General features: G+C 29.7%; 107 protein-coding genes, 2 pseudogenes and 1 other annotated feature (1 of these 110 running past the window's edge). Of the genes and pseudogenes, 25 read left to right on the plus strand and 84 right to left on the minus strand.

From position 1 onward, the window contains the following. Positions 1-133: 133 nt before the first annotated feature. From ACREVX_RS07850 to ACREVX_RS07860, 3 genes are all read left to right on the plus strand, one after another. Positions 134-499, plus strand: coding sequence for a DUF1667 domain-containing protein (locus ACREVX_RS07850; protein WP_431543622.1), 366 nt, complete (start codon positions 134-136; stop codon positions 497-499). Between the two features lie 119 nt (positions 500-618). Next, positions 619-2112 (plus strand): glycerol kinase GlpK, encoded by a 1494-nt coding sequence (gene glpK, locus ACREVX_RS07855; RefSeq protein WP_431543623.1) that lies wholly within the window; start codon positions 619-621, stop codon positions 2110-2112. 77 nt (positions 2113-2189) lie between these two features. After that, entirely contained in the window at positions 2190-2894 is a 705-nt protein-coding gene (locus tag ACREVX_RS07860) for an MIP/aquaporin family protein (protein WP_431543624.1), read from the plus strand. Positions 2895-3051: 157 nt separating this feature from the next. Here ACREVX_RS07860 and ACREVX_RS07865 read toward each other — a convergent pair whose 3' ends face one another. Then, positions 3052-3945: a hypothetical protein gene (locus ACREVX_RS07865; protein WP_431543625.1), complete on the minus strand. Its 894-nt coding sequence runs from the start codon at positions 3943-3945 to the stop codon at positions 3052-3054. A gap of 611 nt (positions 3946-4556) precedes the next feature. Continuing rightward, positions 4557-5006: a CBO0543 family protein gene (locus ACREVX_RS07870; protein ID WP_431543626.1), complete on the minus strand. Its 450-nt coding sequence runs from the start codon at positions 5004-5006 to the stop codon at positions 4557-4559. Positions 5007-5303: 297 nt separating this feature from the next. Between ACREVX_RS07870 and ACREVX_RS07875 the strand changes: the two genes are divergently transcribed. Continuing rightward, positions 5304-6737, plus strand: coding sequence for a DDE-type integrase/transposase/recombinase (locus ACREVX_RS07875; RefSeq protein WP_431543627.1), 1434 nt, complete (start codon positions 5304-5306; stop codon positions 6735-6737). Between the two features lie 799 nt (positions 6738-7536). Here the strand turns inward: ACREVX_RS07875 and ACREVX_RS07880 are convergent. After that, positions 7537-7872: pseudogene (locus tag ACREVX_RS07880) on the minus strand (sporulation initiation factor Spo0A C-terminal domain-containing protein); the annotation flags it as partial. Positions 7873-8313: 441 nt separating this feature from the next. On the opposite strand from ACREVX_RS07880, the gene ACREVX_RS07885 reads away from it, so the two are divergent. Next, positions 8314-8532 (plus strand): hypothetical protein, encoded by a 219-nt coding sequence (locus tag ACREVX_RS07885; protein ID WP_431543628.1) that lies wholly within the window; start codon positions 8314-8316, stop codon positions 8530-8532. A gap of 476 nt (positions 8533-9008) precedes the next feature. Then, complete coding sequence (locus tag ACREVX_RS07890; RefSeq protein WP_431543629.1) at positions 9009-10238, plus strand: hypothetical protein; 1230 nt, start codon at positions 9009-9011, stop codon at positions 10236-10238. Between the two features lie 397 nt (positions 10239-10635). Here the strand turns inward: ACREVX_RS07890 and ACREVX_RS07895 are convergent, their stop codons facing one another. The 5 genes from ACREVX_RS07895 to ACREVX_RS07915 form a co-directional block, all read right to left on the minus strand. Then, a complete protein-coding gene (locus ACREVX_RS07895; protein WP_431543630.1) occupies positions 10636-11577 on the minus strand; it encodes a nucleotidyl transferase AbiEii/AbiGii toxin family protein in 942 nt (313 codons plus the stop codon). Next, complete coding sequence (locus ACREVX_RS07900; RefSeq protein ID WP_431543631.1) at positions 11574-12179, minus strand: type IV toxin-antitoxin system AbiEi family antitoxin domain-containing protein; 606 nt, start codon at positions 12177-12179, stop codon at positions 11574-11576. The genes ACREVX_RS07895 and ACREVX_RS07900 overlap by 4 nt, the downstream gene beginning before the upstream one ends. Before the next feature lie 799 nt (positions 12180-12978). Next, the gene (locus ACREVX_RS07905; protein ID WP_431543632.1) at positions 12979-13752 is read right to left on the minus strand and encodes a hypothetical protein; all 774 of its coding nucleotides are present in this window, start codon (positions 13750-13752) and stop codon (positions 12979-12981) included. A 2-nt stretch (positions 13753-13754) separates the two neighbouring features. Beyond that, entirely contained in the window at positions 13755-14675 is a 921-nt protein-coding gene (locus ACREVX_RS07910; protein ID WP_431543633.1) for a DUF4747 family protein, read from the minus strand. Between the two features lie 21 nt (positions 14676-14696). After that, complete coding sequence (locus ACREVX_RS07915) at positions 14697-15416, minus strand: hypothetical protein (protein WP_431543634.1); 720 nt, start codon at positions 15414-15416, stop codon at positions 14697-14699. 212 nt (positions 15417-15628) lie between these two features. Between ACREVX_RS07915 and ACREVX_RS07920 the strand changes: the two genes are divergently transcribed. Continuing rightward, positions 15629-15829, plus strand: a complete 201-nt coding sequence (locus tag ACREVX_RS07920; protein ID WP_431543635.1) for a hypothetical protein — start codon at positions 15629-15631, stop codon at positions 15827-15829. 328 nt (positions 15830-16157) lie between these two features. On the opposite strand, the gene ACREVX_RS07925 is transcribed toward ACREVX_RS07920, so the two are convergent. The 5 genes from ACREVX_RS07925 to ACREVX_RS07945 form a co-directional block, all read right to left on the minus strand. Further along, positions 16158-18917 (minus strand): DEAD/DEAH box helicase, encoded by a 2760-nt coding sequence (locus tag ACREVX_RS07925; RefSeq protein WP_431543636.1) that lies wholly within the window; start codon positions 18915-18917, stop codon positions 16158-16160. Further along, the gene (locus ACREVX_RS07930; protein WP_431543637.1) at positions 18910-20493 is read right to left on the minus strand and encodes a site-specific DNA-methyltransferase; all 1584 of its coding nucleotides are present in this window, start codon (positions 20491-20493) and stop codon (positions 18910-18912) included. The genes ACREVX_RS07925 and ACREVX_RS07930 overlap by 8 nt, the downstream gene beginning before the upstream one ends. Positions 20494-20558: 65 nt before the next feature. After that, positions 20559-23411, minus strand: coding sequence for an SNF2-related protein (locus tag ACREVX_RS07935; RefSeq protein WP_431543638.1), 2853 nt, complete (start codon positions 23409-23411; stop codon positions 20559-20561). Further along, complete coding sequence (locus ACREVX_RS07940; protein WP_431543639.1) at positions 23404-23607, minus strand: DNA-binding protein; 204 nt, start codon at positions 23605-23607, stop codon at positions 23404-23406. Before ACREVX_RS07940 ends, ACREVX_RS07935 begins: the two co-directional genes overlap by 8 nt. A gap of 521 nt (positions 23608-24128) precedes the next feature. Next, entirely contained in the window at positions 24129-24326 is a 198-nt protein-coding gene (locus ACREVX_RS07945) for a hypothetical protein (protein ID WP_431543640.1), read from the minus strand. 416 nt (positions 24327-24742) lie between these two features. Here ACREVX_RS07945 and ACREVX_RS07950 point away from each other — a divergent pair, with 416 nt between their 5' ends. The 4 genes from ACREVX_RS07950 (at position 24743) to ACREVX_RS07965 (ending at position 29987) form a co-directional block, all read left to right on the plus strand. Beyond that, positions 24743-25273, plus strand: coding sequence for an amidase domain-containing protein (locus ACREVX_RS07950; RefSeq protein ID WP_431543641.1), 531 nt, complete (start codon positions 24743-24745; stop codon positions 25271-25273). Between the two features lie 219 nt (positions 25274-25492). Beyond that, positions 25493-26509, plus strand: a complete 1017-nt coding sequence (locus ACREVX_RS07955; RefSeq protein WP_431543642.1) for a LacI family DNA-binding transcriptional regulator — start codon at positions 25493-25495, stop codon at positions 26507-26509. 12 nt (positions 26510-26521) lie between these two features. Further along, positions 26522-28249, plus strand: coding sequence for an ABC transporter ATP-binding protein (locus tag ACREVX_RS07960; RefSeq protein WP_431543643.1), 1728 nt, complete (start codon positions 26522-26524; stop codon positions 28247-28249). Further along, the gene (locus tag ACREVX_RS07965) at positions 28215-29987 is read left to right on the plus strand and encodes an ABC transporter ATP-binding protein (RefSeq protein ID WP_431543644.1); all 1773 of its coding nucleotides are present in this window, start codon (positions 28215-28217) and stop codon (positions 29985-29987) included. Before ACREVX_RS07960 ends, ACREVX_RS07965 begins: the two co-directional genes overlap by 35 nt. A gap of 105 nt (positions 29988-30092) precedes the next feature. Here the strand turns inward: ACREVX_RS07965 and ACREVX_RS07970 are convergent, their stop codons facing one another. The 10 genes and pseudogenes from ACREVX_RS07970 to ACREVX_RS08015 form a co-directional block, all read right to left on the minus strand. Continuing rightward, complete coding sequence (locus tag ACREVX_RS07970; protein ID WP_431543645.1) at positions 30093-31580, minus strand: HAMP domain-containing sensor histidine kinase; 1488 nt, start codon at positions 31578-31580, stop codon at positions 30093-30095. Continuing rightward, entirely contained in the window at positions 31570-32256 is a 687-nt protein-coding gene (locus ACREVX_RS07975; RefSeq protein ID WP_431543769.1) for a response regulator transcription factor, read from the minus strand. Before ACREVX_RS07975 ends, ACREVX_RS07970 begins: the two co-directional genes overlap by 11 nt. Positions 32257-32731: 475 nt before the next feature. Further along, a complete protein-coding gene (locus ACREVX_RS07980; RefSeq protein WP_431543646.1) occupies positions 32732-33730 on the minus strand; it encodes a LacI family DNA-binding transcriptional regulator in 999 nt (332 codons plus the stop codon). Between the two features lie 179 nt (positions 33731-33909). Continuing rightward, a complete protein-coding gene (rbsB, locus tag ACREVX_RS07985; RefSeq protein ID WP_431543647.1) occupies positions 33910-34767 on the minus strand; it encodes a ribose ABC transporter substrate-binding protein RbsB in 858 nt (285 codons plus the stop codon). Continuing rightward, positions 34760-35344 (minus strand): annotated as a pseudogene (locus tag ACREVX_RS07990) (ABC transporter permease subunit); the annotation flags it as partial. The pseudogene ACREVX_RS07990 and the gene rbsB, both read right to left, overlap by 8 nt. Before the next feature lie 41 nt (positions 35345-35385). Further along, positions 35386-36891 (minus strand): sugar ABC transporter ATP-binding protein, encoded by a 1506-nt coding sequence (locus tag ACREVX_RS07995; protein ID WP_431543648.1) that lies wholly within the window; start codon positions 36889-36891, stop codon positions 35386-35388. A 26-nt stretch (positions 36892-36917) separates the two neighbouring features. Continuing rightward, positions 36918-37313: a D-ribose pyranase gene (rbsD, locus tag ACREVX_RS08000; RefSeq protein WP_431543649.1), complete on the minus strand. Its 396-nt coding sequence runs from the start codon at positions 37311-37313 to the stop codon at positions 36918-36920. 38 nt (positions 37314-37351) lie between these two features. Then, complete coding sequence (gene rbsK, locus ACREVX_RS08005) at positions 37352-38287, minus strand: ribokinase (protein ID WP_431543651.1); 936 nt, start codon at positions 38285-38287, stop codon at positions 37352-37354. A 213-nt stretch (positions 38288-38500) separates the two neighbouring features. Then, a complete protein-coding gene (locus ACREVX_RS08010) occupies positions 38501-39160 on the minus strand; it encodes an HD domain-containing protein (protein WP_431543652.1) in 660 nt (219 codons plus the stop codon). Between the two features lie 32 nt (positions 39161-39192). Further along, complete coding sequence (locus ACREVX_RS08015; protein ID WP_431543653.1) at positions 39193-40167, minus strand: 1,4-dihydroxy-2-naphthoate polyprenyltransferase; 975 nt, start codon at positions 40165-40167, stop codon at positions 39193-39195. Positions 40168-40373: 206 nt separating this feature from the next. On the opposite strand from ACREVX_RS08015, the gene ACREVX_RS08020 reads away from it, so the two are divergent. Then, positions 40374-40922 carry a biotin transporter BioY gene (locus ACREVX_RS08020; protein ID WP_431543655.1) on the plus strand — a complete coding sequence of 183 codons (549 nt, stop codon included), beginning with the start codon at positions 40374-40376 and terminating at the stop codon, positions 40920-40922. A gap of 77 nt (positions 40923-40999) precedes the next feature. Here the strand turns inward: ACREVX_RS08020 and ACREVX_RS08025 are convergent, their stop codons facing one another. Together ACREVX_RS08025 and ACREVX_RS08030 are read right to left on the minus strand one after the other, a co-directional pair. Then, the gene (locus tag ACREVX_RS08025) at positions 41000-41338 is read right to left on the minus strand and encodes an arsenate reductase family protein (protein WP_431543656.1); all 339 of its coding nucleotides are present in this window, start codon (positions 41336-41338) and stop codon (positions 41000-41002) included. Positions 41339-41388: 50 nt separating this feature from the next. Beyond that, positions 41389-42747, minus strand: a complete 1359-nt coding sequence (locus ACREVX_RS08030) for a hypothetical protein (protein WP_431543657.1) — start codon at positions 42745-42747, stop codon at positions 41389-41391. A gap of 277 nt (positions 42748-43024) precedes the next feature. Between ACREVX_RS08030 and ACREVX_RS08035 the strand changes: the two genes are divergently transcribed. Then, on the plus strand, positions 43025-43297 hold the full coding sequence (locus ACREVX_RS08035) for a hypothetical protein (protein ID WP_431543658.1): 273 nt from the start codon (positions 43025-43027) through the stop codon (positions 43295-43297). A gap of 57 nt (positions 43298-43354) precedes the next feature. Here ACREVX_RS08035 and ACREVX_RS08040 read toward each other — a convergent pair whose 3' ends face one another. The 7 genes from ACREVX_RS08040 to ACREVX_RS08070 form a co-directional block, all read right to left on the minus strand. After that, positions 43355-44575, minus strand: coding sequence for an ABC transporter permease (locus tag ACREVX_RS08040; protein ID WP_431543659.1), 1221 nt, complete (start codon positions 44573-44575; stop codon positions 43355-43357). A 12-nt stretch (positions 44576-44587) separates the two neighbouring features. Next, positions 44588-45280, minus strand: a complete 693-nt coding sequence (locus ACREVX_RS08045; protein WP_431543660.1) for an ABC transporter ATP-binding protein — start codon at positions 45278-45280, stop codon at positions 44588-44590. A gap of 50 nt (positions 45281-45330) precedes the next feature. Continuing rightward, positions 45331-46485, minus strand: a complete 1155-nt coding sequence (locus ACREVX_RS08050) for an efflux RND transporter periplasmic adaptor subunit (RefSeq protein ID WP_431543661.1) — start codon at positions 46483-46485, stop codon at positions 45331-45333. A 207-nt stretch (positions 46486-46692) separates the two neighbouring features. Continuing rightward, complete coding sequence (locus tag ACREVX_RS08055) at positions 46693-47559, minus strand: tRNA 2-thiocytidine biosynthesis TtcA family protein (protein ID WP_431543662.1); 867 nt, start codon at positions 47557-47559, stop codon at positions 46693-46695. 101 nt (positions 47560-47660) lie between these two features. Beyond that, positions 47661-49175, minus strand: coding sequence for a YncE family protein (locus ACREVX_RS08060; protein WP_431543663.1), 1515 nt, complete (start codon positions 49173-49175; stop codon positions 47661-47663). Between the two features lie 100 nt (positions 49176-49275). Beyond that, positions 49276-49548 (minus strand): putative Se/S carrier-like protein, encoded by a 273-nt coding sequence (locus ACREVX_RS08065; RefSeq protein WP_431543664.1) that lies wholly within the window; start codon positions 49546-49548, stop codon positions 49276-49278. A 93-nt stretch (positions 49549-49641) separates the two neighbouring features. Continuing rightward, positions 49642-51177 carry a coiled-coil domain-containing protein gene (locus ACREVX_RS08070; protein WP_431543665.1) on the minus strand — a complete coding sequence of 512 codons (1536 nt, stop codon included), beginning with the start codon at positions 51175-51177 and terminating at the stop codon, positions 49642-49644. A gap of 241 nt (positions 51178-51418) precedes the next feature. Between ACREVX_RS08070 and ACREVX_RS08075 the strand changes: the two genes are divergently transcribed. The 3 genes from ACREVX_RS08075 to ACREVX_RS08085 all read left to right on the plus strand — a co-directional run bounded on the left by ACREVX_RS08075 (position 51419) and on the right by ACREVX_RS08085 (position 53810). Then, positions 51419-52180 carry a hypothetical protein gene (locus ACREVX_RS08075; protein ID WP_431543666.1) on the plus strand — a complete coding sequence of 254 codons (762 nt, stop codon included), beginning with the start codon at positions 51419-51421 and terminating at the stop codon, positions 52178-52180. A 181-nt stretch (positions 52181-52361) separates the two neighbouring features. Next, entirely contained in the window at positions 52362-53120 is a 759-nt protein-coding gene (locus ACREVX_RS08080) for a hypothetical protein (protein WP_431543667.1), read from the plus strand. Between the two features lie 153 nt (positions 53121-53273). Then, on the plus strand, positions 53274-53810 hold the full coding sequence (locus ACREVX_RS08085; RefSeq protein ID WP_431543668.1) for a DUF4489 domain-containing protein: 537 nt from the start codon (positions 53274-53276) through the stop codon (positions 53808-53810). Positions 53811-53838: 28 nt separating this feature from the next. On the opposite strand, the gene ACREVX_RS08090 is transcribed toward ACREVX_RS08085, so the two are convergent. The 3 genes from ACREVX_RS08090 to ACREVX_RS08100 form a co-directional block, all read right to left on the minus strand. Further along, positions 53839-54987, minus strand: coding sequence for an aminotransferase class V-fold PLP-dependent enzyme (locus ACREVX_RS08090; RefSeq protein ID WP_431543669.1), 1149 nt, complete (start codon positions 54985-54987; stop codon positions 53839-53841). A 214-nt stretch (positions 54988-55201) separates the two neighbouring features. Next, positions 55202-55360, minus strand: a complete 159-nt coding sequence (locus ACREVX_RS08095; protein WP_431543670.1) for a hypothetical protein — start codon at positions 55358-55360, stop codon at positions 55202-55204. A gap of 232 nt (positions 55361-55592) precedes the next feature. Then, positions 55593-56222, minus strand: coding sequence for a hypothetical protein (locus tag ACREVX_RS08100; protein ID WP_431543671.1), 630 nt, complete (start codon positions 56220-56222; stop codon positions 55593-55595). Between the two features lie 264 nt (positions 56223-56486). On the opposite strand from ACREVX_RS08100, the gene ACREVX_RS08105 reads away from it, so the two are divergent. Together ACREVX_RS08105 and ACREVX_RS08110 are read left to right on the plus strand one after the other, a co-directional pair. After that, entirely contained in the window at positions 56487-56702 is a 216-nt protein-coding gene (locus ACREVX_RS08105) for a YwbE family protein (protein WP_431543672.1), read from the plus strand. Between the two features lie 644 nt (positions 56703-57346). Continuing rightward, positions 57347-57529: a hypothetical protein gene (locus ACREVX_RS08110; protein ID WP_431543673.1), complete on the plus strand. Its 183-nt coding sequence runs from the start codon at positions 57347-57349 to the stop codon at positions 57527-57529. A gap of 162 nt (positions 57530-57691) precedes the next feature. Here the strand turns inward: ACREVX_RS08110 and pulA (ACREVX_RS08115) are convergent, their stop codons facing one another. Next, the gene (pulA, locus tag ACREVX_RS08115; protein WP_431543674.1) at positions 57692-59581 is read right to left on the minus strand and encodes a type I pullulanase; all 1890 of its coding nucleotides are present in this window, start codon (positions 59579-59581) and stop codon (positions 57692-57694) included. Positions 59582-59823: 242 nt separating this feature from the next. On the opposite strand from pulA (ACREVX_RS08115), the gene ACREVX_RS08120 reads away from it, so the two are divergent. Continuing rightward, positions 59824-60411: a protein kinase gene (locus tag ACREVX_RS08120; RefSeq protein ID WP_431543675.1), complete on the plus strand. Its 588-nt coding sequence runs from the start codon at positions 59824-59826 to the stop codon at positions 60409-60411. Positions 60412-60534: 123 nt separating this feature from the next. Here the strand turns inward: ACREVX_RS08120 and ACREVX_RS08125 are convergent, their stop codons facing one another. Continuing rightward, positions 60535-61017 carry a PIN domain-containing protein gene (locus ACREVX_RS08125; protein WP_431543676.1) on the minus strand — a complete coding sequence of 161 codons (483 nt, stop codon included), beginning with the start codon at positions 61015-61017 and terminating at the stop codon, positions 60535-60537. Between the two features lie 274 nt (positions 61018-61291). Here ACREVX_RS08125 and ACREVX_RS08130 point away from each other — a divergent pair, with 274 nt between their 5' ends. After that, a complete protein-coding gene (locus ACREVX_RS08130; RefSeq protein WP_431543770.1) occupies positions 61292-61477 on the plus strand; it encodes a hypothetical protein in 186 nt (61 codons plus the stop codon). A gap of 50 nt (positions 61478-61527) precedes the next feature. Here ACREVX_RS08130 and ACREVX_RS08135 read toward each other — a convergent pair whose 3' ends face one another. Further along, on the minus strand, positions 61528-63558 hold the full coding sequence (locus tag ACREVX_RS08135; RefSeq protein WP_500861855.1) for a YgiQ family radical SAM protein: 2031 nt from the start codon (positions 63556-63558) through the stop codon (positions 61528-61530). A 210-nt stretch (positions 63559-63768) separates the two neighbouring features. On the opposite strand from ACREVX_RS08135, the gene ACREVX_RS08140 reads away from it, so the two are divergent. Next, on the plus strand, positions 63769-64158 hold the full coding sequence (locus tag ACREVX_RS08140) for a hypothetical protein (RefSeq protein WP_431543677.1): 390 nt from the start codon (positions 63769-63771) through the stop codon (positions 64156-64158). A gap of 199 nt (positions 64159-64357) precedes the next feature. After that, positions 64358-65593, plus strand: a complete 1236-nt coding sequence (locus tag ACREVX_RS08145) for an MFS transporter (protein ID WP_431543678.1) — start codon at positions 64358-64360, stop codon at positions 65591-65593. Positions 65594-65648: 55 nt separating this feature from the next. Here ACREVX_RS08145 and ACREVX_RS08150 read toward each other — a convergent pair whose 3' ends face one another. The 7 genes from ACREVX_RS08150 to deoD all read right to left on the minus strand — a co-directional run bounded on the left by ACREVX_RS08150 (position 65649) and on the right by deoD (position 72552). Further along, a complete protein-coding gene (locus ACREVX_RS08150; protein ID WP_431543679.1) occupies positions 65649-65963 on the minus strand; it encodes a hypothetical protein in 315 nt (104 codons plus the stop codon). Positions 65964-66003: 40 nt separating this feature from the next. Next, positions 66004-66960, minus strand: a complete 957-nt coding sequence (locus ACREVX_RS08155) for an ROK family protein (protein ID WP_431543680.1) — start codon at positions 66958-66960, stop codon at positions 66004-66006. Positions 66961-67049: 89 nt separating this feature from the next. Beyond that, positions 67050-67373 carry a hypothetical protein gene (locus tag ACREVX_RS08160; protein WP_431543681.1) on the minus strand — a complete coding sequence of 108 codons (324 nt, stop codon included), beginning with the start codon at positions 67371-67373 and terminating at the stop codon, positions 67050-67052. A gap of 128 nt (positions 67374-67501) precedes the next feature. Continuing rightward, on the minus strand, positions 67502-68446 hold the full coding sequence (locus tag ACREVX_RS08165) for a TRM11 family SAM-dependent methyltransferase (RefSeq protein WP_431543682.1): 945 nt from the start codon (positions 68444-68446) through the stop codon (positions 67502-67504). A gap of 150 nt (positions 68447-68596) precedes the next feature. Continuing rightward, positions 68597-71332 (minus strand): type I pullulanase, encoded by a 2736-nt coding sequence (pulA, locus tag ACREVX_RS08170; RefSeq protein ID WP_431543683.1) that lies wholly within the window; start codon positions 71330-71332, stop codon positions 68597-68599. A gap of 257 nt (positions 71333-71589) precedes the next feature. Further along, positions 71590-71817 carry a TIGR04540 family protein gene (locus ACREVX_RS08175; protein WP_431543684.1) on the minus strand — a complete coding sequence of 76 codons (228 nt, stop codon included), beginning with the start codon at positions 71815-71817 and terminating at the stop codon, positions 71590-71592. A gap of 21 nt (positions 71818-71838) precedes the next feature. After that, positions 71839-72552: a purine-nucleoside phosphorylase gene (gene deoD, locus ACREVX_RS08180; protein WP_431543685.1), complete on the minus strand. Its 714-nt coding sequence runs from the start codon at positions 72550-72552 to the stop codon at positions 71839-71841. A gap of 685 nt (positions 72553-73237) precedes the next feature. Here deoD and ACREVX_RS08190 point away from each other — a divergent pair. Then, entirely contained in the window at positions 73238-74431 is a 1194-nt protein-coding gene (locus ACREVX_RS08190) for a DUF4317 family protein (protein ID WP_431543686.1), read from the plus strand. A gap of 45 nt (positions 74432-74476) precedes the next feature. Here the strand turns inward: ACREVX_RS08190 and ACREVX_RS08195 are convergent, their stop codons facing one another. The 7 genes from ACREVX_RS08195 to ACREVX_RS08225 all read right to left on the minus strand — a co-directional run bounded on the left by ACREVX_RS08195 (position 74477) and on the right by ACREVX_RS08225 (position 80673). Beyond that, positions 74477-75163 (minus strand): response regulator, encoded by a 687-nt coding sequence (locus tag ACREVX_RS08195; RefSeq protein ID WP_431543687.1) that lies wholly within the window; start codon positions 75161-75163, stop codon positions 74477-74479. Then, positions 75156-76739: an ATP-binding protein gene (locus ACREVX_RS08200; RefSeq protein ID WP_431543688.1), complete on the minus strand. Its 1584-nt coding sequence runs from the start codon at positions 76737-76739 to the stop codon at positions 75156-75158. Before ACREVX_RS08200 ends, ACREVX_RS08195 begins: the two co-directional genes overlap by 8 nt. Positions 76740-76774: 35 nt before the next feature. Then, positions 76775-77134, minus strand: a complete 360-nt coding sequence (locus ACREVX_RS08205) for an FMN-binding protein (RefSeq protein WP_431543689.1) — start codon at positions 77132-77134, stop codon at positions 76775-76777. A gap of 76 nt (positions 77135-77210) precedes the next feature. Then, positions 77211-77405, minus strand: coding sequence for an ABC transporter permease family protein (locus ACREVX_RS08210; RefSeq protein ID WP_431543690.1), 195 nt, complete (start codon positions 77403-77405; stop codon positions 77211-77213). Positions 77406-77468: 63 nt separating this feature from the next. Beyond that, on the minus strand, positions 77469-77627 hold the full coding sequence (locus ACREVX_RS08215) for a hypothetical protein (protein ID WP_431543691.1): 159 nt from the start codon (positions 77625-77627) through the stop codon (positions 77469-77471). Between the two features lie 58 nt (positions 77628-77685). Beyond that, on the minus strand, positions 77686-78657 hold the full coding sequence (locus ACREVX_RS08220) for a polyprenyl synthetase family protein (RefSeq protein WP_431543692.1): 972 nt from the start codon (positions 78655-78657) through the stop codon (positions 77686-77688). 168 nt (positions 78658-78825) lie between these two features. Beyond that, a complete protein-coding gene (locus tag ACREVX_RS08225; RefSeq protein WP_431543693.1) occupies positions 78826-80673 on the minus strand; it encodes an FAD-dependent oxidoreductase in 1848 nt (615 codons plus the stop codon). A 446-nt stretch (positions 80674-81119) separates the two neighbouring features. Here ACREVX_RS08225 and ACREVX_RS08230 point away from each other — a divergent pair, with 446 nt between their 5' ends. Continuing rightward, positions 81120-81359 (plus strand): aminotransferase class III-fold pyridoxal phosphate-dependent enzyme, encoded by a 240-nt coding sequence (locus ACREVX_RS08230; protein ID WP_431543773.1) that lies wholly within the window; start codon positions 81120-81122, stop codon positions 81357-81359. Positions 81360-81505: 146 nt separating this feature from the next. On the opposite strand, the gene ACREVX_RS08235 is transcribed toward ACREVX_RS08230, so the two are convergent. From ACREVX_RS08235 to ACREVX_RS08245, 3 genes are all read right to left on the minus strand, one after another. Beyond that, a complete protein-coding gene (locus ACREVX_RS08235; RefSeq protein ID WP_431543694.1) occupies positions 81506-81871 on the minus strand; it encodes a hypothetical protein in 366 nt (121 codons plus the stop codon). A gap of 144 nt (positions 81872-82015) precedes the next feature. Further along, a complete protein-coding gene (locus ACREVX_RS08240; protein WP_431543695.1) occupies positions 82016-82750 on the minus strand; it encodes a TIGR03915 family putative DNA repair protein in 735 nt (244 codons plus the stop codon). After that, positions 82743-84005 (minus strand): putative DNA modification/repair radical SAM protein, encoded by a 1263-nt coding sequence (locus ACREVX_RS08245; RefSeq protein ID WP_431543696.1) that lies wholly within the window; start codon positions 84003-84005, stop codon positions 82743-82745. The genes ACREVX_RS08240 and ACREVX_RS08245 overlap by 8 nt, the downstream gene beginning before the upstream one ends. A gap of 151 nt (positions 84006-84156) precedes the next feature. On the opposite strand from ACREVX_RS08245, the gene ACREVX_RS08250 reads away from it, so the two are divergent. Further along, a complete protein-coding gene (locus ACREVX_RS08250) occupies positions 84157-84651 on the plus strand; it encodes a methylated-DNA--[protein]-cysteine S-methyltransferase (protein WP_431543697.1) in 495 nt (164 codons plus the stop codon). A 1-nt stretch (position 84652) separates the two neighbouring features. Here ACREVX_RS08250 and ACREVX_RS08255 read toward each other — a convergent pair whose 3' ends face one another. From ACREVX_RS08255 to ACREVX_RS08395, 29 genes are all read right to left on the minus strand, one after another. After that, positions 84653-84859, minus strand: coding sequence for a hypothetical protein (locus ACREVX_RS08255; protein WP_431543698.1), 207 nt, complete (start codon positions 84857-84859; stop codon positions 84653-84655). A 250-nt stretch (positions 84860-85109) separates the two neighbouring features. Beyond that, entirely contained in the window at positions 85110-86588 is a 1479-nt protein-coding gene (gene spoIVA / locus ACREVX_RS08260) for a stage IV sporulation protein A (protein WP_431543699.1), read from the minus strand. 176 nt (positions 86589-86764) lie between these two features. Beyond that, positions 86765-87757: an NAD(P)H-dependent glycerol-3-phosphate dehydrogenase gene (locus ACREVX_RS08265; RefSeq protein ID WP_431543700.1), complete on the minus strand. Its 993-nt coding sequence runs from the start codon at positions 87755-87757 to the stop codon at positions 86765-86767. Between the two features lies 1 nt (position 87758). Further along, positions 87759-89075: a ribosome biogenesis GTPase Der gene (gene der, locus ACREVX_RS08270; RefSeq protein WP_431543701.1), complete on the minus strand. Its 1317-nt coding sequence runs from the start codon at positions 89073-89075 to the stop codon at positions 87759-87761. Then, the gene (locus tag ACREVX_RS08275) at positions 89075-90412 is read right to left on the minus strand and encodes a DUF512 domain-containing protein (RefSeq protein WP_431543702.1); all 1338 of its coding nucleotides are present in this window, start codon (positions 90410-90412) and stop codon (positions 89075-89077) included. The genes der and ACREVX_RS08275 overlap by 1 nt, the downstream gene beginning before the upstream one ends. Positions 90413-90707: 295 nt before the next feature. After that, a complete protein-coding gene (locus ACREVX_RS08280; protein ID WP_431543703.1) occupies positions 90708-91532 on the minus strand; it encodes a substrate-binding domain-containing protein in 825 nt (274 codons plus the stop codon). Positions 91533-91640: 108 nt separating this feature from the next. After that, on the minus strand, positions 91641-92297 hold the full coding sequence (gene phoU / locus ACREVX_RS08285; protein WP_431543704.1) for a phosphate signaling complex protein PhoU: 657 nt from the start codon (positions 92295-92297) through the stop codon (positions 91641-91643). A gap of 61 nt (positions 92298-92358) precedes the next feature. Further along, positions 92359-94062 carry a two-component system histidine kinase PnpS gene (pnpS, locus tag ACREVX_RS08290; protein ID WP_431543705.1) on the minus strand — a complete coding sequence of 568 codons (1704 nt, stop codon included), beginning with the start codon at positions 94060-94062 and terminating at the stop codon, positions 92359-92361. Positions 94063-94064: 2 nt separating this feature from the next. Then, complete coding sequence (locus ACREVX_RS08295) at positions 94065-94760, minus strand: response regulator (RefSeq protein WP_431543706.1); 696 nt, start codon at positions 94758-94760, stop codon at positions 94065-94067. Between the two features lie 96 nt (positions 94761-94856). Beyond that, positions 94857-95312, minus strand: coding sequence for a transcriptional regulator NrdR (gene nrdR, locus ACREVX_RS08300; RefSeq protein ID WP_431543774.1), 456 nt, complete (start codon positions 95310-95312; stop codon positions 94857-94859). 78 nt (positions 95313-95390) lie between these two features. Then, positions 95391-95651, minus strand: a complete 261-nt coding sequence (locus tag ACREVX_RS08305) for a YlmC/YmxH family sporulation protein (RefSeq protein ID WP_431543707.1) — start codon at positions 95649-95651, stop codon at positions 95391-95393. A 128-nt stretch (positions 95652-95779) separates the two neighbouring features. After that, positions 95780-96487, minus strand: coding sequence for an RNA polymerase sporulation sigma factor SigE (sigE, locus tag ACREVX_RS08310; RefSeq protein ID WP_431543708.1), 708 nt, complete (start codon positions 96485-96487; stop codon positions 95780-95782). 50 nt (positions 96488-96537) lie between these two features. Continuing rightward, positions 96538-97344 (minus strand): sigma-E processing peptidase SpoIIGA, encoded by an 807-nt coding sequence (spoIIGA, locus tag ACREVX_RS08315; RefSeq protein WP_431543709.1) that lies wholly within the window; start codon positions 97342-97344, stop codon positions 96538-96540. Positions 97345-97629: 285 nt separating this feature from the next. Further along, entirely contained in the window at positions 97630-98721 is a 1092-nt protein-coding gene (ftsZ, locus tag ACREVX_RS08320; RefSeq protein WP_431543710.1) for a cell division protein FtsZ, read from the minus strand. A gap of 14 nt (positions 98722-98735) precedes the next feature. Further along, a complete protein-coding gene (gene ftsA / locus ACREVX_RS08325) occupies positions 98736-99986 on the minus strand; it encodes a cell division protein FtsA (RefSeq protein ID WP_431543711.1) in 1251 nt (416 codons plus the stop codon). A 346-nt stretch (positions 99987-100332) separates the two neighbouring features. After that, positions 100333-101388, minus strand: a complete 1056-nt coding sequence (locus tag ACREVX_RS08330; protein ID WP_431543712.1) for a type IV pilus twitching motility protein PilT — start codon at positions 101386-101388, stop codon at positions 100333-100335. Between the two features lie 248 nt (positions 101389-101636). Next, positions 101637-102359 carry an RNA polymerase sporulation sigma factor SigK gene (gene sigK, locus ACREVX_RS08335; RefSeq protein ID WP_431543775.1) on the minus strand — a complete coding sequence of 241 codons (723 nt, stop codon included), beginning with the start codon at positions 102357-102359 and terminating at the stop codon, positions 101637-101639. Positions 102360-102452: 93 nt separating this feature from the next. Next, entirely contained in the window at positions 102453-104180 is a 1728-nt protein-coding gene (locus ACREVX_RS08340; protein WP_431543713.1) for a penicillin-binding transpeptidase domain-containing protein, read from the minus strand. Positions 104181-104241: 61 nt separating this feature from the next. Beyond that, entirely contained in the window at positions 104242-104877 is a 636-nt protein-coding gene (udk, locus tag ACREVX_RS08345) for a uridine kinase (protein WP_431543714.1), read from the minus strand. Beyond that, positions 104877-106100 carry a peptidase U32 family protein gene (locus tag ACREVX_RS08350; protein ID WP_431543715.1) on the minus strand — a complete coding sequence of 408 codons (1224 nt, stop codon included), beginning with the start codon at positions 106098-106100 and terminating at the stop codon, positions 104877-104879. Before ACREVX_RS08350 ends, udk begins: the two co-directional genes overlap by 1 nt. After that, entirely contained in the window at positions 106097-106777 is a 681-nt protein-coding gene (locus ACREVX_RS08355; RefSeq protein ID WP_431543716.1) for an O-methyltransferase, read from the minus strand. The genes ACREVX_RS08350 and ACREVX_RS08355 overlap by 4 nt, the downstream gene beginning before the upstream one ends. Before the next feature lie 179 nt (positions 106778-106956). Then, positions 106957-108783 carry a translational GTPase TypA gene (gene typA, locus ACREVX_RS08360; RefSeq protein WP_431543717.1) on the minus strand — a complete coding sequence of 609 codons (1827 nt, stop codon included), beginning with the start codon at positions 108781-108783 and terminating at the stop codon, positions 106957-106959. Between the two features lie 226 nt (positions 108784-109009). Next, complete coding sequence (locus ACREVX_RS08365; protein WP_431543718.1) at positions 109010-109462, minus strand: Fur family transcriptional regulator; 453 nt, start codon at positions 109460-109462, stop codon at positions 109010-109012. 144 nt (positions 109463-109606) lie between these two features. Then, positions 109607-109852 (minus strand): DUF1292 domain-containing protein, encoded by a 246-nt coding sequence (locus ACREVX_RS08370; RefSeq protein ID WP_431543719.1) that lies wholly within the window; start codon positions 109850-109852, stop codon positions 109607-109609. Positions 109853-109919: 67 nt separating this feature from the next. Continuing rightward, positions 109920-110339, minus strand: coding sequence for a Holliday junction resolvase RuvX (gene ruvX / locus ACREVX_RS08375; RefSeq protein WP_431543720.1), 420 nt, complete (start codon positions 110337-110339; stop codon positions 109920-109922). 72 nt (positions 110340-110411) lie between these two features. Further along, positions 110412-110669: an IreB family regulatory phosphoprotein gene (locus ACREVX_RS08380; protein WP_431543721.1), complete on the minus strand. Its 258-nt coding sequence runs from the start codon at positions 110667-110669 to the stop codon at positions 110412-110414. A 184-nt stretch (positions 110670-110853) separates the two neighbouring features. After that, on the minus strand, positions 110854-113517 hold the full coding sequence (gene alaS / locus ACREVX_RS08385) for an alanine--tRNA ligase (RefSeq protein ID WP_431543722.1): 2664 nt from the start codon (positions 113515-113517) through the stop codon (positions 110854-110856). A gap of 69 nt (positions 113518-113586) precedes the next feature. After that, positions 113587-113769: a binding site (T-box leader), on the minus strand. A 112-nt stretch (positions 113770-113881) separates the two neighbouring features. Next, on the minus strand, positions 113882-114910 hold the full coding sequence (locus ACREVX_RS08390; protein ID WP_431543723.1) for an AI-2E family transporter: 1029 nt from the start codon (positions 114908-114910) through the stop codon (positions 113882-113884). Beyond that, a protein-coding gene (locus ACREVX_RS08395; protein WP_431543724.1) for a PRC-barrel domain-containing protein crosses the window boundary here: on the minus strand, positions 114897-115343 show its 3' portion. 60 nt of this gene lie beyond the right edge of the window; 447 of the gene's 507 nt are visible here — the last part of the coding sequence; its start codon lies beyond the right edge, outside the window — the gene reads right to left on this strand; it ends in the stop codon at positions 114897-114899. Before ACREVX_RS08395 ends, ACREVX_RS08390 begins: the two co-directional genes overlap by 14 nt.

Raw genomic sequence — 115343 nt, forward strand, 5'->3', positions numbered from 1 at the left:
TCGCGAAATGCATTTAAAGAAGAAAATACTAACCCCTGGTGAAATGGAAAGCGTTAAACTTACTAAAGCAATTTTTGATAAATATAGTGACTGCACTAAAATTACTATAAAAGTAGAAAAGGAGTAGTGAATTATGAGTAGGCGAGAATTAACATGCATAGGTTGTCCAATAGGTTGCGCTCTTATAGTAGAACTTGAAGGAGAAAAAGTTATAAGTGTATCCGGGAATACTTGTAAGCTTGGTGAAAACTATGGCAAGAAGGAATGTACTAATCCTACAAGAATTGTTACTTCCTCTATTTTAGTGACCGGTGGTAAAAGTGAGATACTTTCTGTAAAAACAGAGAAAGATATTCCAAAAAATTTGATTTATGACTGCGTAGGAGAATTGAAAAATATTGTAATAAAAGCTCCCGTCCATATTGGGGATGTTGTGCTAAAAAACGTACTTAACACAGGCGTAAATATTATAGCAACTAAGGATATTGAAAAAGTATAGTGCCACCCAAGTGGCAAATTAATTAAGGATAAAATCGCGGTATTAACTAATTTATTACCGTGTTTCTATAAATTAAACGTAAACGGTTACTAATAAAATCATGAAGGAGTGTAAAATTTATGACTAAGTATGTAATGGCACTAGACCAAGGAACAACAAGTTCGAGATGTATTCTGTTTAACAAAGAAGGACTAATTGTAAGTCAAGCTCAAAAGGAATTTAAGCAAATATATCCGAATCCAGGCTGGGTTGAGCATGATCCTATGGAAATCTGGGCTACTCAATTAGGTATGGCTCAAGAAGCTATGGCTAAGATCAATGTAACTGCAAAAGATATTTCTGCTATTGGTATAACTAATCAAAGAGAAACTACACTTGTTTGGGATAAATACACTGGAGTTCCTGTATATAATGCAATTGTTTGGCAGTGTAGAAGAACTGCTGGCACCTGTGATGAATTAAAAGCTACTGGTTTTGATAAAGTAGTAAGAGACAAAACTGGACTTATCCTTGATGCTTATTTTTCTGCAACAAAGGTTAAATGGATACTCGACAATGTTGCTGGAGCTCGCAGCGAAGCTGAAAAAGGGAATTTAATATTTGGTACTGTTGATACATGGTTAATTTGGAAATTAACTGCTGGTAAAGTTCATGTAACAGATTATACAAATGCATCTAGAACAATGTTATATAACATACATGAATTAAAATGGGATGATGAAATACTTAAAACTTTAGACATACCTAAATCGATGCTTGCAGAAGTAAAACCATCTAGTTGTGTTTATGGATATACTGACGATACAATATTTGGTTCTCCGATAGCTATAGCTGGCGCAGCAGGAGATCAACAAGCTGCATTGTTTGGTCAAACTTGTTATCAAGCTGGAACAGCTAAAAATACTTATGGTACTGGTTGCTTCTTATTAATGAACACTGGCGAAAAAGCAGTGGAGTCTCACAATGGCTTACTTACAACTATAGCTTATGGTATTAATGGTAAAGTCAATTATGCTCTTGAGGGAAGTGTATTCGTTGCAGGTGCAACTATTCAATGGTTAAGAGACGAATTAAGAATGATTAAAAGCGCTCCTGACTCAGAAGAATATGCTACAGCTGTTGAAGATACAGATGGAGTATATATGGTACCAGCTTTTGTTGGACTTGGTGCACCATATTGGGATCCATATGCAAGAGGAACAATAGTTGGATTAACTCGTGGAACTAAGAAAGAACACTTTATAAGAGCAGCACTTGAGTCTCTTGCTTATCAAACAAATGATGTATTAAAAGCTATGCAAGAAGATTCTGGTATAACTCTTAAAGCTTTAAAAGTTGATGGTGGAGCATGTGCTAATAACTTCTTAATGCAATTTCAGTCAGATATATTAGATGTTCAAGTTGATAGACCAGAAGTAATTGAAACAACAGCTTTAGGTGCTGCATATTTAGCAGGACTCGCAGTTGGATACTGGAAGGATCAAGAAGAAATTTCGAAAAATTGGGCACTTTCAAGATCTTTTGAGTCAAAAATGGAAGAAGAAAAGAGAGTAGAACTTTTAAAAGGATGGCATAAGGCTGTTGGAAGATCAAGAGACTGGGAAGAAAAATAACTAAATGTAATTAGAGAAGTAGAATGAATTTTACATTTTACTTCTTTATAAAATAATTTATATGGAGGTATAATAATATGTTAATATACTATGCAGAGTTTTTCGGAACAATGTTACTTATTCTTCTTGGTGATGGTGTAGTTGCAAATGTAGTTCTAAATAAGACAAAAGGAAATAATTCTGGTTGGATAGTTATTTGTTTTGGTTGGGCATTTGCTGTTGGTATTCCAGCTTACATCTTTACAGTAAGCGGAGCTTCTTTCAATCCTGCACTTACTATAGCCTTAGCTGTAATTGGAAAACTATCTTGGTCAGTGGTACCTGGTTATATTATAGCAGAGATGCTTGGAGGTATAGTAGGTGGAGTCCTTGTTTGGTTAATGTATTACCCTCATTGGGCAGTTACAGATGATAAAGCAGGAAAACTTGCTGTATTCTGTACAGCACCAGCAATTAGACATACACCATCAAACTTTTTATCAGAATTTATTGGCACATTTGTATTAGTATTTACTTTATTAGGAGTTTCCCAAACAGAATTATCTCCTGGATTTGGGCCACTTATCGCTGCATTTATTATTTTAGTAATAGGTTTATCTTTAGGTGGACCAACTGGATATGCTATCAATCCAGCTAGAGATTTAGGACCTAGAATAGCTCATGCTATATTACCAATAGCCGGCAAAGGCGATTCTGATTGGGGATACGCATGGATACCAGTAGTAGCTACAATTTGCGGTGGCGTCGTAGGCGCGCTAGCAGTAGTTGCTCTCTTTGGTTAGATTACAGTTTGAATTTTATTAATTAATAATAAAATAAATATTAATAGAATGATTTAATAAAATAAAAACATCCAATATAAAATTGGGTGTTTTTATTTTATTAAATTAATTTATATATAATATTAATCAAAACAAAGTGTGTAAAAGCATTAGCTATTTATTTCTTTTCAATAACAATATCTTCATTTTCAATCTTTTTTCTATCCATTTCCAAAATCATATTTTTGAATTTTTCAGTTGCTTCCTCTTTTTCTCTTAGTAATTTATTAATTCTGTCATTAAATCCTTCTTGTAATTCTTGCATACTAATTTGTTGTTGCTCTCTTAATCTTAAAACTTCTTTTCCAACTTCAAAACCTGTTCTTTCCTTTTGAAGCTCAATATCCTGTTTAGATTTAATTTCTAGTTCATCTATTTTGTTTTTATTTATTTGATCTAACTCATCTATCTCTTTAATTAATTTATCTCTTTTATCCTTTATATTTAGCAAGTCATTCTTAAGTTGCATATTCTCATTTATTGAGAGGGTATGATCTGTTTTAAGTTTTACAATCTCATCTTTATATTTAATATACATCTCATTAACCTGAGTTAGATTTATTATCTTTTCATTTTGCATATTATTAAATGTTTTAAGGCTCTTAATATTTTCTTGTAGTTCTTTATGTGCATTTTTAACATCATACAGTTCTTTTCCTAGTGAGATTACTTTTTTATTTTCCTCTTTGATTAAAATGATTTCTTCTTTTAATTCTTGAACCTCTGTATTCTTATTTACTAACTCATTTCTATGTACATTTTTAACCTCTAAAGTTTTAACATTATTTCTTTCTACTATATTTATATATATATCAGCTATTCTACTGGTTATTGTTTGTAACTCTTTTATATCTTCGGACATATTACTATCCTCTTCTCTTGCTCTATTCAATTCATAGTATTTAACGACTTGCTCCATCAATTCCTTATTGTTTATTCCTTCATTTTGAGCTAATTCATTAAATTTTTGTTTTAACTCATCACTTATTCTTACGCTTAATATTGCATCCATTTAGTAAATCCCCTTTTAGCACCGTATTTTCTAGATTGTGAACTTATATATTTGAATTTTTTCATAACTCAATGCCGACTATACTTCTGAGCATTAGCTAGTGAAAATTACTACCATACACAGTATAAATCCTATGATAATTATGTTCAATGATATTTTATTGATTTATTTTTTTATCTAAACTGATAATATTTTTTTGCTTTAGAAATAAAGCTTTAATGTAAACACTCGTAAACAACTGTTTACATTAACATTATGCATGTATACATAATGTAAACAATTAAAGTATACCATATAATTTATAAAAAAGTATATAATTTAAGTGAAAAGCGTAGTTTAAATCAAAAAACAAAACCATTCAATATAACTTTTATTATATTGAATGGTTTTACTAGTAATTATAATGATAATTTATATGAATTAGTAATTAAATAATATATTAATCAATGGGAACTTATTAAGAATAGTTATAGAGGGTTAAAAAATTTCACGTTCAAAAAGAGTGAGGTAAACCTAAGTTATAAAGAGGCAGTCCACGCTGATGAATTGGGCTTAGATTTTATTGGAACTACGGATTGTTTAATATAATTTCATCCTGAATAATTATTTCATTAAAATACTTTAAGGTCTCTCATTTTTATGTAGAACCAGTATACTAGTAAATATGGAATAAGATATGATAAAAACGTCCATCCTATATTCCATCCATTTCTATAGGAAACTACATTAAATAGAACCCCTAAATACTCAAGTATAGTTGTAATTACTGTAAAAAACATAATAATAAAATAAGCGTTTATCATGTTTTTTGTAATATAGTAAATCATGTAACACCCCAAGATAGAAAATAACCCTAGTTGTACAGATAAAGAAGTATAGTCATCATTAATGTTGAAAGGTGCTAAGCTCCAGAATTCAAGATGAAAGCATTCGTCTACAGTATATGCCAGCATTGAAGCAAAAGGCGCAATAATTAATACTATTTTTTTATCTTTAAAATAAAGGATTATTCCGAATACCCACGGGATTATAAAACCTACTAATATATTTAAAATCATCAAACCAAACTACACCCTCTTTTTAGTTTTTAGGTTATGTCATTAATTATTTGTTGAGATTAACTATATTATCCCCAATGTAACAACTTTAAGTCATTAAAAATAGCTTAACGTGATAATCTACTAAAAACGTCCCCTTTACTTTTATCGATAGTGTAAACACTATCTTTGTTTTATTTATTTAAAACCCTGCTATTGCAAGGATTGTAGCTACTTTTAACAAAAAAAGCAATGACCCCCCTCTTTCTGGTATAATTGTTGTATCTAACCCAACAAAAATTCCCGAAAGAAGGTGTCATTGTGAGTCCAATTATAACAATGTTAGTTACATATAATCAAGTATTACTTTCTCAAATCAAACAATTACTTATTTTTATTGCTAAAAATATACCGCTAAAAGTTCCGAAATACGATATGACAAGTCCTAAATATAAAAAGCTTACTGTAGATAAATTACCAATTATTAAGACTTTTAAAAAACTTGATTACAGGCAACTCTTAGATGAATATAAAACCACTCATGGTAAGGATAAAAAGCCTGTCAATTCTCGTCGTAATCATCCTATATCACCTGATACTGTATGCCCTCAATGTGGCGCCCCGCACACATATATCTACGATAACGCGGGTGGTCGCGGGCAACTTTGGTGCAAAGTTTGCGATCTACATTTCAACAAAAACAAGGTTGATTTGAAGAGTGAGAAACTCATTTGCCCATTTTGTGGACATGCCCTAAGTAAGAAGAAGGACCGTAAAAATTTTTTTATCCATAAATGCGTTAATAAAAAATGTAGTTTTTACCTTCACTCTCTTGCAAATCTTTCTCTTGAAGACATTAAAGAATATAAGAAGGATAAACACAAATTTAAGTTGCATTATATTTACAGGGAGTTTACCACAAATTATTTTGATGTGGATTTATCCTCTATGCCAAAGGGTGCTATCAGCCTAAATTTCAGGAATTTTTCACCTCATGTAATGGGGCTTTGCCTGACATACAACGTTAATTTAGGACTATCTACACGCCATACGGCGCGGGCTCTTTGGGATATACACGGGGTTAAAATATCTCATGTAATGGTTAGTAGATATGCCGTTACAGCTGGCGCTTTAGTTAAAACCTTTGTGGATAGTTATGACTATAAGCCAACTAACTATCTAGCTGCTGACGAAACATATACTAAAGTTAAAGGAGTACATCAATATGTCTGGATTGTAATGGACGCCATTAAAAAATCAATTCTAGGATACCAAGCGTCTTTTAGCCGCGATACCGGCCCTTGTATTTTAACTATGCGTATGGCATTTAATAAGTTTAAAAAGTTCCCTGGCAAGTCACTTAAATTTGTTGCTGACGGTTATACCGCATATAAACTTGCGCAGCAACAGTTTAACCTTAAGGGCTTTGACTTCGATGTAATCCAAGTAATCGGGCTTACTAATGTCGATCCTATTTCAACTGAATATCGTTGGCTTAAACAAATAATAGAGCGTCTCAACAGAACATTTAAATTCTCCTATAGGGTTACAAATGGCTTTGGTAGTGAAGAAGGATCGAATACACATTTAACCCTATTCGTAGCTTATTACAATTTTCTTCGACCCCACTCCTACGCTTATTGGGCACCATTAAACTCCATCCCTGAGCTTGAAAATATTTCTACTATGCCAGGAAAATGGCAAAAACTAATTGAACTTTCACAACGGCTTATAATAGAAAAACAAGTTGTATAGGTGAATTTATCTTTTAACATAATTAAATTTTCCTTACCCGGCAGGGTTCCATAAAAAAGGAGCAATCTGAACAGGTATATTTTTGCTGCCTTTTTTTATTAATATAGAACAAAATCTTTAAATAATACACTTACTTGGAGATACTCTTAGTACTATTTTCTATAGCTAAAGAATATTTTAAGTTTCCAACCTAGAATTTATATCCTAATTTTACCAACATGTGTTTTTTCATAGGTTAGTTAACACTATCCTTTTATCAGTATCATTTGTAATGTTAATATTCACTCCTTATAAATCGCAGTCTAAGCCCTTTTTTAGTTTATAATCATTCCCAAGAATCAGGCACCTCACAGAGCTTGGAAGCTAAACTGACAAGCTCTGTTCATAAGTTTTACTTTAACTAATTTGTTCCAAGTATACTAAAAATATAATGTCATGTTATGGGGAAATAAAAATATATTAAAATACAACATCTTATGGTAATATGTTACAGTTGATTATAATATGTTGGCACACTACATAAAATATTATTTTATGTAATGAAATTAAATTTTACTTTAATATCTTTTCTTAATAAATTAAATAGAGTAAAATTCTTCTGAGGAGAGAGGGTAATTATGATTTACACCGTCATCCATTATTTTCTTATACAAATTTTCTGAAATTATCATAATATTTTCACCCCAAATTGTGTTTGGCACCTAGAAACAACTCGCTCAAACATTAAACTGACATACATAAGAGTAACAATGAGAGTAAAGGATAGTTATATGGGTATGGGTTTATTATCTAAAACCAATTAGATAGCCCTATTTTCTAATCTTAACTTGTCAGATACCATTGCTATAAATTCCAAATTAGTAGGCCTTCCGTCTTCATTTTTAATAGTATAACCGAAAATCTTATTAATAGTTTCTAATCGTCCTCTACTCCATGCAACATCTATTGCATGTCTTATTGCTCTCTCTACGCTACTAGCAGTAGCGTAGAATTCTTTACCTATTGATGGATATAATACTTTTGTAATGCTTGATAGAAGTCCAGGATCACTCACTACCCTATTTATTGCTTCCCTTAAATACATACAATCTTTTATATGTGCAGGCACTCCAATTTCATGAATAATATTAGTTATTTGTTCAATCATATCAACTGGTTGACCAATATTGATTTAAACTAACATACATGGGTAGCTACTATTGCTGCTCATTTTTTTATAGAAAAGTAGTCTACCGGCTAAAAAAAATCTTAGTAATAAACTGATTTTTTCTTATTGATAAAATGATTTTATAGGGATAATCTGACGTAAATTATCTACTAGTAATATAAATAAAGTGACGTTTCAAGTAGTTATAATTTGACGTTTAACAATCAACTGATAGGTGGTATACCCCATTCAAGATAACGTTTATTATATTGTATGGCTTAAAAGCACAAAACTCTTTATGTGAAATATATGTAATCTATAGTATAATTAGTGAAATGAGCTGATTTGAGCTTTCTAGAATATCGTTTATTAAACACCATGAATTAATAACATGATACGTTTTTAGTTGAAAAGGGGGCGCCACCACACATGATATACAAACTTAGATATTTAATCATAGCAATTGCATTTTTTATTTTATTAAAATTGATTGTGCCAATTTCTCAATTTATGAATTGGTATATAGCAAAAGAAAGTCAAGATTTAGTGGTAATTATTGTTGGTTCATTAGCTATTATTTTTTCATTACTGGCAGTAGTTTTTGGCATTAAAGAAAATTACAGTCGATGGATTCGTGAAGATAAGTAAAAAAAGTGAATAAAAGTAGTGTATCTCTCAATTAGACACCGTTTATACAGTGAAAATAGTGTATATCAACATATATAAATGAACCAATGAGGGTATAGGATAGTTATAAAGAACAATAAAATGTCGTGAAAATTTCCATTTCACGATATTATTTATTTTTTGATTCCTTTACAATATGTGTATATGTCCCATTTATTCCCATATATTATTTGCATTATTAATAGTATACTTAAGTAAATATTTTGTTTCACAGTAGTTAGATAGTTTTACTAATAGTATTGGGGGAGTTGTTGTAAACAAATGAAAAAACTAATTACAATTAATTTTAAATTATGCGGTTATTTGATATAAAATGTGTAGTTGATTTTGCAAAAAAATAGATACAAAATAATAGATTTGAATAACACATATTTTTTTTACGTAAACTGAGGATAAATTAAATTAGTATAAATATATATAAGGGAGCGATTGAAAAAATGAGTAATATATTTAGAAAGCATAAATTTTTAGTTATCTTTACTTTATTCACTACTTTGGCTATAGGGTGTAGTCCTAAACAACCTGCTAGTGAAAAATCAACTAATAACAATAAAAGTTCTGATATTATATCAAGCAAAGAAAAAACTGAAAAAGATACAAGTCACAAAATTAATTCAGGGTTATTAATAGGGCTATCAAAAGAAAATGAAATAAATGATATAAAAAGAATACCAAATGATTACAGAACATTATGGATCTATGAAGATAATGAAAAGATCACTTGTAAACAGAAAGAAAACGAGATAATTGCACCGTACAAAGATAGCTTTTACAAAATCGGTAATAACAAATTTATTATGTCAGACCCAATTAGTGATTCAGAAAATCAACCAGATGATATTTATAATGAATTCTATACATATTATAATTTTTCAAATATAGTTTCGCATCCTGCTAGTAAATCTATGAGTGATTTATTTACACCTGACACTTTCAGGAAGAAATATCTTAATCAAGAGGAAGGGTATCTAGGCGGTTTTTATATATTGCAAACACAATGGCTTTACTATGTAGGAAATAACTATGCTTCTATTATGACTAGTAATTTTGATACAGGTGGTGGATCTTATAAAAAATCATATGATGATTTTAAAATATATGAAATAGGGAATTTATCAGATTTAGATGGGATTGATAAATCCAAAACACTTTTTAATTTGTTAGATAAAAGCGAGCAACTAAAAATCAAAGGATATTCCCAAAAATATAATAAAAATATTAGTTCAGATGAGCTCCTCAGGGTAGATCAACTTATAGATAGTAATAATCTCCAGTTATTTAGAAAGGAGGGCAAATGGCAAGTCTCTATTCCACTGTTGAATATATACCACCATAGTGGAAACGGCTCTAGCGGAAGAAGTGTAGAAAAATATATTAATACTGATATCAAACTACCAACTAAAATAACATCGTATGATAGTTTATGTATTGAATGGGATGAGATAAAGCAAAAAATACCTCAAGCTAAAGATGCAGTATCATCACCTAATAATGATATGTTAGCAGTTTTAACTCCTACTAAATTACTGATTTTTACGAGTCCTAAACTTGGAATTGATAAACCATCATTAAGCATTGATGTTGATGAAAATGAAAGCATAATCCTAAATCAATGGGCTACAGACGAATATGTTGATAAATGGACTAAACTTATAATAGAATATTAAAAAATATTAATTTTCAATTCTTGTATCAGCAAGAAAGAATAATCGAAAATTAAAGACTACTATTTGCAGAAGGAGAAAAACCTTCTGCTTTAGTGTATTATTAGCTGTTACCATATTATATTAAAACGTTCGTTTAAAGTCCATATTGTAAATGACCGTTTTATATGTATATTCCCCACCATATAATGCCACTTTGAAGGCTATTAGTTCACGTTCGTCTGCGGTATACTCTAAACGAACTACTTAACACCTGTTTATTTTTGGTATAATCTATAATCATAAAAAAATAACAAGCACCACCAATCATTGAGGTACTTGCATTTGTTATGGTGCGTCGGACAGGAGTTAATTTTAAACTATAAGGGCATAATCCCACTTCCCATTTAAATCAGAACAGCTATTTTATTTTCTCAATATTATTTTTAAACTTACCCCACTGCTTCCTATCATGGTCCCAAAACTCGATAAATTCTTCTTCCTGAACAATTACATCATAAATAGGTTTAAGAAATATTATAATTTCTCTCATAACTTCATCAAACTCAATATTGTCAGAGTTTATCTTTCTTAAAAAAGCTTTCCACATTTTAATTCTATTCTCATCTTTCATAAAGTCTTCTGTGAAAATAATATTTTCTCTTTCAATCGCCGTGTGCCTCGTTTTCAATGTTTCACCTACAGCCTCCTGCAACTTCCTTCCATCAAAACTATTATTATTTAAAAGAGTAAATATATCATAGAAATCTTTCATTCTACTATTAATTACTGATAATGAAATCATAGCTTGAAACTTTTCTGAAATAATGGATTCTAAAGAATATACTTTTATTACTGGTGCTTTCATATCAAGTAAGATTGGACATTCCATCATTTGTGGCTTTGGAACAACAACATCACCAAACCCGATATCTAGTTGTAGCACCTTTTTCGCATTACCTAAAAAACAATTAGTTTTTACTCTTATACCGTGATAGTCTACATCTTTTTTTATCTCTTCAGCTACAATTTCATCTCCACTAAAAACTAGTCCATCAAATTCACACTGAACGTTACATATTTCTAAAAATACTTTTCTTATATTTTCTATATTATTTGATGTTTGTTCTGCTAAAAAGTCTATATCCTTAGTAGGTCTTCCCTTATACCCTGTTAACATGAATATTAATAGTCCACCCTTTAATATAAATCGCTCACAATACCTTGAAATAGACAATCTATATAATATTCTTTCTTGCATATATAATAATAATACCGAATCAAAACTTCTTTGTTCTTTTTTTGCTATAATCGAAAGTCTTGCTCTTACCGATGCAGTAATGTCTTTTATTGACTTACTCATACAAGCACCTCCAAATATTGTTTTAGTATTTTTTTTACTCTACAAACTTCAGCATATTTCATTAGTTTATTAAAGTTTCTATCTTTCCTTTTTATATACTCATTAATTGCTTCTTTCACAATATCAATTCCAATTTTATTTCTATATCTTATGCAATCACATATTGTCTTTTCGATATCATATATCTTAATTAAATGTCCATCTACTTCTATATTAGTTATACCTATATTTAGCTGTTTTTGTGAAAAATATAGAATTTTAATTGGTGGATACTCAGGTATTATAACTTTACTGCTTCTTTCTATAGCGATCTCATACTGCCAAGGGTTAATAGTTGTTAAATCATGATAAGCTAATGCAGAAGTAAGGCACAATATCCCTTTAGGGACAATTTTGAATACATCAACTAATTCAAAATTGTACTGAAAATCATAATCTACCCACTTGTATAATCCTGTTTTTATTTTTAAAATAAAACCTGATTTTTCAAGGGTACTAACATAATATCTATTTATACCCTTATTGGATATTTCTTTTGTTGTAGCATAGCCTTTATTCTTATAAAATAATTCTTTAATTTCTTGTTTTATTATTTCATTCATACTCTCACCTCTTTAACAAATATTCTTCACTTATTTTAATCTGCAGTATATGTGTTAATTTAATTATATATTATTTATAATTTTTTTTCAACATAACTTTAACAGAACTACTTCATTTATTTTTTTATGAGGTTGTTTTGTTAAAAAAATATTGTCAAAATTTATAGGATTTGCACTAGTTCTTATTGTAATAGGACGAAAGTTATTAATATAACCACCTGTCTCAACAGTCAGCGTTTTATATATACACTAAGTTATTATCTTCCTTTTAACTTAGTGTATATATAGCAAATTTCAGTTTGTATTACAATTTCAATTAAACTGTTGATATTACCAGGTTTTATTGAATTAAAGTATAATTTACGTTCCATATAGTCAATACACTTTAGAAACGTTCCAAAGATCTAATTCTAACTTATTGATACTATTCAAACTGTTGATACATGGTAATGACAATACTGTTCCATTAAGTATACATTATGATACATAATGTATACTACATTTTATTAGCTGTTAATCCTTTGAGTCTGTCCACTATAAGAGTACATAATATCAGCTTCCTGTCTATTCAATAATGCCGTTAAAATTTAACACATGAATTAATATATTATGTTCATTGACCCCTGAAGATTATTATAATAAAGCTAATCGAAATGCTAAAGTAGTATAAAGTGAAATATTATTTTATTCTACGAAAACAAGAGATAATACGAGTTTAGAGTGTCTAGTTTATTGGGTAAGGGTCAATATAGCCATAGTTCGTTATTCATTTCTATTATACTTTCATAGCTGTTCGTTTCTATCTCCTATAAAATTTGCTCATAAAATCTTTAAGTATATCTTTTTCTTCACCTTTTTCTACATGTTCAATATTATTTTCTAATTCATCCAGGAACCTTTTTTTATCTTTTTGGTCGGTTAACATTATAGTTAATAATGAATTAATTCTATTGTGATCAAACTTACTTTTTATTTCTTCTATTGTCAGGCCTTTTGATTCCTCTAGTTCATCTCTATCTCTTGAAAAATCATAGTTAATTTTAAACATACGTATGCAAGTTCCTAATAAAGAGACAGAATAAAAGATTGAAAAACTAAATAAATATGTAGCTATTAATACTAATGCGAATAAACCTTTTATATTAATAGCATAAGGAAAGTATGAACAAATATATAATAATAGAAATATAATTATTGTAATACCTATTATAAATCCTATAAAATAAAAACTAAATAATATTCCTATTAAATTAATCATTTTATCTTCCTTTTCAATCTTTTGAACTAATTTACTTCCCAAAGTCCCTGAGATTATAGCTAACCCTCCTATTGAAAAACCTAATAGCGTAACAAGCATCACCGCTATATTTGAAGTTAACACCCTAATAAGATTATTAAACTCAGAAACTGGAATAATATTATATAAATTTTTAATTAAAAATGAACTACCCAAGCTTACTACTAAGGAAATCCACACTTCATAATCTTTAATAGATATTACTTCTTTAATTTTCTTTGATTGTTTTAACAAAAAAAGAAAAGAGCTTTTATTTTCTATATCCATATTTTCCATAGTTATTCCCTCTTTAAAGCTAAAACTATAGCAGATCGTATTTGCGTTATAAATATTACTGCACGTTCTTTGAAAATTTTAGTATCGTCTTTTTCTTCATCTTTTATAACTCTTTCAAGTAGTGCTCCCTCATTTGACTTAAACACATATTTTTCGTTTTTATGATTTATACCTTCTGTAACAAAATCTCCATACCCAATTGAGCATTGAAGAAACGTACTTTGTATAAAGTCAGCTTCTGTGTCTATTCCGTAATCATTTTTTGATGAAGCATAGTAGGATACTTGCTTCTTCGTTACACCAGCTTGTCCTAATTTTTCTACATCTCTTCTTTCTAATGCCTCTAAATCGTTTCCGTTAGAATTTGGAGGAATTATATTAGCTGATATCTTATTTATTCTTTTAAATTTTTTCAATTCATCTTCTATTGAATATATATTTTTTTGAAGATATACTTCAAATTCCATTTCAGGTAGATATTCCTCAGCTAAACCTTTAATTGCTCTATTAAATTGGTTATATCCAAAATTACCCCTTGTACAAAAAGCTATTATTTCTTTTCTAATATCAAAGAAGAATAAAATGCTTGATGAATTTTCATGTGTTGTTTTTATAGATTTCTTACTTTCCTCATCATATGCTTCACCATGAATATTATATCTCCTAATTAATTTTCCCATTATATATTTCTCTTCATAATTTTTTTCTAATTCAGAAAAAATATATCTATCATCAATATACATTACTTTTTCATATGTATTATCATCTTGCTTAACGTTATTGTAAGCACGATAATTATATGTTGTATTATCATCTATTTTTTTAAACAGTTCATCTAATATTTTATCAAATGTTGTTTTTCCCCTTCTAACATCTGGTACTTTTGAATTGACATTAAACTTTGCAAAATACATAATTGCCATAGTCGGTACCCCCTATACATTTTAAAAAATCGATTTAATAATTTTATCTGTTCCATCAATTAAGTCTTCAACATTTTCTTTTGTAGGCTCTTGTTTTTTATTATGATCGCATAGATTACGTAAATCTCCCATACGTTGAATAAATCTCCACAGTTCAGTTTGGATAATTCCAGCATTTTTTAAACCATCATTATAATCACTGATGGTTGGTTCTTTTTTAGAAAGTTTTAAATTATGGTTATTACAAACTGTTTCAAAATGCTTTTCTATTATAACTCCACAAATAGCTCCAGCTGCTCTTAAAAATCCTTGTTTTAACAAGTATTTTGCACTTTCGATTTCTGAATCAAATATATCTGCTTGAACAATACTTTTTATATCAAATAGTACACTATCAATACGTTCATTAGCAGATGTTAAAATATTTAATTGTTGTAAAACTTTTAACGAAATAAATGCTCCTGGAAAACTTCCCTTTGATAAGTAATCATTTATATCTTTTTCAGGATAAGATTGATGTTTGCTTTTTTCATCTCTGTATAACACTTTAAAATCATCTAATCTATTTGGTGTAAGTTGTCTTATGGTCTCTAATGATTTAGTATACCATTGTTGATAAGTCAAATTAAGTTGTTCACTTCCCGCTTCTGCAAAACTATGAAGTTCTTTACCAGCTATAATTAAGGTTTCAATTTCTTTTCTTATTCGTTCATATTTGCTATTCACTGCATTTCCCCCCAAGTATTCTTCTAATATTAATAACCTCCTTAATTATATCATATATCGCAATTTCATCCATTATTTCTTACAAAGTTACCATACTTGCGTTTACTTCAAATCACTTTCGAATTACATAAATTGTTTAAAAAAAGATTAATTGGAGTTCTTTTTTCTTTATTCCACCTATTTTCTTATTTAACTGGAGAATCAAATACATTCCGATACTGACCTTCATGAGGTTTATCCTACAAAATAAATTTGTTAACGAAACATTCCATATTGAGAATGATTACATATTTCAACTAAATTCTTTTAAATATGAAATTATCCCACAGTATATAATAGATGAATGTAACAAGGATATTAACTTAATAGATATTGTTGAGGCCGATATTGATTTATTAGATATTGTTGCACCGTCTATATGTAGATAGTAACTTAACCAACACAAGTTCTAGTTCATTAAATTTATAGATCTCATCAGTTTTATTATTAAATTTCTTATATTGCTTTTAAAAAATCCTATAATAATAGTAACAATAGGAACTTTTTATTCTCTTCAATTTCCAATATAATGATTATGATTTGCGGTTGCCAGCAGCTATGTTCTTCATACCCCTAATACATAATTGGTGACATATATGATTAATCCTCAAATGAAACGCTTAAAAAGCTAGATCGTGGAACTATATCCATGATGTGGCTTTTTAAGCGTATGTCGGCTTTACCCGATATATATCCATAACATTACTAGAAATTTTTTTAAAAAATTTTAATGTTTCTTTCATTATTCATAACTACTTCTCCATCAAATTTGTATCTGTTTTTCATGATAAAATCAAACCCATTACTTAGTCTTACATTTTCATGCGAAATAAGTGCATACCTCCACTGTTTTCCACCATGTTTCTTATTAAATTCAGTAGCCGCTCTGCAATATTCTGTAGCTGCTTTTGCTTTTTTAACAACAACTGGATCATTAAGATTGCGAACATCCTTTGTTTCTACCATATAAATACAGTTCTTTGTTTCAACAATAAAATCGGGTTGGTATCTGCTATCACTATGCTTATCATAGTAAATATTAAACTGATTTCTACTAGGACAAAGCCACCTTTGTGGTTCATTATTACGCTCCAAAATCATTGCAAAAGTTTTTTCTGTGTTGTTCTTAAATTTATAAAGAGTATGACAGCTTTTGGTGAACCCTTTGAAAATCTTTGACTTTACCTTCTCACCAGCAATAGTTGACCTATAATCATAAATATCATCTGTTATGTATTTACCCCCAAAACTTGGAATAATCTCACAAAACGGACGCATATCTGCAGTTTTATAGTTCGTTTCTTCCTTATAAAAATGTTCGTTCATCTGTGCATAGATAGTTTCAACAATTTGTGTTCTAAATTGCACAAGTGCTTTTTTTACTTTTTCTTCATCTTTAAGATAACTCATTAGATGCTCTTTTAGCTGTTCAATTAATTCATATATAAAATCAGCATAGGTAACATAATCTATATTATCCTTTAACATTAAATGCTTTAAAATTGCATTTTCTGGTAAATCAATCTCTTTTGCATTAATAAAAGACATATCTGAATATATTGTTTTTCCATCTTCTTTAAGCTCCGTAATCATAAGTTTATCATCAATCGATGGTTGATAGTTGATAAACCTAATGTCAAGGTCAAATTTATTAAAACCTTGCACTACCTCAACTATTGGCTGAACTATTGCTTGTGGAATAGGTATAATAATATCTGTTAGTACTTGGGATACCTGTTCTACTGTTTTTTGAACACACTTTGCTATATCCTCAGCGGTTAATTTAAGCTGCGGAAATTTTTGTTGAGTTAAACCTAAAACAGAATTTATCATCATTTTTTGTATTGCTTCATCTTTAACTTCATTAATATTTTTAATAGTTTTATTTACTTCAAGAACAGTTTTATAAGCAGTATGAGAAATAAACTTTACGACCTCTTTTTTTTCATCTTTATCCACTTTTGCATCATCAGTAATATAAATGCTCATTTGCTCGGCAAATGATTCACCATAAATAAAATCATTAATCTTGGAGGATAGTTCCATTGTTTCGATTTGGTCGTCTGATTCATTTTCATTAGGATCTATAAAATAAAATCTACGTACTAAAGAATTAGGATCTTCTGCTATTTTAATAATAGCCTCGTATTTATCGTGGCTAACTATAGTAAGCCTGTCCACTTCAAGATTTCCAGTGCGTTCACCATAAGGAAGTCTCAATCCTCTACCAATTGTCTGTTCAGTCAATGTATCAGATGCTGACGTTCTAAGAGGTATAATTGTATAAAGGTTATTTACATCCCAACCCTCTTTTAGCATATTAACATGTATAACAATTTCAATTTTGTTATCAATACTTTCAAGAGATAAGAGTTGTGCAATGTTACCATCTTTTTCTGCACCCTTTTGACTTGAGTTTATTTCTATAACCTTGTTCTTATATGCTTCACTCATAAAGCTATTTGATATTACATATTCAAAAATCTGTTTTGAATGGTCAGTATCCTTTGCAACCACCAATACGAAGGGCTTTACTACCGGTTTATTGGTGGTTCTTGCATATACTTCAAGTGCAGCCTGTGTTAAAATATGTGCTGTTATGCCATCCTTTAATTTAATTCTATCTAGCTCCCATGGATCACTCTTGTACTGATCGGGATTAAAATCTTTTCTTGTTGCAACATTGGGTACTTTTATATATTTTTCATCTTTTAATGCATGAGCAAGTGAATACTCATACACTACATTTTTAAATTTAATAGTAGTAGCGCCCTTTTGAATTTGTGGAGTTGCGGTTACCTCTATACCTAAAATAGGCTTTAGTTCATTTATAACATCAAAGCTCTTGTCTGCGTGGTAATGATGACTTTCATCCATTAGAATACACAAATCATCAATTCCCACAAGATAATCAAAATAGGACTCTCCCAAAATCTCATTAAGCCTTTTAATTCTTGCAGGTTTTCCATCGTTTGTTTTGCTTTCAGAATTTAGTTTTGCAATATTAAAGATATTTATAATTACATCATTATTAATATTTGATGTTTGGGTAACATTACCATAGTTATCACCATCAATAATTCTTGGGGGAGACACAAATGCATCAAGACCCTTGAATACATATTTGGTACTACCACTATTGCTAAAGTCGGATTTTAGTTTATTATATATTGTTAAGTTAGGCGCCATAACAAAAAAATTTTTAAATCCTTTCTCATAATATAAATAAGCAATAAATGCACCCATTAGCCTTGTTTTCCCAATCCCCGTTGCAAGTGAAAAGCAAACTGACGGAAAACTTCTCTCAAAATCTGATAAGGTAGGAAATAATGCCTTTATCTTTTCAAGTTCATTTTTTAAATCAACTTCTTTTTTAAGTTGTAATGTGTCACATATAGTTTCAAATATTTCTAAACTTTCAGTTTGAGGATCTCTTAAATTTAAAGCATTATTTATCATTCGTGCATTTCTATTCATCAAAATCCACCTCACTATCAAATTTAGAAATATCAATAATGTTCATATTGTAATTACTAATACCAAAATCACATTTATTAAGTACTGCCTGTGGTATTTTTTTAATAATAATATTTTCATAGCGTCCGTCAAGTCCAATATCAAAAGCTGGGCAACAAATAAGTAAATTTTCACCATTCTTCATTTCTTCTGTAAGCTGATTTACATAGGTTGTTGTTATATATTGTGTAGTTGTAAAAATGTAACTTCCTTCATGTGCTTCCCCTTGCTTCCAAAATACATTTTCATCTGGACAATATTTATAACCACTTAGTTTTGCCATAGCAGTGGCAAGCATGTCTGCATTATAATTTTCCATATCAAAAATCCAATTATTATATTTATCCTTTTTTAAAAGGCTTGGGGCAAGTTCATAAAACTTAATGCCACCGCCACCTTTCCAATTAATAGCTTTTGATATTCCACCTTGGTCCGTTCCATCAATTACTTTTTCAAGACGTGGGATGCAATGAGTATAGCAGTGTTCACCCAGTTCAATACCAATATATTTACGATTCATTTTATGAGCTACTGCTGCTGTAGTGCCAGAACCAAGAAAAGAGTCAAGAACAAGGTCACCTTCATTAGTCCCAAGAGTTAAAATACGTTCCAAAAGACGCTCTGGTTTCGGTGTAGCAAATACATTTTCTGAATTGAATGGAATAATATCCTTTCTAGCTTCTTGATTATCACCAACTTCTGTTCTACTCCAAATTGTTTTTGAAACTGATCCTTGTTTTACCTCTGTTAAAAATCTTTTTATTGAAGGAACATTGTTACCATTTATACCGAACCAAACTCTATTGTCTACAACTAATTCATCAAATCTCTTTTTTGTAGTTCTCCAACACCTACTTGGAGGTGGATTTACTACTCTACCACTTGGTGTAGTTATTGAATAATCACATGTTGCAGTATATGTTTTTACAGATAAATCACTTGATTTCCAATCACCCCTTGGGTCATTATCTAGATTTTTATACCTGGCATCCATTTCTGGACTTCTTGGTAATAAATTAGGACGCCAAATTTCCTTATTCTTTGCATACACCATAATGAAATCATGACTATCTGAAAGCCACTTCGCATCATTTTGCGGTGAATATTTTTTCTCCCAAATTACATTATTCACGAAATTCTTTCTCCCAAAAACTTCATCACAAAGAACTTTTAAATATGCCTGTTCATCGTCATCAATACTAATCCATATACTTCCATTATCACTTAATAAATTTCTTAACATCTCAAGTCTTGGCTTCATCAAATTAAGCCAAGTACTATGTTCTAAGTTATCATCATAATGTTCAAAAGCACTTCCTGTATTATACGGTGGATCAATATATATGCACTTAACTTTGCCTGCATAATCCTGTTCTAGTCCCTTTAATGCAAGAAGATTATCACCATGAATTAACATATTTTCACTACTTTCATCACCATATGATTTATCTTTGTCATATAGTAAAATCCTTGGTTCAAGCTTTGGTTCATTACCCTTTCCAATCCATGTTAGCTCTAATTTCTGTTTATTATCCATTTTATTTCCTCTCTTTACTCTAATTAAACTTTTTGTATGTTCTCAAGTTTCTTTACACTCTGTCCTCAAATTATCTCAAATTGCACAGTAAATATTTTGTCTACTGTAACCTTCCCTTTTACTTTTTCTTGCATTTGTCGTTGCAATACTAGGTTTTCTTCATCAATTTTATCTCGCTCATCAAACATTTCCTTTTGCTTTTTTGTTCTTAATTTTGAAAGCTTGTTAATCTCAGCCTGCATAATAATCATTGTTTCCATTGAAATTGTATCAACTAAGTCATTCTTAGCCTTTTTCTTTTCACTTATTTCCCTATCTACATCAAGAAGCTCTCTCTCTAATCCAAGTTTTAAATCCTCGCTCCAATCATCAAGTTTTTTACACTCATCTATATAAAATTTTATATTTTCTTTTTCAATAACCTTTAATGTGTTGATTTTTGATTGTTCCCTATAAATATCAATATTTAATGGTGCCTTAATAATACATTGAAAGCTGTTTACAATAGGAAATTCAATAATTCGTCCAGAGATGTCACTATCAATTAGTGTCCCATCATCACAAAGAGCAGTTATCAATAAATATTCCTGCACTTCAAGAGCATCATTTGTAAGCTTGTCCAAAACAAACCACCCTGTTTTTATATTCATATTATCTATGTAACTAATTTTTCTGCCAGAATTTTTGTAATCAAAAATAACTTTACTAACCTCTAGTAACCTTTTTTTACTATTGTTTATTAATTGCTTACACAGTGGATGCTCACCTCTTAAAAAATGCTCACCTTTCTCCTCGCTATCTTTCCATTTAAGATTGTAATAGCCTTTATTATGATTGTTTCCATCGTAAAAAAATCTTGTGTTATCAATCGGTTTCACTTTATCTCCTTCCTCAGAAATAATAAAATTATAAAGCCACTTTTCATATTGAGTAACACTTTTTTTTGTGCTTAAATTTGTTGCTTTTAATAGTATTGCAACATCTTCATCAAAATTTTCAAGAATACTTTTTTTTGCACCGTTTAATCCTTGGTCAATTTTTTCTTTATGAAGTTCTTGTAGTTCATCAAAAGCTATTTTTATATCGTCTTTATTTTTACATTCTTGATAAATTATTGCTATTTGATTTTCAAAATCCATTCCCGCTTCAATTTTACCAAGCACCTCGTCAGATGAACCAAACAAGCCATCAAACAGTTTGAATTTATCCTTTAACAAATCGTGAACGCGCCTATCCGCTTCATTTTTAATATTAAGAAAATTCACAACAACAACATCATTTTTTTGCCCATATCTATGGCAACGTCCTATACGTTGTTCAATTCTTTGCGGATTCCATGGCAGATCATAATTTACTATAATAGAACAAAATTGTAGATTTATACCTTCAGCGGCCGCCTCTGTTCCTATTAAAATACTTGCACGTTCACGAAATTCCTCAACAACCGCTGCTTTTATATCTGCTTGAGTTGAACCAGAAACTATATCTTCGCCCTTATGTCGTATTACCCAACTTTTATATATATCTTTAGAACCTTTATCAGTGTTAGAACCATTTAAAAGCACAATATCGTCTCTAAACCCCTTTTCAGAAAGTAAATTAAAAATATATTCCTGAGTTCTACGTGATTCCGTAAATATTACTGCTTTTCTTTTAGCCCCAAGTCTTGTTCTTGTATCTTCCCCAAATCCTTTTTCTAATGCGGTAATTAAATTTTCACCTTTAGCATTAGTAGTTATACTTTTTGCAAGTATAGCATAACTTTTTAGTTTACTAAGTTCTATTGCTATCTTTTTCCTATTTTTCATTAAATCAATTTTTATATCATCTTCTATTAATTCACTTTCTTCAAGAAGCTCCTCGAATGTGTCATAATCATCTAACTTTAGTTCACTGTCAATTTCTAAAAGCATATTTTCAAGTCTTGAAACTAGTGAGTCTAATGTTCCCGATATTGCAAATGATGATGATGCAAGCAATTTTCTAAGTATCATCGTCATAAGCTTCCTTTGGCTGTTGGGCAGTGCATATAGCTCATCAGAACGTAAATATTCCGATACTTCATTATATAGCAATTCTTCCTCTGGAGATGGTTCATATTCTTGAAGTATGAGTTTTCGCTGGGTATATGAAACGTAATCTGTAACTTGTTTACGCAAAGTTCTTTTGCAAAACTGTCCTATACGTGCTTTTAGATTTATATTTCTAATATCTTCATTTTCAGTTTTTATAAATTGTTCTCTAAATGTTTTTACGTCTCCAAACACTTTATCATCTATTATGCTGACAAGACCATATAACTCCATAAGATTGTTTTGTAGCGGAGTTGCAGTTAGTAACAATTTACGCCTGTCTTTTAGAGCGTCTTTTAACTTGTTACTCATAACATTATTAGGTTTATATACATTTCTAAGTCTATGTGCTTCATCAATTACAACTAAATCCCACGCAACATTCGAAACCTCTTTACTCATATTTGAAATAAACTGGTAGGAACATATAACCACATGATCTTTTTGTATAAATGGATTATGCATCCCTGCTTTTTTCATTTGATTATAATTCTTTTTTTCAAGTATTTGAGACTTTATATAAAACTTTTCGTCAAGCTCTGAAAGCCACTGGTTCCGTAGTGATGCAGGGACAATAAGCAAAATTTTTCTTTTTCTCTCTGCAAAGTATTGTGCAATAGCAATCCCAGCTTCAATTGTTTTACCAAGTCCAACTTCATCAGCAAGTAATACGCCCTTAGAAACAGGAGAATTAAATGCAAATAGTGCTGCATCTATTTGATGTGGGTTTAAATCTACCTTTGCTCCTGCAAGTGAGGGTGCTAGACTTTCGATACTATTACTTGGTCTTTTTAATGTTAACTGTTCTGCGAAATAACGCGACCCATAAGGACTAAATTTATTCATTATTTCCACACACATCCTCTTCCCAATCACTACTTTTAACTCTTCCATCCTTTGGTTTCTCTGCATCTTTTGGGATTACCCACATATTACCCAGTCGGGTAGCTCCCTCTATTCTGTTTTGAACACATAATATTTGTACACGTCTTCTTGTTATTCCCCATTTATCCGCTATTTCTTGGGCGGTAATATAATTCATAAGAAAACTCCTCCCAATATTAAATACTTTCTTAATTATATTCTACATGTCGAACAATATCAAGCTATTGTGTACGCTCCGTGATATGTATAAAAACAAATAACTTAATAGATTAAGTCGTTTATAAAATTTCTTTAGACTTCCTTCAGTACTAAATTTATTAATTCAACATACAATTATCAAAAAAATTCGTGATATTATCTTAAAATACCTTATATATGGAATGTAAATCAATCATCTCTGAAGTAGTTGAAGTGTAGTCAAAAACAAATGTTTTTGTTTACATTCATAAATTCTGCAGTTTTTTTAAATACACCAGAAACCTTTGTCCACAAAAGTGCTATTTCGGTAAACATTCTGTGTGCATCATTTAGGTTTTCTATTTTTAGTGAATCATAGCTTTCTTTTAAAAAATCCCGATACCAAAAATCATGGGTTCATATAGCTGAATATTAAAAAATAAAAAACATAATCTTCTTTTCAATGGAGGATTATATTTCTTATTTTATCTTCTATGGGTTTTAATTTTTTTTGGATTTATTGATTTTATTTGTTTTACTTTTTATATTTTCACATCGAATAAATGTGTTGCACATTGAACAGCTATAACTTTTTGATAAAACTTTGTAAACTTCTCCTTTTTCTTTAATTTCTTTTTCAAACATTGATACTACAGTATCTCTTAACACTCTACAGTTTGGGCAAAGTTCATTATTCATTTTAACAACCTCCAATTAACTTTATTGATATTATTCCCATAAAGTATACTATTATTACCTTTTAAATACATGAAAATTCAATTTGTATTTTTCTACGATTGTTGCACTATTTGGGAAGAATGCGCCATAACCTTATAATTTATATATAGTTTTGTAGAGACACTTGTATATTTATTAAATTATTCAAATTTTCAGAACCATAAAACCCACGTATGGGACAAAAAAACTTTGGGGGTAATTCCCTTTCTAAATAATCTATCATTAATACTTTTAAATTTCAAGTTAACATTCCGTTTGATTTTAAAAAATTATGTTATAAATATAAATATGGTGCAATGAATAAATTTTTGACTTTTATGAACATTCCAACTATCTTTATCATAGAATTTAAAGATAGTAATTTTATGGAGTTTAATATGGACTTTTTTAGAGCGAATAAATATTCAAGAATAAATGCAGTGAAATATGCTAAAACCTATGCATTGTATCCAAACCCTAATTTTAGGTACTACCCTCTAATTAATAACGAATCTAGTGGTGATTGCGCAAACTTTATATCTCAGTGTCTACTAGCCGGTGGAGCACCTATGATTTTTAATTCTTCACATCCATGGTGGTACAAGAAAGCTAATACAGCTAGTACAAAGGATGATACCTGGTCTATATCGTGGGCGGTGGCACACTCTCTTTATTGGTTTTTAAAAATCAATCAACAAACTAAAGCTCCAGGAGCTAAAGGTCTTGAGATATATGATACTGCCCTGCTTGAATTAGGTGACTTGATATTTTTCGAAGATAATAATGGTAAAATATTTCATTCTACCATTATTACATCTTTTAGATATTCGCAGCCTTTAGTTTCACATCATTCATTTGAAGCTTTAAATATATTTTATAAAAGTTCTTGGCCTGCTAAGCGTGTACATTATTTAAAAATAAGTTTATAAAATTTTATTTTTGTACTTTAGGCACATGAAAAGAAATAACAAGTCAAAATGTTAACATATTGACTTGTTATTTCTTTTTATGTTCTTTAGTATACTGAAAATTGAGAACCTACGTTATAGAATTAGTAATATAACGTAATATATATATTTTACAAACGTTGTATTCATACGTTAAATTACATATAATAGTATTAAATCATAAAATTAGAGGTGAATTACTTGAGTAATAAAACTACGATATCAGATATAGCTTCTGAATTAGATATTTCAACTATATCAGTAAGCCGCGCACTATCGGGAAAAATTGGAGTTGGGGAAGAATTAAGAGAAAAAATCTTAATTAAAGCAAAAGAAATGGGATATATAAAGCCAACTGGTAAAATCAATTATAAAATTTTAGTTCTTCATCAAAGACCCTTGATGCAAGATAATAGTAATTTCGCATACATGATCCAGGGAATTGAACGGGCCCTTCAAAAATTAGACATCTATTATCATACAGAATTTGTTGATAAGAATAATCAGGATAAAATGCAACTTCCTTATAAGTTAATGAAGGAGAATAATTTTAATGGTGTAATTTTAATTGGAAAATTTAATGACGGTTATATCAGTTTACTAAAACAAAAAATAAAGAATTACATTTTCTATACTGGGTACTCCCCTTCCTGTGATTTTGACAGTGTTTGGTTTAATTTTAATAATGGAGGATATAAGCAATGCGAGTATTTAATAAAGAAAGGACATAAAGATATTGGATTTTTAGGAAGACGTAGTATTTTATTTAGGAATAAAGAAAAGGTGTTAGGCATAACTTCAGCACTTGAAGATTATCAAATACCTATTAATAACGATTTTTTTACTTACGTTGAAGAGAGCTTCGAAGAAAATTTTGAGAAGTCAGTTTTAGATTTACTTTTGGCTAAAAGCAAACCATCCGCAATAATATGTCAAGGTGATTTTATATCTGTGAAATTAATAAATCTTCTTAATAATAAGGGAATTAAAGTGCCAGAGGATATTTCTATTATTAGCAGTGGAAATACTGAAATGGCATCACTAATGTTACCACCTCTTACTACTTTAGATTTAAACATTGAGTATTCATGTGAAGTAGCTGTAGATTTAATTTTAAAAAGGATTATGAGCCCTGATAAACCTTGCGAGAGCATAACAATTAATAGTACTCTAATTCCACGAGAATCTGTTAAAAGTTTGAATGAATTAAACCTATAAAGGAGGAATAATGTGGCAAAGAACATTATAATAGATTTTTTTAAAGACCATAAGATATCATATTTTATTGGCATTATCTTTATGATGCTAACTTCATATATTCAGTCATTTTTTCCTAGAGTCTTAGGTGATACAATTGATATACTAGGAACTAACAATTTTTCTTTTGCACTTGTGAAAATAAAAATTATTTATATACTTTTAATTGCAGTAGGAACTTTTATATGTACCTATTTATGGAGAAATCAAATAGTAGTTAATGCTAGAAATCTTGAATGTCATCTGCGCGCAAAATTATTTCTTCATTTTCAAAAATTATCACCTGAATTTTATAATAAAAAGAAAACTGGTGATTTAATTGCTTATGCTATAAATGATATTTCTGCTGTAAGAATGACTTTTGGACCAGCTACGGCTATGATAATAAACGTCATTGTTATATGCAGTATTTCTATATATTTAATGGCTAAGATTATAGATTTTAGACTTACATTAATGATATTAGTTCCAATTCCATTTATAATATATTTTATGTTTATGATAGGTAGACTTATTCAAAAACGATTTAAAAAGGTTCAAGAGAATTTTGCTACAATCTCTGGTAGTGTACAAGAAAATATATATGGAATTAGAGTCATAAAATCATATGTACAAGAGGAGTCTGAATCCATGAAATTCGAAATTCTAAATAGACAGATGATGGATTCTAATCTTAACATGGTAAAGGTTTCTTCTTTGCTCGCCCCTGTAATTCAAATTTTTTTTAGTATAAGTTTCGTTATGAATCTTATTATAGGCGGTAACATGGCGCTAAATAATGTTATAACTCTTGGGGAGTTTATAGCCTTTAACGGATATCTTACAATGATCATGAGACCTATAATTTCTATTGGCCGAATTATAAATATATTTCAAAGAGGGATTGCCTCGCTTAAAAGGTTGGATGATATATTTAATGAGAGCCCTCAAATTACGGATGGATTAAAAATGATAAGTAGTCCAATTAAGGGTGAAATAGAATTTAACAATTTAAGCTTTTCTTATGATACTCATGGCAAAAAAGCGATAGAGAACATTATACTAAAAATACCTAAAGGTTATACCGTTGGAATATTAGGAAAAACAGCTTCAGGTAAAACATCTCTTTCAAACTTATTATTAAAACTCTATATGTCACCTCGAGAAGAAATATTAATTGATAAAGTGGACATAAATGACTATTCTCTAGAAACACTTAGAAGTAGTATTGGTTATGTAACTCAAGATAATTTTTTGTTTTCAGCAACTATAAAAGATAATATAAAATTTTTCAAAGATATATATACCGATGAAGAGGTTGAAAACGCTGCCAGGGCAAGCTCTATATATGAAAGTATTATTAATTTTCCTAATGGATTTGATACTATACTTGGAGAAAGAGGCGTTAATCTATCTGGTGGTGAAAAACAACGTATTTCTATAGCTAGGGCTATTATTGGTAACCCACCTATTCTTATTTTAGATGATTCTCTTTCAGCTGTAGATACTATTACTGAAGGTAAAGTACTTGAAAATATACAGAAAATAAGGAAAGGTAAGACCACAATAATTATTGCTCATAGAATTTCTACTATACGACATTCAGATTTTATTATAGTGTTAGACAAAGGCAGAATTTGTGAAAATGGAACTCATAATGAGCTCATAAAGAAAGGAGGACTCTATTATGAAACCTACAAGTCTCAATGGGAAGCTTCATAAAGTAAATAGTTTTAAAAGGCTTTTAGGACTAACTAAACCACATATTAAAAAGATAATTTTAGCTGCGCTATGTGTAATTATTGTAAACTGCGCAGAACTACTTAAACCTTATATATTAAAGGTTGTTATTGATGACTTCTTAATAAAGAAAGTATCACAAAATGGTATATACTCAATAACATCTATGGGAATAGCATATTTCGTTATTGCACTTATTGGAGGGTTATCATCTTTTATACAAGTAAATTTAATAAACAAAGCCGGTCAGGAAATTATGATGAATTTGAGAAGGCGTGTATTTAGGACAATACAATTTCTCCCTCTAAAGTACCTTGATAAAAACTCATCAGGAAGAATCATAACAAGAGCCACAAACGATGTTGAAGCTTTAAGTGAAATGTATACTGATGTAATTATAAGCTTGTTTAAAGATGCTTTTTTACTAATAGGTATTGTTTATGTTATGCTTGCACTTGATGTGAAATTAGCATTTATTTCATTCTCAGTTGTACCCATAATGTTTTTTATAATTTTTATGTTAAAGAATAAGATAAAGAAAAATTTTACAATAATGAAAAGCTTAATAGGTAGAATTAATGGATTTATGGCTGAAAACATATCAGGGATGAAAATAATTCAAATATTCACAGGAGAAAAGGAAAAAAATGATGAATTCTTAAAACTAAACCAAGAGTATTTAAAAAGTACATTATTTCAAGTTAGGATAAACAGTATTTTAAGACCGGCAGCAGATGTTTTTCAAAGTCTTGCAGTAGCAATTATACTTTGGTATTCTATGGGTAAAATTGCAAACCAAACTATAGAGATAGGTGTACTTTACGCTTTTACAACTTATATAAAACAATTTTTCAATCCAATATCGGATCTTGCAGACAGTTATACTACAATTCAATCGGCTTTGGTTTCTGCAGAACGAATTTTTGAACTTTTGGATGAGAAGGATTCACTAGAAAATTTAGACGAGGGAAAAAGCCTAAAGCATGTGCAAGGAGACATAGAATTTAAAAACGTTTGGTTTTCTTATAATAATTTAGAGTGGATACTGAAAAATGTTAGTTTTAAGGTTAAAAAAGGTGAAACTTTTGCATTTATAGGTGAGACAGGCGCAGGAAAAACTACAATCACAAGTCTTATAAGTGGATTTTATAAGATCCAAAAAGGAGAGATACTAATAGATGGAATTAATATAAATGATATAAAAAAGAGGGACCTTAGAAAAGGTATATCAGTTGTGCTTCAGGATGTATTTTTATTTTCAGGTGATGTAAAATCTAATGTTATATTAAATGATAATATAAGTGAAAATATTCTAAATGAGTCATTGGAAACTACTTGTGCATTAGATTTTGTAAATGAGCTTCCAGGAGGAATTCACGCAAAGGTTATGGAAAGAGGAGCCACATTTTCAGCAGGTCAGAGACAACTCCTATCATTCTCAAGGGCTCTTGCCCATTCACCGTCCATATTTATATTAGATGAAGCTACATCAAATATAGATTCCCAAACGGAAAAGTTGATACAAAAGGTTATTGAGGAGATGGCACAAAATAGAACCACACTTATTATTGCACATAGACTATCAACAATAAGAAATGCTGATAAAATAGTAGTTCTAAAACATGGACGAATCGTAGAAGCTGGAAATCATGATGAACTTATATGTTTGAAAGGATATTATAGTGACATGATTAATGGCAATGTTAAGATTGCAAATTAAATAAGTTTATAAATTAATATAAGAAAAGTATGTAAAATAATTATTTTACATACTTTTCTTAGTTTTATTATTATTGCCAGAATGTATAACCAAATACTATATTTCTTATTGTTTTGTTAAGTTAAAATAGAATTTAACTCCCTTTTGTGTATTTTCAACTCCACAACTACCACCATGAAGTAATACTATATTTTTAACTATCGAAAGTCCTAGACCAGTTCCACCAAGTTTTCTAGTTCTTGATTTATCTATTTTATAAAAATTATCCCATATCTTACTCGTTTCATCAGGATCAATTCCTTTTCCGCTATTTTCAACTTCAATGCAAATTGAGTCTTCTTTATCTAACATTGTTACAGTGATGAATCCGCCTTCATAAGTATGTCTTATTGCATTCGTCATATAGTTTGTTAGTACCTGTTCAATTCTTGTCCAATCTGCATTTACCTTTATATTGGGAATCAAATTTAGTCGGAGTTTAATACTTTTTTCATTAAGCAATGATGAATATTTCTTAGTAACTGGTGTCACTAACTCATCGAGATAAAACTCTTCCTTAATTAAATTAAAATTTCCAGACTCTAATTGAGATAGATTTAACATATCTGATACTAAATTATTCATTTTCCTTGATTCGTCCATTATGACATCAATGAAATATTGTTTTTCCTCGCCTTCTAATATATCATCATTTAATGCGAGTGTATACCCTTCTATAAGTGTTATAGGAGTTTTAAGCTCGTGAGAAATTGATGCTACAAAGTCTTTCCTCATTTCCGTTAATTTCTTTTCTTTTTCAATATCCTTTTCTAATTGTGAATTAGCATCTTTAAGTGAGGTCAATGATTTATTTAGATTCTCTGATAGAAGATTAAGTGAAGCAGCTAGAGCACCTATTTCATCATCACTTTTAACTTCGCATTTTTCTGAAAAATTAAGTTTTGCCATTTTAGTGGCTGTATTAGTTATTTTTATTAATGGTTTTGCAATCATATTAGAGTAAATGAATGATAGAAATACAATTACAACTAATGCACCAATGTAGAAATACAAGTAAAATTCTTTTATAACTTGTACAGCTTCGTTTACTGGCTGTAGTGAAGAAAAAGCATAAACAATTTCATCTTTACTTTCATCATATGATATACCTGCAACACTTGTTGCCATATCAGGGTTACTTTGCGTAATAAATACTAATGGAGTCTCCTCTTTTTTGAATTTAGTAAGGCCGCCGATATTTTCTATCTCAGATGACATTATCTGATTAATTACTCTGGCTCTAAGGGAGTCTTTTCTTTCATCAGCTGTTTGCGTAAGATACTTTAAATTTCCTAAACTATCCCGTATAACTATTTTATAACTATTGTCTTCTTCAAAAGTACTAATTAAGGTAATCTCATCTTCACTCTTTGTTAACAAACTGTATTCACTTTTGAATTTTACAAGATTCTTTTCAAGATTATCTTTTTTCCATTTTATATAAAATTGCTGGAAGAATGCAGATTGAACTATTAAATTAGTGGTTATAAAAACTACAAAAACTATGGTAGTTATTGCGAAAAGCTTTTTTGTTATACTTTTTTCATTTTTCATTTTTCACCTCAAATTTGTATCCAGCCCCTCTTATTGTTGCTATAAGGTAAGATTTTTCACCCAACTTTTCTCTTAATCTCTTTATAACTGTATCCACAGTTCTTAAATCACCAAAGTAGTCAATACCCCATAAGGAATCTAATATTTTTTCGCGACTGAGTACAATTCTCTTATTAAGTATAAAATAATTCAATAATTCAAATTCTTTTGGTGATAAGTTAATTTCTATGTTATCAACAGTAACTTCGTGGCTTAAATTATTAACCTTTAGACCATCATAGCTATCTTCCTCCTTTAAGGAAGGCTCAGTGGTGTGTGTTCTCCTTATAATTGCTTTTACTTTAGCAACTAATAGCTTTGGAACAAAAGGTTTAGTGATGTAGTGGTCAGTCCCTAATTCAAAACCCAATAATTCATCGTCTTCTTCAGATTTAGCAGTAAGCATTATAACAGGGATATTAGATGTTTTTCTTATTTCCTTACATACATCCCATCCATCCATTACAGGCATCATTACATCTAAAATAACCAAGTCTATTTTAACTTTATTAAATATATTTATAGCCTCATTACCGTTTTCAGCTTGCAAAATATTATATTGTTCTTTTCTTAAATAAATAGACACTAAATTTCTAATTCTTTCTTCATCATCAACTATTAAAATGGTTTCCATAATAAAATTTCTCCTTTATTAAAAGCTTTTTATAAATTAGTTTATATCTTTCATTTAAATACGCATTTTTAATATTTTATATAACACTATCTATTATATAATACTAATAGCAATTATCAAAACTTATTATATATCATTCAATATGTATCTCATATAAAAATTCCTCTGCAAAAGGAGGTTACAGAGGAATTAGGATTAGGTATATTAATTTGTTTATACATTACTGTATATGTACCTTATTTATATAATAGAGTTATACTATGGCATGCAAATGGCAAACATGTTAACATTATGTTAATCATAATCAGTAGCTCTTTAAAGTGATTATAATTAAGATCATTAATTAAATTAGGTCTATTTAATCATATCCTTCGGATTTATAGCATAAAAACCGGTAATAATTACCTTATATTTCCAAGGAAATAATTCCAATTATTTACTGATTAATTGAAATTATCATTATATTAAGTATATATATTTATACAGTTCCACGAATAATAAGGTTAGTTTCATAATATATTTGTTTATCATCTGGTATATTTCCATTGATCACATCGATTAAAATGTTGCAAGCTTTTTTACCCATTATATATATTGGTTGCGATATAGTTGTAAGTTCTGGCTCTATAACCGAAGACATTTGAATATTATCGAAGCCAACAACGGATATATCTTTTGGAATTTTATACCCATTTCTGAGTAAAATTTTCATTCCACCTAATGCCATCATATCATTACTATAAAAAATAGCATCTATATTGTTAAAAGTGTTTATTATTTTTTGTGTTGCCAATATGCCACCTTCAACATTAAAGTCACCTTCAAATATATACTTTTCATCGTATAGTCCATAATTCGTCATTTCATCAATATAACCTTCTAATCTCTGAGTTGAAATTTCTAAATTTTCACTTCCTTTTACGAAAGCTATTTTTCGTTTTCCATTTTCATATAAATATTTAACACCATTCCTTACCCCCTGATTATTTAATGAAAAGACACCATAATAATCTTTATATCCATCAATATATCTATCAACCAATACAAAAGGAACATTGTTCTTTTTTAGTAAGGTTATACTTTCATTACTTTTACCACCAGACATAAAAATTATTCCATCTATAAGTTTACTTATAAGAAGTTGAATATATTTTTCTTCTTTGTGAATATCATTATCTGTATTGCATATCATTAAATTATATTCTAGTCTTTCAGCCTCATCCTCAACAGCTCTCGCCATTTCGGAGAAAAATGGATTTGTAATATCGGGAAGTATAATTCCTATAGTGCCCGATTTTTTAGTACTAAGGCTTCTTGCAATGGAATTAGGAATATAACTCATTTCTTTTGCAATTTTTAATATGTTGTTTCTGGTTACATTACTTATACTAGCATCTTTCTTGTTCATAACCATCGATACTGTAGCTTTTGAAACACCGGCCATTTCCGCTACGTCTTTCATTGTAACCTTATTCATAATTTCCCTCCAATTTGAAGTAAATACTTAAGCATTATAACATATTAAATCATCTCCTGCGGAGCTGAAATATATCTTAATTTGAAATACTTCATAAATTAATAACCCAGAGGATAATCCCCTGGGCTTCAAATTTTTAAATTATATTATCAGTGGGGAATAATATTTGTCTGTATTAACTATTTTTTTACAAGCTCAAGTTCTACGGGAACTTCCTTTTCTACTGCTTCACCTTTAGCTATTTTAATTGCATTTTCTACGGCAGTTGATCCCATTAGAGCAGGTTTTTGTGCAATTGTAGCTGAGAGATTTCCACTTTCAACTGCTTTTTTTGCTTCGTCATTTCCATCAAAACCCACTATAATAACATCTTTATTTGCTGATTTAGCTGCTTTTATAGCTCCTAGAGCCATTTCATCATTATGTGCAAATATAGCATCAAAAGTTGGAGTGGCTTGAATAATATTTTGAGTGACGTTTAATCCCTTTTGTCTGTCAAAGTCGGCAGCTTGACTTGCAACAACTTTAACACCATCTTTATTATCAACAATATTGTGGAATCCTTGTCCTCTATCTCTAGTAGCTGAAGCTCCTGGAATGCCTTGTAATTCAACTAAGTTTCCTTTCCCATTTAATTTATCCAGTATAAACTGTGCAGCCATCTCTCCACCTTTAATGTTATCTGATGCTACGTGACAAGCAACTTCTCCTCCATTTGCTTTCCTGTCTACTGTAATAACCTTTATATTGCTATCGTTAGCAAATGTTATGGAGTTTATAACCGCATCACTATCTGTAGGATTTATTATTAAATCTACTATTCCTTGTTGAACCAAATCCTCTACATTAGATCTTTCTTTTGATGCATCATTTTGTGAGTCAAGAACTACAATTTCATATCCTAATTCCTTGGCTTTTTTTTCAGCGCCCTCTTTCATTGATACAAAGAATGGATTATTAAGGGTTGAAACTACCATTCCAATTTTCTTTCCACCATCCGTAGTCTTTTGAGCATTGCATCCAACTAAAGTTTTCATTTCCACCTAGTGCATAAAGATACCTACCATATCTAGTTTGACTTAAAATATAAAATGCAGCCCCAAATACTATAATCATAATTGCAACTGGTGTTGGTAGCCCTAAAATAGATTTATTACCTATTCCAGAAAAACTTTGTCCAAGTCCAGATATCGGAATTCCATTTGTATACACGTAAGTTACTCCTCTGAATATAATCATTGTTGCTAGAGTAGCTATGAAAGCTTGAATTCTACCTTTTGAAACAAGCATTCCATTTATAAACCCAATTAAACATCCAATAGCTAAAGATACAATTATTGCTAGGGTTATGTTCCCTGTTGACTTTATTATCCCTGCTGCAACAGCGGCGCTTACTGCAAGTATTGACCCTACAGATAAATCTATTCCTCCTGTAAGTATGACAAAAGTCATTCCTACTGCTATAACTGCATTAACAGAAACTTGAGTAAGTACGTTTTTAATGTTGGCAAATCCTAAAAATCTTGGTGAGATAAAAGATATAACTATACATAATACTAATAGACCTACTAAAGATTTATATTTTAAAATTGAACTCTTTAAACTTTTTTTCACAATATAAGCTCCTTCCTTTGCGAGAATTAACATTTAAAATGTTAACCTTTTATACCAACTGCATATTTCATTATTATTTCTTGAGTGGCTTCCTCGCGAGAAAGCTCACCGGATATGCTACCCTCATGCATTACTATAATCCTATCGCAAATGCCAAGTATTTCAGTCATATCAGAAGATATCATAATAATTGATTTACCCATTGACTTTAATTCATTTAAAACTTCATAGATTTCTTTTTTAGCTCCAACATCTATTCCTCGAGTTGGCTCATCTATAATTAGTACTTCAGGTGCAAGCATTAGCCATTTAGCTAAGATAACCTTTTGCTGATTGCCTCCACTTAAGTATTTAATTAACTGATGCGCACTGGGTGTTTTTATAGAAAGTTTTTTTATATACTCCTCAATAGACTTACTTTCATTTACTTTGTTTATTTGTTTAGCCCCATTTTCATATTTTTTAAGGTTAGCTAAGGTCATATTTTCCCCAACGGACATTCCTAGAATGAGGCCCTCTTTTTTTCTGTCTTCTGAGAGATAACAAACTCCTTTTTCAATAGAGTCTTTAGGTGAACGAATATTAACTTTTTCATTACCAACAAATACTGTACCGGAAGTCTTTTTATATTCTCCAAATATAGTTTTTGCAAGTTCTGTTCGCCCTGACCCCATGAGTCCGGATATGCCTAAGATTTCTCCACCTTTTGAACTAAAACTAACATTGCAAACCTTTCCACCAAAACATAAATTTTCAACTCTTAATATGGTATCGGACTTAGGTGACTCTCTGTATGGAAATTGGTCCTCAAGTTTTCTGCCAACCATCATTGATATTAAATCATCTTTTGTAATGTCTTTTGTTTTAACATCCCCAATAGATTTGCCATCTCTTAAAACTGTTATTTTGTCCGATATTTTAAATATTTCATCCATTCTATGTGAGATGTATACAATGCCCATATTTTCACCTTTAAGTTTTGTTATTACTCTAAACAGATTATCAGTTTCAACATCAGTTAATGCAGTTGTTGGTTCATCCATTATTATCACTTTTGAATTTTTGGAAAGAGCTTTTGCAATTTCTATTAATTGCTTTTCGCCTACATTCAAATTTTTCACTAAGATATCTACATCAATATTAAATCCAATATCATTAAGTAACTTTTGAGATTTCTCTTTAAGAACTTTTTTGTTTATTCTTCTTGTAAGTCTGCTAAACACTTCATTACCTAAAAATATATTTTCCCATATACTTAAATTAGGAAGAACACTTAGTTCTTGATGAATTATTGCTATTCCAAGTTTTTCTGCATCTTTTATATTTCTTATGTCTACAGTAGAGCCTTGTATAATAATGCTACCTGAATCCATATTATATACTCCACTTAAAATTTTCATCAAAGTAGATTTTCCTGCGCCATTCTCTCCTAGAAGAGCAAGAACTTCTCCACTATAAGCGTCTAAGCTAACATCTTCAAGAGCTTTTACTCCTGGAAAGGATTTTGAAACATTTTTCATTTGAAGTAGAGGTGTTATATCAGTCATGGAATCTCCTCCTTAAAATTAGTTCTTTAAAATACAACTCCTGATTTTAATATTATATTCGCATATGCAGTTTGTTCACCGGTCCTTATTACCGCTTTACACTCTTTTAACTTGAATTTAAGTTCTTCATGAGTAGTAAATGTAATTTTAATATTTCCAGTTATTTTTTTTATTTCATTGAACAGATCAGGACTTAGATTGAAAGTCTCTTTAGCGAGAATTACTTCCTCAATTTCAAGTTCTGTTAATACAGCTTTTAAAGTTTCAATAAACCCAGGTATATTTTTAATTAATGCAATATCAATTCTCTTAGTACATTCAGGAATTGGCAAACCACAATCACCTATAGCCAATGTATCTCTATGACCCATTTTAGAAATCACTTCGCATATTTGTGAATTTAGTAATGCAGTTTTCTTCATAACGAAACCTCCTTAGATTATTTATAAATAAAAGTAGACTAAATACAATCTTTACCGTAAATATCTATTACTTCTTGAATAGAAGGTATTGAGGGTTGTGCACCATCTCTTTGAACAACTATTGAAGAAACTTTATTAGCAAAAATTATAGCATCTTTAATATTTTCGTAACTTAAATCCTTTGAACCTAATCTACTCGCTACTGCCCCAATAAAACTATCTCCCGCAGCAGTTGTATCAATAGCATTAACTTTAAATGCTGGAATTAATTCTGCTTTTTCCTTTGTTATGAGTGCTGCCCCTTTTGACCCTAGTGTTATTATTACGTTTTTCACTCCCATATTTATTAAATGTTCAGCGGCTGTTTTAGCACTTTCCAAGTCGTAAGTTAAAACACCGGTAATATCACATGCTTCTGTTTCATTTGGAATTATTATATCTACATGTTTCAATAAATTTTCATCTATTTTTTTGGATGGAGCTGGATTTAATATTGTTGTAATATTTTTCGATTTTGCATAAGTAAAAGCCTCAATTGTAATGTCACTAGGAGTTTCAAATTGTGCGATTATCACATCACAATCTATTATAACTGAATAGCTTTGTTTTATTTCCTCTGAACTAATACACATATTAGCTCCAGCTACCACAACAATAGAATTATTACCTTCGCTGTTTACATTTATAATAGCTGTTCCAGTTGTTTCTTTATTATCTTTAAAAACAAAATCTGTATTTATTCCATCTAAATTGAGTTTATTAACTAAATATTCACCATTACTATCTATTCCAACCTTACCTATCATATAGACATCTGACCCCATTCGTTTAGACGCAATTGCTTGATTTGCTCCCTTTCCTCCAGGAATGGTGGATAAGCTTTTAGCAAAAATGGTTTCACCTATTTTAGCCATGTTTTCAATCTTTAATACTACATCCATATTTAAACTTCCAAGTACGCAAGTTTTACTCATATAATAAACCACCTTTTTTCACTTAACCGATTTACTTAACCGGTTAATCTTATTGTAACCGTTTAATTTTTTTTGTCAATGAATAATTTTAAAAATATAATAAATTCTAAATTAAAAATTAACATAAAAATAAGACCAATTATTTTTGGTCTTGTTTTTACTAGTAATTATTAACTTTTTAGGATATTTAACAACCTTTCAGCAAGAGATGATTTAATCTATTTCAATGCAATCCCATTCTCTAAAGAATTTATCAAGATAATCCTCCATAAATGTATGCCTTGCGATTGCCATAGATTTGCCGGAAGGTGTATTCATTAAATCTTTTAGCAATAATAGTTTTTCATAAAAGTGATTAACCGTAGTATCAACGTTATTCTTATATTGCTCAAAATCCTTGTACTTTTGTGGTTTAATATTAGGATTGTATAGTTCTCTTCCTTTGTAGCCACCATAAGCAAATGCTCTTGCAATTCCTATAGCCCCCATAGCATCTAATCTATCTGCATCTTGAACAACCTTACCCTCAATTGTACATTGACTAGAATCTGTTGTTCCACCTTTAAAAGAAATGGTTCTTATAATATTTGAAACGCTATTAATAATATTATCGTCTACACCTACACTTTCTAGCCATAAACGGGATATTTTAGGGCCAATATCACTATTACCATCATTAAATTTCCAATCAGCAATGTCATGTAATAGAGCAGCCAGCTTAACTACGAATATATCAGCACTTTCTTTTTGTCCTATATAAACAGAAGTTTTATAAACTCTTAATGTGTGAAAGTAGTCATGACCAGTTCCCTCACCACCTAATTTACTTTGTACAAATTCTTTTGTTTTATCAACAATAAGTTTTTTATTCACAAATCTACCTCCTTTATTTAGATGTTATTTTCCTATAAGTTAAATGTAAGAGCTGCACCGATAACTAAGATATGTGTTAGGTTCATTAAAGCAAAATTTTTAACCGATAAAATGAAAGTTTCATTTTTAATAGGTCGATTATGAAATAATTTTACATTTTTATACACTGGTATTATAGTTAAAATTACAAGGAGTGATGCCAGTGGTGTAACTTTTAATAAAACTAAAATTAAAATATCAAGGTATGCAATATAATACAAAGTACTAAATAGGTTAATAGCATTTTCTTTACCTAGATAGTAAGGTAATGTATATCTCTTGTTACTTATATCCTCTTCAAGATCACAAATATTATTTGCAAGCATTATGTTCGCTATGCCACTCATAGTAGGAATTGAGATTAAAAATATATAAAATAACTCAACTAAATTTATACTGATATTCAAAACATTCGCGTTATATGTAAACAAGATTATATTACTATTAAATATATGCACGTAGCAGGATAAAAATAGAATTATCAATCCCATAAATACACCGGAAAACACTTCACCTAAAGGCATGCGTGATATTGGAATAGGACCGTATGTATAGAAAACACCTGCTAAAAAAGAAATAATACCGATTAAAAGTACAAGTAAATTAGTGTTCAAAGTTAATAGAATTCCACAAAAAATTGCAATTGTTAATAGAACAAAAATTATAGTAATAGCTAAGGATTCTTTTATGCCATATTTAACTATTTTATTGTCAGGATTGTATTCATGATGAATTATATCTTTTTTATGGTGATTTAAATCCTTTTTATAATCTATATAATTATTTATTGCAGTGGTAGCCATATCAAAGGCTAAGAGTGAGATACCCATAATAATAAAATTTTTAAAAACAAAACTTTTATATCGATACACTGAATAAAGTGTTCCTATTATAAATGGTAACATACTTGCTAATTTTGTTTTAAGTTCAACGAACTTAAAAAAATTAATTATATTAGTTAAGCACAATGTTCAAACCTCCTGATTTTATTTGACTTACAAAACAAATCATGATAATATTATTGTAAACCTATATAATAAATTAGGTTTACAATAATAATTATTACATTTATTTTAGTGTATGATATTATTAAATAACTATCGGTTAAATCATCTCCTGCGGAGCTGAACTCATCTCCTGCGGAGCTGAAATATCGTTAAAGGGAGGATTAAATTTGAAATTAACTACAAGAGACCTAATAATTACTGCATTATTTACTTCGCTTACAGCTGTGGGTGCATTTATCTCTGTACCAATAGGTCCAATTCCTGTTACGCTGCAAACAATTTTTGTTGTTTTATCTGGACTAATATTAGGATCTAGGTTAGGAGCGTTATCTCAAATTACATATGTTATTCTAGGTTTAATTGGATTACCTATTTTTTCTGGTGGTACTGGAGGACTAACTTCTATAGTGAGCCCTACTTTTGGATTCTTATTAGGTTTTATAGTAGCTGCTTATGTAATTGGAAAGCTTACGCAAAAAAACAAGTCACTTCCCAAAATAATATATTCTGTCATTATAGGTAGTTTAATAATTTATGTTATAGGGGTTCCCTACTTTTATTTAATATTTACGCACTATTTAGGCAAGAGTATAAATTTCTATGAAGCCCTTAAATTTGCTTGCTTGCCATTTATACCTGGTGATATTATAAAGGCTATAATATCAATAACATTAGGTAAACAACTAATTCCTAGATTATCAAAATATTTAAATTAGGGAGTGCATATTAGTTATTGTTTAATTGTAGGAGATATATATAAGCATATCTCCTTTTTTAGGTCTAATTATTACTACTATTCCCAGGTTGTCCATACTTCTGGTAGATAACCAACAGTGGCCTCTTTTCCATTTCGTACTATTGGCGTATTAAAAAGTTGTGGATTATTTAATAAAATCTCCACTTTAGTCTCCTCTCCTCTAATTTGGTCTAAATTTAATTTCTTATAATCTTTTGCCTTTGTGTTAATTAAATTGTTTAATCCTACAGCATTTTTTACACTATTTAGTTCACCTTTACTTAATCCTTTAATAGTTAAATCTATGAATTGATATTTTATATTTCTCTCCTTAAAATATCTTTGCGTTTTCTTTGTGTCAAAACACTTTTTGGTTCCAAAAAATTGAATGTTCATTTTACAAAAATCTCCTTAAAATATTTTTTTTTATTTTTTAGACTATTATACTATAATATTATCATAGCAAGTAGCACTGTAGCAACTATTCCACAGGATACAGGTATAATATTTCTGCGAGCTACATCAAAAGGTTCAACCTTGCATATTCCAGCAGCAGCTACAACGCTCCAAGGAATTATTGTTCCTCCGCCTATCCAAACAGTAATAATTTGACCAAAGGCTGCAATACTTTCTTTATCTATATTAATTGCACTTGAAAACGTGTTGGCTAAAGTTCCTACTAGTGGAAGACCTGCAAAACCTGACCCACTAAAGCCAATAAGTGTACTAACTGCTGTTTGTATACCGACAATGGAATATTTTGATAAAGGTATTACCCTAGCCAAATACAAACCTATATCACTTAAAATGCCACTCGCTCCACTGCCGAGTATATCAATTGCACTACCTTCACTTCCTAGAAAAAAGAAAGCACCGATAATTATAATTGGAGCAAATATATTTATACCAAAGGTAAAACCACTTTTAATGTATATAGTAACTGTACTGAGTGAAGTTTTAGCGCCATTATGAATTATTGATGAAATAATCATTATTATTGCAGCTGTTCCACCTATTAAAGCTGTTGATTCAGGGCCTATAAATTGGAGTTTCTTAATTAAGATTATATCTATTATAAATAGCAAAGGAGTAACTATTGCCATTATTTTTGTTCCTACCAGCTGATTTTGAGTTCCGGTTGCTTTTTCATCTACTTTAACTTGTATATCCTTGTCTTTTCTCATAAGCATAAATGCTGTAGTTATAGTAACTAAACTCATAACGGCCCAAAATGGGATGCTCTTGCTAATAATGCCTAAAGCATTAGGCAAGTTAGCAGTTTTAGCAGTTATTGATGGTGCTGCTTGAAGAACAAAATCACTTGATAATGCCACTCCATTTCCAAACAAACATAAAACTACAGCAGCCCATACTGGTGGAAGTCCTGATGCTATCGCTGCAGGCACCATAAGCGCCCCTATAAAAACTACTGCAGGTGTTGGCCATATAAACCATGAAGTTATTGTTACAGTTATCCCTAGGACGAAAAAAGACATGGTTTTGTTTATCATTAATTTTTTAATAGGTTTTATAATCAGTTCATCAGCACCCATGTCATGTAAAGAGCTAGACATTGAATTAACTAGGGCTATAACTACCACTATTTCAATAAATTCTTTTCCAGATACCACAATGGCTTTATATATAATTTGCACTGCATTTAAAACATCACCCGTAAAAATATATCCTATGATTCCAATTCCTAAGATACAAGGAAGTATTACATCCTTTTTAAGCGCAATTACAATAGTAATTATTAGAATAATGATGATGTAAGCATAATGAATTGTACTTAAATTTGCCATGTATTTCTCCTCCTTATATGCAAATACTTAATATATAGTAAACTATTAAAATAACTAAATAAGTTATTTTAATAGTCATTATACTTAAGATACATTAAATTGAGTATATGCAATATTTGAAGAACTTAATCAATTTTCAAAGTTATATAACATGACTTTAAGTATTATTTATGTTAGACTTAAAATTAATTAAAAATACACGATAAAATATTTCAAAAATAGGAGAATAACGGGTTATAACCGTTATCTACTTGAAAATATTGGCAAGGAGGCAAAGATGTTAAAAATTTGGGGTAAATTAATTAAAGATAATAGAATTATAAGGGATGAAGTGGTGACATCTGAAATAGATGATAGTTACCAAGAAAACTTAAAAATGTGTATAACGCAGTTATGTTATGAATTTGATATTGCAACTCCTTATTGGTTAAAATCAAATGTTAATGAATATAACAAAAGGCATAAAGTTAGCTTTGATGAAAATAATTTTATAGAAGAAATTTATTTTGATAGATTTATGATAGAAGAAATAAAACCAACTGAAAAATAGTGTGAGTAAGCACTATTTTTTAGTTGGTTTTATTAAATGAAAAAAGCTATTTAACTTTTACTCATACCTAAGTGCATCAATTGGATCTAGTTCTGCTGCTTTTTTAGCTGGGTATATCCCAAAGAACACACCTACTACTGAGGAAAATAAAATAGAGACAACTATGGAAGTTAATGATATAACAGGTGTTATTCCAGCAAAACTACCAATGACTTCTGCCCCAATAATTCCTAAAATCATCCCTATTATGCCACCCATTACTGATAATATAACGGATTCAATTAAAAACTGCATTAGTATAATTTTGGTAGTTGCCCCTACTGCCTTTCTTATTCCTATTTCTCTTGTTCTTTCTGTTACTGAAACTAGCATTATGTTCATTACACCGATACCTCCAACAAGTAATGATATACCAGCAACTGCTCCTATAAACGTTGTAAATATGCCAAGAACACTGTTGATTTGCTCAAGTATTGCTAAAGCGTTATCTGCTGAATATATATCCTTACCTCTGTTATTGTGCCTTGATTCAAGCATTTTTATTGTTCCGTTTCCTGCAGATTCACTATTATCTTGTGTATCTGAAACTACTGTAATTGAACTTATTTTAAATTCAGTTGATTGTAGTGTACTTAAAAACGTAACAGGGGAAGTAATTATAATTGGTTTACCAGTATTTTTACCAGTTCTTCCATTTCCAAAAGGTGATGTTATTCCTTTCTCTACGCCTATAATAGTCATCTTTTTCATTATATTACTCTGACCTACTTTTATACTTTCACCTACTACGTCAGAATAACCAAATAGTACAATTGCATCTGATTCGTCAATTATACCAACTGCACTGCCCTGTTCATATTCTTTTTCATTAAAATACCTACCGTAAATAATTTCTGTATTATTTATATAAGCAAGATCGGGTGATCCACCTCTCATATAGGCATTTTCACTATCTTTATTAGAAATAACAGACCCTCTAATTTGAAAGGAAGGGCTTGCATATTTAATACTATCTATTTTTTCTTTTATTTGTTTTACATCATCTAAAGAAATATAATCAGTTGATTGTGCTTCTGCTCCACTTATGCTGACTGTAACTGAGGATGCTCCTAATTTTTCAAACTCACCTGATATGGATTTTTGTCCTCCTTGACCTAGAGAGACAATTGTTATAACTGAACTTATACCAATTATTATACCAAGCATAGTTAGGAATGCACGCATCTTATTTGCTTTTATACTTTGTAACGCCGTTTTTATACTTTCAAAAATAGTCATACTTTTCTCTCCTTATAAAACGATTCTATGTTCAACTGTGGAATCTGACACAATTTCACCATCTTTAAACCTTACAATTCTATTTGTATGGTCTGCAATTTCAGGTTCATGTGTAACCATTATAATTGTAGATCCTTCATTATTTAGATCTTGAAATATTCTCATTATATCTTCTGATGATTTTGAATCAAGGTTTCCTGTAGGTTCATCTGCCATTAGAACTGCGGGTGAGTTGACGATTGCTCTTGCTATTGCAGCTCTTTGCTTTTGACCTCCTGAAATCTCATTTGGCATGTGTTGTACCCTATCCGAAAGACCTACCTTTTCAAGTGCATAAAGAGCTTTTTGCTTTCTTTCTTTCGCAGGAACACCCGCGTACATCATTGGAAGCTGTACATTTTCAAGTAAACTAATTCTTGGTATGAGATTAAAGGACTGAAATACGAATCCAATTTCTTTGTTCCTAATATAGGCAAGCTCATTATCACTAAGACTTGATATATCCTGTCCATTTAAAATGTATTTACCACTATTCATTTTATCAAGGCATCCAAGGATATTCATAAGCGTTGATTTACCAGACCCAGAAGCTCCCATTATTGCTGTAAACTCTCCTTTTTCTATTTTGAGATTAATTTTTTTTAGAGCAGTAAATTCAACATCGCAAGTTTTGTATATTTTTATAAGGTCAGTTATCTCTAACATTTATATTCCTCCTTGTATTTCTAAACGTAACATAGCAATTATCAATTAGGTTACTCGGCTCCTTCTTTAATAATTGTTCCATCTACAATAGAAGTTGAAGGGTTCAACACAATTTTTTCACCCTTTGTAATTCCTTTAGTTATTTGAACTTCAGTGTCTGATTGAGTGCCAATATCTACATTTACTTCATGGACAATGTTGTCTTTAACAACGTACACTGAATTTTTATTTCCCTTTTCTATCTTTAAAGACTCAGAAGGTATTTTAATAGCACTGGCAACACTTTCTACTAGTATGTCTACATCTACATCAAAATCTATTTTAAGATCTGGTGATTTGTCCAAAATGTCTATTTCTACATCTAAGGTTGTTTCGCTTCCGGTTGCACCAACTGTTATTTTTGCTGCAGGCTGTATAAATGAAATTTTTCCTTTATATGTAGAGTTACCAGTATTAACTATTACTTCTTGACCAATTTTTACTTTAATCGCATCATATTTACCTAGGGAAGCTACTCCCTTTAAACTTTTCACATCTTGAACTACAACAATTGGTTGTGATGCATTCCCAATTGAACCTTCTAACGCGTTTAAAGCAGTTACCACACCAGTATTTGTAGCTACAATTGTGCTTTTGTTATCAGCTAAGACCTTTTTAGCTGAAATTAATGCTATTTCTGCAAGCTTTACAGCGTTATCAGTTTGTTTCAACTTTTCTCCTGAAATAGATGATAATGCACTCCTTTGTTGTTTTTTAGTTTCTAGCTTTGCTACATTCGCTGGACTTGAACTTCCTTTTAAATCTTTAATTTCTTTGTCTAAATCTGAGATTTTGTTTTTTATTTCATCACTTTGATTATACAGATCGCTTTTTTGAAGAACTGAATTATCGTATTGAAGTTGAGCTTGACTAACTGGTGAAGCTAAATCCACAGCCTCATAACTTACCAATATATCTCCTTTTTTAACATTATCACCAACACTTACATTAACTTTTTTTATTTTAGATTGAAGACCATAATATTCTTTACTATTCTTCGATTTCACTGTTGCTGTAGTAGATATATATGACTTTAGTTCTCCAAGTGTAGCTATTGAAGTTTTTACAGTTGCTATCTTGTTATTTTTATTTTTTTGATTTATTAAAAATACACCACTTATAATACAAACTACAATTAAACTGTAAATGACTGTTTTCTTTTTCATTATTTTTCCTCCTTGTATATCAATTAGCTGCAGATAATAATTGTTAATTTTTATCTGTCTTAACTTAATATTTATATTATATATTATATTATAAACTCTATGTAAATTTTTTTCAAATATATAAAAATATACATATAGTTAAAAATACTTTTTTATTAGTAATAAAAAAGTAGCAGCAGAACATATTATTAGTTCTACTGCTAGTATTTAATCTTCATCATAAAATTCTAAATATGAATGATTCTCGCTGTTTTTCTGCCAACCTAATATAGAATCCATATTTACGTTTTGAGTAGATCTAAAAATAGATTTATCTATACCACTAAAATTCTTTTTTAATTGCTTAACTAAATCTTTGATTTCATTTCGTTTGTTCCCAATTTTTTTTGCTGCAACCATACAAGCACAATTTAATGGCCAAATACCACTATCTTGAGTGAATTTTTCAATATCTTCCTCTTCAATATAATAAAGAGGGCGTATTAACTCCATTTTTTTAAAATTTTGTGCTTTTAGTTTTGGAAGCATTGTTTTAAAATTTCCTGAATAAAAAACATTTAACATAGTGGTTTCAATTACGTCATTAAAATGGTGACCAAGTGCAAGCTTATTACAACCTAGTTCTTGTGCTTTTGCATATAATGCACCACGGCGCATTTTAGCACACATATAACAAGGATAATCACGAGCAATGTTATCAATTATATCAAATACTCTTGACTCAAATATTTTAACAGGAATATTTAAATGTTTACAATTATCAACTAATAAATCTTTTATATTTTTATGATAACCTGGATCCATAGCAATATATTCTAATTCAAACTCAACTTTACCGTGCCGTTGTAATTCTTGAAATAATTTAGCCATTATAAGGCTATCTTTACCTCCTGAAATAGCTACAGCAATTTTGTCACCAGCATCAATTAAATTATAGTCCTTTATAGCTTTAACAAATTTTGACCAAATAGGTTTTCTATAGGTTTTTATAAGACTACGTTCTATTTCTTCTATTGGTTTTCTTTCATTAAAAGGAATTAAAATTTCACAACCTTCTCCTGCAATATTATCCATAAAATCACCCCTCTTGTGCATAAAATATTATAACATATTTAAGATGGGTTTGTCTTTGGAAAGTAATTGTTGCCAACCTTCATTTCTTATAATCAATTGTTTTAAACCGGAAAATTTTTCTCGTCTAAAAAAATAGAACCCTCAAAACCTTTAAATACTTCAAAGTCTTCACCACAACTATCATAAGGTTTCTTTAAACTTGGGATAGATATTTCATCATCACCTATTATCTTAAGTTCCATAAAAGTTGTGACACCAAATTTAATAGTATTGTCAAGTATACTAGGGTCAGAAATAAGTTTAGTAGTTGTTTTTATCTTAAGGTTAAATTCGCTTAAATCGCGTTCTTTTGGGATATCTACAAAAGTATCTATGGGTTTTTCAAAAAATCCATAGATACTAAAAAAATTATTATTTTGAAGATAATCAATTAAATAATTAACTCTTAAAATAAATTTTATAGTTGATAATCCGGATTCACTAGATATGGAACTCCTTAATTCAGAATTTTGTACAATAATACCAGGTTCAAATTTTATTCTTTCTAGAATATAAGGTGAGGTTAAGTCATTTGGCAAATTTATATTGATTATAGGAAAATTAATACTTTCATTGTAAAATGCGAATATTTTTTTCGCTATTATAGTTATTTCCTCATTGCATGATTGTAAACTAGGTTTTGCAACTGTCGGAACATATGTATCAGCGAGGCTCAGTGAAATAACATCATATGGTTGACTATTTAGATTATTCATCAAAATTGAACCTATTAAACAATTTAACTTTAAATCTATTATATCAATGCTACCATAATCTTCACTGCTTTTATTTACAACCAAAAGCTTAGTGTTGTCATCAGTTATAAAAAGTCTAACAGGTTCCGTTTTTGATGTAAGTATATAATTATATGCTTTATTAGTCTTAATATTGATTAAATCTATTCTGTTTAATCCTTGATTTGCTGCATATAAAATATTTTTGTCTAACATCATATTAGCTATAAACGATCCTTTTGGTAGAATTAAATTAGTAATAATTTTTAGATTGATATCTATTTTTAAAATATTATGTTGCATTGAAACATAAACAGTTTTATCGTCTTTAGAGACTATTAGATAAGTTGAATTAACACCTAAATTTTCAAAAGAATTTATAAGATTATAACTTTCTGTGTTATAGATTCTTAATTCTTTTAGTAATGTATCTAATATATATAATTTAGAAGAATCTTTATTTAGTTTCATATCAATAATTGCTGAAAATCCTTTGATTTGACCTAATAATATGTTTAGATCAACATCATAGATATCAATCTGAGAGGTATTTGAAACATATATTCTTTTGCGTTTGTTATCTATTATAATATTTCCATTGTTTGGAATTATTTTTCTTTCAACTTTGTAATTATTGCAATTAACTAGTGAAACAGTATTACTCACATCACAAGCAACTGCAATAGTATTATCATCTTTCAAAGCTAATTTAAATGGTCTTTTCCCAATAGGAATATCTTTTAATATAGTATTACAAAGTCCATCAATAATAGTTAGGGTTTCAGTTTTAACATTTGAAACAATATACAAACTTTTTCTAATAAATTTATCTATTTTAATCACACCCTTTCCCCTTCATAATAAAAAATATGCTTAAACTATAGAAAATATGCTTAAAAAAAACAAAGGATTTGGAAATACCAAATCCTAAGAAAGTATGTGGTTATAGCTTAAGCTTTTCGTAGTTATCGAATTTACCTTTCTTAATAATTTTATATACTCCTTTTGGTTTTAAACTAATTTTTAAAATTTCATCATTAACAATATCCATATCTATTTGTTTAAATTTAATTGATAGACTACAACCATAGTATATTTTTGTTGGTGTTGATATTAATTCAACATAACAAGATTTTTTTAGAAGCCTATTGTACAAAAGTGTTGCAGTATTACGACCTGGGTAAACAACTAAATATTCATTTTCTTCTACTATCACGATTCTGTGCATCTCCCTTATTGATAATAAATATCATATAATCTGCAAATTACTGGACAATCTATTATATGAAAATATCTTTTAATGTGTTATCTACCTTTCAGGTCTTTTTTTGAAAATTCTATCTACTATACCTATGTTTTTTTCGTATCTTAAATCTTGTCTTAATCCCTCTTTTTCGCTAGCTAGTTGCTGTAATTTATTTTGTAATTCGTTTACAACGTTACTTTTGGTTATTTTCTGCTCATTTAATCCCTCGTTTTCATTGCTAAGTTGTAAAGATTTATTCTTTAATTCATTAATAAATATATTTGTAGATACCTTTTCAATTTCCATTACTTTTAATTTTTTTATAGAGTTCTGTTGTATTTCAGTTATTATGTTTAATTTTTCTTCAGCTTTTTTCTTTGCATTTGTGAGTTTAAATAAATTGTCATCAAATTCCTCTATAATACTTATTTTTTGTTGATACTTCATTTGTAAATCTATTAGTTCTTTTTGTAAATTTATATTAGTTTTTTGTAGTAATAAAAGTTCTTCTTGAATATCTATTTTATTTGTTTGAAAATCATAATCCAATTCAGCTTTTGAATTTATCATATTAGTTTTTTGAGAGTCAATTGAACTATCACTATTTTTGTAGTTAGGTAATAATAAACTTATTTCAGGAGGAATAGTTCCGAGAATATATTTACAATTTATAATATTTTTTTTGTCGCTTATGGATAAGTATTTATATATTGAAATTTCATTATCTAATTTACTATTATCTTGACTTGGTTGGCTCCAATGTTTACTATATGAAGATGTGAAAATATTTTTACCCTGAGTCCACATTGCCCAGAGGACTCCACTAATTTCTGTTAATAAATAGTTAGTTGGTTCATCGTAGCTTTCATGGATTTTAAAGCTTTTCATTTTTCCATCAGGATCAATTATTACATGTTCTATAAAATATAAAGAACCTTCTTTAGATACATTCATTATATTTATTTTATTTAAATGTATTAATGTGCAAAAATTAACGTTAGTACCGATAATACCATATAATCTTTTTGGTGGACTCCAGTTATTATTTTTAAACAATGTAAATTTTATTACTGATTCATCTTTTTCAGGGTTAATGAATACTAAGTATAAATTATTGTCTTCTAACTTGTGAACCTGGTAATGACAGAAAACATCTTTTGAAAATGTTATGGTATCAATTGTATTAAATAAATTCACTTCCTTGTTTAAGCACAAATGTATTAAAGAACATTTGAATTTATTTATATTACTATTGCTAATGAAAAATATATGCATTAGGTTTTTGATTGTAATTACAGTTAATTCAGTCATTTCATACTCTTTATTTTCAAAAGAATAAATTGTTTTTCCGAACCATTTATTGTTTACCCATTCACAATACTTTAGATCGCTAGTATTAACACTATATAAAATATAAATTTTATTATCAATATCTAAATTCACTACAAAATCTAAAACTTTATCGTCAATTTTGATCTCTTTAGTCCATTTATCTTCACTGTACATTATACTGTACATTAATTCCTTGCTATCATTTATATAAAACCTCCATATATGATCTTCATTATCATAGAATAAACACGGACTACATATTTTCATATCACTCATCTCCTTATAGAAATTATATTTTCATATAAAGTAATATATAACCAAATAGTTAATATTTGAGCGCATATATTAAGTACCTGCATAATATAATATTGGATAATTTTTAAATTGACATTTATGGCTACCTGTTTCAATAAACAATGTTATAACTCACAACTTATAGCCCCGTGAATAAAGTAATATAGAGAACACATTTATATGTGTTTCACCTTAGATAAAAGGAGGATAATATATGTCTATTACTCATGATGAGTTTATTCCAAGACCCGGTACAGTTAACAAACAAGGACATCTTCCTGACCCATCTGAACTGGTTTGCGTTGAACTTCCAAAAGTTTTTGACCAGTGTTTGATTAAAAGATGCCTAGTTTATAATTATGGACCCAGTACTGTAAACACAGATGCAAATTTAAGAAGTAGCACGCTTATTAATCCAAGAGCATTTATAGGGTGCAAGGATTTTAAATTAGAACTTATATCAGTAGAAAAAATTTCGCTTAAGAAAAATCCTGATTACAAAAAAATAATAATTTGTTTTGTAATTTCATTTTATGCTGATTATATAGATTGCAATGATAAAACAAAATGTGAATATTATGAAATTAATCGTAAAGAAGTTATATCGGAACTCTACTGCCCTAATTCAATAGCACAAATAGCTTCTACCTTTACATGTGTTGACAACAAATATGAAGATTCTGGTATTGTAAAACTTGAAATGGTAGCTGATTGTTTAGAAGGAAATTTAGGCGAAAATGATGATGGTGAAAGTGTTTTAGATATAACTTTAGGATTCCATCTTATTGTAAAATGCGAATTAATTGTTCAATTATTAATTCCTGCATATGGGTATTGTCCAGTCCCTTGGGAATGTGAAGATGATGCTGATGAAGATCCTTGTATAAGATTTAATCGGACCCCAGCTCCAAAATTCTTTCCAGATCAAAAACTTAAACCTTTGTTTGATAATGATATTGGCGATGATTATGTGTAATTAGTTTAATAATAGATGAAAAAGGCTTTAAAAAGGGCCTTTTTTTAATCCTAAATAAACACTTAAAAAATATTTATGTAAATTTTAAAATATAATAATCACACTTTGTATGCAACTACATACTATAAAACAGAGAACACGAATTTGAAGTGTATCACTTAACATAAAAGGAGGATAATATATGTCTATTACTCGTAATGAGTTTATTGCAAGACCTGGTGTAGTTAACAAACAAGGGCACCTACCTGATCCAGCCGAACTAGTTTGCGTTGAACTTCCAAAAGTTTTTGATCAATGTTTAATTAAAAGATGCTTAGTTTATGCTTGTGGTGAAGATACTGTAGATACGGATGAAGAATTAAGAAGTAATCCCCTTAAAGATCCAAGAATATTTACTGGATGCAGGGATTATAATTTAAAGCTTATTTCAGTAGAGAAAATCCCACTAAAGAATAATTCTAGTTATAAAAAAGTAATAGTTTGCTTTAGAATTTCATTTTATGCAGATTATATAGATTGTGATGGAGAGACAAAATGTGAATTTTATGAAATTAATCGTACAGAAGTTATATCAAAATTGTATTGCCCAGATTCAATAGCCCAAATATCTGTTAGTTCTATTTCTGGTAAAGCCAGAGATCTTGATTCTGAAATTATAAAACTAGAATTGGTGGCAGAATGTTTAGATGGAGATTTATGCAAAGATCATTGTGGTGATAGTGTTTTGGATATTACTTTGGGATTCCATCTTATTGTAAAATGTGAATTAATTGTTCAACTATTAATTCCAGCATATGGTTATTGCCCAGTTCCTAGTGAATGTGAAGATGAAATTGAAGTGGATGCTTGTGATAAATTTAATAGTTCTCCAGTTCCAAAATTCTTCCCAGATCAAAAGCTTATACCTTTGTTTGATGATGAAGGTGAAGATGAAGAATAAGTAAAGTCAAAAAAATTTCTAATAAGCAGAACATTTATAGGGCTAAATCATATAGTGTATTATAAGAATTCTAAAGTATCCTACTTATGTAAAAAGTACATTTAGAATTCTTTTTACAAAATATTATGATTAAAATTTAGGAGGAATAAATATATGAATTCAATGTCAAAAGGTTTTCATGATGAAAAAGAGTGTGGCTGTAGAAGAGAAGAAGGTACTAAAGTTTTATTAAAATGTAAGGTTGGAAATCCTGCAATAGTAACAGTTACAGGAGCTGCTATTCCTGCCGCTGCAGTGACTACTCAACTTGCTAAAGTTGTATTAAATGTAGAACATTTTCATGACCCTTGCATTAAGTTTGAATTTGCAACCAACTTAGTAGCTACAGTTGGTACAGCAATTGTAGATGTTAGCTTCCAACTATATAAACTTTGTAAAGGTGAAACTATTCCAGAGGCTATTGGAAATCCATGGGTATACCCTGTACCTGGCGTATTAACTGATATAATTAGTTTCATAGTTTGTGATTGTGGTTGTGATAATGATTGTGATTGTTATAATGATTGTTGTTCTTATTATGTAGCAGCAATTACTTCTACAACTGATATCGTTACTGCAGATAGCACAACTTTGGTTTTTAACAATTCAACGCTTTCGGCTTTAGTTATAGAAAATAAAAAATCTTGCTAAATAAAACTATAATATATAAGTAAAGGCCCTATAATAAGGGCCTTTTTTCATGTATATCTTTTAATGCTATAATAATTTTTTCCATATCTTCTAAACTGTTAAAATATCCTGGACTTATTCTAACTGTACCGCTTAGGTTTGTACCAATTATTTGATGTATTAAAGGTGCACAGTGAAAACCTGTTCTCACTGCAATCTCTTTTTTATTTAAGAGATACCCTACTTCAGACACATCTACATTGTCTAAAGTTAAAGAAACTACAGATCCTCTATTTTTATAATCAGTGCCTCCGTAAATTTTAATATAAGATAATTTACACAATTCTTTTATTAAATATTCCACTAACATAATTTCATGTTTTCTTATGTTTTCTATTCCTATTTTTCTAATATACTTTATGCCCGCGCATAGTCCTGCTATTCCTGGTGTATTTAATGTTCCACTTTCAAATCTATCAGGTAAAAAATCTGGTTGCTTCATAGACATGGACTCACTTCCCGTTCCTCCTTGAATAAATGAATCTAATTCTATAGCGTCGCTTATATATAAGCCTCCTGTCCCCTGAGGTCCATACAATCCTTTATGACCTGGAAATGCTAATAAGTCAATATTGTCACATGTTACATCGATTGGTATAACTCCTGCGCTCTGAGATGCGTCAACCATGAAGATTATACCCGCTTCTTTTGCAAGCTTGCCTATAGCTCTTATGTCTTGAACAGTTCCTAATACATTTGAAGTATGGTTTATTATAATTGCTTTAGTGTTTTTACGAATCTCTTTTTTTATATTATTAATATTTAAATATCCATTTTCATCAACATTAAGGAGAGTGAGTGTTATTCCTCTTTCACTTAGATAATTTAGTGGTCTTAGAACTGAGTTATGTTCAATTACAGTGCTAATCACATGGTCTCCTGGTTTTAATATCCCCTTGATTCCTATATTCAGCGCCTGAGTAGCGTTACATGTGAAAATAATATTTAGTAAATTAGGAATGTTGAAAAATTCACTTAGTTCCTGCCTAGTATCCATAATTTTAGATGAAGCCTCAATTGCCATGTCATGAGATCCTCTTCCAGGATTAGCAGCATAATTTCCCATGCACCTTAAAACTTCGGAATAAACTGTTAATGGTTTTGGAAAACTAGTGGCAGCGTTATCAAGATATATCATAAAATCCTCCTATTTTGCATATAGTATTTTGTTCTTTATATAATATAAATACTATAATATTCATGATAGTATGCTTAATAAATTATATAATCTTTTTCGCTAGTATATAAAAAAATATAAAAAAATAAACTCCCTAATACGAAGCTCATCTTTTTACATTATTAATTTCTTTTATAAATATATTATTTAATTAATTTTAATCAAATAAAAATGTCTATCTATCAAATAAACCGCCTGTTTTTTTAGTACTTCTTGCTGCTTTCTTTTGTTTTCCAATTGATTTATCAGGTCTTGACATTCCACTCTGCTCTGCACTTGTCTTTTTCTTTTCCTCAATAATTTTTTTCATCATTTCAATATTACTACTTGACATAAAATTTACCTCCTCTTGCATCAAATCAAGAATGTTAGATATTATAGAAAATATGATTCAATTTATAACTTCTAAATTTTAATTTCTGAGTTCATACTTAACTTGTTGTTTCTCTACTAGTCAGTTTAACTTAAATCTATTGAAATTTCAATATAAAACTTAAAATAATAGTTGTTTCTTATCAAAATGACTAATAAATGTGAATAATTTCTATAAATTTGATGAAAAACAATTAATGAGTAATAATATCTAATTTAATAAGTACATTTTTATACCCCAGTTTTATAATTTCGTTATTATATAGATCTTCATATGTTACTATGTCAATATTAAAATCTAATGCTTTTGAAAAATTGATTCCATAAAGTTTTTTTATAAATATTATGTAGTCTTCTTTAATTAAGCTACTATGTTTTTCATCATAATGATACCCTTTTGTATCATTATTTAATTTTTCTATAATACCATATAATTGATAAATATAGCTCATTTCTTTTAAACTAAATTCTTTTGATAAAGCTACAATCGCCTGTGCATAATTAGAATTCATAGGTATTGGATAAATACCTATTTTATTTTCAGCGTTAAATTCCTTTAACATTCTAATACTTTGATATAAGGTGGTGCATATATCTAATTGAATTATAGTTGCATACTCACTAATTCTTAAACTATTAAGTTGATCCTGGTATTGCCTGTTAGCTTTTTCAGTTTTACTTTGTGTATCTAACACCTTGCCGGTAGAATTTTTATTTATTAGCCAACTGAAAATACCACCTAATATGGCACCAATTATTATAGAAACAGATGATATAATTGGATTTAATAGATTGGTAGGTATGAATGATAAGGATTCTAACATCACAATCTCTCCTTTGTAAAAAAGTATTTTATATTATATAATTTCCATTAAGATTTAATTTATTCTTAAATTATGTTCTTTCTTGTAGAAGTAGATGAATTGATTTTTGAGGCGTAATTTAAATATATTTTGACAAAACTATGGTAAGTGGGGTATTGTTTATATAGAAATCAATTTGTATTTATATAAATTTTCTACAAATATGATTATACCAAAGATTAGAACGAGTTTTAAAGTAATTTTATTGAAGGAGACTATAAGAGCATGAATACGCAGACAGGAAAAGAAGGACAGATAAGAAGTAATATTCCTATAGGTACAACAGTTGACGTTGTATTAAAAAAAGACCAAAGAACAACTAAGTTAACTCGTGGCATTGTAAAGAGATTATTAACTAATTCAGCAGTGCACCCAAGGGGTATTAAAGTTATGCTTGAAGATGGTCAGGTAGGCAGAGTTCAAGCCATTATATCAAAATAGGGATTTATAGATTTAAATTAAAAGCCAACCTATCATTATATCAGATATCTAATGATAGGTTGGTTTTGTATTTAATTTATATAGGACAATTTATATAGTTCTTATGCGAAATAAAAAAACATTGCATTATTAATTTAGATGATGTATAATAAAAGAGTTATCTAGTGAAAACAAAATCTTAGCAAAACTATTTGCTAATCATCGAAAAATCGGATCATTAAACGCTTGACAAAAGAGTATACATGAATTTTTTAAATCCAATTCTTAAATTCTTACCCTCTTCAATTTAAAACTTCTAATGAACCCCTTATAAAATTTTATTAAATTACGTATTGATAACGCTTATAAATCATATCAAGAGAGCTAAACAATTATATTTGTTCTGGCACTTGTAGACAACTAAGGAGGTGTTTATATGACAAAATACCAATCATTTGAAATTACTGAAGATGTAATCAATGAATGTTTAGAATGTTTAGACTAATACTAAAAAGCAAATCTATCACTATCAATGACCTAGTGAAGGTTTCTTTTTTTTGTTCAAATAATTAACATAAAATTATATTGTTATAAATAGAGGAAATCTCCTTTTAGTATAGAATATATATTATTAGGACAATGTTATTTGAAAAGGAGTGTTTATAATGTTAACGATTTCTTTTATTAGTGGTGAAACACAACTATTTGATTTGAAACAATCTGAAGCTGACCTATTTAAAAGTTGGTTTTACAATTTTGAAAACTCTAGACCTCATGAACTTAATACTATGGGAAAAAAATATTTATTTAACAAAAAAGCAATTGCATATATCGAAATAGAGTCTTAGGCATTGTTGATAGATCAAAAACAAATGTTTTGGCAATTAATAAGTAAAAATAAAAAAACTGCATCTTAAAAGATGCAGTTTTTCTATTTTATTTAACTATATATCTTAAATATATCCTCTAAATTTATGAATCTTTAGAGTTGAGTGTAGTCTACCTATATGTTATTTACATAATATATAGGTAGAGAGAGGTGGTATAGTTAACTCGGGAGTACACGTTTTAGTTCCTATACTTACACCTAATTTATTGACTTCATGTTCATTGGCTAATATTTTCCATTTATCACCATCTGGTAAAGTTAACTTTATATCGTTTTTGTTACAATTATGGATTATAAGTAGTTTACTATAATCATTAGAAAACGTTGAGGTTAACGTGTAAGCCACAGAGTTACACGGCATATCAAGGAATGTTAATGAATTTATTACTTCACTTGCATTGTCTAATGTCATAACCTTTTGGCTTTTTCTTAAATCTATTAAACCCTTAATATATTCATAAGTTTCTGAGAACTCAGATTTTCTATCCCATCGTATTTCATTAATAATGTCACCAGCGTTGTAACTATTATGGTTACCTTGTTTAGTTCTTAGTATTTCTGTTCCACCTTGCAAAAAAGGTACTCCCTGTGATGTAAGGATTATAGCTAAGGATAGCCTGCTCATTTTTTCTCTTTCATCAGGTGTATTATAAGGATTGCTTTTTTCAAATTTATCATACAAACATAAATTATCATGAGAACTTACATAGTTTATGCTTTCCCCAGGTGTATTCGTGAAATTTTTTATATCATTACTATATTTTATTCCACCCACAATACCTTTCTTAACTTCTAGTTCAAAACCTGATCCACCATTAACCAATCCCACCCCATTGCCGTCATTATCACCCTTTATTGCGTTTCTTAGATCATCATTAAATAAGGATATTTGCATGCCCTTTTGACTACCTTTACGTAGTTGTATGTCATATGGTATTGAAGATGGTCCACCGGTCCACGGTTCACCATAAATAATTATATTTGGGTTAATAATTTTAGCCTGCTTTTCCACTTCTTTCATAGTATCAAGATCATGAAGTGACATCAGATCGAACCTAAACCCATCTATTTTGTATTCACTCGCCCAGAATTTAATGCTGTCTACTATAAATTTTCTAACCATTGGCCTCTCTGAGGCTGTCTCATTTCCACAACCCGAACCATTAGTATAGTTTCCTTTATCATCAGTTCTATAATAATATCCTGGCACCAATATATCCATTGGTGAGTTTTTTATAGTAAAAGTGTGATTGTAAACAACATCCATAATTACACTAATCCCATTTTCATGTAAAGTTTGAATCATAGTTTTAAACTCTTTTATTCTAACAGTTCCATTACGCGCATCTGTAGCATAAGAACCCTCTAGAACATTAAATAAATATGGATCATATCCAAAATTATAGCCACTATCAAGTTCATCTACGCTTGCAAAATCATAAACAGGAAGTAAATGAATATGAGTTATCCCTAGATCTTTAAGATGGTCTAGTCCTGTAGCAACTCCTGCAGGGGTTTTAGTGTTTTTTTCAGTAAAACCTAAATACTTTCCTTTATTTTTAATTCCTGAATCTGCTGACACCGAAAAATCCCTAACATGAATTTCGTAAATTACAGATTCTGTTCTATTAATTGGGTTTGGTTTTTTATGGTTTTCCCAATTTTCAGGGTTCAAAGAATTAAAATCAACAATCATACCCTTACTACCATTAGCGCTTGAACCTTTAGTATAAATATCTGGGGTTTCATTTTCTATTCCATTATTTAATACTAAATAGTTATAATATTTATTTTTAAAATCGCCATCGAGTGCAACCACCCAAACTCCTTTTTCAGACCTTACCATTTCATATTTTTTTCCAGAATCATCATTAAAAGTTTCATACACTATTACCGTGATTTTTTCCACAGTAGGTGCCCATACTTTAAATGTTGTATTACGTGAAGTATAGACTGCACCTAGATCGTTTCCACTGTATATATTTTCTTGATTTTCTAATTCTTTTACCATTATTAAATATCTCTCCTTAAAAATATATTATAACTGTGTATATATTCCATATTATTATATTATTAAACATAATATTAAGCAAGGTTGGTTTTATAACTCACATCATTCGATACAATTATGATATTTTAATTATATATAATTTTCATGTTATTTTACAAAAAATATTTTTATGAATATATAGGAAATACTTACAAGTCTTTATCATATAATATATAGATATCTCTAATAAAGGAGATGAAAATATGAATGATGACAAAAATTATTATATTCAGTTAAATAGTAAGGTTGAAAAAATGCTTAAGACATCAGAATTTCTAGGTTCTGGCCATAATGGAATAGTTTATTTGCTTCCTAACAACCGAGTAATTAAAATATTTAAAAATAAAAAAGTTTGCGAAGGAGAATATAATATCTTCATAAAAACCAGAAAAAGCAAATACTTTCCTAAAGTTTACGAACATGGAGACTACTACATTGTCCGAGATTTTGCAAGTGGCCAGCGGTTGGATAAATACATTAAAAAACATGGTATAAATAAAAAAATATCACTCAACATAATTAAGCTTATTGAGGAGTTTAAGAAACTTAAATTTAATAGATTAGATATTAGGTGTAAAGATTTATACTTAATGGATGATTTTTCGATTAATGTAATCGATCCTAAAAATAATTACTCTAAAAATGTAATTTACCCTAGACATCTAATGAAAGGCCTAAATAATTTAGGAGTTGTAGATGAATTTTTATCAGTAGTTAGTGATGAACGACCTAAAACTTACGAATTGTGGAATACTAGATTTAAACAATATTTAGAAGAAAACATCAAATAAGTATTAGTAGGAAGATTCATAATAAACACCTATTATATTTTTAAATCATTATTACTGTAAGTATATTAAAAATAATATATTAGGCTGCAACCCATTACCAGTGCAGCCTCTTATATTTTTTTGTTAATCTAATACGTTTAATCCTCTTAATTCATCTAAAAATTCTTGAAAACTTAATGCCCTTGAAGAGTTCAATATGATTTTTGCACTTCGAATTAGTTTTTTATCATCAGTTACAAGGATGTAGTTATCATTTTTTTCGCAAATATCAATTAAACTATAGTCATTTATTGAAATTTTATCTCCATGAGTTAGATATATATTCTTATTTTGCTCATATTTAATAAACTCACGACCTAAATATTCTTGGGTAGAACTGGGTTCATCATTAGTAATAATATGTCCTAATAACTTTAAGAATTTATTTGAGAGTACAAAATTTTCATTGAATTTTACGTACTCTTTCACTGATAACTCCCCCGCTATATCTTCAGAAATTTTGAAATCAATAAATTTTATTGATTCTATAGTATCAAGCAAGGTAGGATATTTATTCCACACTTTTATAATTATATTAGTATCCAATAAATACTCTTTACAGATCATCTTCTAATCTCCTTTTAGAAATAAAGCTATATTTGATTTCCAATAAAAAGATATTTAAATTATAAGTTTTATTTATATTATATTCATAAATAGCTAAATGGTTAACTATTATTGATTTGTTATTATTATCTTGATTAATATAAATAATACATTTATAATTTAAATAGTAATATATAATATGTTAGTGAGATTATAAAATGACAAATTAATAGTGTCATAAATCATTCAAGATAGAAAAGGAGGAGTAGCTGCTATGCAGCTAATTGATGAAACTATGGAAGTACATGTATTTTTAAAAGGTAATAAAAAAGCTGTTATTTATAAAGGCGACAGAATTGATGTTTTAGATTTTGAAATGAATAAAATAAAATATAAGCAAATTAGATATTTTAGAAAGGGTATCAGTAAAAGCGAGCTTGTAGAACTAGAAAGTATAAATAAAATTGTTACAATAGATTGATAACAAATACCTGCATCCTTGAATCGGATGTAGGTATTTGTTATAACTAACTATTGTCTTTTTTTGAGTTTTGACTTGTTTTTGTTAAGACCTTTAGTTCCATGATTTGTCCTACTTTGGTTTCTTACAGGTTTATTTTTATCTTTAAGTTTTTTACCTATAGGTGTATTTTTAGTTTTGCTTTTAATGTTATCTACTTTAACTTTATTTCCTTTATCTTTATTTGAAGAATTTGATTCTCTTGACTTCCCACCTGTATTGCTAAATTTAGGCTTATTCTTATTTGCCCTAGCTTTTATTAGACACTTAGGACCAATACCTATAAGATCCTCTCTTCCAGCCTGTGTTAACGCTTGTAATACTAAATCGTATTTCATAGGATCTTTGTATTGAAGAAGTGCTCTTTGCATAGCTTTTTCATTTTTAGTTTTAGGAATATGAACTTCATCAAGGGTTATTGGATCAAACCCAGTATAAAACATTGTTGTAGACAGCGTACCTGGTGTTGGATAAAAATCTTGAACCTGTTCTGGTTGATAATTTATATCTCTAAGGTATTCCGCTAGCTCTATTGATGATTCTAGTGTGCACCCCGGGTGACTAGACATAAAATAAGGAATAACGTATTGCTTCTTACCTATTTTATCAGTTGCTTTATAAAATTTTTCTAAAAATTTATTATAAGTTTTTCCAGCTGGTTTACCCATATATTTCAAAACTTTATGAGCAACATGTTCTGGTGCAACCTTAAGCTGTCCACTAACATGATGTTTAATAAGTTCATTTAAGAAAGTATCATCTTTATCTGCCATAATATAATCATAACGTAGTCCAGACCGTACAAAAACTTTTTTAATATTTGGAAGTTCCCTTAATTTCCTTAGTAATTTTAAATATTCCATATGATCAATATCTAAATTTTTACACGGACTTGGATGCAGACATTGTCTATCCTTGCAAGCACCTACTTTTAATTGTTTATCACATGCGGGCTTTCTAAAGTTAGCTGTAGGGCCTCCTACATCATGAATATATCCTTTAAAATCCTTAAGTTTTGTGATTTGAATTGCTTCTTCAATTAATGAATCTTCACTTCTACTTTGAACAATTCTTCCTTGATGAAAAGTTATTGCGCAAAAAGCGCAACTTCCAAAACATCCTCTTGAACTTACTAAACTAAACTGAATTTCCTCTATAGCAGGTATTCCACCCAAAGCTTCGTAACTAGGGTGATAATTTTTTTGATATGGCAAACCATAGACCTTATCTAATTCCTCTCGCGTTAATGGCATTTCTGGTTTGTTTTGTACAAGATATTTATTAGCATGCTTTTGAATAATACCAATTCCTCTAATTGGATCTTGCTCATCATATTGTATTTTGAAGGCTTCTGAATATTTATGTACGTCTCTACACACTTCTTTATAAGTTCCTATTTCAATGTATCCATATATATTTGCAATATCATCAGCTACATAACATGTGCCAAGTACATGTGTAATATTTTTTATATCTACGCCTTCATTTAATTGATTAGCAATATTAACGACTTGCTTTTCGCCCATGCCATATATTAATAAATCTGCACCGCTATCAATAAGCATTGATTTTCTTACCTTATCACTCCAATAATCATAATGTGCAAATCGTCTTAAACTTGCTTCTATGCCACCAATAATAATGGGTACATTTTTATAAGCCTCCCTAAGTCTATTGCAATAAACAATAGTAGCTCTATCAGGCCTAAGTCCCACTTTTGCACCTGGGGAATACAAATCTTTTTCTCTCATTCTCTTACTTACAGTATAATGATTAACCATGGAATCCATATTTCCAGAATTAACGAGGAATCCGAGTCTTGGTTTTGCTAATTTTTTAAAGTCATCTAAACTTTTCCAATCTGGTTGAGCGATTATTCCCACTTTATAGCCTGCGTCTTCTAGAACTCTTGAAATAATTGCAGTTCCGAAACTATGGTGATCTACATATGCATCTCCAGTAACTATTATAAAATCTAATTCAGTCCAACCTCTATTTATAACGTCTTCCATGCTAATAGGCAAATATTTATTATCTTTAATTACGAACACCTTCTTTTGATTTAATCCTAAATTTCAATATATAATTCAGAATATAATTATATCATTGTTTGTGGTTTAATTCTTTGGAAATATCAAATTTGAGTATTCTAAAATATTAATAACATTTATTATGAACTTGCGTATTATAATATATAATGTTTTTTTGCAAGCGTACTATACTTTGTTTCTAATAGAAAAAGGAGGCGTTTCATGAAAAATTCAATGAAATATTTAGAAAATAATAATAATAATGATTACAGCGAAGAAGCAGTAACAAGTAATAGCGGAAATATTAATCAAGCTTTTAAAATAGATATTCATGATGGTAAGGGCTTTTATGAAACTGGAATCAACAACACTTTTTGGTCAAATCTTATTATTACAGCTAAAATTTATCAACCTCAAAATGGAATTTGGAGAATTAGGATTAAAGATAAAGCAAGAAATAATTTAGTAGTTTACGATAACCTTAATGTTGAACATGACAAAGAAATTTCGTTTAATTATAAAACAGGATTAAAAGTAAATCTTATAATAGAAGCTATTTGGTCACAACCTAAAGACACAATTTTAATAGCTGAAATATCTATTAAATATTAAAGGACTATACAGAACTATACAGGTAGTATTTAAATATAATTTTTATAATATCTCCATAATTAATATCTATTATTTTTTTTACTTATTAGTGTTGTAATTAATTGTACATAATTAATTAAAGAATTCATATTTTTAATTGAATTCTATAATTTTTTATAATATACTAAGTTGAGCTAAAATTAAGGGGGATATATGGGTTATGGAGAATAAGGAAAAACTTAATGACAATAGCATAGTAAAAAAACAAAGGATAAAAATAAAATTATTAAATTTACATGATAAATTTAATAATGATAGAGATTTTAAGTTATTTTTAATTGTAGGTCTATTTACAGGAATAGCAACTGGTATAAACACAACTGTGTTTAATAACTTTTTAAGCGATACATATAAATTAACAGCAGCTACCAGAGGTATTGTAGAATTCCCTCGTGAACTACCAGGAGCTCTAATAGTTATAGTATTAGGAATACTATCATTTTTAGGTGATACTAAAATAGCGATAGTGGGAATGCTCTTTGCGGCTCTAGGAATGATAGGTATAGGAATGTTTTCACCAACTTTTGCAACTATGCTTATATGGATGATGTTACTTAGCCTTGGTACACACATTTTTATGCCTTTATCTGCTGGTATTGGTATGAATCTTTCTCAAAATGAAAATTATGGTGCAAGACTTGGCAGGTATAGTGCATATAACCTAGTTGCTACTATTATTGGTTATGCAATTGTAGGATTCGGATTTAAATACTTTAATCTCACCTATCAGATAGCATTTGTGATAGCCTCAGTTTTTTATATTTTTGCAGCATTTTTCCTTGGAATCATGAAGTCTAAAAAACCTAAGACAAGAAAAGTAACTATTATTTTCAGAAAAAAATATACTCTGTATTACTGCCTTAGTGTAGTCAATGGTGCAAGAAAGCAGATTTTTTTAACATTTGCACCCTGGGTACTTATCCAGGTTTATCATGTTGATCCACCTACATTTGCTATATTAGGATTGATAATTGCTGTACTAAGCATCTTTACAAGAACAATTGTTGGCAATGCTATAGATATAAAGGGTGAAAGATTTGTGCTTTCACTCGAAGCAATGGTTCTAATAGTGATATGTGTTGGTTATTCATTTGCGGCGGATTTAGTTCCACCAAGTATTGCAGTGATTGTTATTGCAGCATGCTATATTTTAGATAATTCCTTAAGTGTAGTGGAAATGGCAAGATCTACATATATAAAAAAGATTGCAATATGTCCAGAAGACGTTATACCAACCTTGTCAGCAGGTACAAGCTTTGATCATGTGATTGCTATGTCAATACCTTTTGTAGGAGGTATATTATGGGCAACTATGGGATATAAATATGTTTTCATTGTAGCAGCATTCATAGCGGTTATTAACTTGTATTTGTCTTTGAAAATAAAAATAGATTAATAATTAACCAAAAATAAAAACATTAAACCTTAACGGTTTAATGTTTTTATTTTAGTTATACTTGTTCATTAACTTTCTCGAGCAAAACAAGAAAATCTTCTTGATTCTTTCGCTCAAGGTAAGTATCTATTAGCGACTGTGTTGTTAATTTGCTAAAACCTTTATATCCATTGTCCAATATATCAGTCAAAACATTCATGAAATAATCTTTGCTCTTATCAATATCCTTAAGCATTTTATGAGAAATATCTTTTATTAATTCCTCTTTGATAGTTTCTCGCAACTTTTCGGTGTATTCCCTCATAAAAACTTGTGTTTCTTCAGGGTATGCTGAAAAATCTCCTGACATTATATCTTGAATTTGCATCATCTCAACTCCTGTGTGATTCCATTTCTAAATATATTTTTCATTAATTTACATCTCCATGTTTTGCAATCATTGCAGCCCCAATTATTCCTGCTTTATTTCCGAGTTTTGCTAAAACGATTTTGCTTATAGGTAAATCTTCGTAATATTTGTTTGCATTCACTTCTTTTATAACCTTATCCAAAAGATATTGGCCTGCACCTGCAACCCCACCACCTAATGATATTATCTCTGGATCAATGAAATTTATTATGTTAATTATGCCTATACTTAAATATTTTACTAATCTGTCAACAGCTAAATTTGCTATTTTATCGCTTTCTCTAGCAGAATCAAATATGATTTTTGCATCTATATTATTGATAGTCCCTTTAGCTTTTTCTAGTATTATGGTATCTTCATTCATGTCATTTATTAATTTTTTTGTGTGTTTTATTATGGCAGTAGATGAAGCAAATGTTTCTAAGCAACCATTTCTCCCACAATTACAATTATAAAAATTTTCACCAATGACTATATGTCCAAGTTCAGAACCTACCCCATTAAACCCACTGTACACTTCTCCATTTAAAATTATTCCACCACCTATTCCTGTTCCTAATGTAAGCATTAGTCCGCTCTTACAATTCTTCATTGAACCACTCTCATATTCAGCAAGCGCAGCTACAGTGGCATCATTATCTATGTAAATTGGTTTATGAAGTGCTTTTTCTAACATTTCTCTTAAAGGTACGTTTCTCCATCCGAGATTTACGCAAAATATTACATTTCCATTCTCATCAGCTAAACCCGGAATACCTATGCCTATTGCTTTTATTTCTTTAAGTTGTACATTAGATTCATCTAAAATATTTAAAACTAGAGCTATCATATCTTCTATTACCTCATGAGGCTCGCGTTCTTTTTTTGTTTCACATGATTTTTCAAATTTTATGGTTCCAGTCTCATCTACAATTCCAACCGCAATATTAGTGCCTCCTAAATCAATACCTATATACATATACTTCTTCCTTTCATAGCCAATGCTACCTTTTAGTTGTTTAATAATTACTTAGGTTCTTTTTTTTCGGTTTGTATTTTGAATTATTTTTATTTTCTATGATACTTATAATAAGCAATAACTTCTACATCTTCACCAGTTTTAGCATCAACATAACTTAAAATAACTCCGTTTTGGCTCATTAATTCAGAGCACTGTAAATTTTCCATTGGATGTGTGAAAATAATGTTATCTTCGTTTTGAATGTTAACTTGATTATCAATAATTTTTATTACGCAACTTTTCCCTATAATAGATTCACCATATTGAGTTGGGTCTCTAGTTGTGATATATCGAACTTCAAAATTATCAATTCTCCTAAGTCTAGCATCATTTTCCTTATTTTGTTTTACCTTTTTTCTACTAAAAAACATATTATCACCCTATCTTATATAATAACTATATTATACAAGATAATTATCAATAAAAGCAGTTATTATGAATTTTAAATTATTCTACAATAATGTTTAGCAAGTCCTTTCGTATATTTAAACTAAAATTACTAACTACATATGTATATATGCCGTTTGAAGGTTCCTTTAGAGACAGTACATCTATCATCTATACAGAAACCAACAGATGCAATTTGATGCTCCATATCATCAAATGTAATTATTACCATTCTATTTGCTATTTTACGGGTACTATTCATTATAGATAACTGTTGATCAGGTGTAATTTGCGTGAATATACCATAGGGAAGATCAACAATAGCCACGTCAAATTTATCATTCATATCATTCATATCACCAATAGTTATTACATCTTCATATCCAAAATACCGAAGATTTGTTTTAGCATTTTCACCTATATATGGGTTTATTTCATATCCTTTAATATTAATTTTCATAGATATAGCTTCAATTAGCACAGTTCCAATGCCACAACATGGATCAATAACACTACAATTTAAATTGTTACCTACGGCTATATTAACAAGGGCTCTACAAACATTTACTTTTAAAGCATTTGAATATGAAAACGGTTTTTTATTATGAAGTATCCACTGCGAAGTATTGCTTTCACATTCGCCAAATATCCATTTGTTTGCTATTTTTGTTATTCCAAAAATAATGTCTGGTTTTTTCATTTCAGCTTCGCCAAGTATACTAAAACCTATTTTGAATTCAATGCTGCGCCCCTCATGAAAACCCACGCTTTCACCTGTAGCATTAATATAGACTACTTTATAATTTGTGCTGGTTAGCTTGTCCATTTCAATATGTTTTACAATTTGATCTATTGTTTCCCCAGTATACATTATCGAAATACATTTTTTCATAAAGGGGCTTCTAGAAGGATCAACATAAATATCAGAAAACAAATATTTTTCATCAAGTACTTTATTAAAAAGAGACTTTATTTCCATTTTACACAGACTTTCTTCATCTTTAGAATAATTGGTTGTGTATAAATACTTCCTTTCGTTTTGTAGTAAATTAAACATTAAATCATCTCCTGCGGAGCCGCAATATTAACGACTTCAGAAGGAGATTTATACTCCCCCTGAAGTTTTCTATTTGTTAGGGTATGTATCTCCCACTTGTAGAAGTGGGAGACTTTCCTTCTGAAATGTCGTTAAAACACAACCTTTCTATTAAGCTTTCTTATTACGTTTTATAATCATGATTATTATATAAATTCCACTTAAAACTAATATAGCATAAATCCAAAATGGTAACGTTGTAAATATGTTTTGAATCTCATGGTAAACAACAACAGTGCTTAATGCTGGCACTACAAGTGAATTTCCCTTAGACTTTTTTATGGTATCAACACCGGCTTTTTCACCGTTTACTACAATGTTCCAAACACCTTTTTTAGGGAGATTAATGGTTATATCTTCCTTGTTGGCATTAAATGCAACAACAATATCAGCCCAAGTGTCCATATTTGCATTATGCGGCATTTCATACGCTACAACATTTTTAGGAACTTTCAAAAAATTCAAGTTTTTCTTAATCATTTCTGCAGAGGTCATTCTAAAAGCAGGATGTGATTTTCTAAGTGTAATTAAACCTTTAAAATAATTAACTGTGTCAATATTTTCAGCTTGCCTTGACCAATCGATTTTATTTACACTATCAGTAGACTTATACGAGTTATTATCGCCACCTTTAGTTCTCAAAAACTCTTGTCCAGATTGGAAAAATGAAATTCCTTGTGATGTAAGAATCATAGAGTCTGCCATTCTGTGCATTTTTAATCTTACTGCATCATTATCTTTAGGATTTGTTAAAAGAAGTTTATCCCACAATGTGTTATTGTCGTGAGATTCGACATAAGTAACAGATTGTCCAGGCTCCACTTTGTCCCAAGTTTTAATAGTACTTGAATAGTCTATTCCGCCAACTATTCCCTTTTTTATATCTATCTCAGTATTAGTTTTTCCGTTAATAAAACCCTTTGCTTTTGGTTCTAATACACTACCACTTATGGCATTTTTTATAGAAGAATTAAAAAATGCTATTCCACTCATTTTGCTCGCATTTTTCTGAGTTGCTTCTTCATCTTCTGAAAGAGTAGTACCATTATTTGAGTCCGCACCAATAATGATAATAGAGGGATCTAAATTATCTAATTTTTTTCTGATTTCATTCATTGTTTTTATATCAATCAGATCCATAAGATCAAATCTAAATCCGTCTATGTTATATTCTTTTGCCCAATACACAACAGAATCCACAATGAACTTCCTAGCCATTGCATTTTCACTAGCTATAGTATTACCATAACCGCTTTCGTTTGAGTCTGTGCCATCTTCATTGTATCTATAGTAATATCCAGGAACTAATTTATTTAAATTAGAATTATAGCTGCTGAACGTTTGGCTATAGACTACGTCCATGTTTACTCTAAGACCATTATCGTGAAGAGATTGTACTGCTTGTTTTAATTCATTAACTCTCGAAAGAGGATTACTAGGATTTGTTGAATAGCTTCCTTCTGGTGAATTAAAGTTTTTTGGGTTATAACCCCAGTTATATTGTGGCTTACTTCTAAGCTCATTAACGCTGGCATAATCAAAAATTGGCATAAGTTCAACATGAGATATCCCTAGCGATTTTATGTAATCTATTCCTGTCTGATTGCCAGAAGCTCCAGTCGTTCCATTCTCAGTAAGGGCTAAGAATTTACCTTTGCTGTACATACCGCTATTTTCATCTATAGAAAAATCTCTTACATGTAGTTCGTAAATAATTGCATCATTTAAATTTGAAAAAGTAGGTTTTTTACTGGGCTTCCAGCCCACAGGATCCGTTTTTTTTAGGTCAATTACAGCTCCTTTGTTACCATTTACAGATACGGAACGAGCATAGGGATCTACAGCTTCACGCCAAATCCCACCAATATTAACTTTATAGGTATAAAATATACCGTTCTGATCTCCATTTAATTCAATAGTCCATGTACCTTTTTCACTTTTTTTCATACTGGATTCTATACCGATTTTATCATCCCATTTTGTGTAGGTTACAAGTTTTACCTCAGTTGCGGTTGGTGCCCACACTCTAAAACTTGTTTTACTCGTGGAATATGTATTTCCTAAATCGCTTGCTTCATAATAAAACATTTTTTCAAAACCAGCGCTTCCCATTACATCACCAAGTATTATTTCCTTTTCCATAAAACCGTTTTTTGAGACTGTAAGTTTTTGTCCCAAATCAACATTTTCACTAAGTTCTATCTTGGCTGTGGTTGTAAGACCATTCGTAACTTCATCACTCGTTATATCTTTTATTTTTAATTTAACACCATTTGACTTTACTTCAATGGACTCATTATCCTTTGAGATGAGTGAGAATGATAAATTTGTTTTAATGGTTACTATATTCAAATCATCCAACTTTGCAACTTTAATTTCACCAGTTATATCTAAATTGTTTTGGTCATTTAACATACCTGTAGTAGATGCTTGTGCAGCAGAGGTGTATACCTTAGAGTCACCTTCTTTAAGCCAAATCTCTCCAACACCATTGTTAAAATCTTCAATAATTCTATTTTCACCAGTGTCCTTATCACCTTTACTCGTACAAATTGCAAACCCTACTTTATCAAATTGACCATCTAATTCTACCTCACAGACCTTACCAAATGCATCCTTTGTTATAAAATCGACTTGTTTTCCATCGCTTTCACCAGCCCAAAATAATACATTCCATTTCATTCCACTGCTTGAACTTTTAGCATAATGAACAATTATCTTTGTCCTACCGTTTACTGCAAATGTACGAACGGTTGGTAATAGAAAAATCAATTCCGTCATAACTAAAATAGTAGCAAAAAAAACAATCACTATCCTAGTTTTATTCTTTTTTATCATAAAATTCATAAATTTCTCCTCTAAAAATATAATTAACTCCCACTTATAGAAGTGGAAGACTTTCCTTCTGAAGTATCGTTAAACATATTTTACCTTAATACAGTATATAATTTTAGCGAGATATATACAAGCAAATTATTATTTAATAAGTGTAGCAATTACGATAAAGTCCTTAAATTTATACACTTTAATTAATAAAAAAACTGTACACATTATTTCAAGTGCACAGTTTTTTTGATTTATCTATAATTATACAATTAATTTTACTATGGTAATAATATCTTTTTGATAACATCCACTCTAGTGTCACCTAATATATTAGATATCTTTAAGGGAACTCTACCCTCTTTAAATAGTCTATCTCCATTTGCATTGAATAAGATGTCTATCTTTCCTTTTAACTTGTCATATGTCATCACATCATCTAAATAAAAATCAACTAAATCCTTTAAACATGTTCCTAGTTCCTTTGGGTCCTTATAAACTTTTCTCATAATATACTCCTTATTACCATTTTATTCAGCCATCTCTAAAGCTATTTTCATCATGTTAGTAAATGCGTTTTGCCTCTCCTGTGAGGTTGTTAATTCATGAGTTGCTAAATTGTCAGAGACTGTTAATAAGCAAGCTGCTTTTTTCCCTAAGACATTTGCATTATGAAATAGAGCAAATGATTCCATTTCTACACAAGTGCAACCATGTTTTTCATAAATGTTTTTATATTCATTAAAATTTTCTCTGTAAAATACATCAGCTGAATGAATTATATTTTTATGAATTTCTATGTTTAAATCTTTTGCAATTTTCTCTAATTTATCATTTAACTCTTGTGATGCTGAAATTGTATCATCTTCACATCCATTTTGAACTTTTGCATAACTGGATTCGCTCCAAGCCTTCGTGCAAAGTATTACATCATATAAATTTAAACTAGGCGTATAAGCACCACACGAACCGATTCGTACAATATTTTCTACGCCATAAAATTTAAATAACTCATATGAGTAGATACCAATACTAGGCATACCCATACCACTTGCCATAACAGAAATTTTTCGACCTTTATATGTACCAGTATATCCAAATATATTTCGTACATTATTAAATTTGCTAACATTTTCTAAAAATGTTTCTGCAATAAATTGAGCGCGTAATGGATCACCAGGCATTAATACTGTTTTTGCGATAATTCCTTCTTCTTTTACTTCAATATGTGCTGTTGGTATCATATTGAAACCTCCTTATATTAAAATTTAGATTAAATAATATAGTAAAAACCAATAACTAATATTATTTATTATTACAACAATTATTATACCAAAATAACATGATAAAAAAATGCCTTATATCAAATTAGTTAATATAGTCTTTTAAATTTGCAAAACAGTTACAATAGTTGATATATTTTTTTGTTTGATCATATATTTTAATTACTTCAGTTATATTATATATTTTTTTATTAATATTAAATTGGTTTACATTTTGATGTTAGTTTACATAATTCAAATTATGTAAACTAACATCAAATCATATCAACTTTAAATATAAAATACCTTTATCATATGATATAATTAGTTTATAAATTGACAATATATAAGTATAGATTGGAGGCAGAGCAATTCAGCTAGTAAACTGGAATAATAATAATCTATATTGTGGTAAATGTGGTATATTAACTCACAACGTTGATAGAGAGATGTCAAAAAAATGTCCAAAATGCGGACTTTCGAATTATCCTAGGATATCGCCGGCAATTATTGTAGCTGTTATAAATGATGGAAAATTACTTCTTGCCCATAACACCAACTGGAATAAGCATTGCTAAAAAATTAATAAACTGGTTTGTAGAAAATTATTAATATTTTTTTATTTTCATATTCATAGTATAAAATAATAGCGAAAAGAGGTCTGATTATGAATAAAAAAGAGTTGGCAGACATAAGAAAAGAGTTTAAATTAGATAGTAGTATGATGAAAATCCAGGAAATTTATAGTGTTTATCTAAAAAAGGATAATGTGCAAATTGATTATGAGCCAGTTATTCATTCAGAGTTTGATTACTTTGATAGAATGGATATGGATAAAAAAGACTTATTTCTTAGAAATTTCAAGAAAGTTCTTACAGGTGCTCTTGACACTAAAATTTTCGAGTTGGATTTTCAAAACATTGAAAAAGAAGATGAAGAAATAGAAGAAGATAATACTCAAAACATATTAGCTAACGCTTTAAAAGCAACAGATAAATCTCAAATTGAGAATCACATTAATAAACTTATAAAAAAAATTGCAGCAAATTATAAATATGAAACTGACATAGTTGTTACTTTTATTAAAGCCGAATACTGGCTAGGTTCTAGCCATAGAAACATGGATGCAGATGAAAGCATTGATGATGCAGTTCAATCCTTTAATTTTATTTTATCAAGTATAAATAAAATAGATATCCCCAAAAGAACCCTTAAGTTTGATTATGCTGATAAAGAATTCAAAGCGAATTCAGCATTAGATACAGTCATCAATCTTAATTCTCCTTTAGAGGGCTTCATGTACCCTAGTTTAACTAGCGGATATTCTGATGTGAATAAAATTTTATATTACGCATCAAAACCTAAAGAATTAAATACCTCATTTATTGAAAATGTTCTTAACTGTGGTTTTAAATTTACTGCTGAAGATGAAAAAAATTGCTTTAGTGATATACTAAAATCTATAATTGGGGACAAGATAAGACCTGAACTTATGCAAGACATTTATGTGAATATATATGAAATTTCACAGCAAGCTGAAGACGGTGAAACTCCTACTCTTGGTGCCCCGGATGTTAAAAATATCCTTAATAATTGTGGTGCTGAACTCTTATGCGATATAGAAACCGCTTTTGAAGAAACTTGTGGTAGTAAGTATGAGTTTAAAATAAATAATATTGTGCCTGAATTCAATTCTAAATCTATCAAGATTACTAGCGAAATGGCGAATATTACTTTGACCCCTAAAGATCTAAATTCAGTCAGACAGGTAAGAAACAAGGATGGAAGACGATGCCTCCTTATTGAAATAGATGAGGATATTGTTATAGAAGGATTTAAATTAGAAACTGAAGAATTTTAGCATGGAAAATAAAAACATTAGTGCATTTTAGTAGCACTAATGTTTTTATTTTATTCTATATTTGTTTTTAGGTCTACCAACCTTTCCATATTCCATTTCAACCAAAAGCTTATTCTCCTTTTCTAGATAATCTAGATATCTTCTAGCTGTTATTCTAGAAACACCAATGTTTTCTGCTATCTGATCTGATGTAAAAGAATTATCATTCATCTGCGTAATACCACCTATTACTTTTTCATAAGTGTATTGGTTAAAACCCTTAATGTCACCGACGTTTTCATTGTATTCTATTGTGTGTTGGTTATCTTTTATAGTATATTTATCAATAATTGACTGTTCCACATTATTTATATTTTTAAAACTATTTTTTCTGGTCTTAAATTGAAGCAGTGCTTCCTTAAATCTATTAAACATAAATGGCTTTACTAAATAGTCCACAGCTCCATATCGAAATGCTTCTTCTACAGTTTCCGTGTTCCTATCTGCAGTAATTAAAATAACATCGCATTTTAAATTTTCCTGGCGAATCCACTTTAATAAGTCTGTGCCTTTTCCTTGAGGGAAAAAAACATCTAGCAATACAAGGTCAAGGTTACCATCTAATATAGCTTCTTTTGCTTTTTGAATTGAATTAACACTATCATATAATATAAACCCTTCAACCTTTTTTAAAAATTTTTCATTAATCTCCCTTACCATAGGATCATCTTCAACAATAAGCACTTTAATCATATTTTCTACCCCTTTTCATCGGTATATATATATCCCATATAGTACCATTATCTTGCAGAATATTTATATCTCCACCAGCATAATCTATTATTTGCTTTATTATGCTAAGACCGAAACCTCTATTCCCATCTTTTGTTGTAAAACCGCGAACGAAAATTTTATCTATAATATTATTGTTAATTCCGGGACCATTATCCTGAATCCTAATTCTAAGAGATTCATTATTAGAATTTAATCCAATAAATATTTTCCCGTTTTCAAACTTCACTAATTCTTCAATTGAGTTTTCCAAAAGGTTTCCTATAACAGAACATATTTCATCAACTGTTATATTATCTGGAATTTCATTCATATAAGAATTTGTATCGATTTCTAAAGATATTTTTGCTTCTGTAGCCTTATTGTATTTGGCTAGTAATAACCCTGCTATATGAACATTCTTAATTCTCTTACTAAGTATGTCTAGAACTTCACCTCGAACCTTAGATACATGAGAAATATATTCAATTGCCTCATCATATTCTTCAAGTTGCAATAGCCCTGAAATTGTGTGCAATTTATTCATAAACTCATGATTCTGTGATCTTAAGTCACATGTCATCTTTTTTACTCCTGTTAATTCTTCAGCCATACCCTTAACCTCTGTTAAGTCCTGAAAGCTGGAAACAACGCCAATAATTTCATCTTTATGATTCTTTAATAGTGTGTGGCTACACATAAGAGTTTTATTATCACTTATTTTAATTTCTTGATTGTACACCGATGTCTTGTTCCTTAATACCACCATCATTTCATCTGTATAATTGAAAGTTAACTCTTTAACATTTTTCCCTTTATCCTCATCTTCAAGTTTTAATATATTTTTAGCTGTTTTATTAAATAGTATAATTTCTCCATATTTATCAACAGCTAAGATACCATTTTTCAGATTTTGAAGTATTACATCTCGTTGACCTAAAAGCAGTGCAATTTCTTTTGGCTCAAGACCAAATATACTTTTTTTAATTATATTTGCTAAAATCGCTGCACACGCTATCCCCATTAATAAGCCACCTATTAAGGCTATTTTCAAATAAAACAAGTGTACACTAATTTCTGAGTATACTGTATCAGTTAAAAGGCCTACTAAAACTGCGCCAACCTGCTTTCCATTATAATAAATTGGAACAAAAGCTCTTATGGCCGAAATTAATACGTTTTTATCTTTAGCAACATAAGATTCACCCTTAGTAAGTACATGATTTTCTCCACCATCAGCATATTTTTTTCCTAATGAATTTCCATAAGGATAGGAATATTTTACTCCATTCATATCCATAACTATAATATATTTAAATCTAGTTTTATCTCTAAAACTTTCTATTGTATCTTGAACGGTTTTATAATCATTTGAAGTTGCTAAAGTTTTTTCAATTATATCAATTGATGCAATAGTTACTGCCAAATCCATAGCATTATTCCCCATTTGAGTTTCTACAGAATTCTTAACCTGATAATAAGTAACAGTCCCTATTCCACCAATTACAATTAATATTATAATACTTATAAAAATTGTTAATCTTTGTTGTAGTTTCAATAATACCCTCACCTTATATTATGTTTAATTTATGTTTAATTTATTTTTGCTTTATCTAACCCATTTTTTATAGCACTAATTAGTCCATTACTTGTATATGTAGCTCCAGCTACAACTTCAACCTCAGTGCTATTTGTTTTAATAACCCTAGCTGGAATCTTATTATAAACTGCATCAGCTATAATTGGTATTTCTTGTTGATCTATTATCTTAATTTCTTTTATTTCATATTGATCCGTTTTTATTTGTACTTTTATAGGGCCTACATGTCCCTTAGCATTTCCTTCATATGTCCCTTTTTCATAGATGATAGTCTTAGTACCACAGGCACCTAGTCCGGTTGCTAAAACCATTGCTAAAACTATAATTAAAGTTAGTCCTAGTAATTTTTTCAAATGAGTTTCCTCCCCTGTAACTTAGCGTCCACTTTTAAATAGCTTGTTATTATTATATCATTTTTAAAATGATATGTCACAAATCACCTAATCCAAAAATAAGCATTATTATAGGCAGTAAAGCAATTTTAGGTATTGGATAATTGAAATATACAATTGGAGAAAGGATTACATCAATCTTTTTAAAGTATCCCATTAAAATACCTACTGGTATTCCAATAACCAAAGTCAATAATAACCCTACTATAATCGTTTTTATTAATATTTTCAACCCATTCTTCAAAATTAATTTCAACCTCATAATCGAAAACTTTTCTACCATTTTCCGTGATAACTAAACTCCAATTAGTGCAATTAATATCCAAAATATTGTGACAGCAGAAGGTAACCCTTGTGCTGCCCAAATCATTGATATTAAAGCGAATGGAAGAGAAAATAATGTATGTGAAAACATAACTAATTCCCCATAACTTTTAAGTTTCTTTAATACCATATTCCTTCCACCTCTTATCTATCATTTCATTAAATTCATTTGACATTTCTATGATTAACTAGAAATTACGATTTAATAATTTTTGTGCAATATCTTTTATTATTTCTTTAGTTTTACAGTTAGGTAGCTTTTCTATATAATCAAAAGCTTTTTTCGTATATTTATCAGCTAAGGTTCTAGCTTTATCTATTCCTTTATATTTATTAACCAGTATAATTATATTTGATACATCTTTTTCATTTAATGATGTATTATCTAAAATAGCAGAAATTTTATTATCTGTATCTTCAGATAATGCATATATTAATGGTAACGTATAATATCCTTTTATTAAATCACTTTGAGCACTTTTCCCAAGTTTATTAGTATCACCACTGTAATCAAGTAAATCATCTATTATTTGAAAAGCCATACCTATATAATAACCAACTCGTCCAAGTAGTTTCGAGGTTTTCTCATTACAATTAGATTCTTTTGCTCCAGCGTAAAAACTCATAGCAAATAATGCAGCTGTTTTGCCTGATATAATCTTTATATATTTTTTAAGACTTGTATTTCTTATGTATCTAATATTATATTGGCGTATCTCTCCCATGCATATTTTTGATATTGCTTTTGAAATATCTCTTAATATTTCTGTAGAATATCCAAATTCAGATACCATAATAAAACATTGGCAAAATAAGAAATCACCTATATAAACTGCATATTCCTTGCTATACTTATGCTGCACCGTTTCTACTCCACGTCTAAGTTTAGACTCGTCAATAATGTCATCATGAACTAGTGTTGCCATATGCATCATCTCAATAACTGCTGCTAAATTTTGCATTTTCTTGGCGTCATACTTTCCAAATTTTGCTGCTAATAGTAAAAATGCAGGTCTTAACATCTTCCCACCTGCATTAACTAAAGGAGATATAGCTTCATCAAACTCTTTTTCACTAGATTTCACATTATCTTTAATTAATTCTTTTACATTATCTAGTTCTTTTGCAATATCAGGGTATTTTTCCCAAAATATACTCATTTTATCACCTTTGTCCAATTATTTTTATAGGTTTTATTTTAAATTAATAAATTGCTAATTACCTATTATAAGTATTCCACTACAAAATCGAATGTCCCTTTAAAAATAATTAAAAGGACATTCGATTTATAAAATATTTTCTTTAATTATTATTTAAAAATATGATTATTAATCTATATACAAATAAGATTTTTTAACAAATCTTAGTTTCTTCCAATACTTTTTCAAGATTGGTAATACATAGTAATCCATACCAAATGTACTTCCGGAACCACCTATAAGTGCAACTCCTGCTATTAAGTACCATAACATCTCAGTTGGCGCCATTCCAGAAGTCCAAATCATTGCACCCATTGCAATAGACATAAGGGATGCTAAAGCTGAAAATAATCCAACTATAAGTAATAATCCTACACATATTTCTGCGATTACCATACATGTTTGGAAAACTGCGGCTAAAGTTGTGTATCCACCATCACTTGTATAAAAGAATGTATCCATAGACCATTTAACTATTTTTGCTATAAAATCTGGCACTGGCAAGGCAACTACCGCAGCTGTGGCTCCTTCTACTGCAGTGTCAGCCGCTGCTGTCGCAGCTGTTGCTCCATCAACCACTGGGGCAGGTATTAAGAATATTTTTGAGGGATCTGCTATTATACTAGGTAATTTTGCAAGTCCTTCTGATAGCCACTTATACCCTAAAAACATTCTTAATGGTACTAACCAGAAATTTGGAGATGATTTAGAAAAATATCCACCTAAGAAACTTCTATTATCTTTAACATGAAAAAATTCATGAGATATATATGACCAACATTTGTTAAATCCAGCAACTTGAATGAAGTAAACAACATTTATAAAATGCTTAACAAATAATGCAAAGAATCCAGATAAAGCAAAGAATTTTTTTCCTGTTCCAATGTTTGCTACACCATATTTACCACCTATACATACCATAGCACCATGAAATGTTGGTTTGTAGGCTTTCTTTTCACCGCCTGTTATGTCACTATGAACATTATGTGCAACTAACTCAGCTGATGATTCTGCATTTTCTACCATCTGAGGTAGAGGTCTTTCCTCACCTTCTGGTATAAAGAAAATATTATCACCAACAACTGAAACATTTTTATAATCTAACGATTGAAGTTTATCATCAGTTACTATCCTTTTTCTTCCTTTTTGTTCAATTTCCATATTGCCTATAATATCTGAGCCTTCAACCCCAGCTGTCCATATAACTGTATACGTATCAACTATACCGTTATTTCTTATTGTAGCACAATCTTTAGTAACCTCGGTTATACCGGCATTAGTAAGTACTTTTACCCCTAATTTCATAAGTCTTTTTTTAGTTTTGCCTATTAGCTTGTCTGGAAAATTAGGCAATATCTTAGGCAAATCATCTGCCAAAATTAATGTAACTTCCTCTTCCCCTATATAAAAGTCCTTACATAATCTTTCTTTCCATTCACCTAATTCACCCATCATTTCAACACCGGTAAATCCGCCACCAACAACAATAAAAGTTAATAATTTTTTTCTTTCTTCTTTATTGGTTTGTTTTACAGCTTTTCTGAACATATGAAGAATATGTTCTTTTAATGATACAGCATCTTCGAATGACCATAATTTGTGACAATATTCCTGCGCACCTTTTATTCCAAAGTAAGTTGGTTTAGATCCGGCACCAACAACTAAATAATCATATTCATATGTATTGTTTTCAGATTTTAATTTATTATTTTTAAAATCTAACTCAGTAATTTTATCCATTACAACATTTACTTTTCTTTTCGCAAATATTTTTTTGAAATCAATTCTAATAGAATCTTCCGATACCCTATCTGCGGCTACTTCATGGAGCTCTGTAAGTAATGTATGGTATGGATTCTGGTCTATAAGTGTAATTTCGACATTTTCATTTTTTTTGAATTTTTTAGCCAGTTTCTTTGCAGTTAATACACCACCATACCCTCCACCAAGTATAGCTATTCTTTTCTTTTCACTCATAGTATATTCTCCCTTAGTTTTAAAATTATTATTTATAAATACCTCAACTATAAAATTATAATAATATGTTATTAACATCAAATCTTACCCTTTAATCTTTTATACACTTCTTAGTTAAAATTTTATCACAACAAATTTACCAGTGCAAACAAAGATATAATTTGGTCATTTAAAATATATTTTGTTAATTTAGTTCATATATATATTGACGAAATAACTGTCAACCATTTACATGAGGTTAAGCAAGTGTTATAATTTTTGCGTTATTTACATTTCATTTAATCCTTTATATAATTTTAGTTAAATATATGATTTTATCATGTATTATATTTTTATAACTTTTATAACTTCTTAATTATATTATTTATAGGGGGTACATATGAAAAAAAATTGTTAACACTCACATTAGTATTAACAATTAGTATTAATATTAAAGATATCCAATAATTTATGATGTTCGCGGCAAGGGACTTATGCAAGGCATCGAACTATTAAAAGAAAATGGTGAACCTGCCTTTAAAGAAGCTGATTCTATTTTAGAAATTTTAAAGGGTGAGGGAGTTCTTTTAGGTAAAAATGGACTTGGCAGAAATGTCCTAGCTTTTCAGCCACCTCTCGTTATTACAGAAAATGATGTGGATTTTATGCTGAAAAAATTAGATTTAGCTTTACGTAAATCAAGTTGAAGTTTATATTTAACAAAATGTTACTTATTTAAATTATATTTTTTGTAAATAAATATATAGTTACAAAAAAAACTAAGCCTTAATTGTTAAGTCTTAGTTTTTTTGCTCTAGCTATGTACTTCTACATGGCAATCAACTAACAAATATTACATATTCCTTGGATCAATATCATTAATCATTTTTATATTCCCGTTTACATACCAAGTAGTTTCTTGTTTTTCTACGTTATATACTTTCCCAAGTATTTTAGACTTAGACATAACTCCTGAAAGCGAGCCTACAAATGAAGGTGTATTCAATTGTACTTTCTTGATTTTTTTAGCATCATCCATTTCTTTAGTTATAGTCGGTTTAGGAATAGCATTATTTATTTCTTTACTAGTTTTAGCTGTTTCCTTACTATTAGCTCCTAATTCTTCTAATGTTTTGTAGATTTTTTCCATCATATTTTTTTTTCTTTCAATACTTATACTAGGACTTTCAACTTCTACATATTCTAATGACTTTTTCATATAATCGTTCCTTCCTTTAATTAACAATAACTTATTAATTATCTTCACGTCTATTATATCACGATTATCGATATTTTTAAAATGGATAACTCAAATATAAAAAAAGTAATCCACTTAATAGGGTTAATTCGTGTACTAATTATGTTATTTCATCTCTATTAAATTATTCCAATATTTTTTAGGCATATGTTGCATTTGTAATTTTTCATTACTTCTTTCTTTTATAGAAACACTTTTATGGAATATTTTCCAAAGATTTTGATAAAATAACTCTTCCCTCTCATGACTTTCAAGTTTTTCAAATTTTATATCTCGTAATGTCCATTCATTATTATCATAAACTATACCGATTCTCCGTGTTACATCATGAATAATCCACTTCTCATTGGACAATCTTGATTTAAAGTGATTTCCTATAAGTTCTATAATATTATGTGTAGGCTCAATGGCTGCATACAATATGCCGCCTTTAAATTCCTGAAATCTAACTAATCCCAAAAATCTATGTGCTTCAAGGCCTACCTTTCTAGAATATTTTTCGACTTCATTTACGATTTCATCCGTAAGAAAATCATTAACCTTGCTCCCTATCTTAAAACCTAACTGTATATATTTGAATAATATAAATTCCATTCCAGCAGTTTCCGATAAAAATGCCTGATATATATGAATCAAAGTTTCCTTTGATATTTTATTAATTATAGCTTCAGACACTTTATTTGATTTTACTGTATCAGTTTCTATAAACTTATCCTCATATAACATATCAATACTATAATTATTTTCACTTTCTATATTGTCAGGAGTTTTATTATAGTAACAAGCATATATAGCAGATAAAAACCCATCGAAGCTCCCATCATAAAGATATCTAAACAAATAAATCACTCCTTAAATTAAACAAACTTATTTGTTGAGGTTTATCGAAACTTTCATGATCCAATAAATGATTTTTAAGCCTCGAGCTTTCCATTGACTTATCACCATAAAATTTACCACTACAGGTTATAAAGAATCTAGCTCTCTTAAGCACTACCCCTAGTTTTTTTAAGTTGTCATAAGTAAGATTGCAGAGTCTTCTCGATTTTATAATCCTTGTAGCTGATTTTACTCCTATACCAGGCACTCTAATCAATATCTCGTAAGGGATATTATTTACTTCTACTGGGAATTTATCTAAATTATTTAATGCCCAAAAGGCTTTAGGGTCTAGTTCTAAATCAAAATTAGGATTCAGATTATCTAGCAATTCGTTTGCCTTAAAACCATAATACCGCAGAAGCCAATCTGCTTGGTACATTCTATGTTCTTTTAAAAGTGGTGGAGTTGTTTGTAGAGCCGGTAAATTTGCGTGCTCCATAACTGGTACATAAGCCGAGTAGTACACTCGCTTAAGTCCAAAAGAATTATATAAACCTTCAGTAAGACTAATTACACTTAAATCACTTTCATTTGTTGCTCCTACCATTATCTGTGTACTTTGCCCCCCAGGTGTAAATTTAGGAACTCTAAAACCTTTTTTCTTATATTCATTGGATTCTATTATACTATGTTTAATAAGTCCCATAGGTTTTAATATATCTGCCTTATTTTTTTGAGGTGCTAAGAGTTTTAAGCTTTTCTCAGATGGTAATTCTATGTTTACGCTCATTCTATCTGCATACAGACCTGCCTCATATATGAATTTAGGGTCAGCTCCTGGAATAGCTTTTACATGAATATAGCCATTAAATTTATGAACTAGCCTTAGTTCTTTTATTATTTTAACTAGATTCTCCATAGTGTAATCAGGATTTCCTTCCACAGCTGAGCTTAGAAAGAGTCCTTCTATATAATTTCTTCGATAAAAATTTATAGTCAAATCTACTACTTCTTTAGGAGTAAAACTCGTCCGTTCCAATTCATTGCTAGATCTATTAATACAATATTTACAATCATATATGCACTTATTCGTATACAAAATTTTAAGTAGTGAAATACATCTTCCGTCTTGTGACCATGAGTGGCAAATTCCCGATGATGCTGCATTACCTATACCATCCTTTGTGTTCTTTCTATTCGAACCACTGGAAGAACAAGAAGCATCATACTTTGCTGAATTTGATAATATTTCAAGTTTTCTCATTACATCCATTTATATCTCCTGACAAACGTTTGTTCTTATTTTACCATTGTTTGCACTAAAAAAAAAGAGTTATTTACTGGAATTCATTTAATCCTAGACATAATGAAAATCTTATGATACCTTTGATTTAAAGAAATCATTTTCGCTTAGGAGGCATTTTGTGAACATTGGTTACGATACTTATAATTCGCCTATTGGTCTTATACATGTAGTTGTAGATGAAATTGGATTGAAAAAGGTAGTAATTTTCGAGAACGATTGGATTGAATATACTAAGAAATATGATCCAATTCCTAGAGATAAGAAGTTATGTACAAATGTTATAACTCAGCTAGATGAATATTTCAAAGGTAAAAGAAAAAAATTTGATATACAATTGTCTATGGAAGGTACAATTTTTAGACAAAAGGTGTGGAGTGCCCTTAAAGATATTCCCTATGGGGAAACACGTTGTTATTTGGAAATTGCAAAATCCATTGGAAACCCTAACGCTGCTAGGGCTGTTGGACAAGCTAATAGATGCAACCCTTTGCCTATAATTATCCCATGCCACAGAGTAATTGGTAAAGGTGGAAATTTAGTAGGATATGCAGGAAATAGAATCCCTACTCAAAAACTACTATTACAAATTGAATCATCAAATAATGTTGATTAACTTAATTTAGAATTTTAACAAAATACAATCCATTATCTAAAGTGCTTTGTTCACAACTGAACTTAGTACCTCCATCTATTAGTTCAAAACATACATCTCTAGTACTATTAATATCAAATAGACATATTCCCTTCTCATCTAATGCTTTTACAGCATCTGGATGAATTCCTTCTCTTAATAAGTTTTTTCTAATTTCTATATCTAACATTTCTACATCTCCAACTCTCTACTAGAATTTTGTAATTTATTTAATTATTATTTACTCTATATATAATATAATACACTTTGCGTTTATATTTAACAATAATTGATTAATACTTAAATATACTATAATACCTCACTACGACCAAAAGCCTGCAACCGTTAGGTTACAGGCTTTTAATGACCTATTTTCTTTTGCTTGTATAATTTAATATTCTTTTAATATTTAGTTTAACTTTGATCCGTAAGAAATATTCTTATAATATAATGCAGATCAAACTACCATTACCCTCATTTATAATTCTTTGCAAAGTTTTCTGTATTTTAACTTGAACATCATCAGGCATTTTAAACAACTTGTTCTGAAGACCTTCTTTAACTAATACCTCTAATGATTTACCAAACATATTACTCTGCCATATTTGAGATTTATCATTCTCAAACTGCTCTAAAATTGATTTGTAGAAATCTTCGCTTTGCTTTTCTGTGCCCATAATAGGTGATATCTCTGTTTGTATATCTGCTTTAATAAAATGAAGAGAAGGTGCTGACGCCTTTAATTTAACACCATATCTACCACCATGTTGTACAATTTCCGGCTCTTCTAATGTCATTTCTGATAGGAGTGGTGCTACTAGTCCATATCCCTTCTCCTTAACATCTTTTAATGCCTCAGCAATTTTATCATATTCCACTTTGGCTCTAGAAAATTCACCCATTAGAGTCAATAAATCATTTTCACCTTTTATCTCACAATTACAAGTTTCACCTAGTATTTTATAAAATAATTCATGGTTAGGAGTTATACTAACTCTAGCAGTTCCTTCTCCCATATTCATTTCATCCAGTTTTGCTGAATCTAAGAAATCAACTTCTTTAAAACTTAACAAAGATTTATTTATATCTCTTACTTTAAAAATATCCTTGCTCATATCTTTTAAGAACTTCATAAAACCAACTTTTACCCAGTGTTTAGAATTTAAGTTTTCAATCCATTCTGGCATATCTATGTTAATTTCTTTAACTGGAAATTCTTTAAGAATTCTTTGGAATATATTAGAAATATCTCCTTCGTTCATATTTACAACATCCATAACTTGAACTGGAACATCATATTTTTCTTCAAGCTCTTTTGCTAAAACAGCCGTCTCTGGAGCTGCTGCATTTCTAGAATTAAGCACCATTATGAATGGCTTATTTATAGATTTAAGTTCATCAACCACCCTTGTTTCAGCTTCTAAATACTCTGCTCTTTCTATTCCTGTGATAGAACCATCAGTAGTAATTAAAAGGCCAATTGTTGAGTGCTCATTTATTACCTTTTTAGTTCCTATCTCAGCTGCTTCCTCGAATGGTATCTCATGGTCATACCAAGGTGTATTTACCATTTTAGGAGCATCTCCATCTGCATATCCAATGGCGCCTTTAACAATATACCCAACGCAATCAACCATTCTAACTTTAAATTTAGTTGCACCTTCAAACTGAATTTCAACTGCCTCATTTGGCACGAATTTAGGTTCAGTCGTATGAATTGATTTTCCTGAACCACTTTGGGGAAGTTCATCTTTAGCTCTTTCTTTTTTATGAGGATTGTCTATGTTTGGAATTACCATAAGCTCCATAAATCTTTTTATAAATGTAGATTTTCCAGTCCTAACTGGCCCTACAACCCCTACATAAATATCCCCTTGTGTTCTCTCTGCTATATCTTTATATATATCAAAATTGTCCAAGATATACCCTCCTAATACTTATTATTATCAATATAAATATACTTATGAAACCCATAAATTATTACTACAGATTAAAAATATATTTAAAAAACCGATTTTTTGTTAATGAATAACAAAAATCGGTTTAATATTAGTAATTAGAAGTTTATGAGCTGTAATAATTTCCTAGAATATCATTAAATCTCATCTTTTTTATTCCTTGACATCAATTCGTAAACTCCATATTTTGGATCTTTATTTTCAAATAACACCTTATATAACACATCGGTAATAGGCATAGAAATCTTTAGTTTTTCTTTGAGTTCATAAAAAGCCCTTGTAGCTTTTATACCCTCAACTACCATACCTATATCCTGACAAGCTTTTTCCATAGATATGCCCTTGCCAATCATAATGCCGGCCCTTCTATTTCTACTATGCATACTAGTACATGTTACTATAAGATCACCCATACCTGTTAATCCATAGAACGTTTCAGCTTTGCCTCCAAGTCTTGTGCCTATTCTTATAATCTCACTCATTCCTCTTGTCATAAGAGCAGCCTTTGAATTATCACCATAACCTATACCGTCTGAAATTCCTGCAGCTAATGCAATAATATTTTTAACTGCACCACCTATCTCTACTCCAATAATGTCTTCATTAGTGTAGACTCTAAATTTACTAGTCATAAAAGTATCTTGAACTATTTTTGCATATTCAATTTTTTTTGATGTAACAACTACAGTTGTTGGTATATCTAAGGCAACTTCTTCTGCATGACTAGGACCTGAGAGTATAACTATAGGGTTACCTTTAATTTCCTCTTCTATGACCTCTGAAATTCTTTTTGATGAACCCTCTTCAATTCCTTTTGCTATGCTAACTACAATTTGATTGTCTTTTAAATGCGGCGCTATCCTCTTACTTAAATCCCTAATTGCATGTGAAGGTACTGCTAAAACAATTATATCAGCATTAAATACAACTTTCTCTATTTGCGTAAATGCCGTTACTCCTGCTGGTACGATAATACTGGGTAAATATTTAATGTTTTCTCTCTTAATGTTGATATCATCAATAACACTAAGTTTTCTGTCCCATAAATTAACTGTTATTCCTTTTTTGGCAAGCAATATTGATAATGCAGTACCAAAACTCCCACCACCTAAAAAAGCAACTTTTGACATTCTATGCCTTCCTTTCTCTGAATATAAGTTTTATACCAGTTCCTATAAATTCAAAACTACTTCTCAATTGATTTTCTAAATATCTTTGGTATGAGAAATGTAGCAAATTTGGATTATTTACAAAGAATACGAATGTTGGCGGTTTTGAATCTACTTGAGTAACATAGAAAATTTTAAGTCTCTTGTTTGCAACTGTTGGAGGTTCATTCATAAGTACAGCCTTATTCACAACCTCATTAAGTATACCTGTAGAAATTCTTTTCGAATAATTATCGAAACATTCTTTTATTGTTGACAATACCTTATGTACTCTTTGACCTGTTTTTGCAGATATGAATAAGTATGGTGCATATGCCATAAAGTTTAATCCACCTTGTATTCTTTGTTTATACTCAAGCATAGTTTTAGTATCTTTTTCGATAAGATCCCATTTATTTACTATAACAAAAATAGCTTTCTTCATTTCGTGAGCATAACCAATAATCTTCTCATCTTGATCACTTAGTTCCTCTGTAGCCGTTAGTATCAATATAACAACATCAGCACGCTCAACTGCAGCAAGTGATCTAATAACACTATACCTCTCAATTCCTTGCTCAACTTTACTTTTTCGTCTTATTCCAGCAGTATCTATAAGAATAAATTTACCTTCCTTAGTTTCTAGTTTACTATCTATTGCATCCCTTGTAGTACCTGCAATATCAGTTACTATATTTCTCTCTTCTCCTAGCAATCTATTTATGAGTGATGATTTACCAACATTTGGCTTACCAACCACCGCAACTTGAATATATTCCGCATCTTCTGTGTTTGAATAAACACTTTCAAAATGTGCTACTACTTCATCTAACATATCACCAAGTCCTAAAGCTTGAGTTGCTGAAATAGCAAAAGGCGTACCTATACCTAGATTATAAAATTCAAACGCATTAGCTTCGAGTTCTAGATGATCTATTTTATTTACTACGAGAACTATCGATTTTTTACTTTGTCTTAGCATTTGTGCAACTTCATAATCTGAGCCTGTAAGTCCTTGTTTCCCATCTACAATAAATATTATAACATCCGCTGTTTCTATAGCAATTTGCGCCTGTCTTCTCATTTGAGCTAAAATAATATCTTGACTTTCGACTTCGATACCACCTGTATCAATTATAGTAAAGTTATGCCTAAGCCAATCTGCATCAGCATACACTCTATCTCTTGTTACACCTGGTGTATCCTCAACTATTGATATCCTGTGTCCTGCTAACTTATTAAATAATGTAGATTTACCTACATTAGGTCTTCCTACTATTGCAACTATTGGTTTTGCCATTATTTTTCCTCCTGACTATTTTGGTTTATTATATGGATTAAATCTTCTCCAGAATAATCACATATTAAAACTTTAGTATTTAAGCTTTTTTCTAAATCACTTATTGTAACATTGTCTAAAAAAACTTGCTTATCATTATTCCCAAGTTCATACCCGCTTTTTAGCATATTACTAGAAATCATTAGAAATTCACCTAGGTTTTCACCTTCCATTTGCTTAATTATATCATTTCCTGTTAAAAGACCTGCTACTGTAATAGTCTCTCCAAAAAAATCGTTTGTTATTTCTCTAACATCAATTTTAATCTTATTGTTACATTTTGTAATTATTTGCGCTACCTTCAATATTTCTGCATAAGCTGAGTGGCCTGTTACAAAAGTAAAGCTACCACTATTATTAAGATTTAGTTTTGATATATCCTCATCAATAACACTTCTAAGTAGTCTAATCATACCAATCCCATCTTCAAGTTGAGAATAACCATCATAAAACGACTCATCAGGAACATCAATGCCCGCTACAACATAAAATTCATCAGATAACCTAACAAAAGGTGAGTCTATTTCACTTATATATTTTTTCTGCAATAGTTTAACACTTTGTATTTCCTTTTCTGCAGTATTCTTATCATACAATTTCAAATTAAACAAACCTTTTCTAAACTTTGTTATACCAACTGGTACTACCGCTAGATTTTCAATACTTGGATAAAGTTTATACAAATCTTCAATAGTTTTTATAAGTTCTGGTCCATTATTAATACCAGGACAAGAAACCACTTGACAATTAGTTTTAATTCCTGCTTTAGATAGTTTCTTTAATCTGTCATATACGTTTCCAGCGAATTTATTGTTTAACATTATCTTTCTAAGTTCAACATCAGTAGTGTGAACTGAAACATTTATAGGACTTATATTATATCTTATAATCCTGTCGATGTCTTCATCCTCCATATTAGTTAATGTTACAAAATTACCTTGAAAAAATGATAATCTTGAATCATCATCTTTAAAATATAAGGTATCTCTCATTCCGCCAGGCAATTGGTCAATAAAACAAAATATACACTTATTATGACAACTCTTTGGCCTATCTAAAATGGCATCAACAAATTGAATTCCCAAATCTTCATCATAATCCTTTTCAAATTCAATTTCGCAAATCTCTCCATCTACTTTTTCAATTTCAATTGTAAGAAGTTCATCTGTAATTAAAAATTTGTAATCTATAATGTCTATTACGGCATTGCCATTTATACTAATTAATCTATCTCCTACTTCTAACTCAATTTCTTCTGCAATACTTCCTGGAAGTATCTTAGCTATTTGATTTTTCATTTTTACCTCCTGCTTTACCATACCCTTATAGATTTAAGAGTTTATGAAGAATTAGACATATTATATTAAGATTAAATACCACTTTTAACCATATAACAATATAATTTACTCTAAGCAATAGCCTAATAATAAATTATAGTATTCCATTGAATATATTACATGAATTAAATACCTAAGTCAACGTAATAAACCATAAAAGAAGAAAAAAATGCATATATCGCCTATTTTTAAGTTTTTAACTAACCCAGTCTTAATAATTTATTACAGAATAAAAATACCTCCTAAGAAGGAGGTACTAAAATGCTTCTATGCAATATTTTCTTATAATCTTTTTACCGTCTTCACTGTTAAAATACTGAAAAAGTTCCTTTAACATTGTTTCTTTTTCTTTAGAATAATATAATTTTATTGGGACTCTTAACGAGTAGAGTTTATTTTTCAAACTAGAGGTAGTAATTTCAATACCTCCCAATTTTAAGAACTTACTTTCTTTATTATACCACTGTCCTGGTATAAAACCTATAGCATTCTTATCTTGAGCAACAAAATTTTTCATTTCTTCTACACTTGATACATATTGAGTCTTTTGGCTCATTTCTTCTTTTACTGGAGTATCCTTTATTTGAGTATCAAATCCTTGTTGTACTAAATTAGAAGTCTCCTTAAAAGCCACAGGAACTATTGTATTTGAATCCCAATTTAACGATTCCCAATTTATTATTTTACCAGTAAATATTTTTTTTAATTCTTGATTTGAGATGCTACTAACTGTATTACTTTTGTTAACAATAACGCCTATCCCATCATAAGCTAATATTTCATTTTTAATTTTCTTATTATCTTGCTCAACATAACCAATCAATACATCTACTTTGGAATTATCTAGTTCATTAAAAGCACTCTCTCTCTGAGCTGTTTCCAAAGTAACTACAGAGTCATTATTTAAATTATAATCACGTACTAAATCATTTACCATAGGAAAAACTGTATCTTCACAAATTATTTTAATGCTCTTAGGCTTTTTTTCTTTACTTAAGGAAAGTTTGTTGCATCCTGTTCCTATCATTAGTATACTAATACAAAAAAATATTGAAAAAATTATTAATCTTTTTTTCTCCATAATCACTACTCCACTACAATATTTTAAATATAATACTATCCACCTAGGGTTGATTATTAAATAATATATTTATTTCTTTAAATGTAGTTTTTGTAGAATAAGCAAAATCTATTCGTTTAAATTATTTTTTTCTCCTGTAACTAAATAAATTGTCCATTCACATATATTTGTTGTATGATCTGCAATTCTTTCAAGCCACTTACATATAAATAATAACTGAGTAGCTTGGCTTATTGTATTTTGATCTTTAATCATAATTTCAAGAAGTTCTTTAAATACTTCTTTATATATCTTATCTACATCATCATCTCGTTTGCAAACTGCATAAGCATTCTCTAAATCCCCTGCAACATAGGCATCAAGTGCATCTTTAATCATACTAACTACAATTTCACCCATTATAGGTATATTCACAAGCTGTTTTATGTACTTTTCATCTTTTAACCTCAAAGTGATTTTGGCTACGTCGACGGCATGGTCAGCCATTCTCTCAAGGTCAGTTACAATTTTTGTCGTCGTAAAGATATTCCTTAAATCTATTGCTAAAGGTTGTTGCATAGCAATTAATTTTATTGCTTTATCTTCTATATCTCGTTCCATACTATCGATTATATCGTCATTATTTATTATTTTTTCAGCTTTTTTAGTATCTTGAGTAACTAATGCATCAATACAGTCTTTAATTTGTTTTTCTACAATGCTTCCCATTCTAATCAAATCATTATGAAGCTCTTGAATATTTGCTTCAAACACTTTCCTTGCCATTTTATTCACCTTCCTTATTATATTTCATCAGATTTTCCATGGTTATAAGCCCAGGTAGCTTTTAGTTGCCGAATGGAATTTCAACTATAAAATTGCTACCTTTGCCCAACTGACTTTCTACATATATTTTTCCATTGAATTCAATTACTATATGTTTAACAATTGCAAGTCCCAGTCCTGTGCCACCTTTAGATCTAGAACGAGCTTTATCCACTCTATAGAACCGCTCAAAAAGACGTGGAATTTGCTGCTTAGCTATTCCAACTCCAGTGTCCTTAACCCATAAAATGCATTTATCATCTTTACTCATCGTCCCAATGATGACACTGTTTCCTGTTTCTGAATAGTTTATTGCGTTATCAACTAAGTTTATTAACATTTGTTTAAACTGGTCCAAATCACCTATTAATGTTTTTACGTTCTGATTTTGAAGCGATAACTCAATTCCTTTTAAGTCTGCTGTATTTTTCATTAAGTTATAAACGTCTTCTATAATTTTATTAACATCAATTTTTTGCTTTTTAACTGCCTTATGTTGTTCTATATGTGACAAAGTTAAAATATCTGTAATTAATCTAGTTAATCTTTCAGCTTCTTCATTAATTATATTTAAAAATTTTTCTTTTGTACAAGCATCATCAACATATTTTAGAGTTTCTGCAAACCCTTTAATTGATGTTAGAGGTGTTTTCAGTTCATGTGATACATTAGCAACAAATTGAGTTCTCATATTTTCTAGTTTTTTTACTTCTGTTATATTTTGAACAACTGCTACAGTACCAATATGCTCACTTTTATTAATTATATCCGCAGTTTTTATTCTAAGGTCTCTTTCTTTTGGCCAAACTATCTTTATTTCCTTATAATTATTATCGCTCTTATTTAATATATTTTCTAATTCAAAATTTCTTATATTATCCATAAGATTTTGTCCAATAATATCTTTAGTAATACCAAATATTTTTTTAGCATAGGGATTAATCATTATTACTTTATTTTTCCTGTCTACAGCAATGACTCCACTATCCATACTTTGCAGTATTGCCTCCAACCTATTTTGTTTTTCAGTAACTTCATTTAATGTAAACTCCAATTTATCCGCCATCTTATTAAAATTTTTGGCTAGCTCACCTATTTCACCGTCTGAAAATGTTCTAATTCTTCTGTTAAATTCACCCTTGCTAATTCTAGAAGTAATAAATGTCAAATCTATAATAGGTTTCACTATAGTATAAGATAATTTGAGGGAGAACCAGATAGACATTATAGCCGAAAATATTATAGCTAATATGTAAAACTTAAAATACTTACTACTTAGACCACTCACAATTTTAAGAGGCATCGAACTTCTAATAATAGTATCCTCACCAAAAACAGTTGCAAAATACATCATATTCTTTTGAGTAGTTTTACTATATCTTATAGAAAATCCATTTCCACTTTTTCTTGCTTTTATTATTTCAAACCTTTCATTATGATTATCCATAGTTTCCGCATCTATAGTTGAATCATAAATAATTTTACCATTTTTATTAACGTAAGTAACTCTAAGTTCTGAATGAGCTAAGTTCTGCGTGAAAAATTTCTTTTGGTCCTTTAAATTATTACTTTCTAATAAACTAATTATCATATTGTTATTTGTTAGAAGTTTATCTTTCAGATTTTGCTGGTACTCGTAATTAAATATAGATATAATTAATGCTGTAACTACTACAAAAATAAAAATTACAGTACTTAATAAATATATCAATAATTTTTTTTTCATAGTTACTCTCCTAAATTAAATCTATAGCCTATACCCCTGATAGTCTGGATATAAACTGGATTTTTATCGTCATCTTCGATTTTTTGTCTTAGATGTCTTATATGCACATCCACAGTTCTTGTTTCTCCTACATATTCATAACCCCATATTTTATCTAATAAGAAGTCCCTAGTCATAACTCTACCTTTATTTTTTATTAGTATCTGCAATAATTCAAATTCCTTTAATGTTAAATCAATTTTGTTTTCACTTTTAGTAACCTCATGTTTACCAAAATCAATAATTAAATTACCAAATTTAAAAATATTTTCAACTAAAGTTAAATTACTTCTTCTGAGTATAGCTTTAATTCTAGCTACTAGTTCCCTAACTGAGAATGGTTTTGTAATATAATCATCAGCACCAAGTTCAAGTCCTATTATTTTGTCTATTTCTTCTCCTTTTGCCGTTATCATTATTATTGGCATATTTAACATATTTGAGTCCTTTCTTATCTCCTTACAAACATCTAATCCATCCATACCAGGTAACATCAAGTCTAATAACATAATTTGTGGTAATTGTTCTTTAGCAATTTTTATTGCATCTATACCATTATCGGTACATATAACCTTATACCCACTCTTCTCCAAATTAAATTTTATTAACTCCTGTATATGCTCTTCATCATCAACAACTAATATTTTTTCTTCAGCCATATTAATCCCTCCATATGTTATTGTTTATAACAATAATTACAAGTATTTTCAAAGTTTTCTATTAATTCCGCTCAAAACAAAAAATGCCTAAGGTTTTCACTCCTTTGACATTAATTTTCTTATCTCTTCCATAAAAGTATTAATATCCTTAAATTGTCTATAAACCGAAACAAACCTAACATAAGAGACCTCATCTACATTTTTTAACTTGATCATGATAATTTCTCCAATATAATCAGATTTTACTTCTGTAAGCATTTCATTGTTTAACTGTTTTTCTACTTCATCACAAATGGCTTCAATTTGCATTCTTGATACTGGTCTCTTTTGACATGCCTTAATAAGTCCATTTAGTATTTTTGTTCTATCAAAGTATTCTCTTTTAAAATCTTTTTTTATTACTAAAATAGGTACATCTTCTACTTTTTCATAAGTAGTATATCTTTTAAAACAGCTTAGGCATTCTCTTCTTCTTCTTATGGCAATATTATCATCTGTTGACCTAGAATCAACTACTTTACTTTCCTCACAGCTGCAATATGGACACTTCAATGGTATCACGCCCTTTTTCTAGTATAATTAGTAGTTATACTATCATTATACACTTTTCCGATAAAATAAAGTAGTCTGTTATTCATTTTCCATAATTACATCACTGCCATCTACAAGAATCACATCCACACCAATTTTTTTCACTTTTTCCCATGGTATCTCAATACTATTATTTTTATTGAACCAAGATGACTTATGAGTTGGGAGTATTATTGAAATAATTCTGTAGTCATCACAATCAACTTTTAAATCCTTGATATATCCCATTTTCGATCCTGAATTCATATCTATAATTTCCATCTGTCTTAAGTTATTTATTGCAAACATCAAGCTTTCCATTTTATTCCTCCTACAATGGTTTAAAACCTCTAAATAATAATATATTCTTCTATCTATATTATTTATATTCATTAACATTGAAAATATTCTTTGAATTTTTATAAAAAAATAAAAGGGCCCTAAGGACCCTATACCATTTTATTAATTTCTTTTTGGAGTCTTTTTATTATTCTTTTTTCTAGCCTTGATATATAAGATTGTGATATTCCAAGTACATCGGCCACTTCTTTTTGTGTTTTTTCCATTGTTCCATTTAATCCAAATCTTAATTGCACAATTTCCTTTTCGCGTGAATTTAGCCTTTGCATAGCAAGAAAAAGCAATTGTTTATCTACATCTTCTTCAATAATATTGTAAACAACATCATTATCTGTACCTATAATATCAGAAAGTAACAATTCATTACCATCCCAATCTACATTTAAAGGTTCATAAAGAGAAATTTCTGTTTTAATTTTACTATTTCTCCTAAGGTACATTAATATCTCATTTTCAATACATCTTGAAGCATATGTAGCTAGCTTAATTTTTTTTTCAGGATCAAATGTATTAACCGCTTTTATAAGGCCTATTGTTCCTACAGAAATTAAATCTTCAACATTTATCCCTGTATTTTCAAACTTTCTTGCAATATATACTACCAGCCTTAAATTTCTTTCAATTAAAGTAGCTCTTACTTTTTTATCACCTGTATCCAACCTAACAACTAATTCTTCCTCTTCTTCCCTAGTTAAAGGAGGCGGAAGTGCATCATTCCCTCCTATATAAAATAGATTGTTTGAAAATATCTTAAATCTCGCAAATAACTTACTTATCATAACTTTAAAATTAAACATAATTTCCTCCTTATCTATGTTACTCACATATATTGTTTTTTACCAACTTATTAATTAAGTATTCCCCTAGACATTAGTCCATTATAGTCATTATCTTTGCTTAATTTATACTCACAAAAGGCTATAATTACATTTCTTGTTTCAATGTTTTCTTTATCAATATGAATATTAATATACTCTGGTCTGAATCCTACAAATCTGTCTCCTGTACCATTTACTACAGTATAGGGAATAAAGTAAGTATTATTTTTCTCTAGCAATATTTCACTTAAAATATTTCTTTCGACAATTAACACTGGTAAATTAGTAGCAGGCTCGCGCAGCTCGTTTCCGGTATCTAAAAATGCCTTAATAGATTTTTTATAGCTTTTATTCACTATATCTACAGTGTAAATTAATTCCGAGATTTTTTTTCTATCTCCTATGAAAATCATAATTCGATATATCAATACATAAATTATCATTATTGAGAGCATTAATTTTTCATAAGAAAAATTAATTATGATTACATCAAATGACATATCTTTACTATTATTCATTTGAATAAATAAACACATTCCAGCTAAAAGGATTGAATATAATATAAAGATTAGAGAGGCTTTAATATTAAATAAAATGTTCTTCTCCCTAAAAGCAATAAAAATCATCACAATAACTATTAATAATTTAAAAGGTAAATATGTTAAGTACTTAAGTTTTGGATATACAACTGTCAAAACATATAAGCTGCCTATAAAACTTGATATACACATCCAAATAAGTTTTACTCTTTTTCTTAATGTTTGAACTGTAACATGTAATATGAATATATTAACTATAAAATTTACAAGTATTAGAACATCTGCATATACTATCACGTGGTCTTCCTCCTTTAAAAATATTATATATCTTATTGAATCAAAATTTTGTCATTTTTTACCACGTTTTTTTATTTTTATTCTTCTATAAAACGTCATTAGTTTCCATATTATTTTATATATGAACCTAAAAAAAGGCACACCCCCCTTGCAAACTTGTTACGTAACCTAATGCCTCTAAACCAGGCATAGCTTACGCAATTGCATTTAATAGAGAATATGTCCTATTAACAATAAAAATTGTTCTAAACGCAAATAAAGTGCCAAAAGGCACTTTATTACTTGTTATTTACTTTGTCTTCTTAAAAATGCTGGAATTTCTAGATCAGAATCTTCATAATCCTTAGTATATGCAACTTCTTCAATAGGTTTAACTGTTTCTTTTGTTTGGAGCTTTGAGGCAGTTTTACTTTTTACAACGTTGTCGCTTTCAAAACCAGTTGCAATAACTGTTATCCTTATTTCTTCTTTTAGATCTTCATCTATAACTGCACCAAATATAATGTTTGCATCTGGATCAGCAGCGCCTTGTACAATCTCTGCGGCTTCATTTATTTCAAGTAAACCTAGATCCATTCCACCAGTAATATTTAAAAGTACACCTGTAGCCCCAACTATAGAAGTCTCCAGTAATGGGCTTGAAATAGCTTGTTTCGCTGCCTCTTGAGCTCTATTATCACCTGAAGCTCTACCAACACCCATATGAGCAAGACCTTTAGCAAGCATAATTGTTCTAACATCTGCAAAATCAAGATTTACAAGACCTGGTATAGTAATCAAATCAGATATACCTTGGATACCTTGTCTTAAAACATCATCTGCCATTTTAAAAGAATCCATCAATGTAGTTTTTTTATCTACCATAGTAAGTAATCTTTCATTTGGTATTGTTACCAAAGTGTCCACTGTTTCTTTAAGTGTTTTTATTCCTATTTCAGCATTAATCATTCTTTTTCTGCCTTCAAAAGGGAAAGGTTTAGTTACTACCCCTACAGTAAGTATTCCCATAGATTTAGCAATTTCTGCTACCACTGGTGCGGCACCAGTACCTGTACCACCACCCATTCCTGCAGTAATAAATACCATATCCGCTCCTTTTATTGCTTGAGAAATTTCTTCCTTACTTTCTTCCGCTGCCTTCATACCTATTTCTGGATTAGCTCCTGCTCCTAGCCCTTTGGTTAGTTTATCACCAATTTGAATTTTTTGAACAGCATGAGAAAGAATTAATGCCTGCTTGTCTGTATTTATAGCTATAAACTCTACATTTTTAAGTCCTTCCACAATCATCCTGTTTATAGCATTGTTTCCTCCACCACCACACCCAATTACCTTGATTTGAGCAAATTCCTGAATATCAACATCAAAATCTAGCACAACAATACCTCCTTTTAGAAAAAATCTGCAAAAAAGCCCTTAACTTTTGATGCAATTCCATTTTTTCCTTTTATATTTTGTTCTTTTGAATATTTGTTATCATATAAATGTTCATCTGTTTTTTCAAATGAACTATTACTAGTTTTAAGATTATTAATAGCTTGTAAAACTATCCCTACAGCTGTAACATATAGTGGGCTTGCTGTCCCTACATATTCTGGCGAACCTACTCTTACAGGCTTATTTAGTATATCCTTGCTTAGATCATTAATACCTCTAAACAGAGATATACCTCCACCAACTATTACAACACCAGAAATTTCTTTGTAAAAATCACTATTCAACAAATTTCTTTTAATTAACTGTAACAATTCTTCTACTCTAGCGTTAATTATATCAACTACCAAATTGTTATCAATCTCCATTAAATTGTCATAAGAATCTTTAACTCTGATTTTTGCATCTTCTTCTTTACCTCTAACTAAACTTCCATATTTAAGTTTTACTCTTTCGCCTTCACTAAAAGGAACTTTAAGACAAACAGATATATCGTTTGAAATACTGTCTCCCCCCAATTGAATAATAGAAGTATGTTTTAATTTTCCATTCTTGTAAATAGATATATCAATAGTCTGAGCTCCAACATCTACAAGCGCAATACCCATGTCTTTTTCTTCTTTTCTAAGTACTGCCTCAGATATTGCTGTCGGTCCAAGTACTATTCCATTAACTTTAATTCCAGCTCTTTTAACACTTTTAAGCAAATTACTAACTACTGTGGTTTGTGCCATTACAACTTGTCCTTCTACTTCTAGCCTTACCCCACTCATCCCTCTAGGATCTTTAATATTGTCATATCCATCAACTATATATTGCTCTGGCTCAACTCCGACTATTTCTTTATCTGATGGAACTGAGATAAGTTTAGTTGCTTCAATAGCCCTGTTTACGTCACTTTGTTTTATTTCTCTATCTTCAGAAGATATCGCAATCATTCCTGTATTTCTTACAAGTTCACAAATTCCTCCAGGCAATGATATATACCCCTCACTTATTTGTGAATCTGTCATACGCTCTAATTGTGTTACACATTGCTTAATAGCTTCAGCTGTGCTATCAATATCTATTACAACTGATTTATTTAAACCACTACATTCCACTGATGTAATGCCTATAATCTGAAGTTTTCCATTACTACTAACTTTACCAACTGCTCCGCATATTTTTGATGATCCTAAATCAATTCCCACTATTTGTTCATTCATTAAGTTTATCCCTCCTCGTACGAGAAACCTTAAGTGTATATATTCAACAAAAAAATAAATTTTCCTTTTATTTGAACAGTTTTTTTTATAAATTTTTTATAAATTTAAATTAATTCAAATTTTGTTTAAAATTAAATACATTTAATTGTATATTTGCAGATATATATAAACTTATTTTCAAATTAGTAAATTACATTAAAGTTATATATTAAAAAATAACTTGTCCTACTATACTAGTATAATAGCAATATATAGAAAAAGCAATGTTAGATGTTAGGTAAATTTTCTGAAATGTCGTTAAAATAAAGCTAAAAGCCATATTACTTCTATGCTTTTACTTAAAATTTTAAAGTGACAACATTCTTACCATCATTTCATTATCAACCGAGTAAGTCATTGCTTCATCTTTAGAAATAATTCCTTTTTTATATAACTCTGCAATTGACATATCCATAGTTTTCATGCCGTATTTACCTCCAGTCTGAACACATGACTGTAACTGATGTGTTTTACCTTCACGAATGAGGTTTTGTATTGCTGGCGTTGAAATCATTACTTCAAGTGCCGCAACTCTTCCTCCCTCATCTATCTTTTGTATTAATTGTTGAGAAACTATCCCCTGCATAACTGCTGCTAATTGAACTTTGATTTGTTGTTGCTGGTATGGTGGAAACACATCTACTATTCTGTCTACTGTTTTAGCTGCACCAATAGTATGTAAAGTTGAGAAAACCAAATGTCCAGTTTCAGCCGCAGTAATAGCAATAGAAATCGTTTCAAGATCTCTCATTTCACCTACTAATATAACATCTGGATCTTCTCTGAGGATAGCTCTTAAAGCATTTTTATAATTTTTACTATCTTTTCCTATTTCTCTTTGGTTTATAATAGATTTATTATGTTTGTGCAAATATTCTATTGGGTCCTCAAGTGTTATAATATTACAGGCTCTAGTCGAATTAATTTCATTAACCATAGCAGCTAGAGTTGTACTTTTACCACTACCTGTAGGCCCAGTTACTAAAACTAACCCTCTTTGCTTAGTAGTAAGTGTTCTAACGACCTCTGGGAGTTCAAGTTCTTTAAGTGTAGGTATTTTTAGTGCAACTGCTCTAATAGCTATAGTATCGCTTCCCCTTTGCTTATAAACATTAACTCTAAATCTCCCAAGACCACCTATAGAATAAGAAGTATCAATTTCTCCAACTTCATAGTACTGGTCATAAGAGTCCATTAAAATTTCTCTAGAGTATTTTTCTGTGTCAATTGGAGTTAGTTTATCTTTTCCTAGTTGTATCAATTGTCCGTTAACTCTAATAACTGGTACTGATCCAACAGTTAGGTGTAAATCTGATGCCTGTTGCTCTGTTGTCATTTTTAGTAATTCACTAAGAGGTATCATTATTGGGCCCCCTGTTCTTTTAATGATGTTTTCAAAATATAATTGGCAAATCTAACCTTGATGTTAGTATTATCTTGCCATTTCTATTAGTAGAACATCTTCTTCACCTGTCACTTTAACATTGATCTCTAATTATTATAATTTAAGATATACAAATTATATTTCATGAAATATTTTGTATGTTTAAATAAAATTGTTTAAAGACCTATATTTAACCTAATGGTGTATAATTTACAATTATATCATAGTTATTGCAATTTATTAAAACTATTTAATCTATTTTTATTTGAACTATTTAATTCCTTATTAAGCTTCTTTAATGCCCTCTTTTCAATTCTAGAAACATAGGATCTAGAAATCCCTAAAATCAGTGCAATTTCTCTCTGAGTTCTAGGGTTACCATCAAGCAATCCATATCGCATTTGAATAATTATTTTTTCTCTATCAATTAACGATTCATTTATTTTATTATAAAGCCTTTTAATTTGTATTTTACTTTCAACTATATCAATAATAGAATCTTCATCACTACTTAACACATCCATTAACGATATCTCATTTCCTTCTTTATCTATACCAATAGGATCCTGCAGATAAACTTCACCTTTTGTTTTCTTATTATTCCTAATAAGCATAAGTATCTCATTTTCTATGCACCTTGCAGCATATGTGGCAAGTCTTGTTCCCTTCCCAGCATCAAATGAATCAATTGCTTTAATGAGCCCCACAGTCCCAATAGATATTAAGTCATCTACATCTTTCCCCGGATAGGAATATTTTTTTACTATATGTGCAACCAGTCTTAAGTTTCGTTCAACTAATACGTGTTTAGCTAATAAATCCCCTTCTGCTAATTTTATTAAATAAAATTTCTCTTCGTCCTCATTTAATGGCTGAGGAAATGAACTACTACCAGTTATATAAGCTGTTAAAAATGTAACGTTTACAATCATATCCAATAAACAATTCATGAAAAACACAGGTGTTCCTCCTAATAGAGCTTATTAATATAATATGATTTAATTCAATAAAAGTGCCTGTACATAGAAAATAATTAATTAAAACTATTTTGAATCTTCAATAGATCTAAGGGCATTAACTACTTTTTTAAATATTGGAGCGGCAGTATCTCCTCCACCTTCACTACCTTTACCTTCCACTTTATTTATATCAATGTCTTTTACCAATACAACCATAGAATAATTTATATCATTTATTGTGAAAAAGCCAACAAACCATCCATCAGAAAATTCCACTTTATTCTCGAAATATTGAGTAGTGCCTGTTTTACCACCTATATTCATCCCTTCTATAATAGCTTGTGTTCCTGTACCATCGTTTACTACATCTATCATATCAGATTTAACCTCTTGCGCAGTTACGGTTTTCAACACTCTCGAAGTTTTCGGAGTAAAACTTTCTACTATTTCGTTATTGTCATTTACGTATGCATCTATTATACTTGGCTGTACATATAATCCATCATTAATAATAGTATTTGGGATACTGAGTGCTTCTAAAGGAGTTGTTCTCATCTTCTGACCTATTGCCGCTTGATGTATAATATTATCTACACTTGATAAATTAACATCTTTATCAAATTTACCACTTTCTTCTTGTTGTAAATTTAGTACTTTACTAAACATTCCTTGCTTATTTGCATAATCATACATATTTTCAAATCCAATATTGTTACCTATTTGAGCAAATATGTTATTTAAAGAATCCTTAAGTGCCTCTCCTACTGTAAATTGAGTCTTGCCTTCGTAGCTATGGTTATCTCCTGTGAATATATTAGGGTTTACTGTAGTTATCTTATTTTTTGTTATTAAATTTGTGTCAAGCCCAGCTTGTTCAACAATAACCTTGAAAATTGATCCAGGCAAAGTGCCACCAGTGCCTGGCATTCCTAAATTTACATTATAATCACTATCATCCTTTAGTGACATCGCTCTTATTTTCCCACTGCTACTCTCCATTAATACAACACCAATTTGCCCATATTTTTCATATTCTTTCTCATGAAGGATATCTTCAACTTTATCTTGGATTTGTTTATTTAGCGTAAGCCTTACATTAATATTGTTTGTAGGCTGAATAATGGTACCGTTATCTATTTCGCCATTAACCCCTTTATTAAATCTAATTTTTTCGAATTGATTATTTTTAATTTTGTTGTATAATTGCATTTCCAAAGAATTATCATTTTTTGATGTAGATTTGAATAAACCATCGCTTACATCCACTTTATCGTATTTTGTATTGATTAATACATTTATAATATTTTGATTCTTATTATTTATTACATCATTAGATTCAAAAGTATAAAATCCTTTTACTTTTTTAATGTCTTTAAGCTTATTATAGGTAACCTCATCAATTTTATATCTTATCTTATCGCCATTACCATTTGATTTAATCTTTTCCAAGTCATAGTTTTTATTATAGTTTCTTAAAGTAATAATCAAAGTTTGCATGTCATATTTGCTTGTGTATTCATTAAACCTTATATAATCAACCGGATCAATGATGGCATAATAATTTGTAACATGATCTAAAAGATCTACCCCTCTAGAATCAATTAACTTATATTGCTGGCCATATTTTTCATCTATTGTATACTGCGCGTTAAACATAGTTTTGAGTGGCGCCGCATTAAAATACATGTAGTTTGCTATTCTCCAAATCAAAATACCAAATAACAACGTAATTATACCCATTATTATCCATATTCTCTTTTTAGCTCTGCTCTTTTGATTTGAGTAACCAAATATATTATTTCCATTATACATAAAAAACACCTCACCTAGACTAATTCTCGCCTAAAATGAGATGTTTTATACTGTGCTGTTGTTATTTTTGTCTATGTTGTCTCTGCAGTATCTGGCTTATATTTGCTGTAATTATATCTATAGCTACCTTATTATGTCCACCCTCAGGTATAATAAGGTTCGCATGTCTTTTGGTAGGTTCAGTAAATTGTTCATGCATTGGTTTAACAACATTTAAATATTGATTAATAACAGATTCCGTTGTCCTACCCCTCTCGTTAATGTCCCTAGTAAGTCTCCTTATAAATCTCACGTCTGCATCAGTATCCACATATATTTTTATATTAAGCATATCCCTAAGGACCTTTTCTTCGAGTACAAGAATCCCTTCAAATATAATAATTTCTTTTGGCATTACAGTCACTGTTTCTTTCATTCTATTATGTAATTCAAAATCATATATAGGTTTTTCAATACGTTGACCTTGCATAAGAAGATTAAGGTGTTTAATTAAAAGCGAATTGTCAAAAGCATCCGGATGATCATAGTTTGTTTTTATTCGCTGGTCATAAGAAAGGTGGCTTTGATCTTTATAATAGGAATCTTGTTCAATCATTGCAATACAAGTATCCCCAAACTGTTTATAAATTTCTCTAGCTATTGTACTTTTACCTGAACCCGTTCCACCAGTTATCCCTATTAAAATTGGCCGATCCACTACTGCTTGTCCTTAGATTTTATAAGGATATCATTTGCACGTAGTTCCAATTTAACATTTACAGTAAATAACATCTGAGCACATGGAGCAGACTCTATAATCTCTCCCTTAGAATTTCTCATGTCATTAAGAGTAATTAAAACATTATCTCCAACAGGTCTTAATACTTCAACGATATCATCCTGGTATACTTTATTTCTTTGTTCTATTAATGCGGTATTATTTTCCTCGTTATATTCTCGTACAATTCCAATTATGTCATAATTCCTAATATATGAAGAAGATTCATATATCTGTTTGTTTGGATCTCCAAAATAAAATCCAGTATAATATTGCCTGTGACTAGGTTTTAATAGATTATCCATCCATTTTTGCTGAAATTTATAATTTGTTGGATCCTCTATATAGGTATCCACAGCCTCTCTATAGGACTTACACACTGATGCAACATAGTATGAGCTTTTCATTCTTCCCTCTATCTTAAAGGATGATATCCCTGCTTGCATAAGCTCTGGTATATGTTCTATCATGTTTAGGTCCTTTGAATTCATTATGTAAGTACCTTTATCATCTTCAATTATAGGGAAATATTCTCCATCCCTTTTCTCTTCCACTAAGAAATATTTATATCTGCATGGTTGAGCACATTGTCCACGATTTGCATCTCTACCTGTCATGTAATTAGACATAAGGCATCTTCCCGAATAGGACATACACATAGATCCATGAACAAAAGCCTCAAGCTCGCATGTGTCCGGTAATTTCTCTCTAATTTTTCTAATTTCGCCTAGAGATAATTCTCTTGCTAGAACAATTCTTTTAACTCCTTGTTTATGCCAAAAAATAGCTGATTTATAATTAACGTTATTAGCTTGGGTACTTAAATGGATTTCTAAGTTCGGCACAACTTCTCTAGCCGTCATGATTATCCCTGGATCAGACACAATTATTGCATCCGCACCTAGCTCGTATACCTCTTTCAGATAATCTTCTAATCCGTTTAAATCTTCATTGTGAGGAAATACATTTAAAGTTACGTATACCTTTTTACCCTTTAAATGTGCATAATCTATACCTTCTTTTAATTGCTCAGTTGTGAAATTATCCGCAAAAGCTCTTAAATTTAATTTACTTCCACCTAAATAAACAGCGTCTGCGCCAAAATTTATAGCTGCTTTTAATTTTTCCAAATTACCTGCTGGTGCTAATATTTCTGGTTTCATAGATTCCTTTCCTCCTCTCTAGTGTTAACCGTTGACTTTCTTACCGTAACTGAGATGCCATCCCCCATAGGTATTACAGAGGTTATAAGATTATCATTATTTGATACTAATTCTAGATAACTTTTCATACGTTTTATAATAGTAATTTTTCTATGTGTTGCGAGCTCTTTTGATGCAACCATTCCTCTAAAAAGCACATTATCAGCGATAAGAACTCCTTCTTTTTTTAAGAGCCTTAGGCAATGTGGTAGAAAATGATTGTAGTGTGCTTTGCCAGCATCCATAAAAATCATATCATATTCATCTTTAAGATTCTCTAATATTTCAAGGCAATCGCCTTCTAAAATAGTAATTTTATTTTCCATCCCATATTTTTCTATATTAGCCTTTGCAATTTCTATCATTTTCTCGTCTCGCTCAATAGATGTTATTATATTTTGACCACCAGAAGCTAGATTCATTAATATTGATGAATAACCTATTGCAGTACCAAGTTCTAAAATCTTTTTTGGCTTATTCATAGTTATCATCAGTTCTAAAAATTTAGCAGTTTCCTTTTGTACTATAGGAACTCTATTTTCAATAGCATAAACTTCTAAATCTTTTATAATACCATTATTACTTGGTATAAGCTCTCTTAAATATTGCTCCATATAATCATATGTTACCCCACTCATTTAATTGCCTCCAAAATTAATAACACAAGTTAATTAAAATCCTTGCGCTTCATCTTTATACTAATATGAATTAAAATTCTTTTATATTAAAAAACTATCTAACATTAAAAAAGAAAACCATCTAAATTAATTTTCCGGTTTTCTTTCTCATTAATAAAATTATTTACTTTTTATTTTATCTACTTCTTTTTGCCACCGGCTCTTTTTCTTTCACCAGAGTCTAATAGTCTTTTTCTCATTCTAATATTTAGAGGAGTAATTTCAACTAGCTCATCTATAGATATAAATTCTAAGCACTGCTCTAGTGTCATAGGTTTTACTGGAACTAATTTTGGTGATTCATCTGCTCCTGAAGATCTAGTGTTTGTTAATTGTTTCTTTCTACAAACATTTATTTCCATGTCTCCACTTCTTGAACATTCTCCAACAATCATTCCAGCATATACAGGTACTCCTGGCTCTAAGAAAAGTGTACCACGATCTTGAGCATTAAATAATCCGTAAGTTATAGTTTCTCCACCTTCAAATACAATAAGTGATCCTCTACTTCTATCTGGGATTTCTCCTTTATACTTATCGTAACCATCTAGAACGTGATTCATTATACCATTACCTTTGGTATCAGTCATAAGTTCACTTCTAAACCCAATCAATCCTCTTGATGGTACTTTAAATTCTAATCTAGTATACCCGTTTATAGCAGAAGTCATATTAACCATCTCTGCTTTTCTAGGTCCCATTTTTTCCATTACAACACCCATAAATTCTTCTGGAACGTCAATTGTAAGAAGCTCAATTGGCTCAGTTTTATGACCATTTTCCTCTTTATATATAACATTTGCTTTTGATACTTGGAATTCATATCCTTCACGTCTCATAGTTTCAATTAGAACTGAAAGATGAAGTTCTCCTCTTCCACTTACTTCAAAACCATCTGCTTCTTCAGCTTCTACTACTCTTAAACTAACGTTTGTTTCAAGTTCTTTCATAAGTCTATCTCTTATGTGTCTTGATGTTACAAAAGTTCCTTCTTGACCTGCAAAAGGAGAATTATTAACCATGAAATTCATAGTTAGTGTAGGCTCATCAATTTCAACGAATGGAAGTGCCTCTGGCTCAAGCACATTAGCTATTGTTTCACCAATATTAATGTTTGGAATACCAGAAACTGCTACTATATCACCAAGCATTGCTTCTTCAGTTTCTACTCTCTTAAGTCCATCATAAACGAAAAGAGCTGAAACTTTAACGTTGCTTATTGATCCATCTTTAGCTATAAGTGCAACTTGTTCATTTCTTTTGATTGATCCTCTTGAAATCTTTCCTATTCCAATTTTCCCAACATACTCATTATAATCAATAGTTGAAATAAGCATTTGAAGTGGCATATCTAGATATCCTTCTGGTGCTTTTACATTCTTTACTATAGAATCAAATAATGGTTCCATGTTGTCACTTACATCCTCAACTTCAAATTTTGCAAACCCTTCTCTAGCAGAAGCATATACCACCGCAAAATCTAATTGTTCATCATCTGCTCCAAGTTCAACAAATAAGTCAAAGACTTCATCAAGAACTTCAGTTGGACGAGCATCTTTTCTATCAATTTTGTTTATAACAACGATAGGTCTAAGGTCTAATTCTAATGCTTTCTTTAACACAAATTTAGTTTGTGGCATTGGACCTTCATATGCATCAACTACAAGAAGTACACTATCAACCATCTTAAGTACGCGTTCAACTTCTCCACCAAAATCAGCATGTCCAGGAGTATCAACTATATTTATTTTAATTCCATTATGCATTACTGCAGTATTTTTAGAAAGAATTGTTATTCCTCTTTCTTTCTCTAAATCATTTGAATCCATTACTCTCTCTTGTACTTTTTCATTTTCTCTAAAAATATTGCTTTCTTTAAGTAAACAATCCACTAGTGTTGTCTTGCCGTGATCTACGTGGGCAATTATTGCTATATTTCTAACATCATTTCTTGTAAATAAGTTCATATTAATCCTCCAATTTTTTTTTCGTAAGTTTGCACATTTTACACAAACAAAAATTGGATACGTCTTGAAGTATCCAATTTTCGCAATTACTATACTTATATTAATATTATCTTGCAAAAAAGTCAACTGTGTCTATTACACATTACAACGAAATCATATACTTAACTTAATTTTATCCTTTCGTTATAATCTAAATATTGCTTATGAATGCAGCTTAAATTATCAATTATTTACTTGCACACACATCGCAAACACCATAGAATTTCAAACTATGATCTTCAATCTTGAAATTATATTTCTTTTCAACGATTGATTCTAGTTCTTCAAGTAAGTCTCCCTCAACCTCGAGTACTTTACCACAGCGATTACATATCAAGTGGTGATGTTGATGACGCTCATCTTCATGATTAAGTTCATATCTACTGCAGCCATCATCTAAATCCAGCTTTCGAATAACACCCATTTCTTCTAAAAGTTGAACTGTCCTATAAATTGTAGCAAGCCCTATTTCTGGACAGTCAATTTTAACCAAGTCATATAGTTCTTCAGCAGTAAGATGACTACCTTCACTCTTAATTATACCATTTAAAATAGCTCTCCTTTGTGGAGTTAGCTTATATCCCTCTTGTTTCAAAGTTTCTTTTAAACTCTCAACGCTTTCTGGAGATACCTTTGACATGTAATTACCCCTTTTCTACAACTATCATTTGGCCATCAGTATAAATTATGTTTACTATATGTATAGTCTAATACTTTATTACACAGTTGTCAATTGATAATCATTTAGTTTTAAGAAAATAGGTTAATTAGCCTAATTTTCGACCTATGAAATTGCTTCATAAGCCTCTGAAATCATTTCAAATTCTTCATCATCATCTATTGTAACTAAAATATCATTTCCCTCTACATCCTTATCAACTCTTAACGCAATTGCATCAATATCCTCTTCTCCAGTTGGTGCAACGATAACATATTCCTTATCTTCGATATCTAGTTTTGTTATCACATCAAATTCTATCTCATTTCCCTCTTCGTCATTTAATAGTATTGTTTCAACATTATTATCCATTGTCTCTCCTTTAAATCATATTATTGTATACATTTCTATTTTAATTTAAGTGCTATAGTTATTGGATTTATAGATGTGTACCTAAACTATCTAAATAACCTTGCAAAATAAATGTAGCAGCAATTTTATCTACAATTTTTTTTCGTTTTGCCCTTGATAAGTCACCCTCTAGCATTACTCTATTGGCAGCTACAGTAGTTAATCTTTCATCCCACATTTTTATTTCTAAATTCAATGTTTTTAAAAGTACCTCACAAAACCTTTGAACTTTTTCGCCTTGCGGTCCTATAGTACCATTCATATTTTTAGGAAGCCCTGCAACAATACTTTCTACATCATATTTCTTACATATTTTTGAAATTTCTTCGATATCTAAAACCACACTTTTTCTTTTTACAGTCGTTATTCCTTGTGCTGTTAATCCTAATGGGTCACATACAGCAACACCTATTGTTCTATCTCCAATATCTAAACCTATTATTCTCATTTATATACTCCTTTAAAAATAACCTAATTAATATGTAACATGACCTTAAAAAATAAAATGCCCTAGGGCATTTTATTTTTTAATATCTAGATAAGATTTCAATACTTCTTCTAATATTTCATCCCGCTCTAGTTTCCTTACAAGTGCTCTAGCTCCATTGTAGTTCGTTATATATGTTGGGTCTCCAGAAATTAAATACCCTACCATTTGATTGACTGGGTTATAGCCCTTTTTAATAAGTGAATTATATACGTCAGTCAAAATAGTTTTTGTTAAATCTTTTTTATCTTTTACAAAATCAAATTGGACTGTATTTTGATCAATATCCATTGCATATACACCTTCCCTTATAATACGATAAATAATGTAATTTACTCGACTTAGGTGAACTAAAAAATTACTTGCTAACATAATACAGCTTTTTTAGTTACAATAACTTACATAACTACATACTAACGATAATTAAATTACTTATTACTACTTATATTATAAAACAACTATTGCAAAAAGTATACTATTTTACTGATTTTTCGATTATAGAACATACATTTTCTATTGCTTGTTCTAATTTTTCTGGTTTTTTCCCACCTGCCTCTGCCATATCAGGTCTACCGCCACCGCCGCCGCCAACAATTTTTGCAACTTCCTTAATTATTTTTCCACAGTGTATTCCTTTATCTATTGCGGACTTAGATGCCATTGCAATTAATTGAACTTTGCCATCTACTTGGCTTCCAACAACAACAACACCATCACCGAGTTTACCGCGAAGTTTGTCAGCTAGTTCTCTTAGAGTATCTCCACTCATATCTAATACATAACCACAAATTACTTTAACACCTTTAACCTCGCGAATATTACCTAACATATCATCTACAAAAGATGTAGCTAATTTCCCCTGTAATAATATTATTTCCTTTTCTTTGTCTTTTAATTCATCTATTTGGACTTGTAATCTATTGACTATGTCTTTTTCAGAACATTTTAATGTAGTAAAAATATCTTTTAATAAATTATCTTTTTCTTCTATATATTTTATTGAGTTAACACTTGTAATAGCTTCAATTCTCCTGACCCCAGCTGCTACCCCAGTTTCAGATAAAATTTTAAATAATCCAATTTCACCCGTGTTTCTAACATGAGTACCTCCACATAGTTCCTTGCTAAAGTCACCTACAGAGATTACTCTAACATCATTTTGGTACTTTTCATCAAATAATGCTATAGCTCCACTTTCCTTAGCTTTTTCTATGGTCATAACCTTAGTTTCAACATTACAAACTTTCATAATATTTTCATTTACAATCTGCTGGACTTTAATAATTTCTTCATCACTAAGCGCAGAAAAATGAGTAAAGTCAAATCTCAATTTTTCGTCATTTACGTAAGAACCTGATTGATGAACATGATCACCTAAAACCATTTTTAATCCTTCTTGTAACATATGAGTCGCAGTATGGTTTTTGCAAATCTCAGATCTTCTATAAGCATCAACTTTAAGTGTTACTATTTCACCCTCAAGAAGTGAGCCTTCGGTAATTTTAACAAAATGCACAACTTTACCTGAGGCACTCTTTTGACAATCGTAAATTATACCTTTAAAATTTTCATTAAATATCTCACCCTTATCTGAAGTTTGACCTCCCATTTCTGCATAAAAAGGTGTAACTTCTGTTACAATAATTCCTTTTTCTCCTTTTGAAAGTTGCGAAGTCAGTTCTTGGTCATTAATTAGAACGATAACCTTAGATTCTAATTGCAGTTTAACATATCCGTCAAATTTAGTTTCTATATTTTTAGGAACTAAATCAAGTACATTTACTCCGCTGCCCATATAGTTTGAAGTACCTCTAGCAGCTCTTGCTCTTTCCCTTTGGCTTTGCATCTCACTATTAAATCCTTCTAAATCAATCCCAATACCAGCATCGCTTAATATCTCCTGCGTAACTTCATATGGAAATCCATAGGTATCATATAATTTAAATGCTTTGTCTCCACTTAATATTTTGTTTTTATTGCTCTGAAGTTCTTCATTTTTTTCAATTTCATTCATATATATTTTTAGAATATCCATTCCTGAATCTAAAGTTTCTAAAAATCTTTCCTCTTCAATTTTTATAACTTTTCTGATATATGATGCTTTTTCTTTAAGTTCCGGGTACGCTATGGACGAATTTTCAATAACGGTATTACAAAGTTCATTCAAAAAGGTGTCTTTAATTCCAAGCAACCTACCATGCCTTGCTGCTCTCCTTAGTAGACGCCTAAGTACATAACCTCTTCCCTCATTCGATGGAAGTACACCATCACTTATCATAAAGGTTGTGCTTCTAATATGATCCGTTATAATTCTAAGGGATATATCTTTAGTGCGGCTTTCTCCACATTTCACTCCGGAAATCGTAGAAACTTCTTCTAAAATATTTTTTATAGTATCTACTTCAAAAATGCTATTTGTGCCTTGCATTATTGATGCTATTCTTTCAAGACCCATTCCTGTATCTATATTAGGATTCTTTAATTTGTTATAATTATCAAACTCATCCTTATTAAATTGTGTAAATACTAAATTCCAAAATTCTATTACCCTATCCTCATTTCCTGCTTTAATAAATTCCTTCTCAGTGTTTATTTGCCCAAGTTCTACTTGCCTATCAAAATGAATTTCTGAACTTGGTCCACAAGGTCCTTGTCCTATTTCCCAAAAATTATCTTCTTTTCCTAACCTAAAAATACGTGCTGGATCAATATCAGTATTTTCACTCCAAATGTTAAAAGCTTCATCATCCTCAATATATATAGTTACATATAAATTTTCCTTTGGTATATTTAAACTTTCTGTTATGTATTCCCAAGCCCATGGAATGATTTCTTTTTTAAAATAATCTCCAAAAGAAAAATTCCCAAGCATCTCAAAAAAAGTGCCATGCCTTGATGTCTTTCCTACATTCTCTATATCTCCAGTTCTAATACATTTTTGACAATTGGTTATTCTAGTACTGGGCGGCGTTTGAATTCCTGTGAAATATGGCTTAAGTGGCTGCATACCAGCATTTACAAGTAATAAACTCTTATCGTTTTTAGGTACTAAAGGAAAACTCTCTAATCTAAGATGTTCTTTACTCTCAAAAAACTTTAAGAAGGATTCTCTAATTTCATTTAATCCTAATTTTTCCATAATATCTCCTCCAACTATTTATAATAATTTCCATGTTTAAAAATATAAAAAAACCTTCACTTCCCTAAAACAAGGGACGAAAGTTTTCCGCGTTACCACCCTAATTATATAACAATATAATTAATTACATTGTTATATCTCTCAATAAAAAAGGTTCAAAGACAGCTTCAATATATCACTCAAGAAGTTTTCACCATCCACTTCCTCTCTAAATGAATAAATATACTTACTATTTCTTATCATTACCTAGTATTAACTTATATTTTTTTTACAAAACATAGTATAGTTTAATACATCATATAAATTATAAGTAAAAATATATTTGTTGTCAACAATAATGAGTATATTACTTGTTTTTATATAATCAAAATAAATAATAGTTTAAATCCTCATAAATAACTTTAACCACAACTCCCAGTGGCACGGCGAGTATCATCCCTAAAATACCGTAAGCTGCGCCTCCTATCATCAATAATAATATTACTGTTAACGGATGCATACTAATACTTTCTCCAATTATTTTTGGAGATAATATACTTCCTTCAATTTGTTGAAGTGCAAACAACCACAAAGCAACATATAGAGCAGTTTTAGGAGAATCTAAGAGTGCTACTAAAATTATAGGTATTACCCCAAATATAGGCCCAAAATAAGGTATTATATTAAAAATTCCATTTATTAATGAAAGTATCAATGGAAAATCTATTTTTATAAATATTAATATAAGAAAGGTAGCAATTGTGATAATTCCACATAGAATAAGTTGACTTAAAATATATCGTCCTAATACCTTATCTATATCTACTATTATTTTTTTTACTACATTTCTGCTCTCTGGTGGGAAAACTATTAAAGCCTTATTTATCATATTTTCACTATCGCATAAAAAATAATAGATAATTAACGGAGCAACCATGTAAGTTAATATATTTTCGCCAAGACCCATGATAGAGTCAAGTATTTTATTAAATATTATAAGTATTTGTGTATTTGATTTGTAATATATGGTATTAATGATACTGCTCATTACTTTATTTGAACTTAATACCTTTACTTTCTTATTTGCATTTTCTAGATAATTCCCCAAATCATATAATGCGTTGTTAATATGCAAACTCTCCCTAAATATTGATGGAATTACAACTATGAAGGTTAATAATATTAAAGTTAATAACACAAAAATTATTAGAGAGGATGCAACTTTTTTATTTACTCCTTTTCTTATTAAGAGCATATAAAGAGGCTTTAGTATATATGACACAATAAAAGAAACGAAAATTAAATTTGTTAATTGTTTTACAATAGGTATTCTTATTGATACAAAAAATATTACTGCAAAAGTTAAAATACAAACCATACTTATAACTAACTTTTTTTTGCTAATTTTTTTCATTAGCTTTCCCCTCTACAAAAAAGTTATGTGGCATACTTTTAAAAGAATATTCATTGAGTCTAGGGGTGTAAAGAAGATTCTCTTCTCCAAGTATTAGTTCGCTTATAAGCATTATCCTTTTTCCTCTAATTAAATTTGTAACGAATCCGGATGAAATTATAACCCCTTTTATTTTAAATGTATCACATGTAAAAGTAATATCCTCCACCATTCCAAATACGTTGCTTGATTTATCTATTACGTCCATATTAATAAAACTATGTAGACACAGGTGTTTATCTTTCCCCACCTTTTTGACTACCATATTCTTATTAAAATATATGATATCTTCTTTTAAAACAATTAAATTTCTATGAAAAAATTTATATGGCGATATTAAGAATCCAATTACATTTCCTTCATTAAAATCTACTAGTAAATCTCTTATAAATCC

Source organism: Clostridium sp. (assembly GCF_050717545.1).
In the GTDB taxonomy this organism is placed as follows: domain Bacteria; phylum Bacillota; class Clostridia; order Clostridiales; family Clostridiaceae; genus Clostridium_AD.

What these genes read in the sequence shown, in the direction of transcription:
- ACREVX_RS07850 (WP_431543622.1), top strand. Translation starts at nt 134, where the DNA reads ATGAGTAGGCGAGAATTAACATGCATAGGTTGTCCAATAGGTTGCGCT.
- glpK (WP_431543623.1), top strand. Translation starts at nt 619, where the DNA reads ATGACTAAGTATGTAATGGCACTAGACCAAGGAACAACAAGTTCGAGA.
- ACREVX_RS07860 (WP_431543624.1), top strand. Translation starts at nt 2,190, where the DNA reads ATGTTAATATACTATGCAGAGTTTTTCGGAACAATGTTACTTATTCTT.
- ACREVX_RS07865 (WP_431543625.1), bottom strand. Translation starts at nt 3,945, where the DNA reads ATGGATGCAATATTAAGCGTAAGAATAAGTGATGAGTTAAAACAAAAA.
- ACREVX_RS07885 (WP_431543628.1), top strand. Translation starts at nt 8,314, where the DNA reads ATGATATACAAACTTAGATATTTAATCATAGCAATTGCATTTTTTATT.
- ACREVX_RS07890 (WP_431543629.1), top strand. Translation starts at nt 9,009, where the DNA reads ATGAGTAATATATTTAGAAAGCATAAATTTTTAGTTATCTTTACTTTA.
- ACREVX_RS07895 (WP_431543630.1), bottom strand. Translation starts at nt 11,577, where the DNA reads ATGAGTAAGTCAATAAAAGACATTACTGCATCGGTAAGAGCAAGACTT.
- ACREVX_RS07900 (WP_431543631.1), bottom strand. Translation starts at nt 12,179, where the DNA reads ATGAATGAAATAATAAAACAAGAAATTAAAGAATTATTTTATAAGAAT.
- ACREVX_RS07905 (WP_431543632.1), bottom strand. Translation starts at nt 13,752, where the DNA reads ATGGAAAATATGGATATAGAAAATAAAAGCTCTTTTCTTTTTTTGTTA.
- ACREVX_RS07910 (WP_431543633.1), bottom strand. Translation starts at nt 14,675, where the DNA reads ATGGCAATTATGTATTTTGCAAAGTTTAATGTCAATTCAAAAGTACCA.
- ACREVX_RS07920 (WP_431543635.1), top strand. Translation starts at nt 15,629, where the DNA reads ATGAGGTTTATCCTACAAAATAAATTTGTTAACGAAACATTCCATATT.
- ACREVX_RS07925 (WP_431543636.1), bottom strand. Translation starts at nt 18,917, where the DNA reads ATGAATAGAAATGCACGAATGATAAATAATGCTTTAAATTTAAGAGAT.
- ACREVX_RS07930 (WP_431543637.1), bottom strand. Translation starts at nt 20,493, where the DNA reads ATGGATAATAAACAGAAATTAGAGCTAACATGGATTGGAAAGGGTAAT.
- ACREVX_RS07935 (WP_431543638.1), bottom strand. Translation starts at nt 23,411, where the DNA reads ATGAATAAATTTAGTCCTTATGGGTCGCGTTATTTCGCAGAACAGTTA.
- ACREVX_RS07940 (WP_431543639.1), bottom strand. Translation starts at nt 23,607, where the DNA reads ATGAATTATATTACCGCCCAAGAAATAGCGGATAAATGGGGAATAACA.
- ACREVX_RS07945 (WP_431543640.1), bottom strand. Translation starts at nt 24,326, where the DNA reads ATGAATAATGAACTTTGCCCAAACTGTAGAGTGTTAAGAGATACTGTA.
- ACREVX_RS07950 (WP_431543641.1), top strand. Translation starts at nt 24,743, where the DNA reads ATGGACTTTTTTAGAGCGAATAAATATTCAAGAATAAATGCAGTGAAA.
- ACREVX_RS07965 (WP_431543644.1), top strand. Translation starts at nt 28,215, where the DNA reads ATGAAACCTACAAGTCTCAATGGGAAGCTTCATAAAGTAAATAGTTTT.
- ACREVX_RS07970 (WP_431543645.1), bottom strand. Translation starts at nt 31,580, where the DNA reads ATGAAAAATGAAAAAAGTATAACAAAAAAGCTTTTCGCAATAACTACC.
- ACREVX_RS07980 (WP_431543646.1), bottom strand. Translation starts at nt 33,730, where the DNA reads ATGAATAAGGTTACAATGAAAGACGTAGCGGAAATGGCCGGTGTTTCA.
- rbsB (WP_431543647.1), bottom strand. Translation starts at nt 34,767, where the DNA reads ATGAAAACTTTAGTTGGATGCAATGCTCAAAAGACTACGGATGGTGGA.
- ACREVX_RS07995 (WP_431543648.1), bottom strand. Translation starts at nt 36,891, where the DNA reads ATGACTGATATAACACCTCTACTTCAAATGAAAAATGTTTCAAAATCC.
- rbsD (WP_431543649.1), bottom strand. Translation starts at nt 37,313, where the DNA reads ATGAAGAAAACTGCATTACTAAATTCACAAATATGCGAAGTGATTTCT.
- rbsK (WP_431543651.1), bottom strand. Translation starts at nt 38,287, where the DNA reads ATGAGTAAAACTTGCGTACTTGGAAGTTTAAATATGGATGTAGTATTA.
- ACREVX_RS08025 (WP_431543656.1), bottom strand. Translation starts at nt 41,338, where the DNA reads ATGAACATTCAATTTTTTGGAACCAAAAAGTGTTTTGACACAAAGAAA.
- ACREVX_RS08030 (WP_431543657.1), bottom strand. Translation starts at nt 42,747, where the DNA reads ATGGCAAATTTAAGTACAATTCATTATGCTTACATCATCATTATTCTA.
- ACREVX_RS08035 (WP_431543658.1), top strand. Translation starts at nt 43,025, where the DNA reads ATGTTAAAAATTTGGGGTAAATTAATTAAAGATAATAGAATTATAAGG.
- ACREVX_RS08040 (WP_431543659.1), bottom strand. Translation starts at nt 44,575, where the DNA reads ATGACTATTTTTGAAAGTATAAAAACGGCGTTACAAAGTATAAAAGCA.
- ACREVX_RS08045 (WP_431543660.1), bottom strand. Translation starts at nt 45,280, where the DNA reads ATGTTAGAGATAACTGACCTTATAAAAATATACAAAACTTGCGATGTT.
- ACREVX_RS08050 (WP_431543661.1), bottom strand. Translation starts at nt 46,485, where the DNA reads ATGAAAAAGAAAACAGTCATTTACAGTTTAATTGTAGTTTGTATTATA.
- ACREVX_RS08055 (WP_431543662.1), bottom strand. Translation starts at nt 47,559, where the DNA reads ATGGATAATATTGCAGGAGAAGGTTGTGAAATTTTAATTCCTTTTAAT.
- ACREVX_RS08070 (WP_431543665.1), bottom strand. Translation starts at nt 51,177, where the DNA reads ATGAAAATATGTAGTCCGTGTTTATTCTATGATAATGAAGATCATATA.
- ACREVX_RS08075 (WP_431543666.1), top strand. Translation starts at nt 51,419, where the DNA reads ATGTCTATTACTCATGATGAGTTTATTCCAAGACCCGGTACAGTTAAC.
- ACREVX_RS08080 (WP_431543667.1), top strand. Translation starts at nt 52,362, where the DNA reads ATGTCTATTACTCGTAATGAGTTTATTGCAAGACCTGGTGTAGTTAAC.
- ACREVX_RS08085 (WP_431543668.1), top strand. Translation starts at nt 53,274, where the DNA reads ATGAATTCAATGTCAAAAGGTTTTCATGATGAAAAAGAGTGTGGCTGT.
- ACREVX_RS08090 (WP_431543669.1), bottom strand. Translation starts at nt 54,987, where the DNA reads ATGATATATCTTGATAACGCTGCCACTAGTTTTCCAAAACCATTAACA.
- ACREVX_RS08095 (WP_431543670.1), bottom strand. Translation starts at nt 55,360, where the DNA reads ATGTCAAGTAGTAATATTGAAATGATGAAAAAAATTATTGAGGAAAAG.
- ACREVX_RS08100 (WP_431543671.1), bottom strand. Translation starts at nt 56,222, where the DNA reads ATGTTAGAATCCTTATCATTCATACCTACCAATCTATTAAATCCAATT.
- ACREVX_RS08105 (WP_431543672.1), top strand. Translation starts at nt 56,487, where the DNA reads ATGAATACGCAGACAGGAAAAGAAGGACAGATAAGAAGTAATATTCCT.
- ACREVX_RS08110 (WP_431543673.1), top strand. Translation starts at nt 57,347, where the DNA reads ATGTTAACGATTTCTTTTATTAGTGGTGAAACACAACTATTTGATTTG.
- pulA (WP_431543674.1), bottom strand. Translation starts at nt 59,581, where the DNA reads ATGGTAAAAGAATTAGAAAATCAAGAAAATATATACAGTGGAAACGAT.
- ACREVX_RS08120 (WP_431543675.1), top strand. Translation starts at nt 59,824, where the DNA reads ATGAATGATGACAAAAATTATTATATTCAGTTAAATAGTAAGGTTGAA.
- ACREVX_RS08125 (WP_431543676.1), bottom strand. Translation starts at nt 61,017, where the DNA reads ATGATCTGTAAAGAGTATTTATTGGATACTAATATAATTATAAAAGTG.
- ACREVX_RS08130 (WP_431543770.1), top strand. Translation starts at nt 61,292, where the DNA reads ATGGAAGTACATGTATTTTTAAAAGGTAATAAAAAAGCTGTTATTTAT.
- ACREVX_RS08140 (WP_431543677.1), top strand. Translation starts at nt 63,769, where the DNA reads ATGAAAAATTCAATGAAATATTTAGAAAATAATAATAATAATGATTAC.
- ACREVX_RS08145 (WP_431543678.1), top strand. Translation starts at nt 64,358, where the DNA reads ATGGAGAATAAGGAAAAACTTAATGACAATAGCATAGTAAAAAAACAA.
- ACREVX_RS08150 (WP_431543679.1), bottom strand. Translation starts at nt 65,963, where the DNA reads ATGATGCAAATTCAAGATATAATGTCAGGAGATTTTTCAGCATACCCT.
- ACREVX_RS08155 (WP_431543680.1), bottom strand. Translation starts at nt 66,960, where the DNA reads ATGTATATAGGTATTGATTTAGGAGGCACTAATATTGCGGTTGGAATT.
- ACREVX_RS08160 (WP_431543681.1), bottom strand. Translation starts at nt 67,373, where the DNA reads ATGTTTTTTAGTAGAAAAAAGGTAAAACAAAATAAGGAAAATGATGCT.
- ACREVX_RS08165 (WP_431543682.1), bottom strand. Translation starts at nt 68,446, where the DNA reads ATGTTTAATTTACTACAAAACGAAAGGAAGTATTTATACACAACCAAT.
- pulA (WP_431543683.1), bottom strand. Translation starts at nt 71,332, where the DNA reads ATGAATTTTATGATAAAAAAGAATAAAACTAGGATAGTGATTGTTTTT.
- ACREVX_RS08175 (WP_431543684.1), bottom strand. Translation starts at nt 71,817, where the DNA reads ATGAGAAAAGTTTATAAGGACCCAAAGGAACTAGGAACATGTTTAAAG.
- deoD (WP_431543685.1), bottom strand. Translation starts at nt 72,552, where the DNA reads ATGATACCAACAGCACATATTGAAGTAAAAGAAGAAGGAATTATCGCA.
- ACREVX_RS08190 (WP_431543686.1), top strand. Translation starts at nt 73,238, where the DNA reads ATGAATAAAAAAGAGTTGGCAGACATAAGAAAAGAGTTTAAATTAGAT.
- ACREVX_RS08195 (WP_431543687.1), bottom strand. Translation starts at nt 75,163, where the DNA reads ATGATTAAAGTGCTTATTGTTGAAGATGATCCTATGGTAAGGGAGATT.
- ACREVX_RS08215 (WP_431543691.1), bottom strand. Translation starts at nt 77,627, where the DNA reads ATGGTATTAAAGAAACTTAAAAGTTATGGGGAATTAGTTATGTTTTCA.
- ACREVX_RS08220 (WP_431543692.1), bottom strand. Translation starts at nt 78,657, where the DNA reads ATGAGTATATTTTGGGAAAAATACCCTGATATTGCAAAAGAACTAGAT.
- ACREVX_RS08225 (WP_431543693.1), bottom strand. Translation starts at nt 80,673, where the DNA reads ATGAGTGAAAAGAAAAGAATAGCTATACTTGGTGGAGGGTATGGTGGT.
- ACREVX_RS08235 (WP_431543694.1), bottom strand. Translation starts at nt 81,871, where the DNA reads ATGAAAAAGTCATTAGAATATGTAGAAGTTGAAAGTCCTAGTATAAGT.
- ACREVX_RS08245 (WP_431543696.1), bottom strand. Translation starts at nt 84,005, where the DNA reads ATGGATGTAATGAGAAAACTTGAAATATTATCAAATTCAGCAAAGTAT.
- ACREVX_RS08255 (WP_431543698.1), bottom strand. Translation starts at nt 84,859, where the DNA reads ATGTTAGATATAGAAATTAGAAAAAACTTATTAAGAGAAGGAATTCAT.
- ACREVX_RS08265 (WP_431543700.1), bottom strand. Translation starts at nt 87,757, where the DNA reads ATGTCAAAAGTTGCTTTTTTAGGTGGTGGGAGTTTTGGTACTGCATTA.
- der (WP_431543701.1), bottom strand. Translation starts at nt 89,075, where the DNA reads ATGGCAAAACCAATAGTTGCAATAGTAGGAAGACCTAATGTAGGTAAA.
- ACREVX_RS08275 (WP_431543702.1), bottom strand. Translation starts at nt 90,412, where the DNA reads ATGAAAAATCAAATAGCTAAGATACTTCCAGGAAGTATTGCAGAAGAA.
- ACREVX_RS08280 (WP_431543703.1), bottom strand. Translation starts at nt 91,532, where the DNA reads ATGGAGAAAAAAAGATTAATAATTTTTTCAATATTTTTTTGTATTAGT.
- phoU (WP_431543704.1), bottom strand. Translation starts at nt 92,297, where the DNA reads ATGGCAAGGAAAGTGTTTGAAGCAAATATTCAAGAGCTTCATAATGAT.
- pnpS (WP_431543705.1), bottom strand. Translation starts at nt 94,062, where the DNA reads ATGAAAAAAAAATTATTGATATATTTATTAAGTACTGTAATTTTTATT.
- ACREVX_RS08295 (WP_431543706.1), bottom strand. Translation starts at nt 94,760, where the DNA reads ATGGCTGAAGAAAAAATATTAGTTGTTGATGATGAAGAGCATATACAG.
- ACREVX_RS08305 (WP_431543707.1), bottom strand. Translation starts at nt 95,651, where the DNA reads ATGGAAAGCTTGATGTTTGCAATAAATAACTTAAGACAGATGGAAATT.
- sigE (WP_431543708.1), bottom strand. Translation starts at nt 96,487, where the DNA reads ATGTTTAATTTTAAAGTTATGATAAGTAAGTTATTTGCGAGATTTAAG.
- ftsA (WP_431543711.1), bottom strand. Translation starts at nt 99,986, where the DNA reads ATGAATGAACAAATAGTGGGAATTGATTTAGGATCATCAAAAATATGC.
- ACREVX_RS08330 (WP_431543712.1), bottom strand. Translation starts at nt 101,388, where the DNA reads ATGATACCTCTTAGTGAATTACTAAAAATGACAACAGAGCAACAGGCA.
- sigK (WP_431543775.1), bottom strand. Translation starts at nt 102,359, where the DNA reads ATGAATTGTTTATTGGATATGATTGTAAACGTTACATTTTTAACAGCT.
- ACREVX_RS08340 (WP_431543713.1), bottom strand. Translation starts at nt 104,180, where the DNA reads ATGTATAATGGAAATAATATATTTGGTTACTCAAATCAAAAGAGCAGA.
- ACREVX_RS08350 (WP_431543715.1), bottom strand. Translation starts at nt 106,100, where the DNA reads ATGAAACCAGAAATATTAGCACCAGCAGGTAATTTGGAAAAATTAAAA.
- ACREVX_RS08355 (WP_431543716.1), bottom strand. Translation starts at nt 106,777, where the DNA reads ATGAGTGGGGTAACATATGATTATATGGAGCAATATTTAAGAGAGCTT.
- typA (WP_431543717.1), bottom strand. Translation starts at nt 108,783, where the DNA reads ATGAACTTATTTACAAGAAATGATGTTAGAAATATAGCAATAATTGCC.
- ACREVX_RS08365 (WP_431543718.1), bottom strand. Translation starts at nt 109,462, where the DNA reads ATGTCAAAGGTATCTCCAGAAAGCGTTGAGAGTTTAAAAGAAACTTTG.
- ACREVX_RS08370 (WP_431543719.1), bottom strand. Translation starts at nt 109,852, where the DNA reads ATGGATAATAATGTTGAAACAATACTATTAAATGACGAAGAGGGAAAT.
- ruvX (WP_431543720.1), bottom strand. Translation starts at nt 110,339, where the DNA reads ATGAGAATAATAGGTTTAGATATTGGAGATAGAACAATAGGTGTTGCT.
- ACREVX_RS08380 (WP_431543721.1), bottom strand. Translation starts at nt 110,669, where the DNA reads ATGGATATTGATCAAAATACAGTCCAATTTGATTTTGTAAAAGATAAA.
- alaS (WP_431543722.1), bottom strand. Translation starts at nt 113,517, where the DNA reads ATGGAAAAATTAGGATTAAATGAAATTAGAGAATCCTTCTTAAAGTTT.
- ACREVX_RS08390 (WP_431543723.1), bottom strand. Translation starts at nt 114,910, where the DNA reads ATGAAAAAAATTAGCAAAAAAAAGTTAGTTATAAGTATGGTTTGTATT.